This is a genomic window from Streptomyces sp. NBC_00461 (genome assembly GCF_036013935.1).
Lineage (GTDB): Bacteria > Actinomycetota > Actinomycetes > Streptomycetales > Streptomycetaceae > Streptomyces.
The window spans coordinates 907,182-1,020,779 of record NZ_CP107902.1; the positions used below are offsets into that span (position 1 = coordinate 907,182).

The following is a 113,598-nucleotide window of genomic DNA, read 5'->3' on the forward strand; positions in this document are numbered from 1 at the left end:
ACTGGGCCTCCGCCCCTATCACCAGGCGGCGCTGCCGCTCGTCCAGGTGCGGCAGAATCGCCCCGAACTTGGCTGCCAGCATCGCCCGTTGCTCTTCCAACCCGCTCATGTCAGACCAACGAACCACCGACCAGAAAGCCACGAGTTAAAGATCTGCACGCCCTAAAAGCACCGACGATCGCACCTCCCGAAGGCGCTGCCGCGGCGCCAGCGGAGGCGGCGATGACGAGCTGTCCTCCGGAGATCACCAGTCCCACGCCCGCTCCCGAGAGTGCTGCGCCGGCCGGGTAGTACCAGCTCGCTGCTCGTCCACGTACAGCGTCGATCTGCTGGAGGTCGAGGCGGCGAAGGTCGGCCAGTGATGCAACGTCGTGTCCGCGCTTCTTGTGGCGCGCCACCACCCGCTGAGAGGAGAGTCCCGCTCGCGAGACCCGTCCCACCGTCTTCCGTATGGACTGAGAAGCCGCGCCGCTCCAGTCCGGGAGGGCGTCGGCGGCTCCGCGAGCTCCGGCGCTGACCTTGTGAGCTCCCTTACGAGCTCGTGCATGGTTGGCGGTGGCGCGTCGAGGACCGAGATCGTTGATCATGGTCTGCGTGGTGGGGAACCGGGCACGTGCAGCGATCATGCAAAGCCAGCGGATCACGGGGCTAACGCCCGGAGTGATCGCCGAATTCGTCGCTGAGATCGGTCCGTTGTGGCACGAGCGGCACCAAGCTGGTCTCGCGTCGCGTCCCCGTAGCCGAGCCGTGGGCGCCGGGGCAAAACACAAACTGGTCTTCGTCGATCGGCTGTTGGCCACCCTCGTCCATCTTCGTCATGGCGCCACCCACGATGTGCTGGCCTGCTGGTTCGGTGTCGACCGCTCCACCATCACGCGCGCAATCGGTGAAGTACGGCCGCTGTTGGCGATGCGCGGCTGCACCGTCGCCCCAGACGTTCGGCTGCGCACGCTCGCCGAAGTCGTCGACCATCTCGCTGCGAGCGGGCAGAGCGGGATCATGGACGGCACCGAAATCCGAGTCCGCCGCCCGGCCGCCGGGCGCAAGGACCGGGAGAAGTTCATCTCCGGTAAGAACAAGCAGAACGCCGTCAAGTCCATGGTCGTCACAGACGCCGACGGCAGGCTGCTTTTCTGCAGCCCGGCCGAGCCAGCCAGCTGTGCCGACATCACCCATGCCCGGCAGTTAGGCCTGGTCAAGCTGCTTACAGACGAGCCCTTCGTGGAGATCCTGGCCGACGCCGGCTACCAGGGACTGGGAGCCCAGACGGGCGGACGCGTGGTCACACCACCGCACCGCAAGTTCAAGAAGAACGCCCCGGACTGGTACGAGGAAATGCATGAACGCCAACGCAAGGCCCACTCCTCCCGCCGTATCCGCGTCGAGCACGGCATCGCCCACCTCAAGAACTGGCGGGTCCTCGCCAGGCACCACGGCCGCCGCGAGCACATGACCTACATCATCCAAGCCGTCGCCGGACTGCTCTCCCACCAGCAAACCGCCACCCTGGCGACCGATTGCCACGTGTGAACACCAAGCGAAGCCGAACTCCGCGACGCGCCACCGCCAACCATGCACGAGCTCGTTAGGCAGGGGGCGGCGGCAGGTGGTGCAGGTGCCGGTCCAGCAGTTCAGCAGGTCCTGGATGGCGTCGAGGATCTGGTAGAGGGTGAGTCCGCTGTATCGGCTTTTGGGGCCAGGCGCTGTTCGGTGAGGAAGGCGTGGGCGGCGGTGACCAGGGTGACGTGGTGATGCCAACCGGTCCAGGAACGGCCCTCGAAGTGGTCCAGGCCGAGGCCGTGCTTGAGTTCCCGGTAGTCATGCTCGATGCGCCAGCGGATCTTGGCTGCCCGGCGCCTGAGGATCTCCTCGACCAGGTCCTCGACCAAGTCGCCCCCGACGACCCGGAGGACGACATCGCGCTGGTCGCCGCCAGGTACAACCGGGCCGGAGGCTAGGATTCCGCGGAGCCCAGCAGCGCCCAGCAGGGCCGATGGCGGGCTACGAGAGGGAGTCACTCATGGCAGCGGAGCAGCAGGAGAAGGCGCAGGACGAGACGGTGGAGCGGTTCGAGGTCACCCGGTTCATAGCGGCGCCCGCCACCCGGATATTCGGCCTGCTGTGCGATCCCGACGGGCATGTGGCGATCGACGCTTCCGGCATGCTCCAGGCCGCCGACGGCGAGCCCGTGCGGGCGGCCGGGGACTCGTTCGTCGTGCACATGGACCGCGAGGCGATGAACGACCTGCCGCTGGGCCGCTACGACGTCACCGTGGAGATCACCCGGTTCGAGCAGGACACGCTCATCGAGTGGACCCCGACGTCCCCCATGCTCCAGCCCGCCGTCAACCACCACTTCGGCTACCGCCTCCGCCCCACGGAGAACGGCACCACCGAGGTGACCACGTACTACGACTGGAGCCGCATCCACGAGCAGTACCGGGCTGCCGGGATCTTCCCCCTCCTCCAGGAGTTGTCCCTGCGGGCCACTCTGGGAATCCTCGCGCGGACGGTCGAGCAGCGCGTCTGACCGGTACCTGGTCTCCTAGGCCTCCTGCAGTCCTGCGACCGGGCGCCGCGGCATCGCCACGGCCGAAAGTGCGGTGTTCCATGGCGCAACTGGCCAAAGTGCCCTGGTGGAAGTACATCAGCCAGCCGCCACACAGCCCTCGTTGGGCCGCCACAGCCAGCGCAGAGCGTCCGGCAGCAGGACGCCGCCGTGGTTGGGGCTGTGTCCGCCGTCTCCCAGGACAAGGCGGAAGTCGTAGCCCGCTTCAGCGAGAGCGGCTGCCACGCGCAGGTTTTCGGCGAGCCAGTTCCACTGTGGCTCATTCCAGTGCAGGTCGCGGTGGCCGCCTTGCATGAAGATGCGCAGCGGCTTGCGGGGGACGCGGGAGATGAGGTCTGGGTAGGGGTTGCCGTCCGGCATCTGCGCGAAGCTGGACAGGTATCCGATGACGCGGCGGAACTTGTCCGGACGCAGCCACGCGGCGGTAAAGGCCCAGTTGCCGCCGCTGCTCCCGCCGCAGATGCCCCACCTTTCGGGCGACTGGGCGATGGTATAGCGCTCCGCAACCTGCGGGATGATCTCGGTGCGGGCTGGCACCCGCACGTGCCAACCGTTGGCTCGCCGGTCGCGTAACGCGGGCCGCGGCGGCCTCGGGGTTCATGCCTATGACGTCCGAGGCCGCCTTCACCGGTTGCCCCACCGGAGGGGCGCGGCCCGGTCCGCCGCCGGGCAGACAAACGGACTCGGGCCTCCGACACATGCACACGTCGTGTCACGAACAGAACGAACCCGACCCGGTGAGCGACACGGCCACGTCAACCCCGGAGCTCGTGGGGCCGACCGGCCGTCCCCACGAGGCTCAACCGCCCTGTCTCCGGGGGGAGATGGCCGAGCGCTCACGGTGGTCGATGCATGAACTAACTGCTATCGGACCGATACTGACCGTAACCTCCTTGGGGTTCGAGTGCACGATGGTGCCTCTGGTGCCAGGGGCGGGGAGCGGCGAGTACTACGACGCCGACTACTGGCGCGGCCAGCTGCTGCGCCACCACTTTGAACCCACCTACATGTGCGGTGACCGCGCGGATGCCCCCTGCTCGCCCCGGAACTCATCGGCCAGGTCCACCCGCACATCACCCGCTCCCACCACCCCGAGATCGGCACCGTCCCACTCCCCCGCCCACCCCTCGTGCAGGAACTGCGCCACCTCACCACCCTGCTGTAGGACGGCATCCGCCCGGCCGGCACCAGCCGGGCGCCGGGCGACCGCGAGGTGTCCTGGTTCACACGGCGCGCGGCCCCAACAGGGGAAAATACAAGGATGATTGATGGTTCATCAGTATGTGACCGCGAAGGGGACAGCGTCCCCGGGCCTCACCCACAGCCCATGGAGACGATCGTCCGGCTGAAGCCCCATGGAGCCTTCCGCCGAGAGGCAACCGCCCTTTGCACGTCACCGCGATACGGCCCCGGCAGGTCTCCCCCGTCCTGCCGGGGCCTTTCGCTGCCGCGGTCCTGCCTCGACCGGGTGCGCGGTTACCGGGCGAGGTGACCGTGATCGGCTCGTTCGGGCAGCGGCTGAGGGCCTCTGAGAGCGCGGCTTCCTCGACGGGGTCGACGGACAGCTGGTAGCGGGTCTTGTCGGCGACCCAGTCGGTGACGTACTGGCAGCGGTACGGCTGGTACGGCGGCAGCCACGTACTCGGATCCTGGTCCGACTTGGACCGGTTGCTCGCCGCGGACACTGCGATCAGTGCTCGGGCGTCGTCCTGGTCGTTGGTTATCTAGATGAATGAGTCCAAGGGGTGGTCGTTGCAGTCAGTGATCGTAGGCAGTGAGTGATCGCTTGATGGGCTGTCCAGTTTGGTCGTTGTGCCAGATCGCCGCTGTGAGTGCGAGGATCCGGCACAAGACCCGGGCTGACACCCCTTCCGGGCTCTTGTCGCCGTGTCAGGAATCCGGGGCGGTGCCCACTGCGGTGACTATGCGGCACGGTCATTTCGCAGGGCCTGGATGAGCCAGGGGTACACCGGGATCAGGTTCGGTACGACCTGCCAGCCGTTGACGATCCACACCAGCCGCCAGTATCGGTCCACCTGGGGATCGTGTGCCTCATTGAACTGCTGGGCCATCCAGTGCCGGAATTCCGTGTCAGGGGTGCGCGCGAGCACCTCGGCGAAGCGGTCCACGAGGTCGTCGATGATGGTTGCGCCCCTGTCGCTGAGCGGGTCGATGCCCGACTCCATGGCTTCGGCCACCTTCTGACGGGTGAACTCCATCAGTTCCTCGCCGGCATCGCTCTCGATGTCGAGCGGGCGCCCGGCGGCCTGGCACCTGGCCGTCCGGCGCATCCGGGCCCGGAAGTCCTCGTCGCCGACCAGTTCGGCGAGTTCCACCCACGCGGCGACCTGCTCGCTGGACGGATCATCGGGGAGGTCGGGAGTGGCAGCGCGAACCATGGCCACCGCGGCCGGGTCGGCATCCACTGTACCGAAGGTGCCATCTATGAAATCGTCGATCAAACGTCGGCGTTCCTCGCCGGACAACTGCGTGAGCCTGTGCATGAGCTTGGTCTCCTCGGGACTGGACCCGCGTCTGGCCACGACTCGCAGAACGCTCCGACGCAATTGCAGCACCCGGATCTGGACGTCCATGGCGTCGGCGTGCGCCGCGGCGACTTCCGCCACCGAGAGCTCGCGGTCCAGTACCCGTTGAATCGTGGCCAGGTCCATGCCCAGCTCGCGCAGTGTGCGGAGGAGTTCCAGACGAAGCAGTGCGTCGAGGTCGTAGAGCCGATAACCGGCGGGACTACGGGTGGTCGGCGCTACCACCCCCGAATCGGAGTAGAACCGGATGGTCCTCACAGACAAGCCGGTCCGCCGGGAAAGCTCCCCGATCGAGTAGAGGGTCGTAACGTCCATGTCCCCCACTCTGTTGTCTCCAGTCACTGGAGACTCAAGGCCATTCCCCAGCTGGGCCCCGACCGAGACCTCCTCCGAGGTACTGAAGCATGCGTCGCGTGCTCTCCGCTGACCGCCAGGATGAAACGGGCACGCCTTGCACGCGCTGGGCGAGCGAGGGCAGCGACATGCGGCACCGCTCTGCAGGTTCCGCGTTCAGATGTCACACGGCGGCTTCATGAGCTGCGGTTTCGTCTGAATCCGCGCTCCGTGTCATCTTGATCGTTCCGGCTTTCGTGTCATTTCCCTGCGCGGTGGCTTGAGAGCCCGTCCGTGAACTGCACTGGTGGGGGTGCTGAGGTGACGCGGGAGACTGCCATCACAGCTGACCACCTGGATCTGGTGGCAAGTGGGCAGTTCCCGCGCGACCCGGAGGAACTGGTAGGGACGGATCGGGCGTCCAGATGTGCATGGACCAGGGATTCCGCCTCCGCGATGCAGCCGTCAAAGATCTCGACATCCTGACAGATGTTCACACCCGCACCCGGACTGCGTATTACGCCGCAGGCGGCGTGCCCGAGCGGGAGCTCGCCGATCCAGCCGCGCGGTCCAAGAGGCACGATGCCTGGGCACGGGTGCTGGCCACGTCGACGAGGACCACGCTGTGCGCGGAAGACCCGGGCGGGACCGTGGTCGGGTTGCTGACCGCTGGCCCACCGCATCACGACGATCTCGACGCCGCGAGGAAATACGAGCTCTACCAGATTGGAGTTCTGCCGAACACGTGGGGACACGGGGTAGGTGGGGCTCTTCACCGCGAGTTCATTGCGCGGGCGGCGGCCACCGGGTGCGACGAGGGTGTGCTGGAGTGCTGGGTGCCGAACACTCGCGCGCAGCGCTTCTATGCCCGACACGGCTGGAGGCCGGACGGCGCGCGTCGTCTGGGGCCGATGAACAACGACTACATCAGGCTTCGGCTCGCGATCGATCCCAACTACCAATGAGGGCCGCCCCCTCGGGTAGCTGTTTCACGGACGGGTTCTGAAGACGAGCGGCTCTCGTGGAACGTGGACTCCAGTTTCTCCTCGGCCTCCTTCAGCGCCTCACGCAACCGATCACGCTCGGCCTCGGTCTCCCGCAGCCGCACCATGCCTGCCTTGAGCCGCTCCCGCTCCGCGCGCAAGATTCTGAGTTCTGCCGTATGCGGCGCGCGGGGACGTGGCCATGTCTCGGTACGAGGTCGAGCAGGCGGTGAAGAGGGCCGTGCGGCATTCCCAGCCGGAGGGCTGACAGAGCTACTCCGGGTCGGGCCAGACGGCCAGCGCGCGGGCTTCGACCTCGTCGACCAGGGTGATACGGGTGCCGGGGATGGAGCCGTACTGGCCAACCACAAGGCAAACTTGCCGCGCGCGATGGCTTCGTCCGACCATCAGCCGTGGGCCACCGGGCCACCGTTGGCGCTGTGCGTGAGGTGGAAGCGCTCAGGGCTGTCCACGGCGCTTCCTCGCCCGGTGGGCCATCTCCTGGAACTCCTCAGGGCTGATGGGGTGCAGCTCCAGGCCCAGTTCGGCGGCTACTCCCCGAACGTCGGCGAGGATGCCCTCCAGCGTGTTGGGCATTCCCGGCGCTGGCTCCGCTGTGGCCCACCCGTGCTCCCAGCACAGATCAACCCAGCGGGGGCCGTCACCGAAGTCCGGGATGAGGATGTGGGAGCTGTCCTCGTCGTAGGCGGCACACGGCGGGAGCGGTGCCTGCTGATGCGCTTCCTCACCTCGATGTCCGGCGGCGATGGTGGCGCGTGGGGCAGCGTCACTGGGTCGACGCCGTGCCGCCGGAAGAGTTCCGCCAAGGTCATGCGCTCGCGGGCCACGCCGCCTCCTGGTGACCTCGGGGATTGCAGATTGCCACCGTGATCATAGAATCGAACACGTGAACGATCCAGTCCCGTCGCGACTCGCACTGCTCCGCTTCCTGGAGCGCGTGCAGGAACGGGACCTCGCCCGCACCCGCCGCTGGATCGCCGACGAAGAGCGCCGCGAGGGCGAGCGGCAGCACGGCATCCAGGCCCGCCCTCCCGCGCCGGAGTGGCTGATCGAACTCGGACTCAACCGGCACACCCCACCCGTGTACGTGCACGCCGGGGACTGCTGGAACGCCGGCAAACGCAGCCGGGCCATCAGCCGGGACCAGGCCCGCCGGGCGCTCGCCGACGGGGTCAAGGCGTGCCCGCAGTGCCAGCCCGATACGGCCCTGGGCATGCTGGACTAGGCACTGCGCGGCCTGCGCGCCGTCTTCTTCGCGGCAGCCTTCTTCGTGGTCTTCGCCGCTGCCTTCTTGGCCGGCTGCTTCTTCGCTGTGGCCTTCTTGGCAGCGGCCTTCTTCTTCAGCAGTTCGTGCACGTCGGCGTCCTCGCCGCGGGACGCCTTGGCCTGCTGGACGGACTCGTTGAGGGCGACCATGAGGTCGAGCACCTTGCCCGGTTCCGGGGGCTCCGGCGAGGCGGGCAGCTCGCGGTGTTCCCGCTTCGCTTCGATGATCTTCGCCATGGTGCCGGTGTAGGCGTCCTCGAACTCCGGTCCTGTCAGATCGTCGCGGCTGAGGGTCTCCGTCAGCGCGAGCGCGCCCTCGATCTCTGCATCCGACACCTCGGTCGGCGGCGGCAGCTCGGCGGGGTCGCGGATCTCGTCAGGCCAGCGCATCGCGTGCAGCACGATCACGTCGTCCTTCACCCGCAGTAGGCCCAGCCGTTCCCGCCCCGACCAGGCGTACTTCGCCACCGCCACTTTCAATGACCGGCCCAACGCCTGCACCAGCAGCTTGTAGGGCTTCGCCGCGACCTGCCCGGCCGGCGCCAAGTAGTAGCCCTCGGCGATCCGGATCAGGTCGATGCTGTCGAGCGGCACGAAGGCTTCGATCTCAATGGCTTTCGCCGTCGGTAGCGGGAGCTCCCGCAGATCGGCGTCGCTGATGGCGACGACCTGGTCCTTGGCGTACTCGTAGCCCTTGCCGATCTCCGACTGAGTGACCTCGCGGTCCTCCAGCTCGCACACCTTCTTCACTCGCACCCGGCTCATGTCCTCCAGGTGGTACTGGTGGAAGCGGACCGCGTGGTCCTCGGTGGCGCTCTGGACACTGACCGGCACGGGCATGTTAACCGAACTAACCCTTGAGTATTCGCAGGTCAGCGGCCTCTTCGGCTAGCTTCCCGGGATGTTTCAAGGCGACCTCCCCGAGAGGGACTTGACCGCGTTACTCCTGCCCGAGATCGGCAGACTGCACGAGACCGGAGAGCGGTGGACGCCGTACCAGTTACTGGGCTCCAGCGGTGCCGTTGTCGAGCCCGTCCAGGTCTTCTTCACCGAGCTTCAGGCCGAGGACAAACCTGCCTCCACGATCCGCTCCTACGGCATGGACCTGCTGCGCTGGTGGCGGTTCCTGTGGGCACTCGACATTGAGTGGAATCGGGCGACGCGCACAGATGCACGGGACTTCTCCCGGTGGATGCAGGTCGCGAACAAGCCGCAGCGCCTGCACTGGCGGCATCGCAGGGCTGGCTACACCGCCGAGACGGCCCCGCAAACGGTGCGTAAGAAGATCGCGGGTACGCCGAACGCGATCACCGGCAAGCCCTCGCCCGGCCCGCGGTACGCGGCGCGGACGCGGGCCCACTGCGAAACGGTGCTCCGCACCTTCTACGACTTCCACCTGGCTGAGGGCACGGGACCAATCATTAACCCGTTCCCGCTGGGCCGCTCCCGCGGCAGCGGTCGAGCTAATGCCCACCACTTGCCGGGCCAGCCTTTCCAGCGGGAACGGGGCGGCCGCTACCGGCCGACTGTCCCGAAGCGGGCTCCCCGGCGCATCCCCGATGAGATGTTCAACGCGCCGTTCGCCGCCCTGCGGCACCACCGGGACCGTGCTCTGCTGGCCTTTTTGGGTCTCCAATGCGGCCCGGGCCGAGGAACTCCTCACTAGCCGGCAGCGTGATGCTCTGCCCGGCGAGCAGCTGCTCGGCGTGGTGCGGAAGGGAACCCTCGCCTATCAGCAACTTCCTTGTTCTGCCGATGCGTTCGTCTGGCTGCGCCTCTACCAGGAGGAGAACCGTCGGGACGGTGTCCCGCAAGGTAAAGCCCTGCCGTTGTGGGGGACGCTGCGACGGCCGTGGCGGCCGTTGAAGTACGACGCGGCCCGGGCGATGTTCAACCGGGCGAACGGTCTGCTCGGGTCGAACTGGACGCTGCACGACCTGCGCCACACCGCGGCCTACCGGATGGCCCGGGACCCGAAGGTGTCGCTGACGGACGTGCAATGGGTGCTCGCGCACGCGCACCTGTCCACCACGCAGATCTACCTGCAGGCGGGGGACGACGAGGTGATCGAGACCATCCGCGTCCATCACGCCCGGCGGAGCGCCGCAGCTCAGCGCCCCATCGTGCCGGCACCGGGCTACCGCCCAGAGAGCCTGCGCACCTTGTTCGGAGAGTCCCGGTGACGGCCCGCACCGAACAGGCCGTCGCCGGGCCCGCAACAAGGAACGCACGGCTGTTGGGCGAGCCCTCAAATCGGTCACGGAGCGGTTCCCGCCGCGGCCGGTGGCGGAGGTCTGGCCGGCCACACAGACGGGCATCGACGACATCGTCAACCGTCTGGAGTCCTCGCCGCTGCTGGAGGCGGTGCGGCACACCCAGTGGTGCCGGGTCACCGGCGCACGGCAGATCCTCGGCTGGCTCCAGCAGTTCCCCGGCGCCTCCTGGCAGCAGCGGTGGAACGCGAGTCCCGCAGCGGCATGAGGAATGGGACGCCTTCCTCGGCCACTTCGAGCCAAGCCGCAAGCGCCGTGACTTGCATGAAGCACCCCCGCAGTCCGGTACTACGATTCTTCGCCATGAAGACGGCACATCAGGTCGAGCGATTCCTTGTGGCTGTGCTCGACATGTGGGGGGCAGAGACAAGATCTTCACGCCCGATGTGATCATGCGGTCCGCCTGCCTCCGCATATCCGACCAGAACAGCATCGTCGGGTGGATGAAGGCATTCGGCGAAGTGCGCGTGGAGAGTGAATCCCCAGACGGCACTGCCCAGCTAGTCAGCATGACGCACCTGGGCCTTCTGCACGCCGCGGAGCTGCGCGAGCGGGCTCGGTCGAAGGCCAATCGCGACGTCCACCTCCACAACGTGCTCGTGCGCTTCGCCTACAACCACTCCCCGGCCGGTGCATCAGCGAAGCTTCAGCTGTTCGCCGCAGACGACGGCTGGTGGTTCGCCGGGACCGAGGTCACGTGGGACGAGGTCTTCGCCGCCGTGGACTTCCTGGAGCACGAAGGCCTCCTCGTGGTGGAACGCATCGCCGGCGACGAACGGATCCAACCGACCCACCTGGGCTCCAAGTTCGCCCTTTCCAAGGGGACTTTGAGGATGTTCATGAGCACTCAGCAGCCGCACTCGTCCAACGTGACCAACCACTACACCGACAGCATCGTCGTCCACGGCAGCGCACCCGGCAGCAATCTGGCCACGGGCGGCGGCAACACCCAGACCGTCAACCACGGCGTGGATACGGAGGCGCTCGCGTCGCTGATCACCCAGCTCCGTGAAGTCGTACCAACACTGGAGCTGTCGCAGGCGGACGCTGAGGACCTCACCGAAGAGATCGACACCCTCGCGGGAGAGGGAGCCGAGCCTGGCCGGGCTCGCAGGACTCTGCGTCGGGTCAGGCGCATCATGGTCCCTGCCGCCACCACCGTGCTTGCCGAGCAGGCGGTTCAGGCGGCCATCGCGGGTGGTACGACGCTGCTCGGCGGCTGACCCCTGTCGTCGGCGCGAGTGTGCTGGTCGCCCAGGACCTCACCCAGAAACTGCTGCCGCATGCGAACGCCGTCTGCATGCTGCCTGTGGGGTTCCAAAAGCCCGTTCCAAAAGCCCCGCACGGGCAGTGAGCTGGGCGTTCGCCACCTGTCTTCTTCAAGCGGTATTGCGGTACTCGTGGATGAGTCCGCCAAGGACGTTGTGGCAGTGGACGCGCTGAACGGGGAAGGGGCTGGCGTCGGGGTCGTCGGCGGGGGCGCGAAGCTGCAGTGCCCGGTGAGGCCTGCCGCTGTTGTAGTGCGCGGCATACTCGGTGAGCACGTGCCGGGCGTGCTGCTCGCTGTAGAGGGGTATCCGGGGGACTTTCTCTGCCTGGGTCCTCAGACCTGTCGGTGCTCAGCCTTGCCGAGCGCCGACAGCACGCGCGTTGGATTCCCGATCAGGTCGAGCAGGGCGCTGGTCCGACGCGCCCACCGAGCTGGATCGTCGCCCTCGGCGAACGCTGCGGTCGACTTGAACTGATCCCGGAGGTTGACCGGCAGACGGCCAGCCAGCGCCGCCGCGAGCTCACAGCCCAGGACAACTCGCGGCGAGGCCGGCCGCATGAAGCGGGCCGGCTTGCCGGTCGCCGGGACGGGGGCGTCGGAAGCGGTCTCGAGGGCCGCGACGGCCTCTCTCACCCAGTCGGCGTCCCAGGCATCCGGGAGCGGAACTGGGACCTGCTGAACGCCGGCGATCACTTCCCGCCCCAGCACCAGGGAGAGCCCGCCGGGGTCCTCGTGGTAGTTGAGGTAGCGGGCGACGTCGACGCCTGGAGGGCAGACCTCGTCGAGGACGACGTCGCCGACGAAGTCGCTGGGATCGATGCGCCAGCCCTCGCGAACCACGACGGACGGATTCAGATGGACTCGGTACAGGTAGAACTGGTTGCCCCGGTCGGCCTGGTCGCGGATCCGCCTGAACATGTTGTGAACCGCGGCCTCGTACGTGCCGATGTGGAGCGCCTTCGCCCGCTGGCGTGCGGCCCAGGCGGCGGCATGCTCGTCGCCGCCCATCATCATGCGGGTCTCGGGCGTGAGGACGGCGGCCGAATCGAAGTCCCTCGTCGGCCAGTCCGGCTGCGTGCTCGTGTGGTACCAGAAGACGGTCGCAACCCGGTCGTCGTCGAGCGCCGGGTCGTCGGGATCGACCGTCACCCGGGGCGCGTCCTCGTGCTCGCACGTCAGGCCGCAGCCGGGGCACCTCTCTCCGCCCTGCTCCCATCGGTCGATCCAGTCCAGGTCGACGACGAAGCGACGGCCGCAGCCGCCGCACAGCATCCGCCGGTCGCGCGAGAAGTCGATCAGTCGTTCCATGGCTCCATTCTCCGGGAGCGCTCCGCGGGGCCGGCCAGACCCGGCACATGTCGAGCGGACGACCTGTCGTCGTTAGTGCTCGCGCTCTAGAACGAAGCTCAAGAACGCTGGCTGACCAGGCCAAATGCGGCCCACGCAGATCGGACCATCATCTGATCATTTAAGGACATGTCCCCAGTGGCTAGCGCAAGTGACTAGTGATACCTCGCATACGATCCCCCTGTGAGCAGGCAAAACGCCGCATCGCCACCTGTTCACTGGCGCCGCGCTAGTGGCGGAACGCGCCGCCGCGGCTTGGGGGGCGTGAGTGTGGGGCTCTTCGCAAGGCTGGCGCCTCATGCCGAGGACATTTCAATGCAGGAGGGCTGCGACGGACGCGGGGAGAAGATCCCGCAGATCGGTGATCTGAACGTGGGCGGCATGGGTCGCGGTGAACTGGGCGACGGACATGTTCGCGTGCCGAAGACGGTGGTGAAGGTCCGCAGCGCCCCTGGGCTGCGGTCCAGGGCCCAGGCCGCGGTTGAAGTGCTGGTGGTCAGGAAGCGGCAGGGCTCGGGGCCGATCACGAACAGCTCTGACCGGCGGCCGGAGGTGTCGGCGGCGAGCATCACGAGATCCTTGAAGGTCTGGCGCTTGCGCATGGCGTCCGCGCCGCGCCAACGAGCGAGCTTCAACTCCGCGATGCGCTGGACTGTCTCCAGGTCGTACGGGCGGCTCGGGTCGTTGCCGGCGCCGAGGGAGGGGCGGACGGTGATGCGTTCTTCATCCCCGAGGATGTGGGGCAGTACGAGGAGGATGCCGCAGGCGTGGATCAAGTCGTTAATCCGGCCCAGGCTCTCGCGGACCGTGAGCGCTGAGGCAAGCAGCTCCGGCACGACGTGGCCGTCCTCCGCGATCCGCATGACACTCATCCCGTCGGCGCCCTCCAATCGATGCTCCAGCAAGGCCAGGGCCTGGGTGAGCGGCTGGCGGCTCAGGAAGTGGGCGAGGACCCCCACGGCGGTGCTCAGCCGCTCTGCTTCTTCACGGTCCTGGTGGCCTGAGGAAGTGTCCATGGCGGACTGGTCGAGCCAGGTTCGATGTGGTCCCGTTCGAACACGGCACGGGTGCGCGCACCCGTGCCGTCGGCGCTCGTGGTGTATCCGGCCAGCGCCTGCCCTCCCCGTATTGATCCCCCGGTGCCGGGTGTGTTGCGGGTCGGCTTCGGCCGCTTCTCCGGCGATCCTGCTGCGGCCGAGGCCGTTGGGTGCTGCTGCTTGCGCCAGGGAGCGGCGGGGTCGGCAAGTGTGTCCAGCATGAGCTGGCACCAGGTCAGTGCTGCGTTGTTAGAAGATCTCCACAGTCCGAGGGGATTGACAGGAGCAGCAGGCCGACACCCCAACCCCGGGCTTCCCACAAGAGCAGGCCATCGGGAGTACGAGCTACCTTCAGCCGAGGATCCGGCGCTCGGTCACAGCTGGTCCACGCACTCAGTGAATGAGCGGATCAGCAGGGCCCATGAAGCGCCACCGAGGAGACCCACGAAGCACACGGCCAGCGTTGGCCCGAGCAGCGCCTCGAGGATCTTGATAATCACGCCAACGGCGATTCCCGCGACCGCGAGCATGAGGGCTCTGTCGGCGTCACGCAGGCCCCGGTTCCATTCCACGACCCGGCGGATGGCGTCGGCACCCAGTGCACGCAGGTCGTCGATTAGCGCGTCGACGGTGGTCCCGACGTGGCGCGCATAGCAGTCAGCGAATTCCTCGATCGCCATCGAGCTCTCCATTTCCCTCGTTCTCGTAGATCGCCCGCCGCACGCCGCGGCTAGCCGACACCGCCGTCGACCTGCTCGAGCGCCTCGTGCGTCGCCCGGAGCATCTCCGTCAGCCGCATGTTCGAGGTGCGGTCGTAGGCGGCGAGAATCGAGGAGATCTCGGGTGCGACGTTCACTGTTGGATCGGCCAGTACCGAGCACACGGGAAACTCGAGAGAGCCCTCGTCAAACCCTTCGCGTACAGCATCGTCAAGCTGGCTGATGTACCCGTCGATGTTGTCGAGTGCGCCGCCGATCACGTCCGGGGTGGGGACACCGACAGGATCCATCTGGATCCCGCGCTGTGCGAGCGCGGCCGCAAAGTCCTCGGCAAAGGCCATGAGCATCCTCCTGAGTCGACAACGCCGGCGTTGTTCGAGGCGCCGACCAACCCCTAGTCAGATACCACCCTGGTGCAAGCAGCAACTCCCGGGGCAGATGAATCACCCCTTTGGCACTCGTGCCAGGTGATCAGGCTGAAGCCCATCCGGTGCAGCAGCCGGGCCACCCTGGAGATGCTGTAGGAGAGGTGGAATTGTCGCCCGATCAGCGTGCGCACCCTTGCGGCGGACCGCACATGGTCGTCCCTCCAGCCGTGCGCGGCCGGCCCTTCATCCAGCCAGACGGCGAGCTTGACCTGTAGGTCGGGGTCGAGCCGGCAGTCGTAGCCCGGGAGCCCCTGGGAACGCAGCGCTTCCCGCCCGCCGGACGCCCAGGCGCGGCGCCACTGGTAGAGCGACTTCTCGCTCACCCGTAACTCCCGGGCGATGCACGGGACTTTTACTTCCTCCTCGAAGAGGTCAGTGGCCCGCATGCGTACCTCTTCGCGGCGCCTGCGCTGCTCGGCAGTCAGCCGCCCCGTCCGGATGCCGCATACTTCCGGGCTACCAGCCAAGACGGGCCTTGTCACCACGTCCGACAAAGACCCAGACGCTATAACGCCAAGGTCGGTAACGGGGTTATCCAAATTGTCCAGCCTGGTCGGCAGGGTCCGGCGTCGTGGTCAGAGGTCCACGACCGAGAGAGAGTCGGACGCGGCGTTCGCCACATAGGCCCGTCGGCCGTCCCGTGAGATGGTCACGCCGTGTGGAGCGCCGCCGACGGGGATCGGGGAACCGATGACGCTCAGGCTGGCGGGATCGACCGTCACCAGCGTCTTCAGGGCGGGCATGGTGACCAGGAGACGGTGGCCGTCCGGTGACACGGCGAGACCGTTCGGGGTGCCCGGCAGCGCGATACGGCCGGTGACCGTCAGCGTGTCGGAGTCCACCACCAGGACGGCGTCGGAACCGGCGTCGGCGATGTAGACCCGTGCCCCGTCGGGAGCGGCCGCCACAGTGGCCGGGGCCAGGGCGTCGGTGATTGGCTCACCGACGACGGCACCGGTCCCGGTGTCGAAGACCGACACCGTGCCGGACCCCGCGTCGGCCACATAGGCGCGCGTGCCGCTGACGGCGATCGCGGAGGGGGTGCCGCCGACCTCGACCGGTGGACCCAGCACGGTCGACATCGCGGTGTCCACGACGATGACGTGGCCGGTGGCCGAGTCGGCGACATACAGCCGTTTCTCGTCGTGGCTCAACGCGATCGCCCGGGGAAGGCCGCCCACAGTGATCGGCGCCCCGGCGAGCGCCGTCGTGGTCATGTCGATCACAGACACCGTGCCGGAGCCGGAGTCGGCGACATAGGCGCGCCGACCGTCCGTCGTGAGGGCCACCGCTACCGGCTTGCTGCCCACCCGCACCGGCGTCGGGGATATCTCGATCACCGAGATGGTGTCGGAGCCGCTGTTGGCGACGTAGAGCCGGCGCTGGTCCGGAGACAGTGCGACACCCCACGGGAGGGGCCCGACAGGCACCTTCGCGGTCACCGTGCGGGTCGTGGTGTCGATGACGTTGACCACGCCTGAGTCCACCGCCGTGACGAACACCTGGCGTCCGTCATCACCAAACGCCACCCCTCCCTCCCTGCCCCGGACCATGATCAACTCCCCGACCACCGACCTGGTGTTCGTGTCAATGACCGAGACGCTGTCGGAGCCGCTGTTGATGACATAGACGGTCCGCCCGTCCGGGCTGACGGCCACGTCGTCCGGATCCCGCCCCGGCGTGCCGATGATGGAGACTTGCAGACTGATCCCGTCGAGCACCGCGACGCCTTGCGAGTGGGTGTTGGCGATGTAGATCTGCCGGCCGTCCGGCGTCACGGCCACGCCCTTGGGACGGTCGCCCACGGCCACGGGGGTGCCGAGCACCGCGAGCGGGCTCGTCGTGATCACGAGCACCGTGCCCGCCGTGAAGTCGGTGACGAAGACCCGGGTGCCGTCGGGGCTCACCGCCACCCCCTGTGCGATTTGCGGTACGGGGAGGGTTCCGGTGACCTGGCGCATTCCCGTATCGATCACCGAGAGCAAGCCACCTCCGACGACGTACACGTGACGGCCGTCCCGGGCCATGGCCAGCGCGAACGCCCCCGGCACGGGGACGGTCCCGACGACGCTCTCCCCCTGTGTGTCGACCACGGTCACCGTGCCTGCGTCGGAGTTCAGGACGTACGCCTGCTGTCCGTCCGGTGTCACGGCAACGGCTTGGGCGCCTGCACCGGCGGCGATCTGTTCAGGCTGGGTACGGACCACGGCTACTGTGTCCGACCCGGAGCAGGTGACGCAGACACGCCGCCCGTCGGGCGATACGGCCACCGCCTCGGGGCGTGCGCCCACGGTCGCGGTGTGGGACAGGGTGGGAAAGGCCTGGAGGAATTTATCCTCGCTTGCCGAGGCGTAACCGCGCTGGCCGTCCGGTGTCAGCGCCAGCCGGAGCGGGGCTCCCCGGAGCGCGATTCTCCGAAGCTCGGACAGGGATGCTGTGTCGACGACGACGATCCCGCCCGCGAAGGCGTCGGCGACGTAGGCCCGACGACCATCCGGTGACACCAGGACGTCGGTGGGAAACCCGCCCATTGGGAGGGTCGCGGTCACCGTGCGGGAGGCGGCGTCGATGACAGTGAGGGTGTTCGACTCCGGTCCGGCAGCGAAGACCATACGGCCGTCCGGTGATACGGCCACGCCCTGGATGCCACTGGCGACCGGGATCGGGGTGCCAACAACGGTGTCGGTCGCGGTGTCGATGACTGCGACGGCGCTCCCGAGCCCCACGTAGACGGGGCCGCCTGGCACCGGGGAGGCACCGACGGCGATGGCGCTGTCGTGGAAGGCAATCGTACGAATGACCGTATCTGCGGCGGTGTCGATCACGGACACCGCTTCGGCGGCCTGTGCGACATAGACTCGCCGACCGTCGGGGGTGACCGCGAGTTCGATGGGGCGTGCGCCGATGGCGACGGTGCGCACGAAGGCCTTGGCGGCGGTGTCGACGACGTGGACGGCGTTGGTCGTCGGGCTGGCGACGTACAGGCGTCGGCCGTCGGGGGTGAGTGCGACGACGTCGGCATCGCCGAGGGCTACCGTGCCCGTCACCCTGTTGTCGCTGGTGTCCAGGAAGACGAGGGTGCCATCGTCGAGTGAGACATAGAGGGAACGACCATCCGGAGAGATAGCCAGCGCGCCCGGTCTGTGGTCGAGGGCGACGACGGCGGGGAAGGCATCGATCACTCGTCCAGCATGGGCGCGGTCAGGGACGCCCGCAATCGGGACGGAAATCCCCTCACGGGCCGTCTATCGACCGCGTTCAACAATCAACCGTGGCCTGGCTGCTGGAGGCCACGGTGACCCAGGCGCGACGGCCGTCGGCGGAGACAGTGCCCCCGTGCGGCACGCTCCCGACTGAGATCGGGTCCCGCAGGAGACTCTGTGTGGCGGTGTCGACCTGGGCCAGAGAGCCGGTGCGGGCAGCCGGCCGCAGCACCGCATACCGCGATCTGTGGACCTGGCTCATCATCGCCGCCCACATCCAGCTCCGCCTCGCCCGCCCGCTCGCCGAAGACCTCCGCCGCCCCTGGAAACGGCCAACCGACCGCGTGCCCTAGCGGCCGTGGTCGACGAACGCAACCAGCGGAGTACCGGTAGCGCCGATCCTTTTCCGGTGGCCCCCGGCCCGAACCGCCCGTGCGACTTTCACCGCAGGCGGCTCTCCAGTGATCTTCGTGTTCCGTCAGCCGTCGGCGTGGATTTCGGTGTGACAGTCGCGGCAGGCCACGAGGGCTTTGCGCCGTTTCCCGAGCATCACCTGCACCCATGACGGAAGCGGCTGCCTGCGGTCGGACAGATCTGCGAGGCCGCGGACGTGGTGGACGGCGATGCCGTCGGTACTGCCGCAGATCTCGCAGATACCGGCGAGGAGTCTGGAGACCAGTTCCCTGCGCCGGACGACTGTTCCGGCCATCGGCTTATCGATGATCAGAGCGGTCTTCTGTCGTCGCAGCGGAATGCCACCGAACCGTACGACCAGCGCTTTCCTGCCGGGACGCTCGGTGGTGACCTGGAAGCACACGCGGGGCCCGACCGGGGTGTCGACCTTGGACCGGTACTTGCGGGCCATGGCCGAGACGGTCGAGCGGTGCTGGCCGGCGAGCGTCTTGAGGAGTGACGTCTCCATGACCCAGTGGAGACGGGTCAGCCGGTAGACGTCATTGGCGAGCAGGTAGTACTGGATGATGCCCCGGTACTCGGCCCCGAACTTCCTGACGATGTCCCGGTCGGGGGCGCCGAACAAGTCGGAGCGATGTGCGGGTTTGCCGCGCTTGAGGTAGTGGGAACAGTAGGCGTTGATCACCGGGATCGGCACCCGCAGTCGAATCACGCCGTTGACGGATCTGCGTCCGTTCGTGATCTTCGTGCTGCTGTGCTGGGCGGTGATCTCGTAGCCGAGGAACCGTGCCGCCTCTGTGCGGGCGTGGGTGATCAGGGTCTTGTGGGGCGACAGTTCGAGCTTGAGGTCGTCACGCAGGAACTGGGCCAGCCGTGCCTTGATCTCCTCGGCTTCGGCCTTGGGCCCGATGAACCCGAGCAGGGTGTCGTCCGCGTAGCGGATATAACGGAGCCTGCGGTAGCCCGAGTCCTGTGGATCCGAGCTGGGCAAGGCCCGCAACTGCTGGCGCAGGTTCCGGAACTCGGCCTGATCGCCTCGTCCGTGGGCTCTGCGCATCGCGTAGTACAGCCTGTGGTACTTCCGGTTCGGCCGCCGGGAGATCCCTCGGGTGTATTCCGGGATGAGGACCGTTTCGATGAACGTGTCCAGCCGGTCCAGGTAGATGTTCGACAGGACGGGGGACGCGACTCCGCCCTGCGGGGAACCGCTGAGCGTCGCGTTGAAGATCCAGTCTTCCAGGTACCCGGCCTGCAGCATGTTCCTGATCAGCCGGAGGAACCGGCCATCGTGGATGTTCGCCGCCAGCGTCGCCATCATGACGTCGTGGCCGAGACTGCCGAAGCAGTCGGCGATGTCCCCTTCGACGAACCAGGTCGTGCCCTGCCAGGTGTCCGCGATCTTACGAAGCGCGGAGTTGCAGCCCCGACCCGCCGGAAACCGTGGGAGGCGTCGCTGAAGGTTGGCTCGTAGTACGCCTCCAACAGCAGACGTACGACTTCCGCCACCAGCTTGTCCCTCCACGAAGGAAGGCCCAGCGGGCGGCGTTTGCCGCTCTTCTTCGGGATGTAGACCCGGCGTGCCGGACTCCACCGGAAGCGCTCGTGGCGCAACGCGTCGATGACGCGTCCGATCTTGTCCAGAGACATGCCGTCCACGGTCTCCCCGGTCGCCCCGGGCGTCATCCCCCCTGGTTGGAGTAGAGACGCCCGTAGGCCAACAGATACAGCTGCGGGGTTGAACAGTTGTCGATACAACTCCTCGCACGGCAGATTGCGCCTGCCGCGGTCACGCAGGACACCCAGCACCGTTTCGGCGCTCTGCATTTCGCATACCTCCCAGACCGGGATGTCCGATCACCTGTGCCCCTTCGCCCCTGCGGACGGCGTTACCGTCCTCCCCGGCAGGTCGTGACTCCTGCGTCGCGTCGCCGTCCGGAAGGTGCGGCGGCCACACCATCAAGCCACCGCAGACGACGACTCCGGCTTCGGACGCCGTGCCGGAGGAGTCTTCGTTGCCTCCGCTGGAGATTGGGGTTCAGGCAGTTCAGCTTTCGCCATGTCACGCGGGCCACCTGACGCACCGTCCGTAGCGTCTCGGCACGGCCGCCAGTTTCCTGACATGCTCTTGTCCCGTCACCGTTTCCGGATCGGGTAAGTCATCAGGCCCAGGAACCTCCTTCCAAGTTCCTCCCGGCTTCGCCGGGGATACGTCGGAGCGCCTCATGGCGCACTAATGCCCGAAGGTCTTCTTCCACGTCGCGGTGGCGTTCTGCTTCTCGGAGTGGGCCAGGACCAACACCCCGTCGATGTCCACGACCACTTTGCCTTCCGCGTCCGGACTGCCTTGCGGGCCAACCGCCAGACACGGTCACGGAGTTCGGCCCGTGTACGCCGGATCGCGGCGAGCAAGCGGCCCGGTGCCAGCCAATGTGTCGATCAGGCGGGAGACGGTGGGTTGGAGGTCACCGAGCCGAATCTCCCCGTTTCGCCACCTGGTCGGCAGGGTCCGGCGTCGTGGTCAGAGGTCCACGACCGAGAGAGAGTCGGACGCGGCGTTCGCCACATAGGCCCGTCGGCCGTCCCGTGAGATGGTCACGCCGTGTGGAGCGCCGCCGACGGGGATCGGGGAACCGATGACGCTCAGGCTGGCGGGATCGACCGTCACCAGCGTCTTCAGGGCGGGCATGGTGACCAGGAGACGGTGGCCGTCCGGTGACACGGCGAGACCGTTCGGGGTGCCCGGCAGCGCGATACGGCCGGTGACCGTCAGCGTGTCGGAGTCCACCACCAGGACGGCGTCGGAACCGGCGTCGGCGATGTAGACCCGTGCCCCGTCGGGAGCGGCCGCCACAGTGGCCGGGGCCAGGGCGTCGGTGATTGGCTCACCGACGACGGCACCGGTCCCGGTGTCGAAGACCGACACCGTGCCGGACCCCGCGTCGGCCACATAGGCGCGCGTGCCGCTGACGGCGATCGCGGAGGGGGTGCCGCCGACCTCGACCGGTGGACCCAGCACGGTCGACATCGCGGTGTCCACGACGATGACGTGGCCGGTGGCCGAGTCGGCGACATACAGCCGTTTCTCGTCGTGGCTCAACGCGATCGCCCGGGGAAGGCCGCCCACAGTGATCGGCGCCCCGGCGAGCGCCGTCGTGGTCATGTCGATCACAGACACCGTGCCGGAGCCGGAGTCGGCGACATAGGCGCGCCGACCGTCCGTCGTGAGGGCCACCGCTACCGGCTTGCTGCCCACCCGCACCGGCGTCGGGGATATCTCGATCACCGAGATGGTGTCGGAGCCGCTGTTGGCGACGTAGAGCCGGCGCTGGTCCGGAGACAGTGCGACACCCCACGGGAGGGGCCCGACAGGCACCTTCGCGGTCACCGTGCGGGTCGTGGTGTCGATGACGATGACCGAGTAGGAGTTCCGTGCCGTGACGAACAGGTGACGTCCGTCGCCGCCGACCGTCACCCCCTGCGGGCTACGCGGGACCGAGATCGGCTCCCCGACCACCGTCCGGGTGTTCGTGTCGATCACGGAGACGCTGTCGGATTCGAGGTTGGTGACGTAGACGGTCCGCCCGTCCGGGCTCATTGCCAAGCAAAAGGGGAACTGCCCCACGGCGATCACGGCGGAGACCTGCAGGCTGAGCCCGTCTATCACCGAGACGTTGTTGCTGCTGGTATTGGCGACGTAGATCTGTCGGCCGTCCGGAGTCACGGCCACGCTCTGCAGCCCGCCGTCACCACCGACGGCGACAGGGCTGCCGAGCACCGCAAGCGGGCTCGTCGTGATCACGACGACCGTCCCTGTCGACGAGTCGGTGACGAACAGGCGAGTGCCGTCGCGGGTCACGGCCACCCCCTGCGCGCCCTCCGGCACGGAGAGGGCTTCGGTTACCTGGCGCGTCCCTGTGTCGATCACCGAGAGGAGGCCGCCTCCGACGACGTACACGTGACGGCCGTCCCGGGCCATGGCCAGCGCGATCCCGGGTGTGGGGACAGTGGCAACGACGCTCTCGCCCTGCGTGTCGACCACGCTCACCGTGTCCTCGGCGCAGTTCACGACGTACGCCTGCTGTCCGTCCGGCGTCACGGCGACAGCGTTCGCACCCGCACCGGTGGCGATCTGCGCGTCCTGGGTACCGACCACGGCGACCGCGTCCGCTCCGGTACAGGCGACGTAGACCCGCCGCTCGTCGGGCGAGACGGCTACCGCCTCCGGGCTGGCGCCCATGGTCGCCGTGCGCGTGCGGGTGGGGAACTGCTGGAGGGAGCCGGGCCTGAGGGCCGCGGCGTAGCCGCGCAGACCGTCCGGAGTGAGGGCCAGCCGGAACGGGGCACCCTGGAGCGGGATTCTCCGCAGCTCGGAGAAGGTCGCGGTGTCGATGACGGAGATCGCGTCCGCGTTGGATACGGCGACGAAGGCCCGACGGCCGTCCGGCGACACCACGACGTCGGACGGCCAACCGGGAACCGGGATTTTCGTGATCAGTGTGTCTGTGGCCGCGTCGACGACGGCGATCGAATCGATTTCGCCGCCGGCGGCGAAGACCAGGCGGCCGTCCGGTGACACTGTCGTGCTCACAATTTCTCCGTTGACCGAGACCGGGGTGCCCACCACGGTGTCGGTCGCAGTGTCGATGACCGCGATGTTGTCGATGTCCATGGCCACGTAAACGGGGCCGCCGGCCACCGGGGAGGCCACGAGGCCGGAGACGTCGCCGCTGAGGGGGACCGTACGGATCACCGTGTCCGCGGCGGTATCGATCACGGACACTGCCTGGTTGTCCTGGGCGACATAGACCCGCCGGCCGCCGTGGGTGACCGCGAGCTCGTGGGGCTGCCCGCCGACGGCGACGGTGCGCAGGAGGGTCCTGGTGGTGGTGTCGACGACGTGGACGGCGTTGGCCGTCGGGCTGCTGACGTACAGGCGGCCGTCGGGGGCGGGGGCGACGAAACCGCCTTCGCTGAGGGCGACCGTGCCCGTCGTCCGGTTGTCGACGGTGTCCAGGAAGAGGAGGGTGCCGTCGGTCAGCAAGACGTAGAGGGAACGGCCGTCCGGAGAGATCGCCAGCGCGTCCGGTTGGTGGTCTAGGGCGACGACGCCGGGCAGGGAATCGATCACTTCTTCAGCATGGGCACGGTCGGTGATGTCCGCAATCCGAGGCGCCCCCGCCCCAACGGTCTGCACACCAAAGGCAGTTCAACAATCAACTACCGTCAGGGAGTTGGAGGCGGTGTTGGTGACCCACGCGCGGTGTCCGTCGGCGAAGACGGCGACCCCATGCGGCACGCTCCCGACCGGGATCGGGTCCCCCGGGAGGCCGAGAACGGCGGTGCCGACCTGCCAGAGACCCGACAGAGGGAAGGGTGACGAGCAGGCGGCTCCCGTCGGGGGTGACGGCAAGCCACCGCGGTGTGCTGGGCAGTGCCACCCGGGCGGTCACCGTGAGGGTGGTCGCATCGACGACGAGAATCGCGTCGGCGCCGGCGTCCGCCACGTCCAGACGCCGGCTGTCGCGTGCGCTGGCCACGTCGAACGCTCCTGTGGCGAGGGCGACCGGTGCGCCGGTCATCGTGCCGGTCGCGGTGTCGATCACGGCGAGAGTGCCGCCGGCGGAGTCGGCCACGTATACGCGGGTGCCGTCGGGCACCACGGCGAGGCCCATGGGCGCACCGCCCACCTGGACGGGCGGGCCGACGGCCGGAGTGGGTCCGGCCATGTCGACGGCGCGGACGGTCCCGGCGGCGGAGTCGGCGGCGGAGTCGGCGACGTAAAGACGCTTCTCGTCGGGTGTCAACGCCAGCGCGCCGGGCTGGCCGCCGACCGGGATCGGCGCGCCCGTCACCGTGTTGGACGCGGTGTCGACGGCCGTGACCGTGCCCGCGTCGGGCTGCGCCACGTAGAACAGGCGGCGCGTCGGGGAGAAGACGATTGCCGTCGGCCTGCTGCCCACCGCGATTGTGGTGTGCGTGTCGACCACTGATACGCCCCCGTCGTCGATGCTGGTGACGTAGGCGTACCGGCCGTCTGGTGAGAGGGCCACGGCCGACGGAGAGCGGCCGACAGGGAACCTCTCGACCACAGCGCCGGTCCGGGCGGCGAGCGTAGCCGATGCGTGGCGTCCCACCCGCTCGTCCAAGGCTGCCACGAGGGGCCGGGGTCCGACCCGGAACGGACTTCCCACGATCGTGAGGGAGTTGGCGTCGATGACCGTCACGTTGTCGGCGTCGCTGCAGGTGACGTAGACGAGCCGGCGGGGGGCGCTCCGACCATGGGCCGAGGGGAATGAGGGCGGTGCTCGAGGTCGGCACGTCTTCAGGATGAAACCGGGCCGTCGGCTCTGCAATCTCACAGGTTCACCACGTCCTCAATGGTCTACGAGCGTCAAAGGTCCACGAGAGTCACGGTGCCCGAGCCCGCGTTCGTCACGTAGGCCACCAGGCCGTCGGGCGCGACGGCGACCCGGTGCGGCGCGCCGCCCACCGGGATCGGTGGCTCGCGCAGCTGAAGAGTCGCGGTGTCGATCACTGCGAGGGCGCCGAGCGCGGGGAGGACGGCCATGAGGCTCCGCCCGTCCGGGCCCAGGGCGAGGCCCTGAGGGGCCGCGGGCAGGTTGGCGCGGTCGGTCACCGTGAGCGTGGCGCTGTCCGTGCTGAGCACCGCGTCCTGGCCGGGGTCGGCGACGAAGAGGCGGCTTCCGTCCGCGGTGACCACCAGAGCGGAGGGTGCGACCCCGACCGGGGCGGGTGCGCCGGTCACCTGGCCGAGGGCCGTGTCGATCACCGAGACCGTGCCCGAGTCGGAGTCCGTCACATAGAGGTGCGCGCCGTCGGGCGAGAGCACTAGGTCCGCCGGAATGCCGCCGACCGGGATCGGCCGGCCAGCCACGGCGCCGGTGGCCGTGTCGATGACGACGACATCGCCGGAGGCATGGTCAGCCGCGTACAGGCGGCTTCCGTCCGAACTGACGGCTACGGCCTGCGGGCGGCCGCCCACGGCGATCGCCGGGCCGGTGGTATGCGGAAGCGAGGCGAGATCGATCACGGACACGGTGCCGTCCGAGGAGCCGGCGACGTAGGCGCGCTGCCCGTCCGGGGCCGGCGCGACGCCCAGGGGCCGGCCGCCGACGGGTACCCGCGTCACGTTGGTGTCGACAGCGGTGATCACCTCCGCCTCGGAGCCGAGGACATAGGCGCTTCCCCCGTCCGGGCTCAGGGCCAGCGCCGCCGGGAACGGGCCGGCGGGCAGGAACTCCAGGGAGGTACGCGTGGCGGTGTCGACGACCTCGACGGCTCCGGCCCCGGCGGAGGCGACGTAGAGCCGTCGGCCGTCCGGGCCGACCGCACAGGCCTGCGGGGTCGGGTGAACGGGGATGGCGTCCCCGGTCAGGGTCCGGGAGACCGCGTCGACGACTCTGATGGTGCTGGCGCTCGGACAACTGAGGTAGACGTGCCGTGCGTCGGGACTCACGCACACGTACTCAGGTCCGTCGGACACCTCGATGGTGGCGGTCACCGTGAGGCTCACGGTGTCGACGACGGTGACGCCAGTATCCGAGTTGCAGACGAACACCTGTCTGCCGTCGAGGCTCACCGCCAGCGCGGTCGTGTTGGAGCCCACCGGCACCGGCGCGCCGACGACGGTGAGCTGAGCGGTGTCGACCACGAGGAGCGAGTTGGTCGCCGCGTCCGTGACGTAGACGTGCCGGCCGTCCGGGCCGACCCCGACGGCCGTGGGGCTCCCCACCGGGAGGGTGCCGGTGACCCTGGCCGTGGCCACCTCGACCGCGGACAGCGCGCCGGAGCCCGCCACATACACATGTTTGCCGTCCTTGGAGGCCGCCACCGACTGCGCGGCCGTGACCGGGACCGTGGCGGTTACCGTGCCGGTGCGGGTGTCGATCAGCGACACGTCGTTCGAGCCGGTGTTGGCGACGAAGAGCGTCGCGCCGTCCGGCGACACGTCGATCGCCATGGGCGCCTGCCCCGCGGTGAACTGTGTTTCGCCCGTGCTCATCACCGCGAGCGCGTCCGCACCCGTGGTGGCAATCAGAAGCCGTCGGCCGTCGGGCGAGAGGGCCACGCCCTCGGGCTGCGGTCCCACGGGCCGGGAGAAGGTCCGGGTGTCGAAAGGCACCACGAGCTTGGTCCGGAATCCCGCGGCGTAGGCCCGGTGCCCGTCCGGGGTGCGCACCATCTCGGCGGGCGGCCCGCCGACCGGGATCGTACGGACGACCACCAGCCGTTCGGTGTCGATCACGGAGACGGAGTCGTCCTCCGCGTTGGAGACGTACAGGCGTCTGCCGTCCGCCGACATCAGCGTCTCCATGGGGAAGTCGCCGACGGGGATCGTGGTCAGCACGGTGCCGGAGGCGGGCTCGACCACGGAGACGGTGCTGTCCTGGCCGTGCACCACGAACACCCGCCGGCTGTCCGGGGACACCGCCAGGGCACGGGGGAACGGCATGACGGCGATCGGCGGCATCGCCAGCGGCGTGTCGGTCGCCGCGTCGATCACCCGGAGGGTCCCCCCGGTCAGATCGGTCACGTAGACCTGACGGCCGTCGGGGGCGACGGCGACGCCGAGCAGCTCGCCGCCGAGGCCGATGGTACGGATCACCTGGCCGCTCGCCGTGTCGACCACCGCGACTTGGCCGACGTCGTTGTAGGTGATGTACAGGCGGGTGCCCTGGGGTGTCAGCGCCATTTTCAGTGGCGCGCCCTCCAGGGCGACCGTTTCGACGATGGTGTCGGTGCGGGTGTCGAACACGAAGAGTTGGTTGCCCGGGTCGCCGGCGACGTAGAGCCGGTCCCCGCTGGGGCTCATGACGGCTGCTCTTGCGCCTGGGCAGGCCAGCTTCGCGGTGACCGAGTGGCTCGTGGTGTCGACCACGAACACCGCTCCGGTGTCGTCGGGGCTTGTGAAGTACAGGCGCTGGCCGTCCGGTGTGATGGCCGCGCCGAACGGCCGCAGGTCGAGCGGGATCGGGGCGGTGCTGGGGTTCACCATCTGCCCACCGTGAAGTCCGTCCGCCGGCCGGTGGGCGCCGACACCCCGGGCGCGGCCAGTCGGCTCCGGTCCGTCGCCGGAACGTGTGAAGCCGCGGCGGGCGGCGTGTCGGCCGCGACCGGCGCTGGTACTCCGTCTGTGCTGCGGCGGGCGCCGCGTGCCGCGCGAGGGCCGGAGGGAGAGCTGATGCGATTTCGCGACCGCATCTTGCTGCGCCTGCTCGACGCGCAGGAATGCGCAGCCCTCCTGACGCCCGAGGTGGGTGACCGGCTGCTGCACGCGGCGTTCACCTCCGAGGAGGCGACGGTCGGGCCCGTTATCGAGGTGCAGGCACGGCAGGTGGCCCTGATGCCCACCTCCGGAGTGGTGCAGCCCCTCGAGGCCCACATGCACGGCGTGCAGTCGGGCCAGCAGTGGCGGTTGGCCGCCCAACTGCCACTCGCCGGGCCCGTGGTGGGCGCCGACGCGCGGCTGGATCTGACGCTGCTGGCGCCCCTGTCCGGGGTACGCACCTCGATCACCCAGGCCGAGATGCGGGACCTGCGAGGCATCGCCGACCTCGACGCGGTGGACGCGCGCATCGTGGCGGAGGACGGCGCTCTGCCGGCGCCGGGCGAGGCACTACAGCAGCGGCGGCTGAGCGCGCTCATCGCCTCTCTGGAGGACCGGTTCACAACCAGCGGCGAGGCGCCCCTGGGCACCCTGCTCCGCAGCCGACCGCTCACCTTCGAACAGCTGCTGGCGGAACTCAGCCCACCGCGCAGGCCGCAACGGCTGAGCCTGAACTTCGTGGAGGACGCAACGCAGCCGCCCGTACCGGCCGACTTCCCGGTGCAGTGCCTCGGCTTCGCCGTCGACGAGCCCTTCGGTGACCTGGCCGCGCGGCTCGCCGAGATCCAGACAGGCAGGGCGCGGGCCGCGCCACATGCCGAACCTCCGCGGCCGCCGGTCGGCACGGCCGTACGGACACCGCTGCCGGCCCTGATGTTCTTCCCGCAGGCCGCCCTGGACGAGCCCGACCTGCCGGGGACGGCTCAGGGGCCCAACCCGGCCGACACCGCCGGCGTGCGCACCGCCCGCCTCGACGAACTCGCCCTCCGGCTCCGGCCCCTCGGCATCGTGCCGGTGGCGGTGCCCTGACCGCACGGGAGTGCCCACGATGGCCCCAACCGACGAGATCGCACCCGAGTACCCGTACATCAACGTCACCATCGACACTCGGGGCATGCAGCCGCTGGCCCGCCGCGCCACGGGCAACATCGCCATCGTCGGCGCGCCCGGCACGAGGGTCACCGTCACGCCCAACATCCCCGTACAGATCGGCAGCGAAGCCGAGGCGCGTGAGCATTTCGCCGTCGTCGACACCAAGACGCGCGCGGTCACGAGCGCGGGGCCGCTTTACCGCGCCCTGTGTGCCGCGCTGCTCCAGGATCCGGCGCCGTCGCGTGTCTACGCCGTTCCGACCGGCCCCGCGGAGACCCCGCCCGGCGGGGGCGGCCTGGGCGGGGAGCAGCCCGCTGCTGCGGCACCTGACTACGACGCCGCGCTGAAGGCGGCGGAGTCCCTGCCCGTGCAGCTGGTGTGCCTGGCCGGCGAGACCGGCGTGGACCAGCTCAAGCGGCTCAAGAAGCACGTGGACAACGTCAGCGAGGCGGGCTCCGCCCGGATGGGGGTCGGCATGGTCGACCCCGACCTCCCTCTCGACCCCACCGACGAGGACAGGGCCACCTTCGCCGCGGCTGCCGCCAGCACGTACACGGACGTCAAGAGCGGCTCCAGCCGGATGATCCTGGTCGCCGCGCGCGTGGAGAAGGACAAGGAGACCGGTGAACAGCCCGATGTGGCCGCCGCGGTGACCGGCGCCATCGCTGGGTACCCCCCGCACGCGAGTGTGCTGATGAAGCAGGTCCGCGGTTTCGGGATCCCGCTGTCCCGGCAGTTCAGTGGTACGGAGATCAAGAACCTGGCCGAGAAGCTGATCATCCCGGTCATCGACCCCGAACTCATCCCCGGCGAGGGGCTGTTCCTCGGCTCCGGGCACTGTTTCACGACGGAAACCTCGAAGCTCTTCGTCGACATCGTCCGGGTCCTTGACCACATCGAGTTCCAGCTCAAGTCTGGGCTGATCGGCTCGATCGGCGAGACCCGCATCGACCGGCTCGGCATGCAGGGCCTGAAGTCGCGCATCAACGGCATCCTCAGCCCCCTCCTCACATCCGGGATCATCGCCGGCTACACGATCGACATTCCGCTGCTGCCGGTCCTGGAGGCGGAGGAGTCCGCCCGCACGCCCGGACAGACCAGCACGCTCAGCGGCGCGCGCCGGGACCGCACGGTCGAGGTGCTGCTCTCCGTCACCTACGCCGGCGCCGTGCACTTCCTCGACATCAACCTCGCGCTCAAGGCCTGAGTCCACCGGAGGACGCTGTGACCACTCCTGCACCCGCATCGAGCGACTGGACGCAGTCGCGGCTCGCCGTCATCGTGGAGGGGCAGACCGCGCATCCGCTGACCCCCGTGGACTCCTTCACCCCCCAGTTCAACCTGGGCGGGGAGGTCGTCCACTCCCTCGAAGCCACCCACGTCGGCTACGTCGCCCATCCGGCCAACTTCACCTTCACCATGACCGTGAAGGCGATCGGCGGCGCGTCCGCCTCGCTCACCCAACTGGCGATGAGAGGCCAGGAGTTCTCCATCGGGCTGTACGAGGCCAAGGGGAGCACCGGCCAGTGGGACTTCAAGTCCATCCTTTTCAACAAGTGCCTCATCACCTCGGCCAACCCGTCCAATGCGGTTCCCAACGCTGCGCCCACCGCGACGTTCTCCGGCGTCGCCCGCGAGGCCGTGGTCGACGACGGCATTGAGCGCACGCTGCCTACCCCCATCACCTGACAGCGCCGCGGCGCGGACGGCAACCATGATTCCGGCGCACCCAGGAGGACCCGATGAACGACCCGACCGGACAACCGGACGGCACCCGGCCTGACGGCCACGGCGCCGAGCCGTGGGGCGGCCGCGTCCGGCAGACCGGCACCGCTCTGGTACGCCGGGACGAACTGGTCGTGCCCCTGGAGGGCAGTCAGGCCGAACTGGCCCTCGCCGAACAGGACGGCCGGCACGACATCCACGTACATCTGCCGGTGACCGTCGAGGTCGTCGGCGCACTCGACTCGCTCGCGATCCGCGACGCGGTCGACGACGCGCTGCGCCGGGTCCGCCATGCCATGGACGCGTACACCGAGCGGGGCTGAGAGGTGTCTTTGCACGTGCACGTCCCCATCCGGGTCGCCCTCGTGGAACCGGTCACCGGGCACGAACTGACGCTCCTGGAGCGGGCGGTCGGCGACGCCTGCCGCACCGCCCTGCTCACCGCGCGCCGCGAGTTTCTGGACGTGCGCGGATCGGGGCGCCGAATCGTTGTCGACCGCCCGGATCCGGTCTTCACCGGCCGACCGGCCCCACAGGAGCTGCGGGAGCGCGCCGCTCGGGCGGCCACCCGGGGCGTGACCGCCGGGATCTCGGCGTCGGGCCTGCTGCGACGCCGGCCGGTGCCGTCCGTGCGCGCCGAGCCGTTCGACGCGTCGCGGCTGGGACGGGACGAGGACGGGGCCACCTACCGGATCCCTTCCTACGACCGGCCCGGCAAGGAGGAGGCCGTCCGGTTCTTCCATCAGCGGGGCGACAGGCCGGCCCCGGGATCGTTGCGGCCCGCCGCCGGGACCGTCCTGACGGTCAACGAAGCCGCTGCGGTCGCCTGGAGCGAACACCTAGACCGGTCGGGCGCCGTGTGGCAGCCGGAGATCCATGGCTACCCCGGCTACGCGGGACTGGTGAGCGCCGAGGGCCGGCAGCGGCGCGCTCTGGTGTGGATCAGCGACGTGACCGCCATCGATCCGGTCGGGCAGCTGCCGAAGGGCAGTTATCGCGAGAACTGGCAGGAGCTGGACTTGCTGACATGGCAACCGCGCCCGGGGGGCCGCGTCGGGTTCCGCCAGGCAACGGTCACCGGCGGCCTGGCCCCGTATCACGACCTGGAGCGCACCGAGCGCCAGGGCACGGTGGAGGAGATCGAGAAGCTGATCACGGAGCTGCTCGACGCCGGCCACGAACCGGCCGGCCATCCCCTCCGCCTAGCCGCCGCCCGGCGCCGCTATGCCGAACTGATGCTGGGCGGGGCCACCGAGCCGACGGTTCTGTTCCGCCTGCACGGCGATCGCCGGATGTTCGCAGTGCTGAAGGCCACGACTCCCTCGCCGATCCGTTTCGTCACCGCCCTGCCACCGGCCGGCCTGGAATCGAGGGCAGCGTCGCCCGGCTTCGGACCGGCTGCCTCCGGCCGTAGGCCCGCATCCGGTACCCCGGCCGCCTCCGGATCCGGGACCAAGGCCGCACCCGCACCGGCCCGCGCCCCCGTGCCCGGGACCAGGCTCGGCCCTACGCCCAAGCCCAAGCCCGCGCCGGCAGCACCCGCACCCGGGACCAAGCCTGCGGTCCCGGCCAAGCCCGAGCGCGGGGCCACACCGCCGGGCACCACGAAGCCTGAGCCACAGCCCGGTTCCGCGTCCCGGCCCGGACCCGGGGTCCCCGCCCCACCACCGACTCCGGGCGAGGCTCGGCCCGAGCGCGCCGTACCCGGTGCCGAGGACGCCGGCGGGGCGGCAGCGGGCGGCTCGCTCCCCGAAGGGCCGGAACGCGTCTGGCCGGGGACGGACGCCCCGGGCGAGGACGTGGTGTGCGCCGCGTACGAGGGCGAACCGGCGTTGACCGCGCTCGTCAGCCGCCAGGACGCGCTCGCCCAGAACATGCGGCGCATCGCGCGCCTGCTCGACGTCGATGAGTGCGCCCATCCGGGTATGTTCACCCTGAACTGCGCGAGGGCGGTCGCCGTCCGCGCCCGCGGAGTGGGGCTGGCCTCCGTGCGCAGCCCGGTGACGACCCAGGTGGCTGTGCGGGCCGACGGCGGGGGCAACAACGGCTTCGTCGACGTCCGTCCCGGCCAGGCGCCCGAGGTCGAGCAGCTGCGCATCCTGGCCCGGGCGGTCGCCCTGCTGCGCCGGCTGGCCGACGACATCGTCGCGGCCTACCAACTCGCGGAGAACGCCCCGCTGATCCGGCCGCACCCCGGCACTCCCGGGCCGCAGGCGGCGGCCTGGGCCCTGCGGTTTCTCACGGACGTGCACGGCGTGCTGTCCGAAAGCTGCATGCACCTGTACGCGGAGACCTGCCGCGTCCTGCTGCTCCAGCAGCTGCGCTCCTCGGGGGCCGCGATCGCTCAGCGCCGGGGGCCGAACGCCGAGGAGACCCTGGAACACTTCGCCCGTGTCCTGGACATCCTCTGCGGCAGCGCGGTGAAACTGCTGGTGCTGCGCAGGGCCGTACGGCATGCCGAGCGGATCGGAGCGATCGGAACGGTGCGAGAGGTGCTGTCCCGGCGACAGACCAGGTATCACGCGGGCGATCGCGAGTACGACTACGCCAAACCCGCCCCCATCGGCGAGGTAAACCCCCAAACGCTGTCCGAACTCGTCGACGCCCGGATCGAACGCCGGGGCACCGGCTACGCGGCGGTGGAGGGCGGCCGGGTCTGGACGCCTGAGGATCTGGAAAGGGGCATCCTCTCCCGGCGCACTCTGGTCAACCAGGTCGACCCGCTCTACTTCCAGGTGGAGGACATCGAGCGGGTGTTTGCCTCGGCCCAGGGCGACCCCGGCTTCCTGCGGCGCCATCTCACGGAGCTGCTGGGCACGTTGGCCGCGGCCAACGAGGAGATGACACGCAAGGCCACGGAGGCGCACAGTGGCGCCTTCTTCGCCCTGGAGGCATCCCAGTTCGTGGCCCGGACGGGCGGCAAGGACGCCCGCGGGCTGTCGTTCGCGTTGTCGGGCATCCACGCGATGTCGGACGACGAACTGCGGCCCTACGCGGGAGACGTCCCGGAGTACGGGGAGGGGGTGAACCTCGCAATCGACCGGAAGGGGGGCTTCGACGCGGTCAAGCAGGTGTTCGCCACCGCGGGGATCACCGTGCTCGCCCTGCTGTGCGCTCCCCTGGGGGCGACGCTCGCCGGAGCGGTCACCTCGGCGGTGAGTCTAGGCCTGGCCGTGCACGAGAACCTGGGTGCGCAGGAGAAAGTGGGGCTGTACCGCGCCCTGGAAGATCCCGACGCGCTCCAGCGGTGGCAGGACGTGGAGTTGGCCGAACTGATGGCATTGATCGGCCTCGCCTTCTCCGTCTTCGACGTGGGCAGTGTCGCCGGGGGTGCGAAGGCGATCGCTCGCGGGGCGACCGAGGCCTTGCAGCTGGGCCGGCAGGCCGGTGCGCGGGGCGCGGTGCGGGCGGTGACCGGGGGCGCTCGGCGCACCATCGTGGCCGATACGACCGAGCAGATGCTCAGGCACGCCCTGCGCGAGGCCGTGACGGCCTTGGCCGTGACGCAGGTGATGGACGTGCTCGCGGCTCGCGTGCTCGGCCCCGTGGTCACGGACTGGGCCCGTGACCAGGGGCTGCTGCACGGGACGTCGGACCGGCCGGGAGAAGGGGGCGAGTGATGGCCACGCTCGGCACTGGGGGCGTCGACGGGGGCGCCCTGCTGGAGCAGCTGCAGCGCTGGGGTCGTACAAATCCCGAGATGCAGCGGATCATCCGGGTGCTGGGCGCTGCGCACGGCGGGAGCAGGGCTGAGGAGCTCGCGCACGACCTGGCCAGGGTCCTGCTGACGCGCGCGGTGGGGGTGCACGAGCGCCGGCTCGACGTCACGTGCGGCACGCTGCACGACGTACTGAACAGACTCTTGGGAGACCGGGAGGCGCTGCGCGGGGCAGGGAGCGCGGCACGCGGCGCCGCGGCGCGGGAGGCGGACCTGCGGACGCTGGTCTCCGCCCTGGACGAGCTGCGGACGCTGGACCAGACGGTCACCTGGATGCTGGGCGACAGCGAGCACGATCTGCGGACGGCCGTACGCAGTCAGCTTCAGACAGCGGCGGGCCCCCTGCGCTCGTCCGCTCCCGTGCCCGAGCCGGGTGCCCGGGCCGTCCGTCCCGGCGGCGCGGGCACCACCGCGCCGCGTCCGGCACCGGGGACCGGAGAGGCGGCCGTGGCAGCCGGCAGGCGCCTGTTCGAGGCGATCGAGGCACATCCGCCCGCGCCGAAGCGGGCCGGCCGCACCGGCCCCGGCAAGGCGTACACGGCCCAGCAGTTGGGCCGGCAGCCGAAGGAAGTCAGCGCGGCGGCGCTGGCGTTCGTGGACGCCTTCCGGGCCGAGCACGGGGACCGGGCGGTCGCCGCCGCGGTCCGGAACATCCTGGCCGGTGCCGACGATCTGGCGAAGCGCAACCGGATGGCCATCGCGGTGCTGGTCGCCCATGGCCGGCTCAGACCGGAACGTGCCGTCCCCCGGCGCGGGCCGCAGGACCGGGCCGGCGCCTATCAGGAGAAGGCGACCGGAACTCGCCTCGAATGCACCGGAGTTCTGCCCGACCCGGTGGGGTCCTTCGAGACGGTCGGCATCGTCAACGGCTGGGTGCGGGAGGCAAAGCACACGCAGGCGCTGCTCGCGGAGTCGGGCCCTCTGCGTGGCCGAGGCGGCCCGCCCGGGCAGCAGCACCGGACCGCTGACGTCGTGACCGAGATGCGCGGGCAGCCGCCGCTGACGGCGCGTGAACTGATCGCCGGGTACGAGGAGACGGCCCGCATCCCGCTCGCCGCCGAGATGGAGCGCCAGCTCGTCTTCGCCCAGGACAACGGGCTGCACGGGGTGGAGTGGGTCACCAACTCGCCGGAGCTCAGGGACGAGTTCGAGCGGATCTTCACCTCCGAGGTGGGCACGCCCCGCTCGGCTGTGCGGATGTACTTCTCGGTGGTGAGGGACTGATGACCTCCTCCTCCCGGCTCGACGAGTTCCAGAGCCTGCCCGCGGCCATCATCACCGACGGCCTGCTGGCCGTACCACTGTTCGCGGTGCAGCGGCTATCGCTGAACGAGCGCTACACGCTGCCGCCGATCGGGACCCCCTCGTTCCGGGCCGCGGTGGGCAACGCCACGGAGGCGGCCTCCTTGACGGCCCTGCTCATCGGGCCCCAGCGGCATGCCTGGATGCAGGCCCTGAAGCTGATGGCCGACTTCGCCAAACGCGGCGGAGCCCTCGGCCGCTTCACCGGTGGCAGGTACGCGGGGCTGGTGCTCGCGACCCGGATGGCGGTGCGCATGAACATGCACGTGACCGACCTGTCCTTCACGGCGTCGCCGCAACGCCTGGACACCACCGAGGTCACTATCGGACTGCATCAGGTGGCGCCGCCGGGTCCCGTCGACCTCCTCGTGGACGCGGGCGCCCTGGCGGCCTCGACCTTTACGGAGTTCCTGTGACGCGCGTCCTGCCCGCCGGGTACAGCCCGCTGCCGTTCAACCCCGCGCTCGGCCTGCCCCAGCAGGTTCAGGTCACGGCCGGCGGCCGGGCCCTCACCGTCAGCCTCGTCGCCATGACCGCCGACCTCGTGGCCACACTGACCATGGAGCCCACCGCGCTGGTCGTGGAGGGGGCGCAGGAGGAGGCCCGCCGCCCGACATCCGCCGCGGACGCCCGGGCGGCTCTGGCCGCTCCGCCGCCGGAGAGTCTGACGACCGCCGCCGTGCGGCCGTATGTCGTCGTCGTGGACGCGGGCAGGGTGATCGGCTCGGCACCCGTCGTCGTGGGGCGCCCGATGCCGTTCGGGACCTCCGCGAGCAGCAGCCTGCTGCTCGAAGTCCTTTTCCTCGATCTCCGGCTCGCGGCCGGTTCGCTGGTACAGCCCGGTGACGTGGGCAGCCGCGTTCTGGCAGGCGTACGGCTCCCGGCGGCCGACAGCCCGGTCCGGATCCGCCAGCCCGAGCACCCCGAAGGAGATCCATATGACCTTCTCGACTGACACGGCCGCCGGCCAGGTGGTCGGCTTCCAGGCCGGATGGGCCCTGGTCTTCCGCAAGGACAACGGCAAGGGCTTCCCGGACGAAAGCGCCCCCGCGCTCCGGCTGTCCCACGCCGACTACCCGGCCGAGCTCGCGATCGAGGCCGACAACAACCTGCGCGGAGCGACGTTCGACATCACCGTGGACGGCATGCGGGACCGCGACTACCACGCGATCGCCCACGGCGAGTACATGCACGTGGAGATCCGTCTCGGCTGGTGGGATCGCGGACTGGGCTTCGTACAGGCGGCCCTAGCGGCCGTCGGAGCCGTCCTGCCGGGCGCCCCGGGAGGCGAGAAGGACGGCCTCGAGACAGTCCTGCACGGCCGGGTCCTCAGAGTGGAGCGCGCCCACGGCGAGTTCACCTACCGGGCCAGGTTCTCGGGCATCGACTCCGCCTTCCACCGCATGCGGTGCCGGAAGCCGCAGCATCCCATCAACCCCAAGCAGCGCACCGTGATCGGGTACGCGACGGAACTGTGCGTGACGGACACCGCGGTCGGTATCCCGGTCTACGGGGAGGGCCAGGACATTCCGGTCGAGCGCAAACTCGAGGCCGGCGCCGCCGACTCAGTGGTGGAGCTCCTCGGGCAGGTGGCCCAGCTCACCCACGGCGGCCCCGAGCGGTTCAAGGTGCCGATGTTCCTGCGTCTGGGCCGGCTGCACGTGGGGCGCGCGAAGGGCAAGGTCAAGGACGGCCACCGCTGGGAACTGACACCGCAGACCGGGCTGGTGGAGAGCCGTCCGCTGATCGAGCCCGACCCGGACGCGAAGGTGCTGGGCTCACCCTTCGCCACGCCGAAGGTGCGGCGCTTCATCCTCACCCTCCTCGGCCGCCCGGACATTGCCGTCGGCGACGTGGTACGCGCCGATCTGCCCAACCCTTCGCCTGCCGGCCTGACCGACACGCTGGCGACTTCGGCGATCGGCCCGCTGGGCGATGTCTTCACCGGCCCAGACGACCGAAACCCCCTCGACTACACCGTCGTCGGCTTCGTGCACAAGCTTGGTCCGGCCACGGGCTTCGTCACCCGGCTCACCGTGCAGTGCGGGCCCGCCGACGACCGCCCGGCTCTGGGCACGCGGTCGGGCAGCAGCGACGAGGCGTCCCGGCTCGCGGCCGCCCTCGCCGAAGAGCGCCGGCAGGCTGCGGCCGAGCGCCGCACCCACGAAGTGGGAATGGTCCGCAGACAGGACGTCGCCGCCACCTTCCGCGACGGCCACGACGTCCCCGCCCAGTCGCTCGCCGTCGACGAAGGGCTGGCCGACACGCCCTCGCCCAACGTCCCGGCCCGGGCCGCGCCCTCGACCACACCCACCCAGCTGGTGGACAAGCCCTACCTCACCCCGTACGCCTACGGCGGGACGGGCCTCGTCGTGCCGCACTATCCCGGGATGCGCGTGATGAGCCTGCACTACCGGGAGGAGCTCCAGAACGCCGTCGTCGCCGGCGCGCTCTGGGAGGACGGCGCGGCACCACGCTCCCACCTGGGCGACTGGTGGCTGAGTCTGCCGACGAACCTGGCTGGCACCGATGACTCGGGCGAGTCTGCCCCGGACCCGGCCTCCGCCCCCCGCCCCACCGGCCCGGCCAGCCACGACCTGATCAACGGACTGGGCAACCGGGTGATTCAGGTCGGCGGCCTGCGGATCACCGTCGGCCGGGGCCTGATGAAGCCCGTGGGCCAGCGCCCCGACGACGCCGCCGACGGGGAGCTCATCATCGAACACGCCGTCGCCAATGCCCGGATCAGCATGGACGGGCACGGCAACATCGAGATCAGCACTGACGCCAACCTCACGCTGGCCGCCGAGAAGATCACTTTCCGTACGAACTCCGTCGTGGAGGTGCCCTGATGCCGCCCGGTCCCCTCCTCGCCCCGTCCCCCGCGAGCGCGACGGCCCTCAAGCGCCGGTGGCTGGGCCACGGCCTGGCCCTCGCACCGGTCGAAGCCGACAGCCTCGGGCACGATCTGGTTCTCATCGGCGGGCGCGAACTCGCGCTGGTCGAGGGCGAGGAGAACCTGGCGCAGGACCTCGCCGTCGCGCTGCTCACCCCGCCCGGATCCGACCCGCTCCACGTGCGCTTCGGTTTCGACGGGCTGCACGTCCTCACCCAGGGCCTCACCCCTCCCCTGTCCCTGGAGATGCTGCGGCTCTCCGTGCTGCGCACGGTCTCCGCCGACTCCCGGGTGGCCGAGGTGCTCGACCTCACCCTGGAGGAGACCGGCCCTGGCACCCGCCGCTGGAAGGTGAACGTCGTGGTGCGCACCGTGGTGGGCGGGGTTGTGGAGACGGCAATCGGTGAGGTCACGGCAGATGACTGAGAGCGTGCAGACGACGGACCTGGAGGACCTGGCGCGGATCAGCGGAACCGGCAAGGCCTTCGGGATCACGCCGGAGGGCTTCGTCCCGAAACCGCTGGCGCGGCTGCTGGACGAGAAGATGGCCGCGGCGCGGGTGCTGTTCGGATCCGACGTGGATCTGACAGCCGGCAGCGCGCTGCGCAAGATCCTGGAGATCGTCGCCCTGGAGGAGGCGCGGACCTGGGTGCATCTCGGGCTCGCCTACGAGGACACCCGGGTAAGCACGGCGGTCGGTGACGCCTTGTCCCGGCTGGGCGAGGAACTGGGGCTGCCCCGCCCGCACCACCGGGCGACCGGCCAGATCCGGCTCTCCCTCGCCCAGGACCTCCCGGCCGATGTCCCCCAGCTCCCCCTCCAGCGCGGCGCCCGCCTGCTCACGGACGGGGGCCTGGAGTTCTTCGTCGACCAGGACGTGTCCCTCAGCAACGCCGTCCGCCAGGCCACCGTCCCGGTGACCGCCCTGGTGCCGGGGCCGGAGTCCGACATCGACCCACTCGGCTCCCCGGCGGACCGGATCGTGGGCTTCCGCCCGGAGGACCCCGGCACGGCGCTGCTGCGCCAACTGGCCGAACGCCTGGGCGCCCAGCCGGTGGTCGTCGAGCACACCACCGCGACCAGCGGCGGTGCGACGTACTGGAGCGACGCTCGCTACCGCGATCTGCTGCTGTCCTACCCGCGCAACGTGTGGTCCCCCGACGCCGTGCGTCTGACCGTCGCCCTCGTTCCGGGCGTGCGCCAGGTGCTGGTGAAGGACCTCTACGGGGGGCTGGACATCAACCAGCCCATCTTCGGCAGCTTCACGTTCCTGGAGCGGCTCTTCTCCCAGGAGCGCAGCCTCGGCAATCCGTACTTCTTCACCGTCCTGGTGGCGCCTGAGGAAGGCGCCATCTGGGAGCAGCTGTACGCCCAGGTGGAGGCGGCCGTAGACCAGGTCCGGCCCATCGGCATCGCCCCGCAGATCGACCGGGCGCGACAGGTGAGCGTGGGATTCACCTGCACGATCTCGGTGGAGGGGCTGCCCATCCCGGTGGGGCCGGGGGCCACCGTCCAGGCCGCCCCCGAGGCCGTCGCGCTCAAGCAGCGCATCCTCGACCGGGTACGGCGCCGGCTGCTGGCCCTGGGCATCGGCGAGCCCGTGCGCTACAGCGAGGTGATGTGGGCGGTCATGGAGGAACCGGGGGTTGTGGACGCCCGGGACCTGGTGCTGCGGCGCTATCCGCCCCAACTGTCCGCCGGTGAGCTGGCGGCCGCCGAGCCCGGCGAGGACCAGCCCGGCGCAGACCAGCCCGGCGGGAGCGGCACCGTCCCCCAGGCCCTCCGGCCGCTCCGGCCACTGGAGGACGTCCTCGTCGGCCCCACGGAGATCGCACAGCTCGTCGGTTCCCCGGACGACATCCGGATCGTGTGAGGCACGCATGCCGATGTCACCCGACCCGAGGGACCCCCGATGACCCTGCCCGGCAACCGTCTGCTGACCGACTCCGGTCTCGAGAGCGCCCTCGCAGCGCTGCCTCCCGTATATGCGGCAGGCGCCCGCACCCGCCTCCTGCCGCTGAGCGGCGGCCGACTGTCGGTCCCGGAGCACATCCACGAGCCGCTGCTGCTGATGCGGCTGCGCACCCCACTGGCCGATCAGGCCCTCGTCGTGAGCTGCGCGCAGACCGGCGCCGAGGAGCTGCCGCCGCTGGTCTTCGCCCCCTTCTCCGGCCCGGGCACCCTGCTGCCGGTGCTGCTGCCCGCGCCGGAAGCCGAGATCACGGTCGCCGTCCACGAGGTAGCGGCGCCGCGCTGCCACGACCAGGTGCCGGAGGAGACGGCACGCGGACCGGCCCTCGCCCAGGACCGGGCCGCGGAGCTCGTCGAAGGCGTCCTGCTGGAGGGGGTGCTCGCGCGGATCGTGTACCTGGCCTCGCTGGAGAAGCAGCGGATGCTCCGGCAGGCCAGGGAAATCGCCGCCTGCCGGCACGTCGGACTCGCCTTCTCGGGCGCTCTCGACTCGCTCGGCCGCGATCTCGGCGTGTACCGCCTGCCCGACGAGGACGACGACCGGTACCGCAGCCGCCTCAAGATCTTCACCTCCTGGCGGCTGCCGACCCCCGCCGGGCTGGGGCGGGCCCTCAACGGCCCGGGCGCGGACACGGACGGCAACACCGGGCTGCCGGGCGGCTTCGGGGTCACCGCGCGATTCCGCCTGGTGGAGGAACAGAACCCGCTGGCCCTGGCCATCTGCCTGGTCGATGTCGGCCCCGGCGGGGCGGCCGTCCGCGCCCAGGTCCACGAACTGCTGCGCACCGTGTACCTACTCAACCTCGACCAGCCGCTCCCGGCGCTGGTGCCGCCGGAGCAGCGCCGGGAGCTGGAGGATGTACGCCAGGTGCTGACCACCGAGGTGACCCGGCCCCCCGGCCCGCCCGAGGTGCGGCATCTGGCACCCTCCCTGGCGGTCTGCCTGGCCCGGATGGTCCGCCTGATGCGCGCGCTGGGCGACTCCGGTCCGGTGTCCCTGCTCCGCGCCCACGTGGAGAAAGCCGACCCGCTGCACGAACTGGGCCTGGGCGCGACACTCGGGCGGTTCGGCGCGCAGCGGCTGACAGCGATGGCCGCGGCCGTGGACGGGCTGGCCCGGGCCACGTCGGAACTGTCGGCGCTGGCCGCGACACTGGTTCCCCGTCCTTTCGCCGAGGACCCGGTGGGGCGCTGGCTGGCCGAGCCGTGCGGGCTGCGCACCGTGCATCCGCTCACCGACGACGCCTTCTTCGTCTCCAGCCTGCCCATGGCGGGACTCGCCATCGACGGGCCGTCCCAGATGGCCGTCGCCGAACAGGCCGGCTACCAGGCCGGGCACCGGGCGGACGCGACCTGGGGCGGCCTCCACCCTCTGGCCGGCGAGGCCGCGCACCGGGCGGCGACGCGCTTCTCCGAGGCAGGTCTCGGTCCGGCCCCCGCGCAGCTCACCGGCGATGCCCTGGCCACCTCCCTCCAGGACCTCTCCGGGCGCACCGGAGTGACCCCGCCCGAGGCACTGGCCCCGCTCGTCTCGGGCCACCTGCTCGCCACCGACGGGGCAGCTTTCGCCGCACAGGTCCTCGACGTGGTCGTACTCGACCAGATCGTCGCCTATCCGTTCACCGTGGCCGAGCTCGGTGCCCTCGGCAGCGGCGAGGCGCTGCGCGGTGCCGTGGCCGCGCGGGCCGGACTCCTGCTGGACAGCGGCTTCTACAGCGTGTACGGAGTGTTCGACCGCGAGGCGCAGCGGGTGCTGATGCTGGCCGCGGTAAGCCTGCTGCCCGGCAGACCCCCCAAGCCGGGCGAGGCGCCGCCCGCCGAGTTCCAGTGGCTCGTCACCGAGGTCCCTCGTCCGCCCCTGCCTGCCACCGACGACCTGCCGCTGTCCCTGGTCAACTCCTCCGGCGGACGCATCCATGCCGTGGCGCAGCGCGAGGGGCTGGCCCTGCTGGTGTGCCTCGGCCATACCCGGCGCGGCCTGGCAGATCCCTACCAGGTGCGGGTTGAGCTGCCCGGCGACGCCCGTCTCGACCGCGAGCAGTACAGCTACGTGATGAACATCCTCGAAACCCTGTGTCCGCTGGGCATCGAGATCAACACCGTCGAACTGCGGCGCGATCACGTCGACTTCGGGGCGGACGCGGCGGGCGATGCCTTCCCCACGCAGGACGCATCGCGCACGTACCGCCGCTACCGGCGCAGGCGCGACGTGGGCAGCCATGCCGAGCGGCCACTGAACGAGACGTAGGGAGAAGTCATTGGCGGACGACAAGGCGGTGGTGGTGCGGGGCGGGATCACGGCGACCGCGAGCAAGGCGGCTCAGCCCAACGAACTCGTGGAAGGCGCCAACAGCGGGAAGTGGACCGCCAGAGAGGTGAAGGAGGTTGCCTCCAGCACGCTCAGCGCGGGAGGGGCGTTCGTGCTGCACGAGGCGACGTGCGAGTTCGGCTTCTCCGGGGCGAACTCCAGTGGTGCGACTGTGCTCGGTGCATCGACCGTGACCCTGCAGGCGAGTAACCGCCGGCTGCGGGCCGACGGCCGGGGCGTCCTGCTCGACGGCGACACGGCCAAGGACAAGTACGGCAACACGCTGACGGCCTCCTCGACGGGGCCGCTCAGCTCCACCTGACCGTACGGATCAGGACTCCTGATACCTCACCCGGAATCCGGTGAGCGTCACCGAGCTGAGGACGCTCGTGCCGCCGACTCGGGCGGTGATGTAGTAGGCCGCTTGGGGATCGATCCGCGCCTTGGAGGGGTCGGGCGGTCTCTCGCGGAACGCCGCGCTCTCGGACGCCTGGATCCGCACGATCACCGCTTCGTCGCCGTTGGCGCCCAGGCTACGCCGGGTCAGATCGACCCTGACCTCGGCGACCTGTCCGATCGCCCCGAATGCCTGGAAGCCCAGGATCCGCCCGGCGCCTGGCAGGGTGACGGGCACGGCTCCCGTGATCCCCACGGCGTCCACCTCGCCGAACACGCTCGCCGTACCCGGGGTGGTGGACAGGTCCCAGCCCGAGGCGCCGCCGACCGGGGTCAGCAGCGGCGGAATTACGAGCGTGCGCTCGGCGCCTCCGACGCGGACCAGGGAGTCGAGTGCCGCACTCACGGTTGTGAAGCGTTCCCCGATCGTGTCGAGATCCTCCTCAAGCCCCTTGAAACGGATGTTGAATCCGTTGTCACCTGCGGCCGAGACGCGGTCGACGGCGTCGATCCAGGGGGTGTGCTTGAAGGTACGCGTGAACGAGATACCGAAGGCCAAGAGGACCACCTCCTCCGTCGCAACCCGCCGTAGCCCCGGGCTGCGCCACTCCCATCGTCTGCCCTCCCGGTCCGGCCTGTCCACCGCAGTCGTCGGCTGCCGGCAGGGGCATGGCCGCAGCACGCCAAGTGGCGGACGTACGGCGGGGCTTCCGCGGACGCAAGAGCCGTCCGCCGACTGGTCTGCCCTCGGCTCCGGGCGCACGATGGACACACAGGCACTGGCGCCGCGGGTCTGGCGCGAGTCCACGTCACCGGCGCGAGGAGGCCGACCATGACGCACACTGCTTCCCCTTCAACAGCCAAGTCTCGTATGGCAACCGGCGGCACGGAATCGGAGAACCACCCCTGGAAAATACAGTTGGTCGACCACCCCCCGCGTTTCGAGTCGACGTACTTCCAGGCCGCAAAGAAGGCGGCGCACAAGATCCTCGCCGAGATGAGCGAGGACGACCTCCCCTACGGGCCCCGGCCTCCCGGCGCCGAGCACTGGGAGATGCACCACGGCGGCAGTCTGTGGGTCAAGGGGGCCAGCGGCTGGCGGATGTACCGCGCACGGGTGGGCATCGAGTGGAGCATGCAGTTCTGCGCCGAACCGGCGAAGGTGGACCGGCTGCGGCAGGAGGCCGCCGAGCTCATCGGCGCCTTCCCGGACACCCTCCCCGCCCTTGGGGAACTGGGTTACAAAAGCGCCGAGGAACTGCTGCGCACGCCGATCACGGACGCCGACGGCGTCGAGCGGTGGACCGACTCTTTGTTCAATGCCTGCGTGCCGATGAGCCGCGGCAACCACCAGGGCATCCTGCCCAAAGTGCCCGGCGAACACCACTACCCGTGGCCCGTCAAGGGCGCTGACTTCGTCCGGTACGACGACTTCCAACTGTGGGTGAACCTGCCCGACGGCACCCACGGCGCCGTGGCCCCGGTGGACCGGCGCGGATCGGGCGACGGACACGTACGCCTGGTGCACGCGCCCGAGGGGAGCACGGCGGGCGACACTCTCGCCAAGGCCCAGAGCCTGGGGAAGATGGCGATCTTCCCGGCCAACAGCACCGTCGCCCTGGAGGCGTTCAAGCAACAGATCGAGCCTGGGCGGCGCACCGCGACCGGCCCCCTCGTCACCGCCACGACGCCGCGGCGGGGCGGAGCGACCCGGCGCACCACCACCAGGCGCACCGGTTAGGAGCAGGCATGCCACGCCGAATCGTCATCTGCCTCGACGGAACGGGCAACCAGGTCGGCGCCCGCCACCCGACCAACGTGGTCAGGCTGTTCGAGATGCTGGAAGCGAACGCCCCCGACCGGCAACTCCTCTACTACGACCCCGGTGTGGGCACCATGTCGGCGACCACCGCCCACGGACCGGCCGACCGATGGCTCTCCCGTCTGGCCGGCCTCGCATTCGGCAGCGGACTGAAGGCCAACCTCGCCGAGGCCTACACCTACTTGATGCAGCACTGGCAGCCCGGAGACCGGGTGTAAGTCTTCGGCTTCAGCCGTGGCGCCTACACCGCGCGTGCCCTCGTCGGGATGCTGAACAAACCCGGTCTCATGCGCCCCGGCTCCGAGAACCTCGTCCCCTACGCTGTGTCGAGGTACGCCTTCAACCAGGACATCGACAAGAGTGAGCAGGAGATCGCCCGGTTCTCGCACGCCTTCTGCCGACGCACCGAGAACGAGCCGCTGTGGGCGACCGTGAAACGCAACAACCCCCGGCAGGTCTCGCATCACGCCGTCCCCGTCGACTACCTCGGCCTCTGGGACACCGTGAAGGCAGCCGGCATCCTGCGCCTGGGCACCCTGAACTGGCCCTGCACCCACCAACTGCCCAACGCCGCCCGCATCCGACACGCCGTGTCCCTCGACGAAACACGCCGCCCCTACTGCGAGTTCCTGGTCACTCCCCGCCCCGAACCTCTCCAGGACACCGCCCAGGAGGTCTGGTTCGCCGGCGTGCACTCCGACGTCGGCGGCACCTTCGAACACGCCGAGAACGCCCTGTAGGGTTCCAGAAGTGACGTACAGTATCTGACCAGGCACTTTGCGACTCCGGGCGATCACGGCAAGCTCGGACCCCATGGCACTGCGCATGCTCTACCTGGTCTTCCTCCGACTCCTCGGACTGCTCCTGCTGCTCTCCCGCTCGCAGCAGACCAAGGACGCCGAGCTGCTCGCGCTGCGCCACGAGAACGCGGTGCTGCGCCGCCAGCTCGGCGTCCGGCCACACCTCACCTGGCCGGACCGCGCAGTACTCGCCGCCCTCGCCCGGCACCTACCCTCCCGGCTGCGCCGACACCGCCTGTTCACACCCGGCACCCTGCTCACCTGGCACCGGCGACTACTGCGCTGGAAGTGGAAGCAGAAACCCGCGCGGACCGGCCGCCCGCCGATCTTCGAGGAACTCACCGCCCTGATCCTGCGCCTGGCCCGCAAGAACCCGACCTGGGGCTCAACCCGTATCCAGGGCGAGCTGCGGCGCCTGGGCCACCGCGTCGGCGCCTCCACCATCCGACGCATCCTGCGCAGCGCCGGCCTCGGCCCCGCACCCAGACGAAGCCGCAGCGCCCCGACCTGGCACGAGTTCGTACGCGCCCAGGCCTCCGGCCTGCTCGCCGCCGACTTCTTCCACGTGGACACCGCCGCGCTGACCAGGCTGTACGCCTTCGTGGTCATGGAGGTCGGCACCCGCACCGTGCACATCCTCGGCGTCACCGCCCACCCGACCGCAGCCTGGGCCACTCAGCTCTCGAGGAACCTCCTCGCCAACCTCGCAGACCGCGCCGCCCGCTTCCGCTACCTGCTACGCGACCGCGACAGCCGCTACACCCAGGCGTTCGACGCCGTCTTCACCGCCGACGGCATCGAGATCCTGAAGAGCGCGCCACAGACACCGCGGATGAACGCCCACGTGGAGAGGTTCATCCGCAGCGTGCGGGCCGAGTGCACCGACCGGATGCTGATCTACAACGAGCAACACGCACGGAGTGTCCTCGCCGAATACGCCGAGCACTACAACTCCGCAAGGCCGCACCGGGCCCTGCACCTTCGCGCACCAGCCGACGATCCGGACGTCATCCCATTCCCCGCCGAACACATCCAGCGCCACGACGTCCTCAGCGGACTCATCCACGAGTACCGCGACACAGCCTGCCGAAGATCACGACAGTCTGGCGAACGCCCAGCTCAACGCATGTGCGGGACTTTTGGCACCCAACAGTCACCACATAGGCAGCCCTCTCAAACGGCCGTTTCGAAAGCTAAGTGCCAGCCGTCACTACAACGGGTTATGACACGCACCGTGCAACGTCGTGTCCCGGAAAGACGTGCCAGGAGCCGAGAGAAGTCCCCGACCTGTCGGCGGGGCCCTTCATCTTGCACCCACCAGTCGCTCACGCCGCCTGATGGGCCGACGCGCCCCGCCACCGGCGTTACGGACAGGACGTGATCACCCGACCGGCCCCGGCCGGCTGGCGCCCTCCCCGGCTGCAGCCGCAGTGTGGCTTCACCAGCCTGCACTTGCGTCGGGAAGGATGCCCCTCTATGTCGGAGCGATCGCCCATCATCTACCTGCGGGGGTACGCCGGTCCGCCAAGTGGGGTGGACAAGCAGGTCGACGACCCGTTCTACGGGCTCAACAGCGGCGCCACCCACATCCGCGTGGGTAGTGAGGGAACGCCGCGGTTTTATCAGTTCGAGGGGCCTCTGCTGCGGCTGATGAGCGACGAGGGTTACCGGCTCCTCGTACGCGGCGACCAGCACGCGTACCTCCAGTCGCAGCCCGATGGGAAGGTGCCGTCCGAGTCCATCTGGGTCCACCGCTTCTACGACTACGCCGCCTCGACGTTCGGCACCTCCGTGACCAGCACTCCTGAGGAGTTCGACATTGAGAAGGCGGCGGAGCGGCTGTACGACTTCACGCAGCTCATCCGCCAGAAGACGGGCGCGCCCAGGGTGAATCTGGTGGCGCATTCCATGGGGGGCCTGCTTGCCCGCTGCATGATTCAGAAAGTGTCCCGCACCCCACATCCGAGCACCGGCGAACCAAGGGTCCCCGGCAGCGAGTTCGTCGACAAGTTCTTCACCTACGGCACCCCCCACGGCGGCATCACCTTCGACGTCGGTGGAGGGCTCGTCGACTGGGCGATGGAGACATTCGGACCCCTCGGATCAGAGATCTTCGCCCCTGACCGAATGTATGCCTACCTGACCCCAGGGGCGTCCCAGGGAGACGAGCCCCCGCAGGGCTGGCGGCCCAACGAGATCCCGGCCGAGGCCTTCGACACCCGCCGGGTGTTCTGCGTCATCGGGACCAACGCAGCCGACTACGGGCTGGTTGAGAAGGCGGTCGGGCCGCGCAGCGACGGGTTGGTTCACATCGACAACGCCTATGTGCGCAACGCTCACCGGGCCTTCGTCCACCGCTCCCACTCGGGACGGTACGGACTGGTGAACTCCGAAGAGGGCTATCAGAACCTTCGGCGCTTCCTCTTCGGGAACCACCAGGTGCAGGCCGACCTGCGCGGCGTGCAACTGCCCGAGCAGCCCCCAGGCGGGGCGCGGATCTGGCAGGCGGACGTGCGGCTGGCCGTCCGGGGCCTGCCCACCGTCATGCACGAGCAGCGAGCTTCCCACTACTGCCCCGTCCAGCTGAACCAGGAGGCGGCCCAGCACGCCTCGGTGGACGGCAACACCGGCAGCATTCCCCTGGCCACCGTCTTCCTCCTCGGCCCAGACGGAGTACGTGGCACCTTGACGGACCAGCCGCTCCGTTCCCGCTACACGCTGGAGCTGCGGGTGTTCCACCTGGTCGAGAAGCACGGCAGGTTCTTCTGGGACGACCATCTCGAGCAAGTCGCCGACTGGACGGACACGCTCATCGTCGACGTCGGCCGCCGCAGCATCTCCGACAAGCCGGAGGCGGGCCTTCATGCATGGGCGGCATGGAACTCCGGCGTCTCAGGCAGCATCGACGACACTGACCCGATTGCTGCGGAACCCTGCCAGCTGGTCAAGAACGGCGACGACCTCCACACCGAGATTCCGCTGCCGGAGGTTGTCCATCCCATCCTGGGCAACGAGGCGCGTCTCCGTCTCTCCGTGCGCCGCCCGACGTGGCCGTAGCCAACGCCAGGGGCCGGGTGCACGCGTTGAGGAATACCTCGCCCGCCCGGAATTTGCCGCGCAGATCGGGAAGGCTCTTACCTCCCCCTGACCGAAAGGCACCCCCATGACCGGCATGGCTCCCGTCTCCGGCCTGGCCGGATGGCGCCGCACGCCCTTCACTGCCGCGGGCTACACACACGACTGTTACGAGAAGGGCAAGGGGCCCGGTGTTGTGCTCCTTCCCGAGCTCCCCGGCATCACTCCGGAGGTTCTGGGACTAGCCGACCACCTGGTTGCTGAGGGGTTCACCGTCGTGATCCCCTCGCTATTCGGCAAGCCCGGACAGTCCGGATCCCCACCCCACATGGCGATGGTCGGCGCCCGCGTCTGTGTCTCCCGGGAGTTCCGCGCCTTCGCCCTGAACGCCTCCCGCCCCGTCGCTGACTTCATTAAGGCCCTCGCACGGGACCTCAAGGCCCGTACGCCCGGCCCGGGCATCGGTGTCATCGGCCTCTGCTTCACCGGCGGCTTCGCCCTGGCCGCCGCTGTGGACGACTCCATCCTGGCTCCCGTCCTCAGCGAACCCTCCCTCCCCCTGCCCCTGACCGGTGCTCAACGAACGGATCCGGGCGTATCCGAGGAGGAAATGCAGCAGGTCGTCCAGCGCACACGGGATGACGGCCTCTGCGTTCTGGGTCTGCGCTTCAGCGAGGACCGGATGGCCCCCAAGGAACGCTTCACGACATTGACCGCTCGCCTCGGGAGCGCCTTCGACGTCATCGAACTCGATTCTGCCCAAGGCAACAGCGGAGGCTTCGGCCAACGCGCCCACGCGGTCCTCACCCATGAGGTCCGCGAAAAGCCAGACCACCCTGCCCTCAAGGCTCGCGCCGACGTCGTGGCTTTTCTCCGTGACCAACTGCACGCCGGCGAGCCCACAGCGAACACGCCCTGAGGTCCGTCCCGACCGTGACACGGTCGTCGTGGACCGCAAGCTGACCTGCCCACGGCGGAGACCGTTTTCGGGGAAAATACGCGCGGAGCGCATCATGCAGGACGCGCCACCCGACCATGTACGACACGATGGCCCAGCTCGTTTGGCTCGGGCCTGGTCAATCGACCGGAGCGGCAGCAAGGGCAGCCTGAGCGGGCGTGGCGGTCGCCATCATGTGGGCCAGCTCGACATCCGGCTGTCTGGCGGCAGCCCCGGTTGCCGCAGTTCTGAGAAACCGCTTGTCGACCTCACTGGTGATGATCCGCGCCCCGCCGACACCGGCCAGGAGCGCGCCAATTAGCGCTGTGACTGTCAACGAAGCGGTGACCTCTCCCGCCGGTGCCGTCCCCAGCAGCACTGCGTCCTTGAGCGGCCCATACAGACCCCAGGACACGACCGCCGCGAACGCGCCCAGGAGCACGTTGCCGACCACGCCTGGGCGCAGAATGCCCTTGTCCACCTTCGGAATGACGAAGCCGTTGTCGGTCAGCAACGCGTTGATGACTCCACCGACCGCACCGGCAGCGGCGATGGCGCCGAGGATGGCCCAAACCGAGGTCGCGGTGGTTCCTTGTTCAAGGGCGCCGAGCAGATCCGCGGCTCGAGTCGACATCGCGCTGCTCCTAAATAGTGGGTAAGGCTGAGTCCTTGCTCATGGTGATGGGATCATGCCCCAGCGCAAGACGGTTTCGGGGGGCTGGTGTCACGACCTTCCCGCGCGGGCGTTGTGCTCAGCTTGCTCTTTCGCAACGTCGGCGGACACCACCATGCAGGCGTGGATTCCGAGTTCTGGGGCGATGTCCTCGCTCGTGGTGGTGTCGACGCGGCGCAGGCCACGCTGGAGGACATCGCCGACAGGCTCTCGGACTCAGCCTGTGGGGATCGCGAACTCGACCCAGAGCGGGAAGTGGTCGGAGATGTGCCCTGGAGGGCGTCGACGAAGTCGACCTGGCCTCCGGCGACGGCTTCCAGGTTCAGGACCGGGCGGTGCTGCTGGCCCTTGGTGAACCAGGCGATCTGGTCGTAGAAGTGCGCGGCGCCGGGCTTGTCGATCGTGCGGGGCAGGTCTGCCAGCTGTGGAGCGGGGGTGAGGCCGGTGGAGGTGAAGGCCTCGAAGAGCGGGTCGCTGACGCGGTCGATGTTGAAGTCGCCGAGCGCGATGAGGTTGTGGTCCCAGCCGAACTCTTGTTCCGCCCAGCCGGCCAGCCACTTCGCGATCGCTTTGAGCTCGGGCACCCGGTCGGCGGCGGTGTTCCCGTAGTCGACGTGCAGGGTGATGAGGGTGAAGGTCTGGCCGGAGGAGAGGAAGCTGACGGCATAGGGGGTGCGGGCGAACTGCCGCTCCAGGCCGCTCGCGCTCACCCCGGTCTCCTGTTCGAGCGGCACGACCAGCTCGCACGCCAAGCCTGAGGGCTTGACCCGGCGGGTGTCGAAGAGGAACGCCAGACGCTCGTTGTTGCCGTCCTTGCCCAGGGTGACATCGGTGAGGATGATCGCCCAGTCCTCGCCGAGGACTTTCAGCAGGTAGCGCAGGGCACGCAGGTTGCCGCGCACCTCCTGCACCGCAACCACATCGAACCGGCGGACCACAGCGGCGATCGCGTGGATGTCGGCGAAGTTCCGCTTCGGCGAGCCGCCCTCAGGAGTCTTCCACGCCTTGGTCAGATCCCCGAAAGCGCGCAGGTTCCAGGTCGCAACCAGGAGGTTCGCGCCAGCAGCCTTTGCCGGCACCACACCGTAGACGAATTCTTCCCACCGTGTGAGGCGTGCGGCGACCGTCTGCGGCGGGGCCAGGATGTCGGGTTCGGACGCCACGAGTTCCTCCTCAACACGGCAGCGGGGCATCTTGAGCGTGTACAACCCAGATCAACACTGCAAGCGCCCATTGCGGTGATCGTGACGGGCGCGGCCGAGGACAACGCGACGCCATCCTGCTCCACTACGGCAGGGGCTTCACCGCCGCCGAAGCCGCCGAAGTGATGGGCAACGAGGAAGCCACCGTCCGCTCCCAACTCCGCACCGGATGTTGGCGTGTACGAGGTGCACTGGCAGTCGTGCGACTCGTCCCAGCCCCTCACGGTGCATCCGCCTGCTCCATGAAGCCTGCCGCCGTGACCGCAGACGCAGCCGGTCACCGTGCTGTCTGGACAGCAATCAGTCCGCACCACTGCGGCACATCCGGAAGCCCCGCCCCCGACTTCGTGGAGCGCGGTCTGTACGACTGCCCGGGGTCAAGATCCTGAAAGTCGAACCATTCCCCATGGGAGTGATAGGCCCTCAAGTGGGCATGGAGACGGCTTTCCAGCGGGTAGCCGCCTGTGCCCCTCCATAGAATCTCCAGCCTCAGCGGACTCATGGCCTGGATCTGCCGCAGGCGCTTTCCGGGGGCACTTGATACTCCGATCTTGGCAACGGGTGAGTCGAGTGCGCCGATCACGTAGACCTGATCTTCCACGGGTTCCCCCTCCGGCCACCCCGCCACCGGCACCTTCGCCGTTGCCACTCATGCCCCAGCCCGCACGTAGTGGGCAGCGCTGACATTGATCCTGATACTCAGGTTCCGGTGGTCGTGGCTCTGGCACTGACACGCGTGGCGGCTCCAGTCGATGCCGGCGGTTTCGTCGACTCCGAATCCCCGGGCGATGGAGTTGCCGACGATGGCGCCGAGCATGCCCAAGATGATGGTCAGCCAGAGAGGGCTGTGCTGTTAGCCCGGCAAGATCGCCTTAGCGATCAGCCCCAGCACGAATCCCACGATGATCGCCCACAACCAGCCCATGGCTGCCTCCTCGTACGGCTCGACGTGAGCATTACGCCTAGTGCTGGCCCGTTCGCGGTACGGCGCATGTCGGCCTCGGCCGTACGTGCTACGGCCGAGGCTGTTCGTCCCTGCCCAAGGTCCCCCGGTCTCGTAGGCGACGCAGGCCCGGCGTAACGTGGGAGGGTCTGATGCGGGCAGATGGTGGAACGTGATGCGGAAGCAACGGCGGCGACAACGCCCAGGCGTTCCGGATCACCGGAGCCCAGGGGGCCTCCAGGAGGACGTGCGCGGCCAGCAGCGCCGGTACGTCATCTCGATGACGGTCCGTACGCCGTCGGTGATCCTCGCGCCTTGCTCTGGAACGTCGAACGGCACGCCGCGATCGTTGCCCCTGTACTCAGCGGATTCTTGCACTACGTCGCGTTGGTAATCACCAACGCCGGCCGCGAGATTGCGACATCGTTGACGTCGATGTTCGTGACCGGGCCGGCGCGGCCGACAACCCTCCCTCCGCGGGCAGAGGCCCTCCGCGGAATCCGTCCCCCAAGACGGTGCGAACGGTTCAGCGGCGGGTGCGTGGGGCGGGCCGCACGAGCGGACGTGACCCGGCGGAACGGCCACAAATGGAAGTCCACTCCGCCTCAACCTCAAGAAAAGCTCAGATCAATCATATTGTTCCGGTGCCGGGCAGAGGGTTACCCGTGACATGCTTTGTGGGCGCTCAACGGCCGCCGTTGGGCGCTCCGCACCGGGCTTCTCGGGCAGGTTCACTGACGGCCGTCAGTGGGACTGCCGGCGAAGCGAGGAGGGGAGACGTGAGTGATCAAAGCGATTCGAAGCTCAGTAAGGGAGGTTGGACGGATGCTGAAAGGTGGCAGGTCTACCTGGCGGTGGCAGGGTTGATCGTGGCGGTCATCGCCGCTGTGGGGCAGTTCATGTAGCTGTCCTGCACACGAGTCACGGTCGCAGACCGGAGCTGCAACACGCAGAAGCCCGGTCGGTAGCTAGACGACCGGGCTTGTGAACTGCATTGGAGGGTCTGGCTCGGGTTGCCTCCCGAGTCGGGCCCTTCAGTGTTGCTCGGGGGCGGAAGTTGGCGCACCCCGATTCGACAGGAAGAAATATACCTCCCTTAGGCCGTCGTGGAGCCGCTTCTGATGGTTTCGCAGTGCTTGGGGATCCGGCCCTCTGCATCTAAACGCGCCGGTCCGGTGTGGCGCGTCTTTCGTCGGGCCGGAGCCGCTCCCGCATCGGGTCGGGGAGATTTCCCGGCTGCGGCAGCCCTGCATCGCCATGGCCTCGCTTCTGGCGGGAGCGGGCCCCTTCTCGCCCATGCGCCGATTCGCGCTCGGAGACGCCCTCTCCGCCACGCTGTCTTTTCCAGCGCAAGGGGCCAAGCGATGGCGACGGACCTTGGTGCACCCAAACAGGGTGCCCTGCTCGATGAAGCGCAGCCCGCCGGGCTCAGGCGGGCGCGGATGATCTTGTCGTCGGTGAGCAGGTCGGGCGTGTCCAGCCACTGCAAGACCCTCCTCGGGCATGCAGTAAGGGCTTGCCGGGAATCAACACGCTGATTTGATCTTGGGGTTGTCTGGGTCGAGGAATCTGGCGATGTCGGCTGGCGTGCGGAAACGGGCAGTTGAGGCGGGGATGCAGGCGCCGCGTGCTTCCAGGAGCGGGCGGACGTCTTTGACTGCACGGCTGATGGTCATGGCGGTGGTGTTGAAGAGCTGGCCGAGAAGCTCCTGAAGAGCGTGTTTTCGCAGGTAGAGGATGGTGACCAGGATCTGGTCGGCGGCGGTGACTGTGGGTTTGCGACCTGTGCCGCGGGCGACGCGGCGTGGTCCGCCGCGGGCTGCGTGACGGACCTGCTCGCGGTGCTCCTCCAGCCGGGGGATCAAGGTGTGGGTCAGGTCGCTGAGTTGCTTGCGGGACACGCCGGTCAGCTCGGGATGCTGCAGGTCGTGGGGCGTGATGGAGTGAGAGCCGTCGGCCGGCCGCCCGCGTTGCCGGGGCAGGGGCGGTCGGTGATCGGCGGGGTGGAAGGTGTAGTTCCAGTCTCCGTGGAAGCGGTGGCGTGTGATCGGCAGGGCGGCGATGGCCGCATCACTGATGCGGATGCCGGTGGGGTACTCACCGCTGTCGAGTTCGGCATGCACGGTCAGACCGGTGCGGCTGGTCGTCGCGGCGATGGTCTGGAGCATGACTTCATGGCTGGTCAGGGGCCTGCCACGCCAGTTCATGGTGATGTGGGCGAACAGCCGGTGCTCGATGTTCCACTTCGATGTGCCGGGCGGCAGGTGACACACGGTGATCTCCAGGCCGGTTTCGGCGGCGAGGTCGGCCAGATGGGTCTTCCAGCCCCGGGTGCGGTAGCCGTTGGAGCCCCCGCCGTCGGCAGTGATCAGCAGCCGGCGGGCGCGAGGGTAGTCGTGCCGGCCGCGCGCCTGCCACCAGCGGCGGATCGAGGCGACGGCGAACGCCGCGGTGTCGTGATCGGTGCCGATGTTGACCCAGCCGGTGTTCGCAGCCGTGTCGTAGATCCCGTATGGGATCGCCTTCTCGGCCTGGCCTGGGAAGTCGTGCGTCTTGACCTTCACGGGCTGCCTGGCGGGCCGCCACTCGTGCCCGGCGTTCTTGTAGTCGCCGATCAGTTCCTTCTTCTTGGTGTCCACGCTGATCACTGGGTCTCCCGCGTCCCTGTGGTCGCGCGCCTGCTCGTTGAGGTAGCGGAACTGGGCATCCCGGTCCGGGTGCTGAGAGCCTTCGATGGTCTTGGCGTTCGCCTGCAGGCTGAAGCCTTCCTCCCGCAGCAGGCCGGCGACCGTGTCAGCGGAGACCCGGTGGCCCTGCCGGGTCAGCTCCGCTGCCAGGTTCCGGGTCGACTTCGTCGTCCAGCGCAGCGGCGACATCGGGTCGCCCCGCTCGTCGGGCTCGACCAACGCCAGCAGCGCGGGCCGCAGCCCCGCGTCCAGCTCAGTCGCCTTCTTCCGGCCTCCGCCGGGACGGCGGACCCGCCCCAACAGGGCCTGTCCGGACTCCAGTTCAGCCACTCCGCGCGAGACCGTGCCCTCCCGGACTCCGGCCGCAGCGGCGACAAGCCTGATCCCGCCATGCCCCAGCGACCGAGCCTCCGCCCCTATGGCCAGCCGACGCTGACGCTCGTCCAGATGCGGCAACAACGCCTGGAACTTCGCAGTCAGGATCGCCTCGATCCCCTCCGGTCTCCCCATACCACGACAACGATCTCCGGAGCCGGAAGCCACGACTTGTTTCCCGGCAAGCCCTAATCACGGTGCCCGGCCACCCCCTCCTCGGGGTGGCCGGGCACATGGATATCCGGCACTCGGACGACGGCTGGTCACCGTCACTCGGGTATCTTCACGTGGCTCCCGGCAGTCAGGTGGCCGGGGCACGCAGGAGCCGGTCTCGGGTGCTCACCGGCAGCACTCGGCGCAGGACCGGGGCCGTGGAGCTGAGAGAGCCGGCGAACGCCGCTACGAGGTCGTGCGGCACACTGCCGCTGAACGACGCCGCCCACAGGTACGGAGCACCGAACGCCGGCTCGGCCCACGCCTGCCATCCGGCCGGGCCCGACTCATCCCCTCCGGTATCCAGAGCGCGCGGGTCCGCGTCCTGGATGAGGGGTGGTACCTCGCCGAGGGTGAGGTGCGAGGTGAACGTCGGGTCCATCGCGCCGGCATCGGGCTGGTCGATGTCGCGGAGCCAGCCGTGTGCGGCGACGGCGTCGAGGACGAGCTCGGGCGCGGCGAACTGCTCGGCGGGCTGCTCGCGGGCGTCGAGCGCGAAGAGGAAGTCGACGATGACCTCGCCGGGGACATCGGGGGTGAAGTAGGCGGACCACTGGGCGAGCGGGCTGGCGGTGTCCGCTCGGGCGGACACGTGCCAGGCGATCGGCAGCTCCCCGAGGTAGAACGGCTCGTCCGCGAGGACCCACTGGGCCCAGCTCAGAGTGTCGGGGCTGAGGTGCAGGACGGTGGAGCGCAGGACCTGCCGGTCCTCCGGCAGGTCCTGCGACCTGCCGGTCCTCCGGCGCCTCGTCCGGCTCCCGCCGTCCGCGCAGGATTGTCAGGCTGGTCCAGCCGAGGCCGGTGAGCGTATCGGCGACGGCGTCGTAGAGCCGTCTGTCGTCGCCGGCCAGGTGACGGGGACCGACCCAGCACGCGCCTTGGGCCTTGTTCGGGGTGGACGGGTCGAACGGGAAGTCGGGGTTCAGGGGCGCCTCCAACGGCTGGTGGGGAATCTACTGTCCGCCGGCGGTGCGGCGGGGACGGCGCGGGGGCGCCTGGACCGGGCCCTGCCAGGCCAGCAGGACAGCGACCTCGGGCGGAAGGTGGCCGAGCTGGGTGTCCGCGTCCCGGCCCTCCGCGAGATAGACGACCGCTCGTCCGGTCGCGTCCGTGGCTTGGAACACCTGTTCCAGGCGGTGCGCCATCGGGAAGAAGGGGTTCATCGCCAGGTGCACCGGAGTGCTGGGGTCGCAGGCGGACAGTTGGTCGATGAGTTCGCCGACGGTCATCTCGGAATGGGGCACGGGCAGCCTCCTTGGGTGACGGAACACGGGTGAGGGATGCGGGCCCTGGAACGCCGGCGTCATTCGCGCCGAGCGGTTTCCAGGATGCGTGCCACGGCCGCGGCGACGACGGCTGCCGGCGTCTCCACGTCGAACGAGACGCTGTAGCCACGGACCTTCGCCGTACCGGTGACGGCGATCTTCCACGCCTCCCCGTTGGTACCGGGGCGGCCGAGCGGAAACCATCCGAGGTAGAAGCGGCCGTCTGCCGAATTGACATGTACGTCCGCCCGGTCGTCCACGACCAGGTGGAAGTTCTCGGCGGTGAACTGGTCCATGACGAGGGTGGGCTCGCCGGGGCCAAGCTGCCACTCACGCAGCTGCAGGGCCTCGCCAGTGGTGGAGAATCCGGGGCTCAGAGGAGCCACGGTCACGGGCAATCACCTTCCTGACCTGGTCTTTTACCGGAAGGTGATCTACGTTGACATGCCAGTGCACGCCTTGGCGAGTCCTTCTCGCGTCTTTCCTGTCTGCCCCCGGCGAACTGCACTCCTTTGTCAACCTGCTGGGTCTTACGGCTGATGTCGCAATCGCACGAGCCGTGTCGTACCGATGTCATATATGCCATCGCCGTGAGACTGGCGCTTGGGTGGGTGTTGCTGCCCTGGGTGTGTGGCACTCGTCGGGCTCCGGTTGGACTCGACGCGTTTCAGTGGTCCATCCGTCTGTGGTGACGGATCTTGTTGCCGTTCCTCTGTGGGCTAATCAGCCCACTCCATGGCTTGGGCGGCGCACAGAGCCGGCGAGCACGAGATATACGGAGGTACCAGTGAAGGCAATCGTCGCGACGGATCCGGCCGCGGAAGCAGCCGGGATCACACTCGCGGAGCGGCCTGAGCCGACGCCGGCGATCAACGACGTCGTCGTTGAAGTCCATGCGTCGGGCTTCGTCCCCGCGGAGTGGGAGTGGCCCTCGACGTGGGTCGATCGCGCCGGTCGCGATCGAGCCCAGGCGATCATCGGCCACGAGTTCGCCGGAGTGGTCACCTCCCTCGGCTACGGCACGACGGGGCTCTCGCTGGGACAGCGGGTGTTCGGGATCACGGACTGGCACCGCGATGGAACCCTGGCCGAGTATGCGGCCGTGGAGGCACGCAACCTGGCGCCGCTGCCGGGGAACGTCGACTTCACGGTGGGTGCGAGCCTGCCGATCTCCGGCCTGACCGCGTGGCAAGGTCTGTTCCAGCACGGTCGTCTTCAGGCGGGGCAGAGCGTCCTCGCACACGGCGCCGCCGGCGCAGTCGGGTCTGTGGTTACGCAGCTCGCCCGGGAGTTCGGCGCCTATGTCATCGGTACCGGGCGGGCGGCGGACCGCCAGGCGGCGCTCGACTTCGGCGCGAACGAGTTCCTCGACCTCGCCACCGAGGATCTCGACGACATCGGCGGGGTCGACGTGGTCTTCGATGTCATCGGCTCTGACATCCAAAGGCGCTCGGCGAGAATCATCCGGCCTGGCGGGACGCTGGTGACGGTAGTCGGGCCTGTTGAGGCTCGCCCTGTCGACGGCTTGGCGGTCGACTTCGTCGTCGAGTCCGTTCCGAGTCAGCTGGTGGAGATCGTCGACCGGGTGCGGGACGGGCGCCTTCGCACGCACATCGGAACCGTCGCGACCCTCGACGACGCCGTCCCTGCGCTCAACCCGACCGAGCGGCGCAGGGGCAAGACCGTCATTCGCGTGCGCCCCTGAGTGCCCTGGAATGGGCCAACAGCGCTAGTGGGCTGGACGACCGCTGACCTGCCCGGTGTCGGACGAGGAAATGCCACGGACTTGAGACTGATCATGGTGACACGGCCGTGAGACAACCAAGAGATCTCAGGTCGCAAAAGATCGACATGTCGGACGCGGCGAGACCCTACACAACCCAAGCAAGGCAATTGACATTCAACCCGGTCCGTCAGGGAGAGCGGAGTGTGCCGCACAAATCAGGCTGCGGTTCCGTTGCCCACAGGTCGTGTGCGATGCAGACGCTGGAGCACTTTGATCAGCCTGTGTTCCATCCCCTCGGAGCCGAAGGGGTCATGATCGGGAGCAAGGGAGTACATGCAGATGACACCTCGAGCCATCAGCCAATCGTGCGCGGCGGGCACAGGCCACCGGTCGAAAGGACCTCTCATGATCGTGCCTCGATGCTGGCTGACCCGGCCCCGCACTCCACGTTGCTGTGAGGCTTTGCCGAAGTAGACGATCGAGGACTCGCCGACTGAGCGGTGTGCAAGCTGAAGTTGCTGGTCACGGGTCTGGTGTGAATGGCGAGTTGGGTACTCGTGCCGGTCGGCGGCCGATGCCCACGGCGTAGATCATCGGGCAGGTCCGGCTCCGGGGGGTGCCGGGTTCGGCTGCGCCCACGACCGGCACCCTGCCTGCGATCCGTCAGCAGGTCGGCACGCCGTGAGAACGCGGGAGGGCGCGGGGATGCAGGAGCGGCAGTGGATCACCGTCCGGCGGAGCGAACTGGACGCCCTCGCCGATGAGTTGGCCAAGCAACCTTTAGGAGGTCCAGGCCGAGCGGGATGAACTGGCGATCGCGCAGAGGGTGTTGAACCGCATGGCCGAGCAGGCCGACGCCGACGCCGGGGCTGTCGCTGCGGTATCGGCGAAGGTGGCCGGGCGGGCAGTCCTGCTCATCCCGCACCGCAGCGACGCGGCCGACGAGGGCGCGTTGCCCGGCGACTACCGCAAGATCCTGGCGATCGTGCGGGAGGCCGACGGCCCGGTGCAGGTCAGGGCGGTCGGCGAGCGGCTGGGTCTGGATGCCTGGGTGCGCGGCAAGCTGGAACCTCTGCGGGCGAAGATGACCAAGCTCGCCGACCGCGGCCGGCTGCACAAGCGGGGCGACGGGCGATTCACTGCACGTCCGTACTCGCGCGGGGCGTCCCCGTAACTGAGAGGCCCTCCACGGCAGTTGAGTTTGTGTGACGAAAAACAACAGTTCCGTCGAGGGCTCTGACCGCCTTGTCTGCACCGCCCGCCTGCCGCCCGTCGAGTGCCACCCTGAACTGGCTCGCCGACCTGATACGCGGTCACCTCAAGAGGATCGGCTCGCGGTGGCGGGCCCTGCCCGCGGGGAAGATCGCCACCATCGTGCCGGCAGAACCATCAAACGACCCGCGACACTCATCGAACGAGCCCAGAAGCTTACTCGGACCTGCCGCCCCTGAGCAGCCGTTGCCGCAGCTGCTCCTGTCGGGCCTTCGCACCCTCGTTCTGGGCCGGTGCCGGGTTGGGGGGCGCTGGAGTCCTCAGACTCCGCTCGATCTGCTTACTGCTGCGAATGATCGCTGTCGGTTGGCCACCTTCCGTCGGCCACACCTGCAGGAGATATGCCTCGACGGGCTCCTCGTGCGATTGGTCGAAGGCGTCTGCACGGCCCTTGGCGTGGACCCGCACCCGGTACTCCCCCGCTCCCGAGCTGCTGAGGACGGGAAGACCAGTCGCGGGACCCTGCTCGAGTGACTCGACGCTCAGCTTGCCGTGAGGGGCGCGGACGGTGACCTCCACGATCTCGTCCCATCGAGCGTCGGCGGGTGAAAGGTCCGGTCGATAGTGCTGGCTGATCGCTTGAACTCGCACGTAGCCAGTGTGAGTTCCAGTTGCGATGAGCGCTCCGCACTGCATGGTGGCCACGAAGCCGTTTGACCAGTCGGCTGTATGGGCCGGGATCTCGCCAGCATCGAGCAGCCCGAAGGAGCCCTCCGCGATGTAAACAAGGCTTTCCGGTGTGTCCATGGACGGGCTTTCCTGTGATCGAGTCTCGGCTTCGGTGCTGTGTCGGCATTATGGTGTGGCGCCGTCCGGGACCGATCCAGATGTCAGCCCCGGCGTCTCTGTACTTGCTTGGGTCAGTGGACTGGACTAGGAGATGGCCACGCGGAACGGGTCACCCTGCAGGACGCGCTCGCCCCTGTAGAACTGAGTGTTGGTGCCGCCCTGCGAGCTCTGATCCGTCGCCGAGATCATGCAGATGCTCACTCCGGTCGGGCCGGTCTGCGAGGGAATATTGCTGAGCCCGCACCCATCGAAGCTGCGGCGTTCACCGCCTGCACTGAGGCCCTGCTGAGAAGTCGCGAGGGGGTATTCATCGCAGCTCTTACCCTCCACGCTAGGCGCGTCGCTACACGCTTTGGCCCGGTTGTCGCTGATGACCGCCGGGTCAGTGGTGCGGGTGAGCGGATTGTCGAATCCTGAGCCCGGCAGGCCCGACGCCTGAGCACGCTGCACATGCGACGCCAGCTCGGGAGTTGCCTCGCTGCTGTATGTGAGCGCCGATGCGTACCAGGGTATGACGCACCCCACCGTAGCCCGACCAGCAGTGGCGTTGTCACAGCGGAAGTCATCGAAACCGAACTGCGTCAGCACGGTGCTGTATCCGGGGTTCGTAAACGTGAACCGCCACCTCGTGCTGCACGGGCCGATGTCCCCGGCGTTGGTTGCGGTTGTGTCGAAGAATGCCTCACCCGTGTCCCACGTTTGCTGCTTCAGCGGCCCGTCCGGGTACGTGTAGCTCTCCGTGGTGCAGTCGTCGTACTGGAATGCTTTGGCTGTCAGCGTGGCTTTGGGCGCATCACCCCAGGAACTTGAGACGTACGTTTGGATCTGATGGGCGATCGTTCCGATTCCTGTGTCGCCGTAGCTGTAGCTGATGACGGCGAGATTGGCCTCGCCGGTGATCGTCCGCTCACCGTCTACCGTGATCCACGTCTGATAGACGAAAGTGTCGGTCTCACATACCTCTGTCCGCGTCGCCTGGCGCTCCGCATTTCCGACAGGGCACCACGCAGGCGGATCCACACCGGCCTGAGCGGAGCGGGCAGTGTTCAGTCCCTGGATGGACTGTGCCGATGTGGATGCTGGCTCAATGCAGACGAACCGGCCCTCCTGCGTAGGAGCTGAACAGCTGCTGAGCGAGTGAAGCTGCGACGGATTGGCCTGCTGTCCGGTTTATCGGACCCTGGCGTTCGATGAGGAACTAACCCCTTTGGTGCTGACGCGTTGGGCTTGGCGGTCTGGGCCGCAGCGGTTGCCGGTCCTACCCCTGCAACAAGTGCCAGTGCTGCAACAGTGGTGAGGATGCATCTCAATCTCAAAGGGACTCCTCCTGAGTTCGTGGGTGCGGAGCGCGTGGCCGTGTCGAGGCAGGCTTGTACACCGACCCTCAGAGCGAGGAGTCTCCACAGGATCTGATCAGTCAGGTCATAGAAAGATCAACATGTCGCGGCGGCATTGGCCGGTTCACCATGGCGATCAGCGCAAAACACGCTCTTGACGTCGTGCGCCGCTCAACCTCCATACGCGGAGATGCGGTCCTTCGTCTGCAACATCCACAAGGCGGTCCAGCCTGATGCAGAAACAACGGGCCATGCAGGAGTAGCAGAAGCGGTAATGCGCGTCGACGTCGCTCAGGAAGCTCACCTCGACGGCGAGCGTCGGTGCCTTGGTCGCGAGTGTCGGGGCCACGGTGCCGATCGGCGCAGCGAGCCGGGCGTGGGCGGCTGCGACCGCCCCGGCCCGGTACAGCTCACCCTGCCCGCACCCACTGGGCCGCACCCCGTGGGCGTGGTGCCGCTCCACCTCGTCGACACCTCACGTCCGGATCCCGTCGCCGGCCCCGGGCATCACCGCGAGTTGATGGCCAGCGTCTGGTACCCCACACGCAAGGCCAAGGACCTGCCGCGCGCCCCCTGGATGACCGAGGGCGCATTGCGGGCGTTCCTGGCGGACGTCGGCTTCCCCCTCGACCCCGCCCTCGGCCCGCTCACCGCCGCACACGCGAGCGCGCCCGTGCACCGTACGGGCCGTCGCCGGCCCGTCATCGTGTACTCGCACGGCTCGGGGAGCCACCGCGGCGACCACACCATCATGGTCCAGGAACTCGCCAGCCCGCCGTGCTCACCGTCGACCACACCCACGACACGTTCACCGAATTCCCCGACGGCAGGGTGCTCACGCCGGACGACGTCCCGATGTACCCGAGGGACTTCGCCGCGGACCTCCGGTTCCTGCTCGACTGCGTGGAGGAGTTCGCCGCCGGGCGCAACCCCGACGTCGACGGCAAGGCACTGCCCCAGGGCCTGATCGGCGCACTCGACCCGCGGTGCATCGGCGCGTTCGGCTGGTCGAAGGGCGGCACCGCCACCGCGCTCACCATGCTCGCCGACCAGCGTGTCCGCGCCGGTCTCAGCATCGACGGCCCGATGCAGCCGACCATCACCGTCGACCTGGACCGGCCGTTCATGATGATGACCGCCGTGTTCACCCGGGCCGCCATGCCGGACGTCGCCGAGTTCTGGACGCACCTTCGCGCCTGGCGGCTCAACATCCAGGCCGACGGGGCCATCCACAACTCATACGGCGACAACGCGACGCTCATCCCACAGGCAGGCAAGATCCTCGGCATGACCGACCAGCAGATCCAGGACTGGGTCGGCACCCTGGACCCGGCCCGGGCGGTACGGATCCAACAGGTCTACCCACTCGCGTTCTTCGATCTGCACCTGCGGCACCACAGGGGGCACCTACTCGACGGCACGAGCGCGGCCTTCCCAGAGGTGAAGTTCATCCCGTGAAGCGTCGGACCACGCGGTGCGCGGCCCGAACAGAGCCGCCAGGAAGTGCCGTCGACGCTTTCACGTCACTACGGTTTTCAAGACCGACGGGGCGCCGGATCGGACCACCTGGGTGACCTGCCCAAACGCGGCGGTCTCGGGGAAGTGAGGCACGCCCCCACGCCGCCCGGCACGCACTCTCGCCGCACCGGGCGAGGACCCAAGTACATCCAAAACGAGGGCCTTCGCCCGGCACCCCGGTAGCACGCACCGAACGACGCGGGAACGCGCCCCACTTCCCCGAGACCGCTTAGCGTCGGCGTGATGCTGATCAACTGGTAGACCCCGACAGTCACGTCAGGCCCGGAGGTCTGCGAGCAGTTCGCCATCCGCATCCTCACCCGCTCCATGAGCGTGCTCAGGCCGTCATCGGTGACACCGCCCTCAAGACACAGGTGCTGTTCTTCACCGACACCAAAGCCTGGGAGTGGACCTCCGCCGGCCTGACCACCCCGACCAAGCGCACAGCCGCCCCGCTCAGCCAGGCCGGGTACCCCTGCAGAAGCGCGACCGTCCCCGCCGCGCTGATTGCTGCCCACCCGCCAACTATTCTCACCAACGCCTGGGGTAGCACCCAGTCCGACCAGCCCAAGCCGACCACGGCCTCCGGCAGTCCTGTCACCGCCAGTCGCCAAGGCGCGTGAGAGGAAGGCCGTAGAGACCGACCTCCAGGCCGCTTGTCCTGCCCAGCAGGGTGAAACCGGGTACTCCACAGTTTCATCAGATGGTGTGGATCACCCGCCATTTGGCCGTCTCGCCGATCTTCCCCGCCGATGCTCGAAGGGCGTCCGTCGCCATCCGGAAAGCGTTGTCCGTGATCTTGGCATGCCCGGTCGCACGCACAATCCGAACAACAGAGACGAGTCATCGTGCATTTGACTCCGCATGAGCAGGAGCGCTTGCTGATCCACGTGGCGGCCGACGTGGCAGGAAAGCGTCGCGACCGGGGGCTGCGTTTGAACTACCCCGAGGCGATGGCCCTGCTGACCGTTCACGTCTTCGAGGCGGCGCGCGACGGGAAGACGGTCAGCGACATCATGGACTCGGGCCGACGGGTGCTCACACGTGACGACATGATGGACGGCGTCCCGGAGATGATCAAGAACGTCCAGGTGGAGGCGACCTTCCCGGACGGCACCAAGCTGGTCACGATCCATGACCCCATCCCGGAGGCCACGGAGGAACCCGAGGTCTACCCGGGCAAGGTCGAGCACCCCCAGCCGCCCCGCAAGCCAGGCTCCTCGGTCGACTGCGACGACAGCGGCAACTCGTCCGTCAGCTGCGACGAGGACGACGACACAGTCTCCCGGTACGACGCGATCTGCTTCAACGTGCACCTCGACGGGGACACGCAGGGCGTCAACCTGCAGACGGACGCCACCACCTTGCCGGGGCCGGGCAAGACGAAGATCAAGGTGAAGAACGAGTCGGACCGTCCCATTCAGGTCGGCTCCCACTATCACTTCGCCGAGGTCAACCCGGGGCTGAAGGTCGTCAGCGTCGAGGTTCCCGCCGGGCAGACAGTCCCCCAAGACCGCAGCCTCTGGAGCTGCGACGCGGCGAGGGGCCGGCGGCTCAACATCGCCGCGGGCACGTCCGTACGTTTCGAACCGGGCGACGAGTGCTGCGTGGAACTGGTGCAGATCCAGGGTGATGTCACGGCCGGCGGCAGCAACACCAGCGACCTCACCAAGATCCAGGGGTTGCGCGAAGGGATCATCCGATGAGTAATCCGCAGGGACAAGGCCGTGGCCAGGGGCCGAAGCCTGGCAAGGGCCGGCTGAAGCCGAGCAATGAGCTGACGCGGGCGGATTACACCGCGTTGTACGGGCCGACCACGCGGGATAGGGTCCGGCTCGCCGACACCGACCTCACGCTGGAGATCGAGGCCGACTGGAGCGGCGGCCCTTCGTACAGCGGCAATGAGATGATCTTCGGTGGCGGCAAGGTGATCCGCGAGTCGATGGGGATGTCGCACCTCGCCAGGGACGGGCGGACCAGCAAAGGCGACGCCACGGCCCACAGGCCCGTGGACACCGTCATCACAGGCGCGCTGATCCTCGACTGGTGGGGCGTGGTCAAGGCCGACATCGGCATCCGTGACGGCAGGATCGCGGCCATCGGCAAGGCGTACAACCCCGAGACGATGGATCCGATTCCGAGCAACAGGTTCGAGATGCCGAACCGTACGACTGTCGGCAATGCGGTGCCGGTTCCGGTGACGCCGGAGAGTTTCGTGGTCGGGCCGAGCACCGAGGTCATCTCCGGCAACGGGCGGATCCTCACCGCCGGTGGCGTGGACACCCACGTTCACTTCATCTGCCCCGAGGAGATCCACGAGGCCCTGGCCTCGGGCGTGACCACCCTCATCGGCGGCGGGACGGGACCGGCCGAGGGCAGTACGGCCACTACCGTGACACCGGGCGCGTGGCACATCAGGCGGCTCTTCGAGGCGCTGGATGAGTTCCCTGTCAACATCGGCCTGCTCGGCAAAGGCAGCACGATGAACAAGCACGAACTCAACGCACAGGTGGACGCCGGTGCCTGCGGCTTCAAGGTCCACGAGGACTGGGGCGCCACGCCCGCAGTGATCGACCGGGCCCTGGACGTCTGCGAAGAGCGCGGCGTCCAGCTCGCGCTGCACGCCGACTCACTGAACGAGTCGGGGTTCCTGGAGAGCACGCGGGCAGCCTTCACAGGCGACGCCAGGGACGCAGATGGGAAGTTCACGGCGAAGAAGGCGCGCTCCATCCACATCTTTCATGTCGAGGGTGCCGGCGGCGGTCACGCGCCCGACATGATCGAGCTGGTCAAGGACCCGAACGTCCTGCCGGCCTCGACCAACCCGACGCGTCCGCTGACGGTCAACACCGTCAAGGAGCACGTCGACATGATGATCGTGTGCCATCACCTCAACCCGGAGATTCCGGCAGATATGGCCTTCGCCGACTCCCGGATCCGGCCGTCCACCATGGCCGCAGAGGACCTCCTCCACGACATGGGCGCCATCTCGATGATGTCCTCCGACGCCCAGGCTATGGGCCGCATCGGCGAAATGGTCATGCGTACCTGGCAGACCGCGCACGTCATGAAGTGCCGCTACGGGGCGCTGAAGGAGGACCTCGAAGCCGCGAAGGTCCGCACGATCACCGACGACACGGACCACCCCTTCAACGACCAGCAGCTGCAGCCGAACGACAACTTCCGCGCGCGCCGGTACGTTGCCAAGTACACGATCAACCCGGCGATCACCCACGGCATCGCCAAATACGTCGGTTCCGTGGAGACCGGGAAGCTCGCCGACCTGGTGGTGTGGGAGCCGAAGTTCTTCGGCGTCAAACCGCACATGCTCCTCAAGGGCGGCCAGCTCGCCTACGCGCAGGTCGGCGACGCCAACGCGTCGATCACAACGCCGCAGCCCTACCTGCCGCGCCCGGTCTGGGGCTCCACCAGCCGCTCCCCGGGGAAGAACTCGGTGAACTTCGTGGCCGACGAGCAGGTGGCGCTCCGGCTGAACGGCGGGACCGACTCGAACAACACCTACGACGGTCTCGGCCTCGGCAAGAAGTTCGAAGCGATCGAGAGCACCCGGAGCGTCGAGAAGAAGCACATGAAGCTGAACGACACGGTGCCTGACAGCCTCGAAGTCGACCACAACAGCTTCGAGGTCACCATTGGAGGCGCGACTACGAGCGACGCCCGCACCGAACTCAACGGTGCCACCGTGCCGCGCTCTTACGTCACCGAAGTCCCTCTGGCACAGCGGTACTTCCTCTTCTGAATGGCCGCCGGCCCCGCCGCTGCGGCCGGGCCCCGGGCGGACTTGATGTGCCCGCCCGGGCCACCGCATCACCATCCGACCTGCGAAAGGCAGCCGCTCACCTATGAGCCGCGCAGCCCTGCTCCTCCTGGCCGACGGCCGCTTCCCCGCCGGCGGGCACGCCCACTCCGGCGGCGTCGAGGCCGCCGTCGCCCACCAAGCCGTCCACGACACCCCGGGCCTGGAGGCGTTCTGCCGCGGGCGTCTGCACACCACCGGCCTGACCACGGCAGGACTCGCCGCCGCAGCCGCTGGCGGATACGACCCGCTGCTGCTCGACGTCGCCGCCGACGCACGCACCCCCGCCCCCGCACTGCGCGCCGTCGCCCGCAGGCTCGGCCGGCAGATGATGCGCGCGGCCCGCGCCACCTTCCCCTCCGACGCACTCGAACGCCTGGCCGCTGCACGTCCCCAGGGCGCCCACCAACCCGTCGTCCTGGGCCTCGCCGCCCGCGCCGCCGGGCTCACCCCGCTGGACGCCGCCTACGCCGCCGCTTATGAGAACGTCGGCGGCCCGGCCACAGCGGCGGTGCGCCTGCTGAGCCTCGACCCGCTCGACGCCTCCGGGCTGCTGGCCCGCCTCGGCCCCGAGACCGACGACGTCGCCCAGGCCGCGGCCGACGCCGCAGCCCGCGCCATGACCGAGGGCCTCGACGCCCTGCCGTCGGCCTCCTCACCTCTGCTGGACATCACCGCAGAGCAGCACGCCGCCTGGACCGCCCGCCTCTTCGCCTCCTGACGACCAACAACCACACTTGAGTCTTTCGACGGAGTTGCCATGCACCTCGACCACTCTCTGCCTCACGAGCACACCCCCAGCGTCTCGGCGGCCCGACCCGACGGCAGCCGCCGTGCCCTGCGCGTCGGCCTGGGCGGCCCCGTCGGCTCGGGCAAGACCGCGACCGTCGCCGCGCTGTGCCGCACCCTGCGCGACCGCTGGTGCATCGCCGTTGTCACCAACGACATCTACACCCGCGAGGACGCAGAGTACCTGCGGCGCGAAGCCGTCCTGCCGCCCGAGCGCATCACCGCCGTCGAGACCGGCGCCTGCCCCCACACCGCGATCCGCGACGACATCTCCGCGAACCTGGAAGCCGTCGAGCAACTGGAAGCAACCCTCGACCCTCTCGACCTCGTACTCATCGAGTCGGGCGGCGACAACCTGACCGCCACCTTCTCCAAGGGCCTCGCCGACTTGCAGATCTTCGTCATCGACGTAGCCAGCGGCGACGACATCCCTCGCAAGGGCGGCCCCGGCATCACCACCGCCGATCTCCTCATCATCAACAAGACCGACCTCGCCCCGCACGTCGGCGCCGACCTGGACACCATGGCCGGCGACGCGAAACGACAGCGCGGCGACCTCCCCGTCACCTTCACCAGCCTCACCTGTGACAACGGCATCCGCGAAGTCGCCGACTGGGTCACCGGCCACCTCACCCAGTGGCGCGCCGGGGCAACCGTATGAGCCCCTCCCCCCAGCTCATCCCCGCTCGAACCACGTCCGGCCCCGGCCTTCCCCCATCTGGCGCCCAGGAGCCCGCCGGACACCCCGACGGCGTACTTGCCACGGCCCGGATCCGCGCCGCGCACAACGGACGCGTCACCACTCTCCCGCAACTGCATAGCGACGGCCCCTTCCACCTGCGGCGCCTGCGCACTCACGGCAACGCCACCACAGTGGGGATCATCGGCGCGATGAGCGCCCCGCTCGGTGGCGACCGGCTCACCCTCGACATCAGCGCCGAGGACCGGGCCGAGCTGGAGATCACCACGGCCGCCGCCACACTCGCCCTGCGCGGCCCCACCACCGACGCGGCCACCTACGACGTACGCCTCACCATCGGAGAACACGCCCGTCTGCGCTGGCTACCACAGCCCCTGATCAGCGCCGCCGGCAGCAACCTGCACCAGACATACACCGTCGAACTGGCCGCCACCTCACACCTGGTGCTGCGAGAAGAACAGCTCCTGGGCCGGGCCGGCGAGGAACCAGGCCACCTCGTCACCCGGATCCTGGTCCACCGCGCCGGACGCCCACTACTCGACCAGCACACGGCCTACGGGGCTCCAGAACCTGGCTGGGACGGCCCGGCCATCCTGAACGGACACCGCGCCGTCGGCCAACTCCTCATCGTGGATCCGCGCCTCGACGTCCGACGAGATGCCGTCCTGCTCGGCGAAGGCGCCGAAGACGGGTGCGCTGTCCTCGCACCATTGGCAGGCGGCCCGGCACTGCTCACCACCGCCGTCGCACCCACCGCTTCAATACTGCGACAACTGCTCGACGAAGCGCACGCACACGCTCTCGCCCCCTAGAGCCGGGCGGCCCACCGCGCCGACGGCCCAGAGCGGAGGCTCACTGAGGTGTGTCCGTGCAACACCAGGTGCCCAACGCCACGACGGCGTACATGCTGCCTCGCTCCCGAAAATCATCCGTTCGACGTAACTTGTCAGGAATCGGCGACGATACTCGGCCAGCATCGGAAGGATTCCCGAAGGGTTCTTTCCTGTGGCACCGATCTGGAGGTGTTCGTGACGAGCCGAGGCTTGATCATCGTGGATGTGCAGAAAGACTTCTGTGAGGGAGGCAGCGTGCCCGTCGCGGGAGGTGCGCGGATCGCCTCGACCATCGCGGACCTGGTGGAGCGCAGTGCGGAGCGTAACTATGAGTACGTCGTGGCTACCCGCGATCATCACATCGATCCGGGCAGCCACTTCTCCGAACACCCGGACTTCAAGGACAGCTTCCCCGTCCACTGCGTAGCCGGAGGCGAAGGCGGCGAGTTCCACCCTAACTTCGCCCCCGCCGTCACCAGCGGCAAGGTCGACGCCGTCTTCTTCAAAGGCGCGCACAGCGCCTCCAAGAGCGGCTTCGAAGGCGCCGACGAACAGGGCACCTCTCTGGCCGACTGGCTGCGTGAGCGCGGAGTGGAGGACGTCGACGTGGTAGGTATCGCCACCGACCACTGCGTACGCGCGACCGCGCTGGACGCGGTGAAGGCCGGCTTCCGGGCACGCGTACGCCTGGACTACACCGTCGGTGTCGCCCAGGACACCACGGCAGCCACCCTTGAAGACTTCCGCCAGGCCGGCGTCACCGTCTCCGGACGTGTCCCCGCATAAGCTGCTGACCACGGTCTTGAGCTGGGGAACGGGTCTGTCGACATCCTCGCCGCGTCCAGTCCTCCCGGGCCAGGACTACGAGGGCGTCTCACGTGGCAAGTTTCGCGAGCTTCTTGTAGCAGGTCAGGGCAGCGGCCAGGCCGAGGAAGGCGAGGAAGTGCGAGCCCTTTCGTTCGTATCGGATGGTCAGGCGGCGGTAGCCGAAGAGCCAAGCGATCGACCGCTCGATCTTCCAGCGGTGCCGACCGAGGCGTTCGCCGGACTCGATGCCCGGCCGCGCGATGCGCGCGACGAGCCCACGCTCGCGCAGCCAGCTGAGGTGTTCGGCGTAGAAGTACGCCTTGTCCGCGCGGAGTTTGACCGGCCGGCGTCGCCGTGGTCCCCGGCGGGACCGGACTGCGGGGATGCCGAGGATGAGCGGCTTGAGGGCGAGACTGTCGTGCATGTTCGCACCTGACACGGCGACGGCGAGCGGGATGCCCTGAGCATCGGACAGCACGTGCAGCTTGCTGCCCTTCTTGCCGCGATCGACCGGGTTCGGCCCTGTCAGCGATCCCCCCTTTTGGCGCGAACGGAGGCCGCGTCGACGATCGCCGAGGTCCAGTCCACTTCGCCCCGGACCCCGAGTTCGTCCAGCACCGCCCGATGCAGCCGACGCCACAGGCCGACCTCGGTCCATACCGTGAAGCGGCGATGCGCGGTGGCGGAGGACGTGCCGAACGTCGGCGGCAGATGCCGCCAGGCACAGCCGCTGGTCAGCACGTACACCACTGCGGTGAACACGGCCCGCTGGTCGCGCGGAGCGGTCCCTCCACCTTGCGGTCCCGAGCCGCGAACGACGGCAGTAACGGGGCGACCAGCCTCCAGAGCTCATCAGGAACCAGACGCTTCGACAGATCAGCACTCACGGCCGGCATCATGCCGCTCGAACATCAAGCATCAAGTCACGGGGACAGCCTTCTATGCCTCGACTGATGCGGCCGATCTGGCGGCCTGCTCGATCTTCGCGCAGTAGGCGGTGCGGGCGTCCTCATCGATCTGCATCTCGTGTTCGGGGCGCATCCCGGTTCGGCCGTCCACGCCTTCGCGCAGGATGTCGGCGTGCCCGGCATGCCGGTTGGTCTCGCCGAGGACGTGGACCAGGATGGCGAACAGGTTCGTGTTGGAATAAGGCTCCGGCCACCACGGCACGTGGCCCGGGGCATCGAGGGCAAGCTCGTCGATCGTCGCGTCTGAGTGTTCCCACGTGCGCCGGTAGGACTCGATGATCTGATCGCGCGCCTCGTCCTCAGCCGCCCATAGATCGCTGCCGTCGTGGTCCTGCCACCGGGGCAGCGGTTCTGGGGACGGCCGGTCGAAGACCTCGCCCAAGTACCTGGCCTCGACGCTGGCCACGTGTTTGACCAGGCCGAGGAGGTTGGTCCCAGTCACTGTCAAAGGTCGGCGAGCGTCGTATTCGGACAGGCCGTCGAGCTTCCAGAGCAGCGCCTTGCGGTCCCGCCGCAGTCGCCCGTGCAGGGTGCCCTTCGCGAATTCATCGATCATGCGGCATGAGCCTGCCATGGGCTACTCGTGGCCTCAAGATCCCGTACGTGAACCGCAACGACCGGCAGTGCTGACGCCCGGCCAAGGCCACCGCCCCGAGCTACTGAAGAAGCTCGCGGAACTTGCCACGTGAGACAGCCTCTTAGGTAGACAACTTCAAGGAGCTCAGGGCCCGGATCCGGGAGCTGGAGACCGAGCGGGAGATCCTGCGGAGGGCCGCGAAGTATTTCGCCCGCGAGACCAACTGGTGAGCCGTTTCCAGTTCGTCGAGGATCATCGAGGCGCCTTCGGCGTCAAGCGGCTGTGCCGGGTCCTGGAGGTTTCCCGGTCCGGGTTCTACCGGTGGCTGAAGGCCGCTGGGGCACGCATGGAGCGGGCGCGGGACGATGCCCGCCTGGCGAGGCGGATACGGGAGATCCGCAAGGAGTCCGACGGCACCTGCGGCGTTCCGCGCATCAGCGCCGAGCTCAAGGGTGCCGGGGCCTGCGTCAACCACAAGCGCGTCGCGCGCGTGATGCGCAGGATCGGCATCGAGGGCGTGCACCTGCGCAAGAAGGTCCGCACCACCGTCCCCGAGCCCTCGGCCACACCGGTGCCCGACCTCCTCCAGCGGGACTTCACCGCGAGTGAGCCGAACGCCAAGTACGGGGGAGACATCACCTACCTGCCGGTCGGCGACGGCCAATTCCTGTATCTGGCAACGGTGTCGGACCTAGAGCGCGCGCAGATAGGCGGCGTGGAAAGCCTCGGCATCGAGGTGGGCACAGGCCCGAGTGAATATTGAGTTGCGACGCTCTGTGACCGTTGGCGAGACCTGTGCGCATCCTTCGTTTCAGGTCGCCTGCGTGGCCAGCCTGCGCAGGGCCCGCACGGCAGGTGATCCTGGGTCGGCCGTCATCAGGACAACCTCCTGGTCATCCTCGGGCACGAGCAGGACGTCGCAGTTCAACCGCAGCGCACCGGCCTCCGGATGGTTCAGGGTCTTGGTGCGATGCCCGGGAGCGTGGACCGGACGCGTCTCCCAGATCTGCCGGAACTCCTCACTGCCGGCGTGCAGTTCGGCCAGCAGCGCGGCCAGGTGCGGGTCATGCGGGTAGCGGTCCGCGGCCCGGCGCAGTCGCGCCACCACGATGTGCCCGAATTCCTCGGCGCTGGAGCTCTCGTACGTCCGCCCCTGGCCCAGGAAGCGGCGTCGGGCCAGGTTCGTCGTCCCGCCTCCGAGGTCGGCGCCGAGCAGTGCCCGGGCCAGGGGGTTCCAGGCGACGACGTGGTACGCCGCGTCAGTGACGATGGCACCGGTCTCCGGCAGCCGGTCCAGCATCCGGGCCACGTGCGGGCGCACCCGCCGCACGGCGCTGGTGCCGGGCGGCGCGCTCGAACCCGCCAGGCGGAACAGGTGGCTGCGCTCGGCCGGCGTGAGCCGCAGCGCGCGGGCCAATGCGTCCAGGATCCGGGCCGACGGCCGCGGTCCCCGGGCCTGCTCCAGCCGCGTGTAGTAGTCGACCGACATGTGGGCGAGCTCCGCCACCTCTTCGCGGCGCAGGCCCGGTGTGCGGCGGGCGGTGCCCGTCTCCGTCAGGCCGATCTCGTGCGGACGCAGGGCCGCCCGGCGGTCCCGCAGGTAGTGGGCCAGCTCCTGCCGTGCCATACCGCCTCCTCCCACTGCCTGGTACAGACTGTCCCTGGCAGGGCGCCTGCGACCAGGGAAGCGTGGTTGCCATGAACGAACGCACAGCTCTGGTCACCGGTGCCAACAAGGGCATCGGCAAGCATATTGCCCGGCTGCTCGCCGCCGAGGGCCTCACCGTATACGTGGGCTCCCGCGACCCCGGGCGCGGGCAGCGGGCCGTCGAGGAGATCGGCGCCGGGGCCCGCCTGCTGGTCCTCGACGTGACAGATCCCGACGGCATCGCACAGGCCGCGGCTCAGATGGACCGCTTGGACGTGCTGGTCAACAACGCCGGCATCTCGCCGTCACTCGCCCCGCCGACCCACACCGGCGTCGAGGAGTACCGGCGCACATACGAGACCAATGTGTTCGGGGTAGTGGCGGTGACCAATGCCTTCCTGCCCGCCCTGCGCCGGTCCCCGCGCCCGCGCATCGTCAACATCTCCAGTGGCACCGCGTCGCTGACCTGGAGCACGAATCCCAACCCCCAGTTCACCCCGGGAAGCGGCGGCGGCGCCGCCTACCGGTCGTCCAAGGCCGCCCTCAACGCCCTCACCGTCCTCTACGCCCAGACGCTGGCCCAGGACGGCTTCAAGGTCAACGCGCTCGCCCCCGGCTTGCGGGCCACTGATCTCAACCCCCGGGCCGCCGCTGCCGGCGGCGACCCGGCCGAGGCCGCCCAAGGTGCCCTCCGCCTGGCCCTGCTGCCGGACGACGGCCCCACCGGTGGCTTCTTCTCCTGGGACGGAACCCCCGTGCCCTGGTGATCAGTCATGGGTGGCGTCGAGGGCGAGTGCCCCAGCGGTGTGTGGTCCATGCCCGGCGGATCAGACTGCGGACGGTGATGATCGTGTCGGCAAGGTCGAAGAAGGCGTCGATGACGGTGGCGCGGCGTTCGTAGCAGCGGGCGAGCCGGTGGAAGGCGTTCTGCCAGGCGTGGGTGCGCTCGACATGCCAGCGCCGGCTCGCCTGGATCGGCGCCTTCTCACCCTTGTGCGCGATGCGGCCGTGCAGGCTGCGCGCGCCGAGTTCGGTGCGGGTCCTGTCCGAGTCGTAGCCGGCGTCCAGGTGCACGGTGATGTCGTCGGGTAACGGCCCCAGGTCGTTCAGACGATCCAGGGTCGGGGCGAGCAACGGGGAGTCGTGGCGGTTGGCACCGGCCAGGACACGACCCAGTGGAATGCCGTACCCGTCCGTCATGCCCGAGCGTTTCAGGCCCTGTTTGCCGCGGTCGACCGGTGAGCGACCGGCCACCTCGCCGCCTCCGGGCGCCTTGATGATGGATCCGTCCACGGCGATCTGAGACGCGCGGGCGCTTGGCCCGGTTCGGTTCTGCCTCGCGCAGGACCTCTCGGGTGACGGGGGCGACCTCGCCCTGGCCGAAGAGGAAGAAGCGCAGGAAGTTGGCGAAGGGGTTGCCCTCGGTCCACTCGAAGTAGATGTGCGGGGTGCACCGGGTGGTGTCGCGGACGTGGAGGAGCAGGGCGGCCAGGGCGTTCGGGATGGAGGAGGACTCCAGGGTGAGCACCCGGTAGCGGTTGTGCAGGACCTCGCCGCGCACGGTCAGGCCCGCTTCGAACTCGGAGGGGTCGGTGACCGTGACCTCGACGAAGACGAAGTCCTCCTGCTCGGGCAGGTCGTTGTCGTTGCGGATCTGCTCGATCTTGTCGCGGTACTCGGCCTTGTCCCGCTGGTCCGGCTCGTTGGCGATGAAGCGGATCTTGCGGCTGGCCATGTCCCGGATGAATCGTTCCGCCATGTCGTCCAGCGTCACGCTGGTCACGCGCAGCTCGAAGGCGCGGGCCAGCCGGGATGCCAGCGAGACCAGGATGATGCCGGCGATGAAGCAGGCGCCGATCTTCACGCCGTCCGGGCGCTCGACGACGTTGGCCGCGGTGACGTAGAGCAGGACCGCCGAGACGGCTCCGAAGCCGATGGTCCAGTTCCGCTGCTGCGCGCGGCGGGCGGCGATGGTCACCGCAATGGCCGCCGAGGACATCAGCACCAGGACGCCGGTGGCGTAGGCGCCGCCCTGGGCGTCGACGTCGGCGTCGAAGATCCAGGTGACCAGGAAGCCGATCAGGGTGAAGACGATGACCATCGGGTGCACGGCGCGGGCCCAGTGCGGGGCCATGCCGTAGCGGCGCAGATAGCGGGGCCATCCGGTTGAGCAGGCCGGCCATGGCGGAGGCGCCGGCGAACCAGAGGATGGCGATGGTCGAGACCGGATCGCACTTCGGATCTGCGGCAGGCGGCAGCGCTGTTCCTTGGCCTGTCGATGCGATCGGCCTCCGCCTGCTCCACGAGGCGGTGGACCGGTTCGTCGGTGATCGGAAGAATCATGGAGCGGGCTCCTCAACGTCACTGGTGCGGATTGGCAGGCCCCGGAGTTCAACAGCCTGGCCCGTACCGCGGCGCTGTACCTGCACACCCCGTTCCCCGAACGCTGGCAACCCCGCTGCGTGGTCCCGGGCTGGGACACCGAGGTGTTCGGCTGTCCGCTGCCCGACTACGTCGGCACCGCCCAACTACTCTGGGGATGTGCGCTCTTCGAAGCCGGGCGGTTCGACCCCCCGATCTTCGACGGCCCGGACGGGGAGAGGTTCAACCGGACGGTCAGCCGGGATACGGTCCTGAGCGTCATCGAACGGCAGGTACGACAGCAGGGCCCGGACCGCGCGTCGCGGTCCGGGCCCTGCCCCACGCGGTGTCGCCCTGCGACGGCGGTGCGTCAGCTCTGTGCGGTGTCGTCGCTCGTCTGCCCGGCGCCCTCGGCTGCGCCTGCCTTCTCGCGCATCTTGCGCACCAGCTCCGCCTTCTGGTCGGCTGCACCCTGGCGGTCGAGGTTGCGGTGCGGACCGTTGTTCTGCCGTTCGGCGCGGGACAGCTTCTTGCGCTGGCCGCCGCCCATGCCCACGGGGTTGTTGATGTTCTTGCTCACGGTCACGGGTTCTCCCGGTAATGATGTGAAGTGATCTACGGATTCATCGGTGGAGGACGGGCGGGGGACGTCGAAGGACGTCAGCAGGGGCCCATCACGCTCTCACTCGTAAATCGGCGCCTGGAAGAACATGACAAAGACGTTACCCGCTTCCGTCAGCCCCGCACACCAACCTTTTCGCCGCCCCGGCGTCGGCCGGGCCCACGGCGAGCGCCCGGGGTCAGCCGTTTCCTTCCGGGAATCTCAGCACCGCCAGCACCCGCCGGTGGTCGCCGCCCGCCCGGGGCAGGTCCAGATGGGCGTTACTGGGCCGCCGCGGGCGTTGTCGGTGGTCGCGAGCACACTGACGACATGAGAGATCATCTCACTTGCGCCCGCCGTTGCGGCCAGCCTCGCTGCGGAACGTCTGCGCAGCGAGGCGTCGTTCGCGGCGCTGTGCGCGGTCAGCCCACCCGAGTGCGACCTTCGACTCCGTGACACAGCTGGGAACTGATCACCGGGCTACGGAGTCAGTCATAGTGTGAACGGCCGGGATGCCAGTGAAGTGGTGGGGAAGTTGTGACGAACAGCAGCGGTAGCAATCCGTCGGCAGCGGGTTCGGGCACGTCTGCGCCGGGGCAGCCGCGCTGGGCCTGGTGGGTCGTAGGCATCGTCGTGCCCGTCGTTGGCATCGCAGCCACGGTGTTCGTCAACAACCGGCACAGCTCTGCTGACGACTCGAAGCCACCCGCCGTCGCGGGGGCACCGTCTGCCACGCATGATCAAGCCAAGCCAGCCGCATCAGCGGATCCGGCCAGCCCGGAGAACACGGCGTCCCGCGCCATGTTCGGTCCACACGACATCCAGTTCCGGACCAGCGCCTACGGGGTTGACATCGACTTCGACACGCGCAAGCCGCTTGTTGCGGATGACCTCAAGGGCGCCGACTTGTCGGCCGTCACTGATGGAAGCGGGAGGGCTGGTTCCACCAACTTCCATGGCGGCCCCCGACTCGCGGCGATCATCGCGCCGATTTCGGGAAGTGATGCTGATCCAACCGAGGCGCAGTGCGCGGAGGCGTTGCGAAGCAACGGCGACCCCATGCTGCAGGACCCGCCTCAGGATGCGCAGTTCTGTGTTCAGACCACCGAGGGGCGTATTGCGTTCGTGCGTGTCGTGTCGGCCGCACCGGGTGGGCACACCATGAGGCTCACAGCGACGGTTTGGGACCTCGCCACCTAGCCGCGCCCTGAGACAGGCGAGCAACAAGCCCTCAAAAAGCCGACAGGCGACGAGAACACCCGTGCTACGAGCTCTTGGTAGGGGTTCCTCGTCCTCCAGGAACAAGACCGGACCGAGCACGTCGCCACCGAGAAGGAACTCGCCGACGCCAAGAAGAACTCCTGGATCAGGATCCCCCGCTTCGACTACATCCCATCCGAACGCACACGCGCACCCGTGTCTTCCAGGATGTCAAGCGGGAGATCTGCGTCGCCGTCTTCGTCCGCCATGGCGCCCCGGACGCGGGTACACCGGCGCGGGTCTGGCGACTCGACGTCCCCGCGGGCACACGCGAGGAGAAGTTCGACTGGCTGGAAGGGCTTGGCCTCGACGGCCATCGCGGAGGGGCCTCCTGGCAGCTCTGCCCCACACAGTGGACCGCGCCCTTTCACGTCACGTCCGACTCCGAGTGGTCGGCAATGCCACCGGTGGACGCCCTGCTGCCCTGGACGAGCTCCGGCAACAAGAACAACCGCAACTGGCCCGTCTCACCCAGCCGGGACGTTCTGGAGAGGCGCTGGCACAGGCTCGTCCAGGCTCCGGCAGACGCCAAAGCGGAGCTGATGAAGAGCACCGGAGACCGCCGTCCGGACAAGCTGGAACCACCACTGCCCGGCCAGCAGGAGACGGGCATTCTTGCCGCAGAGAAAGAGAGGGTTCCGGTCATCGTCAAGTACGGACGGATGACGTTCGACCGGCAGTACATCATCGCGGACCGAAGAGTGATCGACCGACCGCGGCCGGCCTTGTGGTTCGCCCACAACGACCAGCGTCAGATCTACCTGTCCGAACTCCACACGGAATCAGGCCGTCCGGGGCCAGCGGTGAGTTTCACCGCCCTTCTGCCCGACATTCATCACTTCAAAGGCACCGAAGGCGGCCGCGTCGCCCCTCTTTAGCGCCACCCCCACCAGGCTGAACCCAACGTCACCCCTGGCCTGCTGCGGCTGCTCACCAAGACGCACGGCGTGACGGTCACCGCCGAGGACCTCTTCGCGTACATCGCGGGAACAGCCGGCCACAGCGGCTACACCCGCCGGTTCGCCGCGAACCTCGCCGAGCGCGGTGCCCGTATCCCTATAACACGCGACCCGGCTTTATGGGCGGAGCTCGTGGAAGTGGGCAGGCGCACGGTGTGGATCCACACGTACGGCCAGCGCTTCGCCTCCCACCACGACAGTTCACCTGGCTCGTCCCCGAGGCTTCCCCCGGAGGAACAACCGGAATGCGTCGTCGTGATCGGAGAGGACGACGGGTTACCTGAGGACATCTCCTACGACGCGTCCACGCGAACCCTAACGGTGGGCACGGGCTGCATACGTCCGGTGACGCCGGAAGTCTGGGACTATCGGATCGGCGGGGTGCAGGTGATCCGCAAGTGGTTCAGCTTCCGCAAGCGCAAGCCAGACGTGGAACGACAGACCCCGTTGAACGACATCCTGCCCCCGACCTGGCCTGCCCGGTGGACCGTTGACCTGATTGACCTCATCAACGCCGCTCGGGCTCCTCGTAGCCCTCGAACCCCGACAGGCCCGGCTGCTGGACGCCGTGAGCAGCGGCCCGCTCATCAGCACCGACGACCTACGGGGCGAGGGCATCCTGCCCGTACCTGCCTACGCAACCAAGGAACCGAAACCGCCGCGGAAGTCTCGACGCGCCCCCGGCCCTGGTCAGGAGAGCCTCGACTTCTCGGACTGACACCCGCCCGGCCTGAGTGCCTGACGCCCGCAACATCAACGGAATATTTGCACGACGACGCCCCGCCGGAGCGATCCGACGGGGGTCCTCACCTGTCACGAGCGATCACGGGCGGGTCACCAACCCTGCGGACGCACTCACATCACCGGGCTCTGACCTGGACTTACGCGCTCACCCTGGATCAACTGAACGCCCGTGGACGGTTTCTACGACATGTGCCATGTGGGACCGTCATAGCTCACGACGGATGGCCGCCACCGCACGCGGCCACGGCAAGCGGGTTATCGCTCTACGCCAGCAGCGTGCGGGATTCGGCGTACAGGGCGGTATCGGCCGATGGCTATGTCACACCAGAGTGCGAGCGGACGCGGTAGGCGGCACCCCTTTTTTTCGGCTCCGCCCGCTGAGTGGCACCGGGCGGCCATCCAGTCCGAGGAACCGCATCGGTCAAGATCCGGACCATTCCCGGGCCAGTAATCCTGTCAAAGCCGAGACGGGCGCTGTTTGCGCTGGTCAGCGAAGCGCTGCCTGTGTACCACCAGCAGACCAAGAACCTGCTGTAAGGATCTGGCGCAGCGCCCCCCATGTCGGCCCGAAGAACCAGCGGTGTCGGCAAACGGCGATGGCAGCAGGGTTTGTCGAATCTCCACAAGGCGACAACACGAAAACTTTTCAGCCCACACCGACGCTCAACTCGACCATGCGCCGAGGCAGCATTCGCCCAACCGTCACCGAACCGACGGCGCCCGGCTCAGGCGACACGGTGGCAGAAAGAACTCCGCGATTAGACCTGACGACGCGTCACCAAAGTCAGCAAAGGTCAGCAAAAGCTCTGCCACAGTCGCCCGTAGACTGCCACACCGTGGAGTCGCCAGTCGCACCGGCCCGAGACGGCAACCGGTTGAACCGCCTTCCGATGAGCGGGCGCCTGCGGGAGGCATCGCTCGACCGCCTCCCGCTCCTAAGCGCAGTCCACGCTCGGGCATTCGCCCAGGTCAGCGCACCCTCCCTCGCGGCTTCAACGTCAGCGGCGGCAGTTCGGGAGCTGGCAGCGGCGCCCCGTCGTACCCCTTCACCTCACCGAATCGCGACCCCGTCATCCAGTCCTCACGGGCCTGCACGACCTCTTCCTGGGTGCGGCCGATCCAGTTCCAGAACATGATGAGTTCCTCGTCGAAGGGCTCGCCGCCCAGGAGCATCAGTCCGGCGTCCGACTCCACGCGCAGCGGGAGTTCGGTGCGGCCGCAGCCGAGGTAGAGCATCGAGCCCGGCAGCAGCGGCACGCCGTCGACGTGGGCCTCGCCGGACATGGACAGCACGGCGTACTCGAAGTCCGGCTGCAGCGGCAGGCGTACGTCCGCGCCGCGGGCGAGGGCCAGGTCGGCGCCGACGATCGGGGTGTACGTCGTTCCGGGTGAGGTCGCGCCGTCGAGGTCGCCGAGGATCAGCGTGCCCTTGAGTCCGGGCGCGGTGACGACCGGGAGTTCCGCGTGGTGTTCGAAGCGGGGGTCGGTGTGGCGGTGCGCGTCGGGGAGCGCGACCCACAGCTGCGCGCCGTGCAGCAGCCGGGCGTGCGGCCTCGGGCTCTCCTCGGAGTGACTGATCGCCCGGCCGGAGGTCATGAGCCCCAGTTCGCGGGGGCGGATGGTCTGCAGGCTGCCGGTCGAGTCGCGGTGCAGCACCTCGCCCTCGTGCAGCCAGCTGACCGTCTGCAGGCCCATGTGGGGGTGCGGCGGCACCTGCATACCGGGCTCGTCGGCGATGTCGTCGGGACCGTAGTGATCGACGAAGCACCAGGCGCCGACCATGCGGCGGCCCAGGTTGGGCAGCAGGCGGCGGACTTCGGTCGACTCGCCGAGCTGGACGCGTCGAGGGCTGAGGAGTTCACGCACGGGTTCTGCCACCACGAAGCCGCGGCCGCCGCACAGAGCGGGAACCGCCGCGCGATCAAGATTGCTCATGGCGCCAAACCTAGCCCCGCCGGGGGCGTCCCGTCAGTCCGTCACACGGGCGGTCTCGCCCGGCACGCCCGGCATCCAAAATAGTAGCCATGGATATAGTAGCCATGTACTGTATTCGCTATGAGTCAAGGCTCCGAGAAGGCGACGCCCGGTTTCCTCGTGTGGCGCCTGTCCATGAAGTGGCGTGTGGCCGTCGACCGTGCGGTGGCGCCGCTGGGCCTCACACATGCGCAGTACTCGCTGGTGGCCTCGCTCTACGGCATGCAGCGCAGCGGAGAGCGTCCCAGCCAACGCCGCCTCGCCGACCACACCGGGCTCGAACCGCTCTACGTGTCCAAACTGGCCCGCACCCTGGAGGCGGCCGGCCTCCTGGAGCGCACCCGGGACCCCCGGGACCCGCGCGCCGTGCAGCTGGCACTCACCGAGCAGGGCCGCGAGGTCACCGGGCGCGCCATCAAGGTCGTACAGGGACTGCTGCAGCAACTGCTGGAGCCGCTCGGCGGCCTCGACAGCCCACGTGCGCGGGAGTTCAACCGCGACCTGGCGACGCTGCTCGACGCACCACTTGATCCATTCAGTGACAACGAGACGGAGCAGTCATGACCACCACCACACCGACCGTCGACGGCCGCGTCATCGCCCTGGCCCACTACGCGGGCCGCGCCGTCCTGGAGCACGTCGTGGCCCGCCGCGGCCTCGCCTTCCAGCAGCAGATCACCCTCAGGCCTCTGGCCATCGCGGAAGGGCCGGTCGAGCGCGAGGACCTCGTCGGGCAGGTCGCAGACGCCCTCAAGGTCGACGCGGCCGACGTACACGGCGTCGTCGAGGAACTGATCGCCAAGGGACTGGCGGCGGTCGACGGGTCCCGGCTCCACTGCACGGACGCCGGACGGGAGCTCTACGCCGAGGTGGTCGCCGAGACCGGGAAGATCTCCGCCCGGATCTACGCCGGCATCCCGGACGAGGAGCTGGCGGCTGCCGGTCACGTGCTGGCCCTGGTGACCGAGCGGGCCAACGCTGAGCTGGCAGCACTGCAGGCCTGAGGACTCCCCGCAGCGAAATCATGTAGTGGAATGTTCAACCATCCCTCGCGGTTGCAGTACTCCGAAGGAGGTCACAGTGGAGGCGACGGTCGAGTCGAGGGTGGAGAAGACGGTGGAGACGACGTACTACGACCACGGAACAGCGGCCGAGCGCTGGGAGCGTGCGCGGATATTCTTCGACGCCAAGGACTACACCGCCGCGGCGCGTGTGCTGGGCGGGCTGGTCGAGGAGGTGCCGGAGCAGACCGGACTGCGGCTGCTGCTGGCGCGGGCCTACTACCACTCGGCCCAACTGCGGCGCGCGGAGGGCGAGTTGCGTGTCATCGTCGAGCGCGACCCGGTGGAGCACTACGCCCGGCTGATGCTCGGCCGCACGCTTGAGCGGCAGGGGCGGCAGGAGGAGGCGGAGTCGCACCTGCGCATCGCCTCGGCCCTCGCGGCGACTTCGAGCAGTTCTGAGGATCGTTTTGGTCTGAGGATCGTTTCGGTCTGAGCGGCGTTTCGGTCTGAGGACCGTTTCGGAGATGGCTCGGACATGGCAGGGGCCCGGAAACCCGGGCCCCTGTCTCTTACTTGACGGCTCCTGACGGCTGCTTGACGGCCGCGCTCCGCCGGTGGGCGATCTCGCCGAGCAGGACGTCGGTGACGACGAAGGCGGCCAGTGGAATGCCCAGCAGCGGCACGAAATAGCCGAGGACCGCGATGACGGCGACCGCCGGGACCAGGATCTGGGGAGGCACCTGCTGCCAGGCGCCGCGCGGGATCGGCCGGCCGAAGGAGGAGCCGCGCCCGCGCTGCCACCACATGCGGTAGCCCCAGACGATCAGCAGGACGAGGCTGAGGGCGAGTGCCATCAGGGCGAGTTGGTTGGCCAGGCCGAAGAGGACTCCGGTGTGCAGGTCGATGCCCCAGCGGGTCAGCTTGGCGAGCAGCGGGTAGTCGTCGAACCGCAGGACGTCGGTGACCTTACCGGAGGCCGGGTCGATCGCGACCGAGTCCTGCTTCTCGGGCCAGCTGCGCTGCACCTGCCGTACGACGTAGGCCGAGTTCGCGTCCGCGGGCGGCACGATCTCGACGGGGTCGGTCAGGCCCTCGGCTCGGGCTGCGGAGAGCACCTTGTCGAGGCCGACGCCGTGCTCGGCGTCCCCGGTGGAGGCGGAGGCGCCGTGGCCCGCGTGCGCACCGCCGGCCGTCGCCGAGACCGACGGGGTGGCCTGGCCGAGCGAGGTACGCAGTTCGTCGACGTTCGCCCCGGCGTAGGTCGACCAGGTCAGACCGGTCGCCGAGAGGAATATGAACCCAGCGGCGGCCCAGACACCGACGGTGCCGTGCAGGCCGAGCGTGCGGCGCCGTCCGCTGGTGCCGCGCACCGTGCGCAGGGCGCGGCGTCGGGAGAACCACAGCACCAGGCCGCCGCCCGCGATCACCCACAACCAGCTCGCGGCGAACTCGCTGTAGAGCCGGCCGGTGTCGCCGAGGTGCAGATCGCGGTGGAGTTCGTCGATCCAGGTCCGCAGCGGGAGCGCGCCGGTCGAGCCGTACTGTTCGAGGGCGCCGCGGACCTTGCCGGTGTACGGGTCGACGAACACGGCGAGGGTGTGGTCGGGATCGACACCTTTGATGCCGGACAGCAGCACCCTGGTGGTGGCATCGGCCCGCGGGGAGGGGCGTACGGCCGCGACGGTGCCCCCGGGGTGGGCCTTGCGGGCGGCGGCCACCTGCTCGGAGATGGGCAGCTCGGTACCGCCCGTTTTCGCGACGGTCATCTCATGCGCGTACACGAGCTTCTCCGCCTGGAAGGCGCCGGCGTACAGGAAGCCCGTGACCGCGGCGACGAGCAGGAACGGTGCGACGACCACTCCGGCGTAGAAGTGCAGACGTAGTACCAGTGGGCGGAGCGGCGCCCATCGGCTGGGGGACGGCACCGGGGCGGTGACCGGTTGCGGGGCGTCGCCCTTGGTCGTCGAGGGAGCGGTGGACATCGCGGGCTTCTCCGAGGTACGGGGACGGGGAGGTGAGGTGGCGTAGCGGTCCAGTAGTCGGGCGCGTGGGACGCCGAGTTCCCGGAGACGGAAGTGGCGCGCGTCACACGGGGTGACGTCTGTCGCCGGTGGCCGTGGCATGCTGGGCCGATGGCAACTCCCCGTGACCACGCCCCCCTTGCCGAGCGGGTCGAGGAACTCCTCGCCGCCGAAGGGCCGCTGCCCATCGTCGCGGCCGGCGACCCGGTGCTGCGGCGAGGCACCGAGCGATTCGACGGTCAGCTCGACCCGGCCCTGCTCGCCCGCTTCGTGGAGGCCCTGCGCGTCACGATGCATGCGGCGCCCGGCGTCGGGGTCGCCGCGCCGCAGGTCGGCGTGGAGCTGCGGATCGCGGTGATCGAGGACCCGGCGCCGGTACCGGACGAGGTACGGCTGGCCCGCGGTCGGGTGCCCCAGCCGTTTCGGGTTCTGGTCAATCCGTCGTACGAGCCCGTCGGTTCGCAGCGGGCCGCCTTCTTCGAGGGCTGTCTGAGTGTGCCGGGCTGGCAGGCCGTGGTGGCGCGGCACGCCCAGGTGCGGCTGACGGGGGAGGACGAGCAAGGGCGTGCGCTGGACGAGGTGTTCACCGGCTGGCCCGCGCGGATCGTGCAGCACGAGACCGACCACCTCGACGGGATGCTGTACCTCGACCGCGCGGAACTTCGCTCACTGTCCTCGAACGCATCGATGGCGGAGCGCTGGACACAGTCGACGCCGGAGGAGGCGGCGAAGGAACTCGGCTTCGAACTGCCGTGAATCAGGGGCGCTTTGCCGTGAACCGGGGGCGCTCACCGCAGTGCCCTCGCCGTCGCTCCTCCCGCGCCGCGCCCCCGATCTCCGCGACCGGATGTCAGTTGTCGCGGTACGCCTCCAGCAGGCGCAGCCACACCTCGCTGATCGTCGGGAACGACGGCACCGCGTGCCACAGCCGGGCGATCGGGACCTGGCCGGCCACCGCGACCGTCGCCGAGTGGATGAGTTCGCCGACGCCGGGTCCGACGAAGGTGACTCCGCGCAGGATCTCCTCGTTCAGGTCGACGATCATGCGTGCGCGGCCGCGGTAGCCGTCGGCGTACAGTCCCGCGCCGGCCGCCGAGGACATCTCGACGTCCACGGCCCGTACCCGGTACCCGGCCTGTTCCGCCTCCGCGAGGGAGAGACCCACGGCCGCCGCCTCCGGGTCGGTGAAGACGACCTGGGGGACGGCGTGGTGGTCGGCGGTGGCGGTGTGGGCGCCCCAGGGGTCCGACTCCAGGATCGGTACGCCGGACGCGCGGCCGGCGATTGCGGCGCCCGCGATGCGCGCCTGGTACTTGCCCTGGTGGGTGAGGAGCGCGCGGTGGTTGACGTCGCCGCACGCGTACAGCCAGTCGCTTCCGTTCACCAGCATGCTGTCGTCGACGGGCAGCCAGCCGCCCGGTTCCAGGCCGACCGTGTCCAGGCCGATGTCGTCGGTGCGCGGACGGCGGCCCGTGGCGAAGAGGATCTCATCGGCCTCGATGCGCTCGCCGTCGCCGGTCACCACGACGACCGTGCCGTTCTCGCGGGCGACCGACTCGACCGACGTACCGGTGCGGATGTCCGCGCCGGCCTCGGTGAGAGCCTCGACGACCAGCTCTCCGGCGAAGGGCTCCATGCGGTTGAGCAGGCCCTTGCCCCGGACGAGGACGGTGACCTGCGAGCCGAGGGCCTGCCAGGCGGTGGCCATCTCGGTGGCGACTACTCCCCCGCCGACCACGACGAGACGGCCGGGCACTTCCTGCGCGCTCGTCGCGTTTCTGCTGGTCCACGGCTTGACGTCGGCCAGGCCCGGCAGATCGGGCAGTACGGCGTCGGTGCCCGTGCAGACGGCGACCGCGTGCCGGGCGGTGAGCACGCGTTGCCCGCCGTCCGAGCCGGTGACGGTCACCGTGCGCGGGCCGGTCAGGCGGCCCCGGCCGCGGTAGAGGTCGGCTCCGATGCCCTCAAGCCACCCGGCAGCGCCGTCGTCGTGCCAGTCGGAGGTGTAGTAGTTACGGTGCGCGAGGACCGCGGCGGCTTCGAGGGGGCCCTGCACCGACTGTCGCAGGCCGGGCACCCGGCGGGCTTCCGCGCGGGCGATGGCCGGGCGCAGCAGCGCCTTGCTGGGGACGCAGGCCCAGTACGAGCACTCGCCGCCGACCAGCTCGCTCTCCACGACCGCGGTGGACAGGCCTGCCGCACGCGTGCGGTCGGCCACGTTCTCCCCCACGGGCCCGGCCCCGAGCACCACGACGTCGTACGCGATGGTTTCCGTATCCGTCATGGGCCCAGTCTGGTGGGTGGTGTGCGGTGAGGCCACACGGGTAGGGGCGCGGAATACGTGCCCGGCCGGCCGTGTTGTGCCGACGGCTTCGCCCCGACAGCAGGAAGAGGGATTTCAGGTCATGAGCAGCACCGTGGAGCTCACCAAGGAGAATTTCGACCAGACGGTCACGGACAACGAGTTCGTCCTGATCGACTTCTGGGCGTCGTGGTGCGGGCCGTGCCGTCAGTTCGCGCCTGTGTACGAGAAGGCGGCCGAGGAGAACCCGGACCTGGTGTTCGGCAAGATCGACACCGAGGCGCAGCCGGAGCTGGCCGCGGCCTTCGGTATCCAGTCGATCCCGACGCTGATGATCGTCCGTGACCAGGTCGCCGTGTTCGCGCAGCCGGGCGCCCTGCCCGAGGCCGCCCTGACGGACGTCATCGGACAGGCGCGCAAGCTGGACATGGACGAGGTTCGCAAGGCGGTCGCGGAGCAGCAGGCCCAGGCCGACCAGAACGGCCAGTAGGGCACTGCGCACCACGCACCACCAGAGCGCTACCAGAGCGCTACCAGAGCACTCGTAGAGCACTTCTAGAACGGATACGGCGCCACGTCCCCACGCACCGTCGTCCAGCGCACGTCGGTGAAGGCCTCCAGGTTGGCCTCACCTCCGAAGCGGGCGCCGGTGCCGGACGCGGCGATGCCGCCGAAGGGGGCCACGGCCTCGTCGTTCACCGTCTGGTCGTTGATGTGGACGATGCCGGTCGGGATGCGCTCGGCGAGGTCGAGACCGCGGGCCGTGTCACGGGTGACGATGCCCAGCGAGAGGCCGTACTCGCCATGGGCCGCCAGGGCCGCAGCCTCGTCGACGGTGGCGAACGAGCGTACGGGAGCGACCGGGCCGAAGACCTCCTCGGCGTAGGCGGGAGTGCTGTCGTCGACGCCCGCCAGGACCGTCGGCCGGTAGAAGCGTCGCTCGTGGGTACCGCCCGCGGCCAGTGTGGCGCCGCGGGACGTACTGGCCTCCACCAGTCCGTGCACCTTGGCGAGCTGGGCGTCGTCGATGATGGGGCCCAGGTGGACCTGTTCGCGGTGCGGGTCGCCGACGGCGAGTGCGTCGGCCTTGGCCGAGAGCCTTTCGACGTACTCCTCGTACACCGACTGGTGGACGAGGTGCCGACCGGTCGTCATGCAGATCTGGCCCTGGTGGAAGAACGAGCCCCAGGCGGCCGTCGAGATCACCGCGTCGAGGTCGGCGTCCTCCAGCACGACGAGGGCTGAGTTGCCGCCGAGTTCGAGGTGGACGCGCTTGAGGTGGCGTCCGGCCGCCTCGCCGACCGCCCGGCCCGCCGCCGTGGAGCCGGTGAAGGAGATGACCGGCACGCGCGGGTCGGCGACCAGGGCCTGGCCGACGTCCGGGCCGCCCGGCAGTACCTGCAGCAGGTTCTCGGGCAGGCCGGCCTCGGCGAAGACCGCGGCGAGGGAGAGTCCGCCGCAGACCGCCGTGCGCGGGTCCGGCTTCAGGACGACCGCGTTGCCGAGGGCGAGGGCCGGGGCGACCGAGCGGATCGAGAGGATCACCGGCGCGTTGAACGGGGAGATCACACCCACCACACCCACCGGGACGCGTCGTGTGTACGACAGGCGGGGCGCCTCGCTCGGCAGGATCTGTCCGGCCGGACGGGAGGCGAGCGCGGCGGCCTCGTAGCACTCCTGGGCGGCGACGTGCAGCTCGAAGTCGGCCTTGCCGGGGATCGATCCGGACTCGCGCACGATCCATTCGCGCAGTTCGGCTGCGTGCGCGGTGAACAGGTCGCCTGCCCTGCGCAGGACGCCGGCGCGGACGAAGTGCGGGACACGCGCCCACTCGGCCTGGGCGGCGCGCGCGGCCTCGGCGGCCGTGCCGACGTCCTCGGCGGAGGCGAGGGTGACGGTGGCGAGGGTGTCCCCGGTGGCAGGCTCGGTTACGGCGTACTCGGGTCCCGACAGGGGGCGGGACTGCCAGGTTTTCGATTCGAGCAACGGCATGACGGCTCTCCGTTTCGTCACCGGCGGGACTCAGGTCATGAGCGGAAGTCCCGTGTAGTTCGCGGCCAGTTCGGCGGCGGCGTGGCGGGATGAGGCGATCCGGCGCAGACGTGCCAACTGCAGCCGGTTCTCGAACACATCCCCATCTGGTTGAGCGTGCAACATCCTAGTCATGTCGTACGAGAAACGCGTGGCCTGCCACACACGTGCGAGGCATGTCCGGGAGTAGGCGTCGAGGAGTTGCTCGGATCCGGTGCGGTGCAGTTCGGCGAAGGCGCGGGCGAGGACGCGGACGTCCGAGACGGCGAGGTTGAGGCCCTTGGCGCCGGTCGGCGGCACGATGTGGGCGGCGTCGCCGGCCAGGACCAGGCGTCCGTGACGCATGGGTTCGTGGACGTGACTGCGCATCGGCGTAACGGACTTGGCGGTGATCGGGCCGCGGTGCAGCGTCCAGTCGGCGTCGACGGCGAAGCGGGCGTCGAGTTCGTCCCAGATGCGCTCGTCGGGCCAGTCGTCGGCGTCGGTTCCGCCCGGGACCTGCAGGTAGAGGCGGGAGACATGGGTGGAGCGCATGCTGTGCAGTGCGAAGCCGCTCCGCCCGCGCGCGTAGATCAGTTCGTCGCAGGACGGTGCGACGTCGGCGAGGATCCCGAGCCAGGCGTAGGGGTAGTCGCGCTCGTACGAGTGGCTGCTCTCGGCCGGGAACGTGCCGCGGGAGATGCCGTGGAAGCCGTCGCAGCCGATGACCCAGTCGCAGGTGAGTGTCTGCTCGCGGCCCTCGTGCAGGAACCGTACGACGGGCGAGGCGCTCTCCGGCTTCTCGACCGCGAGTGCCTGCGCCTCCCACAACAGCGGGGGCCCTTCGGCCAGTTGGAGCGCGACGAGGTCCTTCACGATCTCGGTCTGGGCGTAGATCGTGACGGTACGGCCGCCGGTGAGGGCCGGGAAGTCGATGTGGTGGCGTTCGCGGTCGAAGCGCAGCTCGATGCCCTGGTGGACCAGGCCCTCGGCGTCGAGGCGCTCGGCGGCGCCGGCCTCGCGCAGGGCGTCGACCGTGCCCTGCTCCAGCATTCCGGCACGCTGGCGCTGTTCGACGTACTCCCGGGTCCTGGCCTCCAGGACGACACAGTCGATGCCCGTGCGGTGCAGCAGCCGGGCCAGGAGCAGCCCGGCGGGGCCGCCGCCGATGATGCCGACCGTCGTGCGCATGGGCGCCATGCCTACCTCCCGGAGGTCAGCTGGACTCGCGGTGGACCACCGTGGCTCCCAGCACCTTGTGGGACTCGGGCGCGGCGGCGGGGTTGCGGACCGCGCGGTCGACCAGTTCGGCCAGGTCACGGCCGGACGGCAGCTCGATGTGGACGGTGCTCAGGCGGGGCCGCAGCAGCCGGCCGAGCATGAGGTCGTCGGCTCCGATCACGGCCACGTCCTGCGGGATGCGTACGCCCTCGTCCTGCAGCGCCCGCATCACCAGCATCGCGTATTCGTCGTTGTACGCGAACACGGCGTCGAGGCCGAGGTCGCGCCAGCGGGCGGCGAGGCGCGCGGCCGCTTCCTCCTCGTAGGCGAGGGGCAGTTCGGTGACGGTGGCGCCGGTGCCGTGCAGCGATCTGCGCACGCCTTCGAGGCGGGGCAGACTGAAGGACTCCAGGCCGCCCGCCTCCGGCACGACGACGCCGATGCGGCGCCGGCCGCGGTCGAAGAGGTGGCTGCCGGCGCAGTGGCCGACGGCTTCCTGGTCCATGACCAGTGCGTGGGCACCCTCGACCGACCCGGAGCCGAGGGTGAGGACGGCCCGGGCGCCGGAGCGCTTGAGGACCGTCACGCCCTGCGGGCCGAGGCCCGCGCCGGGCACCAGGACGGCGACGGGCCGCAGTTCGGCCCAGGCACGGGCGGCCTCGTCGCCGTGCACGCCGACCGAGCCGTACTGCACGACCGTGTAGTCGAGACGGCCCAGCGCCCACTGCAGCTCGCTGATGAACTGGCTGTAGAGAGGGCCGATCGGGAAGTCCGGGGCGGGCATCAGGACCATACGGCTGTGCCCGGCGCGCAGACTGCGGGCGGCCGCGTGCGGCACGTACCCGAGTTCCTTCGCGGCCTCGTGGACCCGGCGGCGCGTGGGCTCGCTGATCCGTACGGCACTGGTGTTGTTGAGGACGTAGGAGACGGTCGCGCGCGAGACGCCGGCCAGGCGGGCCACATCGGCGCTCGTGGGCACGGAGCGCTGCGTGGACGAGGTGGGCGCGGGCGTTTTCGGTATCTGCACCATGACGTACGGCATCTTTGCAGAGCCTGTGGCCGAGGCCACAGGCGGGCAGGGCACGAACACGTTCGTATCGAACTTGTTCGCAACGAACATGTTCGTTACCCTGGAGGCATGACAGACCGCACCGACACACCCCGAAGCCGCCGCGAGCGCCCGGCCAAACCCGCCCTGACCAGGGAAGGCATCGTGGCCGCGGCCGTCGCGATCATGCGCGCCGAGGGTCTGGCGAAGGTGACCATGCGGCGCCTGGCGCGGGAGCTGGACACCGGTCCGGCCTCGCTGTACGTCTACGTCCGCAACACCGCGGAGCTGCACGCGGCCGTCCTGGACGAGTTGCTGGGGACGGTTGGTCCGGCCCCGGCCGAGGGCACGTGGCGGGAACGGCTGGAGCGGATGCTCACCGCGTACACCGCGACGCTCTTCGAGCACCCGAGTCTGGCCCGCTCCGCGCTCACGGCCCGGCCGAGCGGCCCCCACTACCTGAATCTGATCGAGGCGCTGCTGGCCCTGCTGGACGAGGGCGGCGTGCCTCCCGCACAGGCGGCGTGGGGCGTGGACCTGCTGCTGCTGCACGCCACCGCGACGGCCGCGGAGCACGCGCAGGAGGCCTCGGAGGAGGAGTGGGACGCCCTGCGCAGCGCCCTGCACGGCATCTCGGACCGAACCCATCCGCACATCGCCGCACTGGGCGGCGAGCTGTTGTCCGGTGCGCCCGAGTCCCGCCTGTCATGGGGCCTGCGAGCGGTGATCGCGGGCATCGAGCGGACCGCCGTACCCGACTGACTCATCCGACCGACGTATCCGACCGACTTCAGGGAGTGCGACATGACCACCCACCACCCCATAGCCATCGTGGGCGCCGGTCTCGGCGGCCTCACCCTGGCCCGGGTTCTGCACGTGCACGGCGTCGAAACGGCCGTCTACGACCTGGACGCCTCCCCCGCCGCCCGCACCCAGGGCGGCATGCTCGACATCCACGAGGGCTCCGGCCAGGTGGCGCTGCGCGCCGCGGGGCTGTACGAGAAGTTCCGGGCGCTCGTCCACAAGGGCGGCGAGGCCATGCGGATCCTCGACAAGGACGCCGTGGTGCGCATGGACGAGGCGGACGGCGGAGACGGCGGACGCCCCGAGATCGATCGCGGCGACCTGCGCGATCTTCTGCTCGGTTCGCTCCCCGAAGGCACCGTTCGCTGGGGCGCGCGGGTCACCGGAGCGCGTCCGCTGGGCGGCGGCCGGCACCAGGTGGCCCTCGCGGACGGCAGCGTCTTCACCACCGACCTCCTGGTGGGCGCCGACGGCGCCTGGTCGCGGATCCGGCCGCTGGTCTCGGACGCCGAGCCCGCCTACACCGGGGTGTCGTTCGTCGAGGCGGACCTGAGGGACGCCGATGTGCACCATCCCGTCGGCGCCGAGGTCGTCGGCGGCGGGTCGCTCTTCGCGCTCGGCGCGGGCCGGGGTTTCCTCGCCCACCGCGAGACCCACGGCAGCCTGCACGTCTACGCGGCCGTGGAGGCACCCGAGGAGTGGCTGGACGGCATCGACCTCACCGACGCCGAGGCGGCCAAGGCGTATGTGCTCGACCACTTCACGGGCTGGGACAAGAGCCTGCGGGCACTGGTCGCCGACGCCGACGGCCCGTTGATCCCGCGGCGCATCCACGCGCTGCCCGTCGGCCACCACTGGCAGCGCGTCCCGGGCGTGACCCTGCTCGGGGACGCCGCGCATCTGATGTCGCCGTTCGCCGGCGAGGGGGCGAATCTGGCGCTGCTCGACGGGGCGGAACTGGGCCTGGCCCTGACGGCGCACCCGGGCGACACCGAGGCCGCACTGGCCGCCTACGAGGACAAGATGTTCCCCCGCAGCGAGCGCTCCGCCGACGAGTCGGCCCGCAACGGAGTCCTGCTGTTCCGCGCCGACGCACCGCAGGGGCTCGTGGACGCGTTCGCCGCCTGGCGCTGAACCGGGTTCAGCGGGGCGGCTCCGTGCCGGTGACCTGGGCGACCAGATCGGTCCAGCCTGCCTCCAGCCGCTCCAGCGACATCCCGCGCTGCCTGGTCAGGTGGTGGATCAGGGCGGGATCGAGATAGCCCATGAACGTCTGGGCGAGCAGGTCGCAGTCGGCTTTCGGCACGATCTGCCGCAGCAGCATCGTGACGTGCATGGTGAGCGCCCGCATCGACGGGTGGTCGAACCGGCGGGTCGGCTCCGGCTGGGCGGCCAGCTGCAGGTCCAGCTGCTCGGCCGAGCGGTAGAGCAGTGCCACACCGAACGCCCGCAGCCGGTCGACCGGCGGCGCGCCGGGGCCCAGCGGCGGTGGACCGGCGAGGAAGTCGGCCTGCAGCGTCCTCGACGAATGGTCGAGCAGCGCCATCAGCAGGCCGGTGCGGTCGCCGAAGCGCCGGAAGACGGTCCCCTTGCCCACCTGCGCGGCGGCGGCCACCGCCTCCATGGTGACCCCCGCCACCCCGTGCTCCGCGATCAGCCGTGCGGCCGCGTCCAGCAGCTTCGCGCGGTTCCGGGCGGCGTCGGCACGCAGGCACGGCTCGTCCTCGGCCGAGCCGAGCTGCAGCAATTCGGGCTCGCCGACGGGCTCTTCGGGCCTCGGAAAGGGCGGTAGGACGGCGGACATGAAGACAGCGTAAAGCATCGGGAACAAAACTGGACCGCGGTCCGGTTAGGATGCTAGAAACTAAACGGACCCCGGTCCGGATCGTAACGGCAATGTTTCAGCCTCTTGGAGTTCGCATGTCTGTTCGCATCCTTGCGCTCGTCGGCAGCCTTCGCGCCGGTTCGACCAACCGCCAGCTCGCCGAGGCGGCCGTCAAGTTCGCTCCCGAGGGCGCGGACGTGGAGATCTTCGAGGGCCTCGCCGAGATCCCGTTCTACAACGAGGACATCGACGTCGAGGGCAGTGTCCCGGCCGCCGCCGCCAAGCTGCGTGAGGCCGCGCAGGCGTCCGACGCCTTCCTGCTCTTCTCCCCCGAGTACAACGGCACCATCCCGGCCGTTCTGAAGAACGCCATCGACTGGCTGTCCCGCCCCTACGGCGCCGGCGCCTTCGGCGGCAAGCCGGTCGCCGTGGCCGGCACCGCCTTCGGCCAGTTCGGCGGCGTGTGGGCGCAGGACGAGACCCGCAAGGCCGTGGGCATCGCCGGCGGCAAGGTGCTGGAGGACGTCAAGCTCTCCATCCCCGGCTCGCTGACCCGCTTCGCCGAGACCCACCCGGCCGACGACGCCGAGGTCGCCGCGCAGCTGACCGAGGTGGTCGCCCGCCTGCACGGCCACGCGGACGGGGCCGCTGCCGCCTGACCGGCAGCAGTAGCAGCACGAACGAACGCGGAAGGGGCCGGAGCCGAGCAGCTCCGGCCCCTCCTGCATGCCCGGCTGCGCCCCCACTGTCCGGGCACGTCGGTCATCGTCCCTGCATCTCAGGCCACTCAGGTCACTCAGGCCACTCAAGTCACCGCCGTCGGCGCCAGTTCGCGCAGCTCGTGCAGTGCGGCCGCGACCGCGGGCCGTTCCCGGCCGCCGCGGCGGGTGCAGGTGAGCAGTTTGCGGTGCGGGTTGCCCGTGCAGGGCACGCGGGTGATCGGCAGATGCGGGGTGAGCTGGGCCAGCCGGGGGATCAACGCGACGCCGAGCCGGCCTGCGACCAGGTGCGCGGTGACGTTCCAGTCCACGGTGTGATGGAGGATGCCGGGGCTGAATCCGGCCTCCCCGCACGCGGACAGCAGGTGCTGGCGACAGGGGCTGTCCGCCATGGGCGCGATCCAGTCCTCGTGCGCCGCCTCGGAGAGGTCGACGCGCTCGCGCCCCGCCAACGGGTGGCCGTCGGGGAGGACAAGGTCGAACGGGTCGTCCAGGAGCGGCTGCTGGTCGAAGCGGGCGTCGTTCAGCGGCGGGCTGTGCGGGGTGGCCTCGACGACGGCGAGGTCGCTCTCGCCCTCGAAGAGCAGGTCGAAGCTCTCCGGCACCCCCGCCTCCCGGATGCGGACGGACAGCCGCGGATGACGCTCGTGCAGCCGCACGGCCATCGGGGCCAGCAGCACCGAGACGGCCACCGAGATGCCGCTCACGCGAAGTGGTCCGGCGAGCGCGTGTTCGGCGCGCAGGTCGAGCTCGGCCTGTTCCCAGCGTGCGTGGATGGCGTCGGCGTGCGCAAGCAGGCTCTCGGCGGCCGGGGTGAGCCGTACCCCGCGGCCCTGCGGTTCGAGGAGGTCGACGCCGAGTTCACGGGCGAGCTGGCGGATCTGCTGGGAGGCCGCGGAGGTGGTGAAGTGCAGGGCGCGGGCAGCCGCGGTGACCGTGCCGTAGTGGGCCACCGCCCTCAGGACGTGCAGTCGGCGCAGGTCAATCATGAAGCCCAGGCTTCAAGGTGAGGTCCACAAAGTCAACCTGGACGTGAACGGATCCTGCGCTGCACCCTGGCTGTGTCGCGACCGTCAACCAGTCAGCACGTACGAGGAGTTGCCATGATCAGCACGACCGGCGCCAAGTGCCCGCACTGCGGCTGGCCCGACGCTGCCGAGCCGTTCCAGGTGGTGTCGCGGCACAGCACCGCCGCGGACCGCACCGTGTGGACCCGTTGCGGCTGCGGTTCGCTGCAGGTCCGCGTGGTGGACGGCCGCGGGATGCGCGTCGTCTCCCGCAGCCGGCCCACGCAGCCTCAGCCCAGCCCGGCCGGCCGCTGAACGGACGGGGCCGCGAAGCTCTCGATCCACGCCACCAGCCCGCCGAGGCGCGGCCCGAGGATCACCGTGCCGAGAGCCGCCTCGATGCAGCCGGCATCGGCGCCTCTGCGCCGCCGTAGAACTCCATGATGTGTACGCCCACTCGCGTGCCGTCCCGTCCGCCCGGACCCTCGCCGTCTCCAACGACGGCGGGCCTTCGAGTGCTCTCGACGTCAGGCGCCGACGGCCAGTCGGTCGCCGAGCGGACTGCGGCGGTACAGCACGCGGCGACCGTCGCGGGCTCGCGTGACGAGGCCGGTCGTGTGCAACACCTTCAGGTGCTGGGAGACGGCGCTGGGCGTCACGCCGAGCAGACGGGCGATCTCGACGGTGGGAAGGGGCTCGGCGAGCAGGCGCAGGACCGTCGTGCGGGGTGCGCCGAGCAGCGCGGAGAGCGCCGAGGTGTCGGGGTCGGGTGCGGGCTCCCACAGGGTGGCGGCGCCCCGGCCCGGGTAGGCCAGCATCGGGGGCTCGTCGGCGCTGAGCGGAGGCGCGGGTTTGTGCGCGAACAGCGACGGCACCAGGCGTAGCCCCCGCCCGGAACCGTCCACCTGATGCCGGCCGATCATCCGGTCGACGCGCAGCACCCCGTCCCGCCAGCGCACGTTGCGGTGCAGGTCGGAGAAGAGGAGCCGGGCGCCACCCGTGGCCAGCTGCCGGGCACGGTGGGTGATGTCGGCCTCCAGCACGAGCCGCATCCGCGGCCAGTGCGGCAACAGGGCCAACTCCCAGTAGCGGAGCAGGAGTTCACATGTCTCCTCCAACAGCTCGGCGACCGGTGCGGCGCCGGGGACGGCGATCTGCCGCAGCGCGTCCGGGAGGGGGCGCGGTGCGTGTGCCGCGTACAGGTCGCGTCGTACGACGTGTTCGGGCGTGGTGCGTACGACGGTCAGCTGGTCCTCGATCGTGGGCGCGAAGGTCGTCGGCCGTGGCGTGAGGAAGTCGGGCAGGGCCAGGTTCTCGCCGACCAGGGCCGTCAACAGGCGGGCGTCGGCGGGGTCGAGGCGGGCCAGCACCGACCGGCGCCAGGGGACGTGCAGTGGGAAGAGTGCCGGGGCGCGCAGGGCCCGCAGGCTGCCCATGACCTCGCGCAGCGGCGAGATCGCGAACCGGGTGTCCGCGAGGTCCTCGACGTCGAGCAGGAAGCTGATCATTAAGCCTCCGCCTACATCCTTTGGCAAGCGCCCGTCGATGCCGTGGACTTCGACGCATGACGGAACAACACGACATCCGGCAGGGTACCGCCGGTCGACGGCCTCTTGCGTTGCTGGCGCTGACCTGCGGGGTGGCCGTGGGCAACGTCTACTTCCCGCAGGCGATCAGCCCGTTGGTGGCCGACGGCCTCGGCGTCTCCCCCGGTTCGGCCGCGTCGGTGGTGACCGCGACGCAGTTCGGCTACGCGGCCGGGATCTTCCTGCTCGTCCCGCTCGGCGACCGCCTGTGCCCGCGCCGGCTGATCGTCACCCTGCTGACGCTGACCGGCCTCGGCCTGCTCGCCGCGAGTAGCGCACGAGCCCTGCTGCCGCTCACCGTCGCGAGTCTCCTCGTCGGTGTGAGCACGGTGGTCGCACCGCTGGCGGGCCCGCTCGCGGCCGGCCTGGTGCCCGCCGAGCGTCGCGGGGTGGTCGGCGGCACCCTGCTGAGCGGTTCCATCGCCGGCATGCTGCTCTCCCGCACGTTCGGCAGCGCCCTCGGCGACTGGCTCGGCTGGCGGGCCCCGTACGTGCTGTCGGCGGTGCTCTCCCTGACGGCTGCCGCCCTCCTGGCCCGCGCCCTGCCGACGACTCCCCCCTCCGTCACGCACCGCTACCCGGCCCTGCTCGCCGCACCCCTGCGCCTGCTGCGCACCGAACCCGAGCTGCGCCGCTCCTGCCTCTACCAGGCCGCGGTGTTCGCGGGCTTCTCCGCGGTGTGGACCGGCGTGACGCTCCTGCTCACGGGTCCGGCGTACGGCATGAGCGCGCGGTCCGCGGGGCTGCTCGCGCTCGTGAACGCGGCGACCATGCTGTGCACGCCGGCCGCGGGGCGGCTGGTGGACCGACGGGGGCCGGACGCGGTGAACCTCGGCTGCTTCCTGGTGGTCGGCGTCTCGGCGCCGGTCCTGGCGCTGGGCGGGCCGGGCGGTGCGGCCGGGCTGACGGCGCTGGTCGTCGGCACCTTGCTGCTGGACGTGGGGATGCAGTGCGGGATGGTCGCCAACCAGGTGCGGATCTTCGCGCTCCGGGCCGACGTCCGCAGCCGGCTCAACACCGCGTACATGACGTGCGCCTACCTCGGCGGCACCGCGGGGTCCTGGCTGGGGGCCCGCGCGTATGCCGGTTTCGGCTGGTTGGGCGTGTGCGCGCTGGTCGCCGTGCTGACGGTCGCGGCCCTCGCGCGCCATCTGTCGGCAACCGTTCTTCACAGTCAGGACCAAGTTCGTTCCAAGGAGCGACCACTTCCGGTCACCTCACGAACGGTGACCGGATGCAGAGCCTTCACCGACGACTGCTCAAGCTGATACCTCACCTGGGCGTGCGGGTGACCGACCTCGGACCGGGGGGTGGTCGAGTTCGACTGCGTGATGGTGCGCGCGAAGGCGCCCCCGGGACGGACTGACGGCCCCTACGCCGAGCGTCCGGTTGGTTCCGGTCGGCTACCGAAGGGCGAAGGACGCCCGGTGCTGCCAGTCGGTGTCGCCGTAGACGACGAGATCGACCGTGGGCACGCGCGCCGCGAAAGGGAGACCTGGGCGGAGGCCCGACTCGATCTCGTCCAGGACTGCGTCGTCCTGTCCCTGGGCGACCGTCAGATGCGGGTGGGGGTCGTACTTCCCGCCGTACGGCGGGGCCTGCGGCCACCGGTCGACGACCGCCTCGGTGAGCCTGCGGAAGGGAGCGGCCGGCGCGGGCGCGAGGTAGAGCACCCCGGGGAACCGTCCGCACTCCTCGAACCGCACGTCGAAGGACGGGTGCCGCCCGAAGACCTCGTCCAGGGCGGCGCACGTCCCGTCGTCGACGAGGGACGCGTGCAGGAAGGGGAAGAGCACCGTGACGTGCGCCGGGACACCGGCCCGGGCCGCGGGGTCGAAGCGGTCGCGCCAGACCCGGACCGAGGCTTCCGCCTCCGGTACGGGCACGACCAGCGCCGTCTGCCCCGTCACGAAGCGCTCGGAATCGTCGTCTGCGTCTGCCATGCCATGGGTCTATCAGCCGGACCGGTGCGGGCGCGACCGAGCAATCCCATTTCACTTGCACGCGCGCTATACATGCCTCAGCCGGTAACCTCCCCGATGGCCTATTCTGGAGGGTACCCACTTCGGCACGGAGGACCCAGCCCCATGACCGCGACGGATCCGGCGCTCACCGCCCTCGCCCAGGGCTGGTGCGCCCTGTCACTGCTGCACGGCAGGATCGAGGCGCACATCGAGCGTGCGCTGCAGGCCGGGCACGACCTGAGCGTGCGCGAGTACTCCCTCCTGGACGTGTTGAGCCGGCAGCACGACGGGGAGGGCGGGCACCTGCAGATGAAGCAGGTTGCCGACGCGGTCGTGCTCAGCCAGAGCGCCACCACCCGGCTGGTCACCCGCCTGGAGGACCGCGGGCTGCTGAGCCGATACCTGTGCCCCACCGACCGGCGCGGCATCTACACCAACGTCACCGAGGCCGGCCTCCAGCTCCTCAAGGAGGCGCGTCCGACCAACGAGAAGGCGCTGCGCGAGGCCTTGGACGAAGCCGCACGGAATCCGGAACTCACCCCGCTCGTCAAGGCAGTTGAGACGCTCCACACACCCGCCTGACACCGAGGGCGCCTTACGCCGAGGGCGACTCACACCGAGGCCCCCGCGAGCACTGACGCCGCGGGGGCTTTCGCATGCCCGGACACCTGCAGTCAGATGCTTGCATACAACAACTACCCGCCCCAGGCATTGCATGCGCTTGCATTTATACCGCGTCTGCAACTAATGTCGACGCTCGTAAGCGCCACACGCAATCACCTGGAAGGTACTTCCCATGCCTCTCGCCCTCCTGGCCCTGGCCATCGGGGCCTTCGGGATCGGCACCACCGAGTTCGTGATCATGGGCGTGCTGCCCGAGGTCGCGGGCGACTTCGGCGTCTCCATCCCGACCGCCGGCTGGCTCGTCTCCGGGTACGCCCTGGGCGTGGTCCTCGGCGCGCCCCTGCTGACGGTCCTGGGCACCAAGGTCTCCCGCAAGAAGATGCTCATGTTCCTCATGGGCCTGTTCGTGGTGGGGAACGTGCTCTCCGCGTCCGCCCCCACCTTCGGCCTCATGCTCGTCGGCCGGGTGGTCGCCTCACTCGCGCACGGTGCGTTCTTCGGTATCGGCTCGGTGGTCGCGGCCGGTCTGGTCGCGCCGGAGAAGAAGGCCTCCGCGATCTCCCTGATGTTCACCGGCCTGACCGTGGCCAACATCGTGGGCGTCCCGCTGGGCACGTACATCGGCCAGGCCGCCGGATGGCGGGTCACCTTCACCGCCGTCGCCGCACTCGGCATCGCGGGCCTCCTCGGCGTCGCCAAGCTGGTGCCCGAGACGGGCCGCGCGAGCTCCGGCACCATCCGTACGGAGTTCGCCGCCTTCCGCAACGTGCAGGTGTGGATCGCGATGGCGATGACCGTCCTCGGCTTCGGCGGTGTGTTCGCCGCGATCACCTACATCACGCCGATGATGACCGAGGTCGCCGGATACTCGGCCGGTGCGGTGACCTGGCTGCTGGTGCTGTTCGGGGTCGGGATGTTCCTCGGGAATCTGGTGGGCGGCCGGTTCGCCGACCGGGCTCTGATGCCCATGCTGTTCACCGCCCTCGCGGCCCTGTCCCTGACCCTGCTCCTGTTCACGGCGACCGCCCACAACAGGGTTCTGGCCGCGATCACGCTGACACTGATCGGCGCGCTGGGCTTCGCCACCGTGCCTCCGCTGCAGAAGTGGGTGCTCGATCAGGCCTCGGCCGCACCGACCCTGGCGTCCGCCGCCAACATCGGCGCCTTCAACCTCGGCAACGCGCTGGCCGCCTGGCTGGGCGGCACCGTCATCGCGGCCGGCCTCGGCTACACCGCCCCCGACTGGGTCGGCGCCCTCCTGGCCGGCGCCGCGCTGATCCTGTCCTTCCTGGCAGCCTTCCTCGACCGGCGCACCCGGCCCACCGGACGGGTCGTTTCCGCATCCGCCCCGGCCGGGAGTGTCCCGGCCGCCGCCCAGCACTGACCCCACCGACCCGCAAGGAAACCAACGCACATGACCCCCACCGCCCCATCCGTCCCAACCATCCCAACCGTCCCCAGCGTCGCCCTCAACAACGGCGTCGAAATCCCCCAGCTCGGCTTCGGTGTCTTCCAGGTCCCCGACGACGAGACCGCGGCCGCGGTGAGCGCCGCCCTCCAGGCCGGCTACCGCAGCATCGACACGGCAGCCGTCTACGGCAACGAGGCCGGTGTCGGTGCCGCCCTCGCGGCCTCGGGCATCGCCCGCGACGAACTGTTCGTCACCACCAAGCTGTGGAACGCGGACCAGGGACACGACTCCACGCTCCGCGCGTTCCACGCGAGCCTGGCCAAGCTGGGCCTGGAGTACGTCGACCTGTACCTCGTCCACTGGCCGACGCCCGCCCGCGACCTGTACCGGGACTCCTGGCGGGCCATCGAGAAGCTGGTGGCCGACGGGCGGATCCGCGCCGCCGGTGTCTCCAACTTCCAGCCCGCCCATCTGCGCCGCCTGCTGGAGGGTTCCTCGCTGGTGCCGGCCGTCAACCAGATCGAGCTGCACCCCGGACTCCAGCAGCGAGAACTGCGGGCGCTGCACGCCGACCTGGGCATCGTCACGGAGGCCTGGAGTCCGCTGGCCCAGGGCGCGGTGCTGGCCGAGCCCGCGCTGACGGAGATCGCCGGGCGGCACGGAAGGTCGCCCGCGCAGGTGGTGCTGCGCTGGCACCTTCAGCTCGGCAACGTCGTGATCCCGAAGTCCGTGATGCCTGCCCGTATCCACGAGAACATCGATCTCTTCGGCTTCGTCCTCAGTGATGAGGAGATGACCGCGATCGCCGCCCTCGACCGTGGGCTGCGCACCGGTCCTGACCCCGACACCCTCAACTGACCGTCGGGCGCCGCCGGTTCGCAGGAGCTTCGCCGGCCGGCCGGTGCCGGGCGAGCTCATGTGGACGACCGGGTCCGCGCAGGCCGCGAACACGGGTCGTGAGGGGCGGTGACGTTGTCCTCGCCGGCACTCACCGCGCCCAGTTCGGTGTCCAGGTGTCGCGGTCGTTGCGCGGGGAGCCGAGGTGGGCGCGCAGTGCGGCCAGCGCAGGGTGCGGGTTGTCACCGCGCCAGATCAGGGAGTGCGGATACACCGGCGTCGGATCATGCACGGGGATGCGGCGCAGGTCGTGGTCGGCGGGCCAGAGCACGCGGGTCTGTTCACCTACGAAGGTCGCGAGCAGCGGGGAGTCGGCGATCGTGTCGAGGAGCGGCTCAGTGCCGAAGTCGGGACCGGTCACCTCGATGATGAGCCCGAACGCGGCCGCGAGGTCGTCGTAGAACGCGGCCCACTCGGTGCCGGCGACGTTGCCGGGCATCCAGATCCGGTGCCCGGCCAGCCGGGCCGGAGTGAGGGTGCGCGCGGCGGCCAGCGCGTGGCGCGGTCCGGTGAGCAGCTGGACGGGCTCGTCGTGGACGCGGGTGGCTTCGATGCCGTCGGGGAGCTGCCGCACGGGCCGGGTCAGGGCGCGGAACGAGGCGTCGATCGTGCCGGAGCGCACGGCCGCGAGGGCCGCCTCGGCGTCGAAGAGGGTCACGACGTCGAGGGTGACCTCGGGGTGGGCCCGGTGGAAGTCCCGCAGCAGGTCGGCCGGTGCCAGCCGGCGGCCGATGACGTCGACGCGCAGGGCGCGGCGGCCGGGCCGCACGGAGGCCGCCGCCCGCTCCTCCGCACGCAACAGGTCACGGGCGTGGGGCAGGAGGACCTGCCCGTCGACGGTGAGCTGCGCTCCGCGCGCCGTGCGCGTGAACAGCCGTACCCCGAGGTCCCGTTCCAGCGTGGCCACGCGCTTGGAGACGGCCTGCTGGGTGACCGACAGGGCGAGGGCGGCTTCCCGGAACTGCCCGGAGTCCGCGACGGCCACGAAGGTGCGCACTGCGTCGAGATCCACGGTCCTCTTTCTACAACGTCCGGTTGTGCTGCTTCCACAACGTCCGGTTGTGCCGTGCCGGGCGGGTCGGTTGTTTGCCCTGTCGCCCCGTGACCGGCTTTGATGTCGCCGGTCGACATTCGGGCGTGGCGGGGAGACGGGCATGCGGGCCGGGCAGGGCTTGGGGCGGCGGTTCGGGTGGCTGTGGGCCGCGTACTCGGTGAGTGCGCTCGGCACCTGGCTCGCGTTCGACGCGTTCTCGCTGATCGCGGTGATCGTTCTGCATGCCGGGGCGACCGAGGTGGCGGTGCTGTCAGCCGCCGGCCTCGCGGTGGGTGCGGCGGTGGCGGCACCGCTCGGGCCGTGGATGGAGTTCCGCCGCAAACGGCCCGTGATGATGACCATGGACCTGGTCCGCTGTGCCGCGCTGCTGACCGTCCCGACCGCCTTCGCACTCGGTGCGCTCTCCTTCGTACAACTACTGGTTGTGTCAGTCGTCGTCGGTGCGGCCGACATCAGCTTCACCGCGGCCAGTGGGGCCTTCGTCAAGTCGCTGCTGCCGCCGGGCGACCTGCTCGTCGCGAACGCGCGGTTCGAGGCGACGCAGTGGACCGCGATCGTGCTCGGACCGCCGCTCGGCGGAGCGGCGATCGGCCTGTTCGGGCCCGTGATGACCGTGCTGGCCAATGCGGCGAGCTTCGTGCTGTCGGCCATGGGCATCCGTGCGATCGGTGGGACGGAGGAGCACCCCGTGCGGAAAGGGCCGGCGCCGGCCGGAAGTCTGCTCGAAGGCTGGCGCTACATCCTGACCCACCCGGTGCTGCGGCCGCTGTTCCTCCACACAGCCCTGGTCAACGCCCTCATCATGGTGTCGGCTCCGCTGCTCGCCGTGCTGATGGTCGGCGACCTCGGGTTCGCGCCCTGGCAGTACGGTCTCGCCTTCTCGGTGCCCAGCATCGGCGGGCTGATCGGTTCACAGTTGGCCCGCAGGCTCGTGCCGCGCTTCGGCGAGCGGCGGGTGCTGCTCACCTCGGGGACGCTGCGCGCATGCTGGCCCATCGGCCTCGCCTTCATCGGACCCGGTACGTCGGGACTGGTGCTCGTCATGGTCGTTGAGGTGGGGGTGATCGTGTCCTGCGCCGTCTACAACCCGGTGTACGCGACGCTTCGGCTGCGGCAGACCGACACGGACCGGGTGGCGCGCACCCTCTCCGCGTGGTCGGTCACCAGCAAGACGACGGCCGCGGCGATGACCGCCCTGTGGGGCCTGCTGGCCGGCGCGACCAGCCCCCGCACGGCGATCGCGATCGCCGGGGTCCTCCTCCTGGCCACACCGCTGCTGCTCCCCCGCCGCATCGAACCCGCCCCGCAGATCGCGAAGTTGCGGGCCGACGAGGCACTTTGACCCGACCTGCGAACGCCTGCCGGGAACTCCGTGCGCACATGGCCGGGTTCACGGTGCCGGTGCCCGTACCGGTATCCGTTGAGTTCGGTGAGGAGTCGCCGCTGAGCGTCACGGGCAAAGTGAGGAAGGACCAACTGCGACGGAGACGGACGGGAGCCGCGATCCGGCGCCCGCCGGCGAACGGAGGACCACGGTGACGACGAAGCACACGGCGGGACTGACGACGGAGCTGTCACCCGACGGATCGAGCGCCTCGACGACGAGATCATCGCGCTCCTCGCCCGCCGCCGCGCCGTGGCCCAGGAACTTCCCGGCCCCGCTCGCGCCCGCGCCCGCGACCGGGCCTTCGCCGAGACCATTCGAGGGATAACAGGCCGCTACCGCAGCGAACTCGGCGGTGCGGGCGAGCTCGTCGCCCGCGCGGTCATGGTGCTGTGCGATCCGAGCCGGGAGTCCTGACCACCGTGACTCAGGCGAAGGCCACGTCCGCCCCGGCGTGGGCTTCCTCGCGATGGCTCGCGATCCGCAGCCGGGCCGAACCGTCGGCTTCCGGCCCGCCGCGGGCAAGGAGTCGCTCCCCGCAGAAGACGGGCTTGCGCAGCCGGTAGGAGAGCGTGCGCAGACGCCGCGCGGGTTGCCGGCGGCGGGGCAGCTCCAGCATGGCGAGCACCAGCAGGGGGCCGTGCACGACCAGCCCCGGATAGCCCTCGATGCCGGTCGCGTACGGGGTGTCGTAGTGGATGCGGTGGGCGTTCGCGGTCAGGGCGCTGAAACGGAACAGCAGGGTCGGGTCCGTCCGCCACTCCTGCTGCCAGGGTGACGCGTCGGCGGGCGGGCCGCTCCCGGTGTCCGCGGGCAGGGCGGCCGGGACGGGTGCCGGACCGCCGCTGCGGTACACCAGGTCCTGCTCCTCGGTCAGGCACAGCCGGCCGTCCTGCCGGTACTCGCTGCGTACGGTGACGAAGAGCAGGTCGCCGCTGCGGCCTCGTTTCGGCACCACCCGGCTCACCCGGCTGAGCTGCTCCGCCGGCCGTCCTGTGGTCAGAGGCGAGGCCACCTCCAGCCGCCCGCCCGCGAACATCCGCCGCCGCTCGGGCAGCGGCGGCAGGAAGCGGCCGTCCCGGGGATGCCCGTCGGGGCCGAGTTCGGCGTGCCGTGGCCAGGACAGGAAATACAGCCAGTGCCACAGCGCCGGCAGCGGATCGCCGTCGGCCGCGGCCGGGGCGGGCAGGTCCAGTACGGCGGAGAGGGCCGCAGCCGGGGCGGGGTCCAGGGTGTCGGTCGTACGGACCTCGTCGGGGCGCCAGGTACGGGCGGTCTCTTGGAGGACGGCGAAGTCGGCGGGTGCGGAATCGGAACGGGGCAACGGAACTCCCGGGGGCGTGCCTGGCCAGGTGCCGCATTGTTGCGTACAAAGCACGTCACACAGCTGGGTCCCGTTGACAGGATCTTGTATTTGGCCGTACAAATCTGCGCAGAGGACCTGTCCGCCGTACGAAGAGCAGGCAACGACCCCAGGGGGACCGTTGACAGCCGCCCTCGCCCTCGCCCAGTGGGCCAGCGAGTACCGCGCGACGCCGGACGATGTGGCGCTCGCGGAGCGGGCCCTGGCCGACACCGTCGCCGTGGCGCTGGCCGCCCGTACGCACCCCCTGCGCACCGTCATCGCTCCCCTGCCGGACGCGGCCCGCTGGGCGGCCATGGCACACGTGCTGGACTTCGACGACCTGCACACCGACACCACCACCCACATCTCCGTGGTCACCGTCCCGGCGGTGCTCGCGGTCGGCGGCGACGCGCGTGCCTATCTCGCCGGCGCGGGAGTCATGGCGCGGCTCGGGGCGATGCTCGGCTGGGGCCACTACGCGGCCGGCTGGCACGCGACCTGCAGTGCGGGCGCCCCGGCCGCCGCCGTCGCGGCCGGGCTCGCCCTCGGACTCGACACGGCCGGGCTCGCCACCGCGATCGCGCTCGCCGTGCCCGCCGCAGGTGGCGGACAGGAGGCTTTCGGTACGCACGGCAAGTCGCTCCAGGTCGGCTTCGCGGCCGACGCGGGCGTACGGGCCGCCCGGCTGGCACGCGCGGGCGCCACCGCCGATCCGCGCGTTCTGGATGCCTGGCTGAAGCGGGTCGGCGGCACGCCCGCCACAGACCTTCCGGCCGCTCCGGCGGTCCCGGGGGGCCTGGCCGTCAAGCTCTTCCCCTGCTGCTACGCCATGCAGCGGCCCATCGCCGCCCTGCGCGAGGTGCGCGACCGGATGCGCGGCGAAGGTCGGCCCGGGCTTGGCGGCGAGGTCACCGCCGTCGGCGTGAGCACGCCCGCGGGGACCGTCCACCCCCTCATCCACGACCGCCCGGCGACCGGCCTGGAGGGCAAGTTCTCGCTGCCGTACGCGGTGGCCGCGGCGCTGCTCGACGACTACCCCGGGTTCGACAGCTTCACGGACGACGCCGTGCGACGGCCGGCCGCACGGGCACTCGTCGACCGTGTCCGGACCGACCTGCTGCCCGGTGAGACCGGCTCCCTCCTCGACGGGCACGTCGCCCTGCGCATCGACCTCGCCGACGGCCGCCAGGTCCGCACCGAGCTGGCGCTGCCGCCCGGCGCGCCCGGGCGCCCGCTGTCCGAGGCCGACCTGCGCGCCAAGGCCGCCGCCTGCGGCCCGGACGTACCGGCACTGCTCGACGGACTGACCTGGGCCGGTGCGGCCGAACTTCTGCGCAAGCACTTCCCGTACGAGGACCAGGAGGCATGACGGTGCATCAGCTCCCCCTGTCCGGCATCACGGTGGTCAGCCTGGAACAGGCCGTTGCCGCTCCGTACGCCACCCGGCAGCTCGCCGATCTCGGCGCCCGGGTGATCAAGGTGGAGCGGCCCGGCGAGGGCGACTTCGCGCGCCGCTACGACACGAGCGTGCACGGCCACTCCAGCTATTTCGTCTGGCTCAACCGCTCCAAGGAATCCCTCACCCTGGACCTCAAGGACCCGCGCGGCCGGGACATCCTGGACCAACTCCTCGCCGGCGCCGACGTGTTCGTACAGAATCTGGCGCCGGGAGCCGCCGACCGCCTGGGCCTCGGCGTCGACGCGCTCACCGAGCGCCACCCGCGGCTGATCCCGTGCACGATCTCCGGATACGGCACGACCGGGCCGTGGGCCGACCGCAAGTCCTACGACCTGCTGGTGCAGTGCCAGACCGGCCTGGTCTCCCTCACCGGCACCCCGGACGGGACCGCCCGCGTGGGGATCTCCGTCGCCGACATCGCCGCCGGGATGTACGCCTACTCCGGCGTGCTCACCGCCCTGTACACACGGGCCACCACCGGCCGGGCGCACCCCGTGGAGGTCTCCCTGTTCGAGGCGCTGGCCGAGTGGATGGGCCAGCCCGCGAACTACACGCGGTACGGCGGCAGTCAGCCCGCCCGCCTCGGCACCCAGCACGCGACCATCGCCCCGTACGGCGCCTTCACGACGGCCGACGGCAAGCAGGTTCTCTTCTCCGTCCAGAACGAGCGCGAGTGGGCCACCCTCTGCGCGAACTTCCTGGGACGACCGGAGCTGACCGGTGACCCGCGCTTCGCGACGGGCACGGACCGTGTCGCGCACCGCGACGAGGTCAACGCGATCGTCGCCGAACGCATCGTCCGCTCGGACGCCGAGGAGATCCTCGAGGACCTGGAGGAGATCGGCATCGCCTGCGCAGGGGTCAACGACGTCGCCGCGTTCCTGGACCACCCGGTGCTGGCCGCCCGCGAGCGCTGGCGCGAGGTGGCCGTGCCCGGTGCGACGGTGCAGGCGCTGCTTCCGCCGGCCGACCTCGCGGGGCTGCCCGCCCGCATGGATCCCGTACCGGACGTGGGCGAGCACACGGACGTGATCCTCACCGGCCTCGGCCTGTCCCCCGACGACATCGAGGCGCTGCGTGCCGACGCCGTCATCTGACCACGACGAAGTGGAGAGCCTTCCGATGAGCGCACTGGACCTCCTGCCCGACGACGAGCGGCTCGTCGTGCGCACCGTGCGCGAGTTCGTCGACAAGGACGTCAAACCCGTCGTCCAGGAGCTGGAGCACTCCGACACCTACCCCGAGAGCCTCATCGAGCGGATGAAGGAACTCGGCATCTATGGACTGGCGATCCCCGAGGAGTACGGCGGCAACCCGGTTTCCACACCGTGCTTCGTACTGGTCACCGAGGAACTCGCACGGGGCTGGATGAGCCTGGCAGGGGCGATGGGCGGGCACACCGTCGTCGCCAGACTCCTGCTGCTGTACGGCACCCAGGAGCAGAAGCAGCGCCATCTGCCGAGGATGGCGACCGGCTCGGTGCGTGCCACGATGGCGCTCACCGAGCCCGGCGGCGGCAGTGACCTGCAGGCGATGACCACGGTCGCGCGCCGCGAGGGTGACGCGTACGTGGTCAACGGGGCGAAGACCTGGATCACCAACTCCCGCCGCTCCGGCCTGATCGCGCTGCTGTGCAAGACCGACCCGGCCGCCGACCCGCGCCACCGGGGCATCTCCATCCTGCTGGCGGAGCACGGCCCCGGTCTGGTCGTCTCCCGCGACCTGCCCAAACTCGGCTACAAGGGCGTCGAGAGCTGCGAGTTGGCCTTTGAGGACCACCGCGTGCCGGTCGACGCGCTGCTCGGCGGCGAGGAGGGTCACGGCTTCGCGCAGATGATGAAGGGACTGGAGACCGGGCGGCTCCAGGTCGCCGCCCGGGCGCTCGGTGTGGGCCGGGCGGCCCTGGAGGACTCGCTGCGCTACGCACAGCAGCGGGAGTCGTTCGGCAAACCGATCTGGCGGCACCAGTCCGTCGGCAACTACCTCGCCGACATGGCCACCAAGCTCACGGCGGCACGGCAACTGACCCTGTACGCGGCCCGTGAGGCCGACGCCGGGCGCCGGGTCGACATGGAGGCGGGCATGGCCAAACTGTTCGCGTCCGAGACGGCGATGGAGATCGCGCTCAACGCCGTGCGGATTCACGGCGGTTACGGCTATTCGACGGAGTTCGACGTGGAGCGGTACTTCCGGGACGCACCGCTGATGATCGTCGGCGAGGGTACGAACGAGATCCAACGGAACGTGATCGCGGCACAGTTGGTGGCCCGAGGCGGTCTCGATGCCTGAGCAGCCGCAGCGGGAGAGCACATACGTCCGGCTCGCCCGGGAACTGCGGACGGCGATCCTGCGGCACGACTATCCCGACGGCGTCCGGCTGCCCACGGAGGCGGAGCTCGCCGAGACGTACGGGGTGAGCCGGCAGACCGTGCGCCGGGCGTTCCAGGACCTCGTCACCGAGGGGCTGGTCTACCGGGTACCGGGACGCGGGACGTTCGCCACACCCCGCGAGGAGCAGTACCTGCGGCAGTTCGGCTCGGTGGACGATCTGATGGGCCTGTCCATCGACACCCGTATGGACGTGGTCACGCCCCTGCGTCGGAGGGTCGACGTCGACGCGGCGGGGCGACTCGGCCTCAACACCGACCGGGTGCACAAGCTGGCCTTCCTCCGGCTGCACGACGACGTGGCGTTCTGCCACACCTCCGTCTGGCTGCCGCCCGCCGTGGGCCAACTGCTTGAGACGGTGGAGGAGTTGACCCTGCCGGGCTCCCCCAACGCCTTCACCGTCATCGGGCTGCTCGACCAACGGCTGCCCGAACCGATCGCCGAGGCGGAACAGAGCATCACCGTCGCCGAGGCAACCCCCGAGATCGCGAGGCACCTCGGCTGCGAACCCGGCCGGGCAGTGCTGCGCATCGACCGCGTGTACCAGACCGTGGGCGGACAGCTCGTCGAGCTGGCCATCAGTCACTTCCTGCCCGAGCACTACTCGTATCGCGTGCGGCTGCGGCGCAGCGGCAAGTGATGCCCCACATGCCTGTCAGAGACCGTGGTCTCCTGCGGCCGTGGGCGCCTCGCGGGCCGCGGTGGACGCGGGCTGGTACCCGCGCGCCGACCAGGTCGGCCAGACCGGCAAGTCCGTCGCCCCGCAGCTGTACTTCGCCAACGGCATCTCCGGCGGCTTTCAACTCGGTCGGCAGGTGCGCCCGGCCTGCTCAGCTCTGGCTCACCAGGGCAGCGGACCACCCGCGTCGAAGAAGCCGCCGGTCGGGCCGTCGGGTGCGACCTGCGCCATGCGCACGATGATCTCGGCGGCCTGCTCGACGGTCTGGGTACCCGTGTTGCCGTTCAGGTCGGTCTTCGTGAAGCCGGGCTCGACGGCGTTGATGCGCATGTCCGGGAACGCCTTCGCGAACTGCACGGTGATCATGTTCACCGCGGTCTTGGACGTCGGATAGGCGATGCCCGGGTAGAAGTGCGCGGGGTGTTCCGGGTCGGAGAGGTGGGTCAGCGAGGCCAGGCCGCTGCTGACGTTGACCACGACCGGTGCGGCCGAGCGCCGCAGCAGGGGCAGGAAGGCTTGGGTGACGCGGATGACGCCGAAGACGTTCGTCTCGAAGGTGTTCCGCATCTGGTCGGCGGTCACGGTCTCGGCCGTGGGCACGCTGTTGCCCTCGCCCCTGGTCTCGATGCCGGCGTTGTTGATCAGTACGTCGAGGCCGCCGTCGGCCTCGACGGTCTTGGCTGCGGCCTCGACCGTGGCGTCGTCGGTGACGTCGAGGAGGACGAAGCGCGCACCCAGCCGCTCGGCGGCCCGGCGGCCGCGCTCGGCGTCACGGGCCCCCACGTAGACCGTGTGGCCTGCGGCGACGAGTCGGCGGGCGGTCTCGTGGCCGATGCCCTTGTTGGCTCCGGTGATCAGTGTTGTCGTCATGCGTCCAGGCTGCGGCGCGGCGGCACCATCAGCCAGGAGACCCTTCTTCCTGGGACTGCGGGTACCAGGCACGGGCACGGCCCACGGTGTTCACTGGGGGGATGACGGCGACGGAACTCGGACAGGCGCTGCGGCGCTGGCGCGACCGGGTCCCCCCGGAGGCGGCGGGGCTGCCCACCGGCGGCCACCGGCGCACGGCCGGTCTGCGGCGCGAGGAGCTGGCCCTGCTGGCCGGGATCTCGGTCGACTACATCACGCGCCTCGAACAGGGCCGGGCGACCAACCCCTCCGGGCAGGTCCTCGAGGCGCTGGCGCGAGCGCTGCGGCTGTCGGGGGACGAGCGGGCGTATCTGTACGGGCTGGCGGAGCTGGTGCCGCCGGGTCCCGAGATGGTGCCCGGGCACATCACGCCCAGCGTCCAGCGGCTGCTGGACCGGCTGGTGGACACGCCCGTCGCGGTGTCCGACGCGGCGATGACGCTGCTGGTGGCCAACCCGTTGTACGGGGCGCTGATGGGTGACCCGTCCGGTCTGCGCGGTTTCGAACGCAACGGCGTGTGGCGCAACTTCCTCGGTTGGCCGACCCGGGTGCGGCACACCCCGGACGAATGGCGTGCCTTCCAGGTCGGCATGGTCTCCGAGCTGCGGACGACCGCCGCCAGGTATCCGGCCGATCGTCAACTGCGGCGCCTGATCGCGGAGTTGCTCGCCAAGAGCGAGCGGTTCGCCGAGTTGTGGGAGTCGGGTGTCGTCGGCCGGCTGGAGGCTGCTCGCAAGCAGGTCGAGCATCCGCAGGTGGGTCTGATCACGCTGGACTGCGACACACTCCGCGTGGAGAACAACGACCTGCACATCATCGTCTACTCGGCAGAACCGGGTACCGAGGCCGCCGAGAAGCTGGAGCTGCTCTCGGTGGTCGGCACCCAGAGTCTGGTCGAGTAGCGCGTACCGGCACGACTGTCGGGGCTTCTCCTTCGTCTCTGGGGCTACTGCGCCAACGGCCTCACCGGCGACCGACGCCTGCCACGCTGCCCCTCAGCGTGTCGCGCGCCCAGGGGCTGCCGCCCGCCCGGGGGCGCCCTGAGCGTCGGACGCGAGAGCCCGTCGTAGCGCCCGGGTGACGATCGGGGGCAGCAGGTCCACGCCGATGCGGCGGGCCCGGGATCGCGGTCGGCGGGGCGTGGCAGCGGGAGCATGGGCGGCCGGCGTCGAGGGCTTCGGCCGCTCGGGCCCCGTGTGGTACCGGGAGTGCGGGAAGGGCGGCGACTGCATCCCCTTGTGCGCGCGGGTACGGACAAGGCGGTGGCCCGCCGCCTCCTGGATGCTCAGACCGACGTCCGTACGGTCCCTCAGCATCGTCAGCAGCTCTTCCTGGACGGGCTCCGGGTCGCCCCAGGTGCCGTACAGCTTCTGGGTGCTCAGGCAGATGGGACGCAGTCCGCGGTTGAGCACCGCCTCCCAGGTGGCGACCGAGACACCGGGAGTGTGCTCGGAGCGGAAGTCGTCGAGGACGACGATGCCGTCGGGGAGCAGCAGGTCGCGGGCCGCGCCTATGTCGTCGTGGACGTGTTCGTACAGGTGCGAGGCGTCTATGTGGACGAAGCGGCAGCTGTCCGCGCCGACCTCCTTGGAGATCACGGAGGTGGGCGCCTCGATCACCGTGGGCAGGTTGTCATGGAAGGCCAGGTAGTTGCGTTCGAAGGCCTGCCGGGTGAGCGAGGAGTACGACTTCGCCGTCTCGGCGCGGTTGGCCCCGTCCGGTGCCTCGCCCCCGAACAGGTCGCAGACCGTGAACTCCTCGCCGTCCTGCCGGTGGTGGCCGAGCAGGATCGCACTCTTGCCCAGGTAGGCGCCGAGCTCCACCAGGTCGCCCCCGAAGCCGCGTGTCTCCTGCCGTTCGAGGAACCAGGTGAACAGGGTCTGGTCCAGCGGCGGAAACCAGCCGGGGACGTCTTTCAGCTCGCCGGGATTCTTGTCGGTTGCTTGTGCAGTCGCCATGAATCGAGTGTGCTCACTGGGAACCGAACAAACGGTCGCTCGGCTGAACGTCCAGTGAACACCTCGGCGTGCCCGGGCGCCCGCGCGGTTACAACCGCAGGCCATGCAGCATGTCGGTCACACGGGTGGGGTCCTCGGGGCCCAGGTGTCCCGCGTCGGGGATGCTGCGGACGGTGAAGCGGTTGTCCGGGGTGAGGGCGTCGGCCTCCGCGATCATGCGGTCCTGGAGCTGGGTGGCGACGGTCCTGTCCTTGCCGAAGCGCAGATAGGTGCGAGGGATCCGGCCCCACGTCTCCGCCCTGCCCACGGCCCGGCCGTCGTAGGCGGTCATCGACTCGTCCGTCTGCATGCCCTCCAGCACCC

At 69.6% G+C, this 113,598-nt stretch carries 102 protein-coding genes and 17 pseudogenes (2 of these 119 running past the window's edge); 66 read left to right on the forward strand and 53 right to left on the reverse strand.

The genetic code is table 11. The features are described 5' to 3' along the window. Window positions 1–109, reverse strand: a pseudogene (locus OG870_RS04390) (ISAzo13 family transposase); it reaches 1,579 nt to the left of the window's first position. A 476-nt stretch (window positions 110–585) separates the two neighbouring features. Between OG870_RS04390 and OG870_RS04395 the strand changes: the two are divergent. Continuing rightward, entirely contained in the window at window positions 586–1,530 is a 945-nt protein-coding gene (locus OG870_RS04395; protein WP_266525737.1) for a transposase, read from the forward strand. Between the two features lie 101 nt (window positions 1,531–1,631). Here the strand turns inward: OG870_RS04395 and OG870_RS04400 are convergent. Then, window positions 1,632–1,853: pseudogene (locus OG870_RS04400) on the reverse strand (IS701 family transposase); the annotation flags it as partial. Between OG870_RS04400 and OG870_RS04405 the strand changes: the two are divergent. Together OG870_RS04405 and OG870_RS04410 are read left to right on the forward strand one after the other, a co-directional pair. Next, window positions 1,752–1,958 (forward strand): hypothetical protein, encoded by a 207-nt coding sequence (locus OG870_RS04405; RefSeq protein WP_266525918.1) that lies wholly within the window; start codon window positions 1,752–1,754, stop codon window positions 1,956–1,958. The pseudogene OG870_RS04400 and the gene OG870_RS04405 overlap by 102 nt on opposite strands. A gap of 62 nt (window positions 1,959–2,020) precedes the next feature. Further along, a complete protein-coding gene (locus OG870_RS04410; protein ID WP_266524032.1) occupies window positions 2,021–2,530 on the forward strand; it encodes a polyketide cyclase in 510 nt (169 codons plus the stop codon). 117 nt (window positions 2,531–2,647) lie between these two features. On the opposite strand, the gene OG870_RS04415 is transcribed toward OG870_RS04410, so the two are convergent. From OG870_RS04415 to OG870_RS04430, 4 genes and pseudogenes are all read right to left on the reverse strand, one after another. Continuing rightward, window positions 2,648–3,112 carry an alpha/beta hydrolase gene (locus OG870_RS04415; RefSeq protein ID WP_266845629.1) on the reverse strand — a complete coding sequence of 155 codons (465 nt, stop codon included), beginning with the start codon at window positions 3,110–3,112 and terminating at the stop codon, window positions 2,648–2,650. A 460-nt stretch (window positions 3,113–3,572) separates the two neighbouring features. Beyond that, the gene (locus OG870_RS04420) at window positions 3,573–3,716 is read right to left on the reverse strand and encodes a hypothetical protein (RefSeq protein ID WP_266524027.1); all 144 of its coding nucleotides are present in this window, start codon (window positions 3,714–3,716) and stop codon (window positions 3,573–3,575) included. 611 nt (window positions 3,717–4,327) lie between these two features. Further along, window positions 4,328–4,459, reverse strand: a pseudogene (locus OG870_RS04425) (IS982 family transposase); the annotation flags it as partial. Between the two features lie 32 nt (window positions 4,460–4,491). Beyond that, the gene (locus OG870_RS04430) at window positions 4,492–5,430 is read right to left on the reverse strand and encodes a MerR family transcriptional regulator (RefSeq protein ID WP_266524025.1); all 939 of its coding nucleotides are present in this window, start codon (window positions 5,428–5,430) and stop codon (window positions 4,492–4,494) included. 449 nt (window positions 5,431–5,879) lie between these two features. Here OG870_RS04430 and OG870_RS04435 point away from each other — a divergent pair, with 449 nt between their 5' ends. Continuing rightward, window positions 5,880–6,413: a GNAT family N-acetyltransferase gene (locus OG870_RS04435; protein WP_266524023.1), complete on the forward strand. Its 534-nt coding sequence runs from the start codon at window positions 5,880–5,882 to the stop codon at window positions 6,411–6,413. Window positions 6,414–6,890: 477 nt separating this feature from the next. Here OG870_RS04435 and OG870_RS04440 read toward each other — a convergent pair whose 3' ends face one another. Continuing rightward, window positions 6,891–7,028 (reverse strand): hypothetical protein, encoded by a 138-nt coding sequence (locus OG870_RS04440; protein WP_266524021.1) that lies wholly within the window; start codon window positions 7,026–7,028, stop codon window positions 6,891–6,893. Between the two features lie 310 nt (window positions 7,029–7,338). Between OG870_RS04440 and OG870_RS04445 the strand changes: the two genes are divergently transcribed. Beyond that, a complete protein-coding gene (locus tag OG870_RS04445) occupies window positions 7,339–7,677 on the forward strand; it encodes a DUF6233 domain-containing protein (RefSeq protein WP_266524019.1) in 339 nt (112 codons plus the stop codon). Here OG870_RS04445 and ku read toward each other — a convergent pair. Next, entirely contained in the window at window positions 7,674–8,558 is an 885-nt protein-coding gene (gene ku / locus OG870_RS04450) for a non-homologous end joining protein Ku (RefSeq protein ID WP_266524017.1), read from the reverse strand. The genes OG870_RS04445 and ku overlap by 4 nt on opposite strands. A 91-nt stretch (window positions 8,559–8,649) precedes the next feature. Between ku and OG870_RS04455 the strand changes: the two genes are divergently transcribed. The 4 genes from OG870_RS04455 (at window position 8,650) to OG870_RS04470 (ending at window position 11,214) form a co-directional block, all read left to right on the forward strand. Continuing rightward, the gene (locus OG870_RS04455; RefSeq protein ID WP_266524015.1) at window positions 8,650–9,384 is read left to right on the forward strand and encodes a hypothetical protein; all 735 of its coding nucleotides are present in this window, start codon (window positions 8,650–8,652) and stop codon (window positions 9,382–9,384) included. 40 nt (window positions 9,385–9,424) lie between these two features. After that, a complete protein-coding gene (locus tag OG870_RS04460) occupies window positions 9,425–9,901 on the forward strand; it encodes a site-specific integrase (protein WP_327667724.1) in 477 nt (158 codons plus the stop codon). A gap of 100 nt (window positions 9,902–10,001) precedes the next feature. Next, the gene (locus tag OG870_RS04465) at window positions 10,002–10,199 is read left to right on the forward strand and encodes a hypothetical protein (RefSeq protein WP_266524011.1); all 198 of its coding nucleotides are present in this window, start codon (window positions 10,002–10,004) and stop codon (window positions 10,197–10,199) included. A gap of 301 nt (window positions 10,200–10,500) precedes the next feature. Continuing rightward, window positions 10,501–11,214 (forward strand): hypothetical protein, encoded by a 714-nt coding sequence (locus OG870_RS04470; protein WP_327690631.1) that lies wholly within the window; start codon window positions 10,501–10,503, stop codon window positions 11,212–11,214. A 156-nt stretch (window positions 11,215–11,370) separates the two neighbouring features. Here the strand turns inward: OG870_RS04470 and OG870_RS04475 are convergent, their stop codons facing one another. From OG870_RS04475 to OG870_RS04510, 8 genes and pseudogenes are all read right to left on the reverse strand, one after another. After that, on the reverse strand, window positions 11,371–11,598 hold the full coding sequence (locus OG870_RS04475; protein ID WP_327692289.1) for an integrase core domain-containing protein: 228 nt from the start codon (window positions 11,596–11,598) through the stop codon (window positions 11,371–11,373). Continuing rightward, the gene (locus tag OG870_RS04480; RefSeq protein ID WP_327690632.1) at window positions 11,595–12,569 is read right to left on the reverse strand and encodes a hypothetical protein; all 975 of its coding nucleotides are present in this window, start codon (window positions 12,567–12,569) and stop codon (window positions 11,595–11,597) included. The genes OG870_RS04475 and OG870_RS04480 overlap by 4 nt, the downstream gene beginning before the upstream one ends. A gap of 335 nt (window positions 12,570–12,904) precedes the next feature. After that, the gene (locus OG870_RS04485; RefSeq protein ID WP_327690633.1) at window positions 12,905–13,624 is read right to left on the reverse strand and encodes a PE-PGRS family protein; all 720 of its coding nucleotides are present in this window, start codon (window positions 13,622–13,624) and stop codon (window positions 12,905–12,907) included. Continuing rightward, complete coding sequence (locus OG870_RS04490; RefSeq protein WP_327690634.1) at window positions 13,576–13,866, reverse strand: hypothetical protein; 291 nt, start codon at window positions 13,864–13,866, stop codon at window positions 13,576–13,578. The genes OG870_RS04485 and OG870_RS04490 overlap by 49 nt, the downstream gene beginning before the upstream one ends. A 153-nt stretch (window positions 13,867–14,019) precedes the next feature. Continuing rightward, the gene (locus tag OG870_RS04495) at window positions 14,020–14,325 is read right to left on the reverse strand and encodes a hypothetical protein (RefSeq protein WP_266524003.1); all 306 of its coding nucleotides are present in this window, start codon (window positions 14,323–14,325) and stop codon (window positions 14,020–14,022) included. 50 nt (window positions 14,326–14,375) lie between these two features. After that, window positions 14,376–14,705, reverse strand: coding sequence for a hypothetical protein (locus tag OG870_RS04500; protein ID WP_266524001.1), 330 nt, complete (start codon window positions 14,703–14,705; stop codon window positions 14,376–14,378). Between the two features lie 131 nt (window positions 14,706–14,836). Further along, window positions 14,837–15,239 (reverse strand): annotated as a pseudogene (locus OG870_RS04505) (winged helix-turn-helix domain-containing protein); the annotation flags it as partial. A 128-nt stretch (window positions 15,240–15,367) separates the two neighbouring features. Continuing rightward, window positions 15,368–17,974 carry a beta-propeller fold lactonase family protein gene (locus OG870_RS04510; RefSeq protein WP_327690636.1) on the reverse strand — a complete coding sequence of 869 codons (2,607 nt, stop codon included), beginning with the start codon at window positions 17,972–17,974 and terminating at the stop codon, window positions 15,368–15,370. 200 nt (window positions 17,975–18,174) lie between these two features. Between OG870_RS04510 and OG870_RS04515 the strand changes: the two genes are divergently transcribed. Then, window positions 18,175–18,348: a hypothetical protein gene (locus tag OG870_RS04515; RefSeq protein WP_327692384.1), complete on the forward strand. Its 174-nt coding sequence runs from the start codon at window positions 18,175–18,177 to the stop codon at window positions 18,346–18,348. Between the two features lie 125 nt (window positions 18,349–18,473). On the opposite strand, the pseudogene OG870_RS04520 reads toward OG870_RS04515, so the two are convergent. From OG870_RS04520 to OG870_RS04540, 5 genes and pseudogenes are all read right to left on the reverse strand, one after another. Further along, window positions 18,474–20,233 (reverse strand): annotated as a pseudogene (locus OG870_RS04520) (reverse transcriptase domain-containing protein). A gap of 409 nt (window positions 20,234–20,642) precedes the next feature. Further along, window positions 20,643–20,864: pseudogene (locus OG870_RS04525) on the reverse strand (IS1380 family transposase); the annotation flags it as partial. 63 nt (window positions 20,865–20,927) lie between these two features. After that, window positions 20,928–23,537, reverse strand: a complete 2,610-nt coding sequence (locus OG870_RS04530) for a YVTN family beta-propeller repeat protein (protein ID WP_327690637.1) — start codon at window positions 23,535–23,537, stop codon at window positions 20,928–20,930. Window positions 23,538–23,622: 85 nt separating this feature from the next. Then, window positions 23,623–24,459 carry a YncE family protein gene (locus tag OG870_RS04535; protein WP_327690638.1) on the reverse strand — a complete coding sequence of 279 codons (837 nt, stop codon included), beginning with the start codon at window positions 24,457–24,459 and terminating at the stop codon, window positions 23,623–23,625. 341 nt (window positions 24,460–24,800) lie between these two features. Continuing rightward, on the reverse strand, window positions 24,801–27,425 hold the full coding sequence (locus OG870_RS04540; RefSeq protein WP_327690639.1) for a beta-propeller fold lactonase family protein: 2,625 nt from the start codon (window positions 27,423–27,425) through the stop codon (window positions 24,801–24,803). 186 nt (window positions 27,426–27,611) lie between these two features. Between OG870_RS04540 and OG870_RS04545 the strand changes: the two genes are divergently transcribed. The 13 genes from OG870_RS04545 to OG870_RS04605 are packed head-to-tail and all read left to right on the forward strand — an operon-like array spanning window position 27,612 to window position 42,870. Next, window positions 27,612–28,565, forward strand: a complete 954-nt coding sequence (locus OG870_RS04545) for a hypothetical protein (protein ID WP_266523982.1) — start codon at window positions 27,612–27,614, stop codon at window positions 28,563–28,565. Window positions 28,566–28,584: 19 nt separating this feature from the next. Then, window positions 28,585–29,835 (forward strand): hypothetical protein, encoded by a 1,251-nt coding sequence (locus OG870_RS04550; protein WP_327690640.1) that lies wholly within the window; start codon window positions 28,585–28,587, stop codon window positions 29,833–29,835. A 17-nt stretch (window positions 29,836–29,852) separates the two neighbouring features. Then, entirely contained in the window at window positions 29,853–30,317 is a 465-nt protein-coding gene (locus OG870_RS04555; RefSeq protein ID WP_266523978.1) for a hypothetical protein, read from the forward strand. A gap of 53 nt (window positions 30,318–30,370) precedes the next feature. Continuing rightward, entirely contained in the window at window positions 30,371–30,676 is a 306-nt protein-coding gene (locus OG870_RS04560) for a hypothetical protein (protein WP_266523976.1), read from the forward strand. Window positions 30,677–30,691: 15 nt separating this feature from the next. Next, window positions 30,692–33,973, forward strand: coding sequence for a hypothetical protein (locus tag OG870_RS04565; protein ID WP_327690641.1), 3,282 nt, complete (start codon window positions 30,692–30,694; stop codon window positions 33,971–33,973). Next, complete coding sequence (locus tag OG870_RS04570; RefSeq protein ID WP_327690642.1) at window positions 33,973–35,295, forward strand: hypothetical protein; 1,323 nt, start codon at window positions 33,973–33,975, stop codon at window positions 35,293–35,295. The genes OG870_RS04565 and OG870_RS04570 overlap by 1 nt, the downstream gene beginning before the upstream one ends. Continuing rightward, entirely contained in the window at window positions 35,295–35,789 is a 495-nt protein-coding gene (locus OG870_RS04575) for a hypothetical protein (RefSeq protein ID WP_266523969.1), read from the forward strand. Before OG870_RS04570 ends, OG870_RS04575 begins: the two co-directional genes overlap by 1 nt. After that, window positions 35,786–36,328 carry a hypothetical protein gene (locus OG870_RS04580; RefSeq protein WP_266523966.1) on the forward strand — a complete coding sequence of 181 codons (543 nt, stop codon included), beginning with the start codon at window positions 35,786–35,788 and terminating at the stop codon, window positions 36,326–36,328. The genes OG870_RS04575 and OG870_RS04580 overlap by 4 nt, the downstream gene beginning before the upstream one ends. Further along, window positions 36,312–38,225: a hypothetical protein gene (locus tag OG870_RS04585; RefSeq protein ID WP_327690643.1), complete on the forward strand. Its 1,914-nt coding sequence runs from the start codon at window positions 36,312–36,314 to the stop codon at window positions 38,223–38,225. The genes OG870_RS04580 and OG870_RS04585 overlap by 17 nt, the downstream gene beginning before the upstream one ends. Further along, window positions 38,225–38,695 carry a hypothetical protein gene (locus OG870_RS04590; protein ID WP_327690644.1) on the forward strand — a complete coding sequence of 157 codons (471 nt, stop codon included), beginning with the start codon at window positions 38,225–38,227 and terminating at the stop codon, window positions 38,693–38,695. The genes OG870_RS04585 and OG870_RS04590 overlap by 1 nt, the downstream gene beginning before the upstream one ends. Continuing rightward, a complete protein-coding gene (locus OG870_RS04595) occupies window positions 38,688–40,142 on the forward strand; it encodes a baseplate J/gp47 family protein (protein WP_266523955.1) in 1,455 nt (484 codons plus the stop codon). The genes OG870_RS04590 and OG870_RS04595 overlap by 8 nt, the downstream gene beginning before the upstream one ends. Window positions 40,143–40,181: 39 nt before the next feature. Next, window positions 40,182–42,488: a hypothetical protein gene (locus OG870_RS04600; protein WP_327690645.1), complete on the forward strand. Its 2,307-nt coding sequence runs from the start codon at window positions 40,182–40,184 to the stop codon at window positions 42,486–42,488. A 10-nt stretch (window positions 42,489–42,498) separates the two neighbouring features. Further along, window positions 42,499–42,870: a hypothetical protein gene (locus OG870_RS04605; RefSeq protein ID WP_266523950.1), complete on the forward strand. Its 372-nt coding sequence runs from the start codon at window positions 42,499–42,501 to the stop codon at window positions 42,868–42,870. 9 nt (window positions 42,871–42,879) lie between these two features. Here OG870_RS04605 and OG870_RS04610 read toward each other — a convergent pair whose 3' ends face one another. Beyond that, window positions 42,880–43,503, reverse strand: coding sequence for a hypothetical protein (locus OG870_RS04610; RefSeq protein ID WP_266523947.1), 624 nt, complete (start codon window positions 43,501–43,503; stop codon window positions 42,880–42,882). A gap of 273 nt (window positions 43,504–43,776) precedes the next feature. On the opposite strand from OG870_RS04610, the gene OG870_RS04615 reads away from it, so the two are divergent. The 5 genes and pseudogenes from OG870_RS04615 to OG870_RS04635 all read left to right on the forward strand — a co-directional run bounded on the left by OG870_RS04615 (window position 43,777) and on the right by OG870_RS04635 (window position 49,560). Then, window positions 43,777–44,685: a DUF6424 family protein gene (locus tag OG870_RS04615; protein ID WP_327690646.1), complete on the forward strand. Its 909-nt coding sequence runs from the start codon at window positions 43,777–43,779 to the stop codon at window positions 44,683–44,685. Between the two features lie 8 nt (window positions 44,686–44,693). Continuing rightward, window positions 44,694–45,506 (forward strand): annotated as a pseudogene (locus OG870_RS04620) (T6SS phospholipase effector Tle1-like catalytic domain-containing protein). A 73-nt stretch (window positions 45,507–45,579) separates the two neighbouring features. Beyond that, window positions 45,580–46,947 (forward strand): integrase core domain-containing protein, encoded by a 1,368-nt coding sequence (locus OG870_RS04625; protein WP_327690647.1) that lies wholly within the window; start codon window positions 45,580–45,582, stop codon window positions 46,945–46,947. A 95-nt stretch (window positions 46,948–47,042) separates the two neighbouring features. After that, window positions 47,043–48,623: an esterase/lipase family protein gene (locus OG870_RS04630; protein WP_266523935.1), complete on the forward strand. Its 1,581-nt coding sequence runs from the start codon at window positions 47,043–47,045 to the stop codon at window positions 48,621–48,623. A gap of 106 nt (window positions 48,624–48,729) precedes the next feature. Next, window positions 48,730–49,560 carry a dienelactone hydrolase family protein gene (locus tag OG870_RS04635; protein ID WP_266523933.1) on the forward strand — a complete coding sequence of 277 codons (831 nt, stop codon included), beginning with the start codon at window positions 48,730–48,732 and terminating at the stop codon, window positions 49,558–49,560. 157 nt (window positions 49,561–49,717) lie between these two features. Here OG870_RS04635 and OG870_RS04640 read toward each other — a convergent pair whose 3' ends face one another. Both OG870_RS04640 and OG870_RS04645 read right to left on the reverse strand, forming a co-directional pair. After that, entirely contained in the window at window positions 49,718–50,212 is a 495-nt protein-coding gene (locus tag OG870_RS04640) for a hypothetical protein (protein WP_266523931.1), read from the reverse strand. A 53-nt stretch (window positions 50,213–50,265) separates the two neighbouring features. Further along, window positions 50,266–51,414, reverse strand: coding sequence for an endonuclease/exonuclease/phosphatase family protein (locus tag OG870_RS04645; protein ID WP_266523929.1), 1,149 nt, complete (start codon window positions 51,412–51,414; stop codon window positions 50,266–50,268). A 113-nt stretch (window positions 51,415–51,527) separates the two neighbouring features. On the opposite strand from OG870_RS04645, the gene OG870_RS04650 reads away from it, so the two are divergent. Next, complete coding sequence (locus OG870_RS04650) at window positions 51,528–51,842, forward strand: hypothetical protein (RefSeq protein ID WP_327692290.1); 315 nt, start codon at window positions 51,528–51,530, stop codon at window positions 51,840–51,842. Here OG870_RS04650 and OG870_RS48060 read toward each other — a convergent pair. Both OG870_RS48060 and OG870_RS04655 read right to left on the reverse strand, forming a co-directional pair. After that, on the reverse strand, window positions 51,731–52,102 hold the full coding sequence (locus OG870_RS48060; protein WP_443063424.1) for a GIY-YIG nuclease family protein: 372 nt from the start codon (window positions 52,100–52,102) through the stop codon (window positions 51,731–51,733). The genes OG870_RS04650 and OG870_RS48060 overlap by 112 nt on opposite strands. A gap of 78 nt (window positions 52,103–52,180) precedes the next feature. Next, a pseudogene (locus OG870_RS04655) lies at window positions 52,181–52,378 on the reverse strand (GlsB/YeaQ/YmgE family stress response membrane protein); the annotation flags it as partial. 193 nt (window positions 52,379–52,571) lie between these two features. Here OG870_RS04655 and OG870_RS04660 point away from each other — a divergent pair. Then, window positions 52,572–52,964, forward strand: a pseudogene (locus tag OG870_RS04660) (DUF3099 domain-containing protein). A 958-nt stretch (window positions 52,965–53,922) separates the two neighbouring features. Here the strand turns inward: OG870_RS04660 and OG870_RS04665 are convergent. The 4 genes and pseudogenes from OG870_RS04665 to OG870_RS04680 form a co-directional block, all read right to left on the reverse strand. Next, window positions 53,923–55,593, reverse strand: a complete 1,671-nt coding sequence (locus OG870_RS04665) for an ISAzo13 family transposase (RefSeq protein ID WP_327690648.1) — start codon at window positions 55,591–55,593, stop codon at window positions 53,923–53,925. Window positions 55,594–55,759: 166 nt separating this feature from the next. Next, window positions 55,760–56,609 (reverse strand): annotated as a pseudogene (locus OG870_RS04670) (DUF317 domain-containing protein). A gap of 15 nt (window positions 56,610–56,624) precedes the next feature. Beyond that, window positions 56,625–56,915 carry a hypothetical protein gene (locus tag OG870_RS04675; protein WP_266592347.1) on the reverse strand — a complete coding sequence of 97 codons (291 nt, stop codon included), beginning with the start codon at window positions 56,913–56,915 and terminating at the stop codon, window positions 56,625–56,627. Between the two features lie 59 nt (window positions 56,916–56,974). Then, a complete protein-coding gene (locus tag OG870_RS04680; RefSeq protein WP_327690649.1) occupies window positions 56,975–57,328 on the reverse strand; it encodes a DUF317 domain-containing protein in 354 nt (117 codons plus the stop codon). A 395-nt stretch (window positions 57,329–57,723) separates the two neighbouring features. On the opposite strand from OG870_RS04680, the gene OG870_RS04685 reads away from it, so the two are divergent. Together OG870_RS04685 and OG870_RS04690 are read left to right on the forward strand one after the other, a co-directional pair. Beyond that, window positions 57,724–58,641, forward strand: coding sequence for an NADP-dependent oxidoreductase (locus OG870_RS04685; RefSeq protein ID WP_266592343.1), 918 nt, complete (start codon window positions 57,724–57,726; stop codon window positions 58,639–58,641). Window positions 58,642–59,500: 859 nt separating this feature from the next. Beyond that, the gene (locus OG870_RS04690) at window positions 59,501–59,836 is read left to right on the forward strand and encodes a hypothetical protein (protein WP_266592341.1); all 336 of its coding nucleotides are present in this window, start codon (window positions 59,501–59,503) and stop codon (window positions 59,834–59,836) included. Between the two features lie 254 nt (window positions 59,837–60,090). Here OG870_RS04690 and OG870_RS04700 read toward each other — a convergent pair whose 3' ends face one another. Beyond that, on the reverse strand, window positions 60,091–60,681 hold the full coding sequence (locus tag OG870_RS04700; protein WP_266523916.1) for a hypothetical protein: 591 nt from the start codon (window positions 60,679–60,681) through the stop codon (window positions 60,091–60,093). A gap of 126 nt (window positions 60,682–60,807) precedes the next feature. Further along, entirely contained in the window at window positions 60,808–61,743 is a 936-nt protein-coding gene (locus OG870_RS04705; protein WP_327690650.1) for a NucA/NucB deoxyribonuclease domain-containing protein, read from the reverse strand. A gap of 1,094 nt (window positions 61,744–62,837) precedes the next feature. Between OG870_RS04705 and OG870_RS04710 the strand changes: the two genes are divergently transcribed. The 8 genes and pseudogenes from OG870_RS04710 (at window position 62,838) to OG870_RS04745 (ending at window position 70,503) form a co-directional block, all read left to right on the forward strand. Then, window positions 62,838–63,518, forward strand: coding sequence for an alpha/beta hydrolase (locus tag OG870_RS04710; RefSeq protein WP_327690651.1), 681 nt, complete (start codon window positions 62,838–62,840; stop codon window positions 63,516–63,518). A gap of 908 nt (window positions 63,519–64,426) precedes the next feature. After that, window positions 64,427–64,723: pseudogene (locus OG870_RS04715) on the forward strand (urease subunit gamma); the annotation flags it as partial. Between the two features lie 165 nt (window positions 64,724–64,888). After that, the gene (locus OG870_RS04720) at window positions 64,889–65,284 is read left to right on the forward strand and encodes an urease subunit beta (protein ID WP_323178507.1); all 396 of its coding nucleotides are present in this window, start codon (window positions 64,889–64,891) and stop codon (window positions 65,282–65,284) included. Next, the gene (locus tag OG870_RS04725) at window positions 65,281–67,338 is read left to right on the forward strand and encodes an urease subunit alpha (protein ID WP_266523908.1); all 2,058 of its coding nucleotides are present in this window, start codon (window positions 65,281–65,283) and stop codon (window positions 67,336–67,338) included. Before OG870_RS04720 ends, OG870_RS04725 begins: the two co-directional genes overlap by 4 nt. A gap of 103 nt (window positions 67,339–67,441) precedes the next feature. Further along, window positions 67,442–68,116 (forward strand): urease accessory protein UreF, encoded by a 675-nt coding sequence (locus OG870_RS04730; RefSeq protein ID WP_266592331.1) that lies wholly within the window; start codon window positions 67,442–67,444, stop codon window positions 68,114–68,116. 39 nt (window positions 68,117–68,155) lie between these two features. Continuing rightward, window positions 68,156–68,845, forward strand: coding sequence for an urease accessory protein UreG (ureG, locus tag OG870_RS04735; protein ID WP_266523904.1), 690 nt, complete (start codon window positions 68,156–68,158; stop codon window positions 68,843–68,845). Then, entirely contained in the window at window positions 68,842–69,696 is an 855-nt protein-coding gene (locus OG870_RS04740) for an urease accessory protein UreD (protein WP_266523902.1), read from the forward strand. The genes ureG and OG870_RS04740 overlap by 4 nt, the downstream gene beginning before the upstream one ends. Before the next feature lie 210 nt (window positions 69,697–69,906). Further along, window positions 69,907–70,503: an isochorismatase family protein gene (locus OG870_RS04745; RefSeq protein ID WP_266592329.1), complete on the forward strand. Its 597-nt coding sequence runs from the start codon at window positions 69,907–69,909 to the stop codon at window positions 70,501–70,503. Between the two features lie 88 nt (window positions 70,504–70,591). On the opposite strand, the pseudogene OG870_RS04750 reads toward OG870_RS04745, so the two are convergent. Next, window positions 70,592–71,420: pseudogene (locus tag OG870_RS04750) on the reverse strand (IS5 family transposase). Between the two features lie 43 nt (window positions 71,421–71,463). After that, the gene (locus OG870_RS04755) at window positions 71,464–72,048 is read right to left on the reverse strand and encodes a DinB family protein (RefSeq protein ID WP_266592327.1); all 585 of its coding nucleotides are present in this window, start codon (window positions 72,046–72,048) and stop codon (window positions 71,464–71,466) included. 158 nt (window positions 72,049–72,206) lie between these two features. On the opposite strand from OG870_RS04755, the pseudogene OG870_RS04760 reads away from it, so the two are divergent. Further along, window positions 72,207–72,784, forward strand: a pseudogene (locus OG870_RS04760) (IS3 family transposase); the annotation flags it as partial. A 96-nt stretch (window positions 72,785–72,880) separates the two neighbouring features. Here OG870_RS04760 and OG870_RS04765 read toward each other — a convergent pair. After that, complete coding sequence (locus tag OG870_RS04765; RefSeq protein WP_266592325.1) at window positions 72,881–73,696, reverse strand: helix-turn-helix transcriptional regulator; 816 nt, start codon at window positions 73,694–73,696, stop codon at window positions 72,881–72,883. A gap of 71 nt (window positions 73,697–73,767) precedes the next feature. Between OG870_RS04765 and OG870_RS04770 the strand changes: the two genes are divergently transcribed. Then, window positions 73,768–74,484 carry an SDR family oxidoreductase gene (locus tag OG870_RS04770; protein ID WP_266592323.1) on the forward strand — a complete coding sequence of 239 codons (717 nt, stop codon included), beginning with the start codon at window positions 73,768–73,770 and terminating at the stop codon, window positions 74,482–74,484. Between the two features lie 4 nt (window positions 74,485–74,488). Here the strand turns inward: OG870_RS04770 and OG870_RS04775 are convergent. The 3 genes and pseudogenes from OG870_RS04775 to OG870_RS04785 form a co-directional block, all read right to left on the reverse strand. Then, window positions 74,489–75,016: pseudogene (locus tag OG870_RS04775) on the reverse strand (transposase); the annotation flags it as partial. A gap of 4 nt (window positions 75,017–75,020) precedes the next feature. After that, window positions 75,021–75,942: pseudogene (locus OG870_RS04780) on the reverse strand (amino acid transporter); the annotation flags it as partial. A gap of 506 nt (window positions 75,943–76,448) precedes the next feature. After that, window positions 76,449–76,664 carry a DUF6243 family protein gene (locus OG870_RS04785; RefSeq protein WP_179879016.1) on the reverse strand — a complete coding sequence of 72 codons (216 nt, stop codon included), beginning with the start codon at window positions 76,662–76,664 and terminating at the stop codon, window positions 76,449–76,451. A 552-nt stretch (window positions 76,665–77,216) separates the two neighbouring features. Between OG870_RS04785 and OG870_RS04790 the strand changes: the two genes are divergently transcribed. The 3 genes and pseudogenes from OG870_RS04790 (at window position 77,217) to OG870_RS04800 (ending at window position 79,616) form a co-directional block, all read left to right on the forward strand. Continuing rightward, window positions 77,217–77,879, forward strand: a complete 663-nt coding sequence (locus OG870_RS04790) for a hypothetical protein (RefSeq protein ID WP_266592321.1) — start codon at window positions 77,217–77,219, stop codon at window positions 77,877–77,879. A gap of 467 nt (window positions 77,880–78,346) precedes the next feature. Continuing rightward, window positions 78,347–79,345, forward strand: a pseudogene (locus tag OG870_RS04795) (type ISP restriction/modification enzyme); the annotation flags it as partial. Between the two features lie 52 nt (window positions 79,346–79,397). Continuing rightward, window positions 79,398–79,616 carry a hypothetical protein gene (locus OG870_RS04800; protein WP_266592668.1) on the forward strand — a complete coding sequence of 73 codons (219 nt, stop codon included), beginning with the start codon at window positions 79,398–79,400 and terminating at the stop codon, window positions 79,614–79,616. A 995-nt stretch (window positions 79,617–80,611) separates the two neighbouring features. Here the strand turns inward: OG870_RS04800 and OG870_RS04805 are convergent. Then, entirely contained in the window at window positions 80,612–81,577 is a 966-nt protein-coding gene (locus OG870_RS04805) for a pirin family protein (RefSeq protein WP_266592319.1), read from the reverse strand. 120 nt (window positions 81,578–81,697) lie between these two features. On the opposite strand from OG870_RS04805, the gene OG870_RS04810 reads away from it, so the two are divergent. The 3 genes from OG870_RS04810 (at window position 81,698) to OG870_RS04820 (ending at window position 83,113) form a co-directional block, all read left to right on the forward strand. Continuing rightward, window positions 81,698–82,180, forward strand: a complete 483-nt coding sequence (locus OG870_RS04810) for a MarR family winged helix-turn-helix transcriptional regulator (protein WP_266592293.1) — start codon at window positions 81,698–81,700, stop codon at window positions 82,178–82,180. Then, a complete protein-coding gene (locus OG870_RS04815; protein ID WP_266531026.1) occupies window positions 82,177–82,620 on the forward strand; it encodes a MarR family winged helix-turn-helix transcriptional regulator in 444 nt (147 codons plus the stop codon). The genes OG870_RS04810 and OG870_RS04815 overlap by 4 nt, the downstream gene beginning before the upstream one ends. Window positions 82,621–82,732: 112 nt before the next feature. Next, window positions 82,733–83,113: a tetratricopeptide repeat protein gene (locus OG870_RS04820; RefSeq protein ID WP_266592654.1), complete on the forward strand. Its 381-nt coding sequence runs from the start codon at window positions 82,733–82,735 to the stop codon at window positions 83,111–83,113. 76 nt (window positions 83,114–83,189) lie between these two features. Here OG870_RS04820 and OG870_RS04825 read toward each other — a convergent pair whose 3' ends face one another. Continuing rightward, window positions 83,190–84,602, reverse strand: a complete 1,413-nt coding sequence (locus tag OG870_RS04825; RefSeq protein ID WP_266592291.1) for a PepSY-associated TM helix domain-containing protein — start codon at window positions 84,600–84,602, stop codon at window positions 83,190–83,192. Window positions 84,603–84,752: 150 nt separating this feature from the next. Here OG870_RS04825 and OG870_RS04830 point away from each other — a divergent pair, with 150 nt between their 5' ends. Then, the gene (locus OG870_RS04830; RefSeq protein WP_266592289.1) at window positions 84,753–85,397 is read left to right on the forward strand and encodes a peptide deformylase; all 645 of its coding nucleotides are present in this window, start codon (window positions 84,753–84,755) and stop codon (window positions 85,395–85,397) included. A 94-nt stretch (window positions 85,398–85,491) separates the two neighbouring features. Here the strand turns inward: OG870_RS04830 and OG870_RS04835 are convergent, their stop codons facing one another. Further along, window positions 85,492–86,925: a dihydrolipoyl dehydrogenase family protein gene (locus OG870_RS04835; protein WP_266592287.1), complete on the reverse strand. Its 1,434-nt coding sequence runs from the start codon at window positions 86,923–86,925 to the stop codon at window positions 85,492–85,494. A gap of 121 nt (window positions 86,926–87,046) precedes the next feature. On the opposite strand from OG870_RS04835, the gene trxA reads away from it, so the two are divergent. Beyond that, the gene (trxA, locus tag OG870_RS04840; RefSeq protein WP_266592285.1) at window positions 87,047–87,433 is read left to right on the forward strand and encodes a thioredoxin; all 387 of its coding nucleotides are present in this window, start codon (window positions 87,047–87,049) and stop codon (window positions 87,431–87,433) included. 65 nt (window positions 87,434–87,498) lie between these two features. On the opposite strand, the gene OG870_RS04845 is transcribed toward trxA, so the two are convergent. The 3 genes from OG870_RS04845 to OG870_RS04855 are packed head-to-tail and all read right to left on the reverse strand — an operon-like array spanning window position 87,499 to window position 91,216. Continuing rightward, entirely contained in the window at window positions 87,499–88,935 is a 1,437-nt protein-coding gene (locus OG870_RS04845; protein ID WP_266592283.1) for a benzaldehyde dehydrogenase, read from the reverse strand. Between the two features lie 30 nt (window positions 88,936–88,965). Further along, the gene (locus OG870_RS04850) at window positions 88,966–90,144 is read right to left on the reverse strand and encodes a 4-hydroxybenzoate 3-monooxygenase (protein ID WP_266592652.1); all 1,179 of its coding nucleotides are present in this window, start codon (window positions 90,142–90,144) and stop codon (window positions 88,966–88,968) included. 25 nt (window positions 90,145–90,169) lie between these two features. Continuing rightward, the gene (locus OG870_RS04855) at window positions 90,170–91,216 is read right to left on the reverse strand and encodes a LacI family DNA-binding transcriptional regulator (protein WP_266592281.1); all 1,047 of its coding nucleotides are present in this window, start codon (window positions 91,214–91,216) and stop codon (window positions 90,170–90,172) included. Between the two features lie 96 nt (window positions 91,217–91,312). Here OG870_RS04855 and OG870_RS04860 point away from each other — a divergent pair, with 96 nt between their 5' ends. Continuing rightward, window positions 91,313–91,984, forward strand: coding sequence for a TetR/AcrR family transcriptional regulator (locus tag OG870_RS04860; protein ID WP_266592279.1), 672 nt, complete (start codon window positions 91,313–91,315; stop codon window positions 91,982–91,984). A gap of 42 nt (window positions 91,985–92,026) precedes the next feature. Then, window positions 92,027–93,160, forward strand: coding sequence for an FAD-dependent oxidoreductase (locus OG870_RS04865; protein WP_266592277.1), 1,134 nt, complete (start codon window positions 92,027–92,029; stop codon window positions 93,158–93,160). A 7-nt stretch (window positions 93,161–93,167) separates the two neighbouring features. Here OG870_RS04865 and OG870_RS04870 read toward each other — a convergent pair whose 3' ends face one another. Next, complete coding sequence (locus OG870_RS04870) at window positions 93,168–93,848, reverse strand: TetR/AcrR family transcriptional regulator (protein WP_266592275.1); 681 nt, start codon at window positions 93,846–93,848, stop codon at window positions 93,168–93,170. 98 nt (window positions 93,849–93,946) lie between these two features. Here OG870_RS04870 and OG870_RS04875 point away from each other — a divergent pair, with 98 nt between their 5' ends. Further along, a complete protein-coding gene (locus OG870_RS04875; protein WP_266531044.1) occupies window positions 93,947–94,510 on the forward strand; it encodes an NAD(P)H-dependent oxidoreductase in 564 nt (187 codons plus the stop codon). Between the two features lie 146 nt (window positions 94,511–94,656). Here the strand turns inward: OG870_RS04875 and OG870_RS04880 are convergent, their stop codons facing one another. Beyond that, window positions 94,657–95,559, reverse strand: coding sequence for a LysR family transcriptional regulator (locus OG870_RS04880; RefSeq protein WP_266592273.1), 903 nt, complete (start codon window positions 95,557–95,559; stop codon window positions 94,657–94,659). Window positions 95,560–95,673: 114 nt separating this feature from the next. On the opposite strand from OG870_RS04880, the gene OG870_RS04885 reads away from it, so the two are divergent. Then, window positions 95,674–95,892 carry a hypothetical protein gene (locus tag OG870_RS04885; RefSeq protein WP_327690652.1) on the forward strand — a complete coding sequence of 73 codons (219 nt, stop codon included), beginning with the start codon at window positions 95,674–95,676 and terminating at the stop codon, window positions 95,890–95,892. 212 nt (window positions 95,893–96,104) lie between these two features. Here the strand turns inward: OG870_RS04885 and OG870_RS04890 are convergent, their stop codons facing one another. Beyond that, window positions 96,105–97,085 carry an ArsR/SmtB family transcription factor gene (locus OG870_RS04890; RefSeq protein ID WP_266531050.1) on the reverse strand — a complete coding sequence of 327 codons (981 nt, stop codon included), beginning with the start codon at window positions 97,083–97,085 and terminating at the stop codon, window positions 96,105–96,107. Between the two features lie 56 nt (window positions 97,086–97,141). Here OG870_RS04890 and OG870_RS04895 point away from each other — a divergent pair, with 56 nt between their 5' ends. Further along, entirely contained in the window at window positions 97,142–98,431 is a 1,290-nt protein-coding gene (locus OG870_RS04895) for an MFS transporter (protein WP_266592271.1), read from the forward strand. 135 nt (window positions 98,432–98,566) lie between these two features. Here the strand turns inward: OG870_RS04895 and OG870_RS04900 are convergent, their stop codons facing one another. After that, the gene (locus OG870_RS04900; RefSeq protein WP_266531054.1) at window positions 98,567–99,106 is read right to left on the reverse strand and encodes a 2'-5' RNA ligase family protein; all 540 of its coding nucleotides are present in this window, start codon (window positions 99,104–99,106) and stop codon (window positions 98,567–98,569) included. 144 nt (window positions 99,107–99,250) lie between these two features. On the opposite strand from OG870_RS04900, the gene OG870_RS04905 reads away from it, so the two are divergent. From OG870_RS04905 to OG870_RS04915, 3 genes are all read left to right on the forward strand, one after another. Then, window positions 99,251–99,709 carry a MarR family winged helix-turn-helix transcriptional regulator gene (locus OG870_RS04905; protein ID WP_266592269.1) on the forward strand — a complete coding sequence of 153 codons (459 nt, stop codon included), beginning with the start codon at window positions 99,251–99,253 and terminating at the stop codon, window positions 99,707–99,709. A 214-nt stretch (window positions 99,710–99,923) separates the two neighbouring features. Beyond that, window positions 99,924–101,135 (forward strand): MFS transporter, encoded by a 1,212-nt coding sequence (locus tag OG870_RS04910; protein WP_266592267.1) that lies wholly within the window; start codon window positions 99,924–99,926, stop codon window positions 101,133–101,135. A 60-nt stretch (window positions 101,136–101,195) separates the two neighbouring features. Continuing rightward, window positions 101,196–102,020: an aldo/keto reductase gene (locus tag OG870_RS04915; RefSeq protein WP_327692291.1), complete on the forward strand. Its 825-nt coding sequence runs from the start codon at window positions 101,196–101,198 to the stop codon at window positions 102,018–102,020. A gap of 130 nt (window positions 102,021–102,150) precedes the next feature. Here the strand turns inward: OG870_RS04915 and OG870_RS04920 are convergent, their stop codons facing one another. Then, complete coding sequence (locus tag OG870_RS04920; RefSeq protein WP_266592263.1) at window positions 102,151–103,071, reverse strand: LysR family transcriptional regulator; 921 nt, start codon at window positions 103,069–103,071, stop codon at window positions 102,151–102,153. A gap of 142 nt (window positions 103,072–103,213) precedes the next feature. Here OG870_RS04920 and OG870_RS04925 point away from each other — a divergent pair, with 142 nt between their 5' ends. Together OG870_RS04925 and OG870_RS04930 are read left to right on the forward strand one after the other, a co-directional pair. Beyond that, window positions 103,214–104,455, forward strand: coding sequence for an MFS transporter (locus OG870_RS04925; RefSeq protein ID WP_266592261.1), 1,242 nt, complete (start codon window positions 103,214–103,216; stop codon window positions 104,453–104,455). Window positions 104,456–104,749: 294 nt separating this feature from the next. Beyond that, window positions 104,750–104,914: a hypothetical protein gene (locus tag OG870_RS04930; RefSeq protein ID WP_266592259.1), complete on the forward strand. Its 165-nt coding sequence runs from the start codon at window positions 104,750–104,752 to the stop codon at window positions 104,912–104,914. Between the two features lie 10 nt (window positions 104,915–104,924). Here the strand turns inward: OG870_RS04930 and OG870_RS04935 are convergent, their stop codons facing one another. Further along, a complete protein-coding gene (locus OG870_RS04935) occupies window positions 104,925–105,821 on the reverse strand; it encodes a hypothetical protein (RefSeq protein ID WP_266592257.1) in 897 nt (298 codons plus the stop codon). 160 nt (window positions 105,822–105,981) lie between these two features. Here OG870_RS04935 and OG870_RS04940 point away from each other — a divergent pair, with 160 nt between their 5' ends. The 5 genes and pseudogenes from OG870_RS04940 to OG870_RS04960 all read left to right on the forward strand — a co-directional run. Next, window positions 105,982–107,211 carry an MmgE/PrpD family protein gene (locus tag OG870_RS04940; protein WP_266592255.1) on the forward strand — a complete coding sequence of 410 codons (1,230 nt, stop codon included), beginning with the start codon at window positions 105,982–105,984 and terminating at the stop codon, window positions 107,209–107,211. Continuing rightward, window positions 107,208–108,398: a CaiB/BaiF CoA transferase family protein gene (locus OG870_RS04945; protein ID WP_266592253.1), complete on the forward strand. Its 1,191-nt coding sequence runs from the start codon at window positions 107,208–107,210 to the stop codon at window positions 108,396–108,398. The genes OG870_RS04940 and OG870_RS04945 overlap by 4 nt, the downstream gene beginning before the upstream one ends. Window positions 108,399–108,423: 25 nt before the next feature. Beyond that, window positions 108,424–109,590 carry an acyl-CoA dehydrogenase family protein gene (locus OG870_RS04950; protein ID WP_266592251.1) on the forward strand — a complete coding sequence of 389 codons (1,167 nt, stop codon included), beginning with the start codon at window positions 108,424–108,426 and terminating at the stop codon, window positions 109,588–109,590. After that, window positions 109,583–110,329 (forward strand): GntR family transcriptional regulator, encoded by a 747-nt coding sequence (locus OG870_RS04955; RefSeq protein WP_266531075.1) that lies wholly within the window; start codon window positions 109,583–109,585, stop codon window positions 110,327–110,329. Before OG870_RS04950 ends, OG870_RS04955 begins: the two co-directional genes overlap by 8 nt. 34 nt (window positions 110,330–110,363) lie before the next feature. Continuing rightward, window positions 110,364–110,492 (forward strand): annotated as a pseudogene (locus OG870_RS04960) (FAD-binding protein); the annotation flags it as partial. 38 nt (window positions 110,493–110,530) lie between these two features. Here the strand turns inward: OG870_RS04960 and OG870_RS04965 are convergent. Then, entirely contained in the window at window positions 110,531–111,238 is a 708-nt protein-coding gene (locus tag OG870_RS04965) for an SDR family oxidoreductase (RefSeq protein ID WP_266592249.1), read from the reverse strand. A 101-nt stretch (window positions 111,239–111,339) separates the two neighbouring features. Between OG870_RS04965 and OG870_RS04970 the strand changes: the two genes are divergently transcribed. Next, window positions 111,340–112,179: a helix-turn-helix transcriptional regulator gene (locus OG870_RS04970; RefSeq protein WP_266592247.1), complete on the forward strand. Its 840-nt coding sequence runs from the start codon at window positions 111,340–111,342 to the stop codon at window positions 112,177–112,179. Window positions 112,180–112,272: 93 nt separating this feature from the next. Here the strand turns inward: OG870_RS04970 and OG870_RS04975 are convergent, their stop codons facing one another. After that, window positions 112,273–113,235, reverse strand: a complete 963-nt coding sequence (locus OG870_RS04975) for a class I SAM-dependent methyltransferase (RefSeq protein WP_266592245.1) — start codon at window positions 113,233–113,235, stop codon at window positions 112,273–112,275. An 88-nt stretch (window positions 113,236–113,323) separates the two neighbouring features. Continuing rightward, a protein-coding gene (locus tag OG870_RS04980; RefSeq protein WP_266592243.1) for an alpha/beta hydrolase crosses the window boundary here: on the reverse strand, window positions 113,324–113,598 show its 3' end. 715 nt of this gene lie beyond the right edge of the window; 275 of the gene's 990 nt are visible here — the last part of the coding sequence; its start codon lies off the right edge, out of view; it ends in the stop codon at window positions 113,324–113,326.

Coding starts and splice junctions, on each gene's coding strand:
- OG870_RS04395 (WP_266525737.1), top strand. CDS start 586: ATGGTCTGCGTGGTGGGGAACCGGGCACGTGCAGCGATCATGCAAAGC.
- OG870_RS04405 (WP_266525918.1), top strand. CDS start 1,752: ATGCCAACCGGTCCAGGAACGGCCCTCGAAGTGGTCCAGGCCGAGGCC.
- OG870_RS04410 (WP_266524032.1), top strand. CDS start 2,021: ATGGCAGCGGAGCAGCAGGAGAAGGCGCAGGACGAGACGGTGGAGCGG.
- OG870_RS04430 (WP_266524025.1), bottom strand. CDS start 5,430: ATGGACGTTACGACCCTCTACTCGATCGGGGAGCTTTCCCGGCGGACC.
- OG870_RS04435 (WP_266524023.1), top strand. CDS start 5,880: ATGGACCAGGGATTCCGCCTCCGCGATGCAGCCGTCAAAGATCTCGAC.
- OG870_RS04440 (WP_266524021.1), bottom strand. CDS start 7,028: ATGCCCAACACGCTGGAGGGCATCCTCGCCGACGTTCGGGGAGTAGCC.
- ku (WP_266524017.1), bottom strand. CDS start 8,558: ATGCCCGTGCCGGTCAGTGTCCAGAGCGCCACCGAGGACCACGCGGTC.
- OG870_RS04470 (WP_327690631.1), top strand. CDS start 10,501: ATGACGCACCTGGGCCTTCTGCACGCCGCGGAGCTGCGCGAGCGGGCT.
- OG870_RS04480 (WP_327690632.1), bottom strand. CDS start 12,569: ATGGAACGACTGATCGACTTCTCGCGCGACCGGCGGATGCTGTGCGGC.
- OG870_RS04485 (WP_327690633.1), bottom strand. CDS start 13,624: ATGGACACTTCCTCAGGCCACCAGGACCGTGAAGAAGCAGAGCGGCTG.
- OG870_RS04490 (WP_327690634.1), bottom strand. CDS start 13,866: ATGCTGGACACACTTGCCGACCCCGCCGCTCCCTGGCGCAAGCAGCAG.
- OG870_RS04495 (WP_266524003.1), bottom strand. CDS start 14,325: ATGGCGATCGAGGAATTCGCTGACTGCTATGCGCGCCACGTCGGGACC.
- OG870_RS04500 (WP_266524001.1), bottom strand. CDS start 14,705: ATGGCCTTTGCCGAGGACTTTGCGGCCGCGCTCGCACAGCGCGGGATC.
- OG870_RS04540 (WP_327690639.1), bottom strand. CDS start 27,425: ATGGTGAACCCCAGCACCGCCCCGATCCCGCTCGACCTGCGGCCGTTC.
- OG870_RS04545 (WP_266523982.1), top strand. CDS start 27,612: ATGCGATTTCGCGACCGCATCTTGCTGCGCCTGCTCGACGCGCAGGAA.
- OG870_RS04550 (WP_327690640.1), top strand. CDS start 28,585: ATGGCCCCAACCGACGAGATCGCACCCGAGTACCCGTACATCAACGTC.
- OG870_RS04560 (WP_266523976.1), top strand. CDS start 30,371: ATGAACGACCCGACCGGACAACCGGACGGCACCCGGCCTGACGGCCAC.
- OG870_RS04570 (WP_327690642.1), top strand. CDS start 33,973: ATGGCCACGCTCGGCACTGGGGGCGTCGACGGGGGCGCCCTGCTGGAG.
- OG870_RS04575 (WP_266523969.1), top strand. CDS start 35,295: ATGACCTCCTCCTCCCGGCTCGACGAGTTCCAGAGCCTGCCCGCGGCC.
- OG870_RS04585 (WP_327690643.1), top strand. CDS start 36,312: ATGACCTTCTCGACTGACACGGCCGCCGGCCAGGTGGTCGGCTTCCAG.
- OG870_RS04590 (WP_327690644.1), top strand. CDS start 38,225: ATGCCGCCCGGTCCCCTCCTCGCCCCGTCCCCCGCGAGCGCGACGGCC.
- OG870_RS04595 (WP_266523955.1), top strand. CDS start 38,688: ATGACTGAGAGCGTGCAGACGACGGACCTGGAGGACCTGGCGCGGATC.
- OG870_RS04600 (WP_327690645.1), top strand. CDS start 40,182: ATGACCCTGCCCGGCAACCGTCTGCTGACCGACTCCGGTCTCGAGAGC.
- OG870_RS04615 (WP_327690646.1), top strand. CDS start 43,777: ATGACGCACACTGCTTCCCCTTCAACAGCCAAGTCTCGTATGGCAACC.
- OG870_RS04625 (WP_327690647.1), top strand. CDS start 45,580: ATGGCACTGCGCATGCTCTACCTGGTCTTCCTCCGACTCCTCGGACTG.
- OG870_RS04630 (WP_266523935.1), top strand. CDS start 47,043: ATGTCGGAGCGATCGCCCATCATCTACCTGCGGGGGTACGCCGGTCCG.
- OG870_RS04635 (WP_266523933.1), top strand. CDS start 48,730: ATGACCGGCATGGCTCCCGTCTCCGGCCTGGCCGGATGGCGCCGCACG.
- OG870_RS04640 (WP_266523931.1), bottom strand. CDS start 50,212: ATGTCGACTCGAGCCGCGGATCTGCTCGGCGCCCTTGAACAAGGAACC.
- OG870_RS04665 (WP_327690648.1), bottom strand. CDS start 55,593: ATGGGGAGACCGGAGGGGATCGAGGCGATCCTGACTGCGAAGTTCCAG.
- OG870_RS04690 (WP_266592341.1), top strand. CDS start 59,501: ATGGCCGAGCAGGCCGACGCCGACGCCGGGGCTGTCGCTGCGGTATCG.
- OG870_RS04700 (WP_266523916.1), bottom strand. CDS start 60,681: ATGGACACACCGGAAAGCCTTGTTTACATCGCGGAGGGCTCCTTCGGG.
- OG870_RS04725 (WP_266523908.1), top strand. CDS start 65,281: ATGAGTAATCCGCAGGGACAAGGCCGTGGCCAGGGGCCGAAGCCTGGC.
- OG870_RS04730 (WP_266592331.1), top strand. CDS start 67,442: ATGAGCCGCGCAGCCCTGCTCCTCCTGGCCGACGGCCGCTTCCCCGCC.
- ureG (WP_266523904.1), top strand. CDS start 68,156: ATGCACCTCGACCACTCTCTGCCTCACGAGCACACCCCCAGCGTCTCG.
- OG870_RS04740 (WP_266523902.1), top strand. CDS start 68,842: ATGAGCCCCTCCCCCCAGCTCATCCCCGCTCGAACCACGTCCGGCCCC.
- OG870_RS04755 (WP_266592327.1), bottom strand. CDS start 72,048: ATGATCGATGAATTCGCGAAGGGCACCCTGCACGGGCGACTGCGGCGG.
- OG870_RS04765 (WP_266592325.1), bottom strand. CDS start 73,696: ATGGCACGGCAGGAGCTGGCCCACTACCTGCGGGACCGCCGGGCGGCC.
- OG870_RS04770 (WP_266592323.1), top strand. CDS start 73,768: ATGAACGAACGCACAGCTCTGGTCACCGGTGCCAACAAGGGCATCGGC.
- OG870_RS04805 (WP_266592319.1), bottom strand. CDS start 81,577: ATGAGCAATCTTGATCGCGCGGCGGTTCCCGCTCTGTGCGGCGGCCGC.
- OG870_RS04810 (WP_266592293.1), top strand. CDS start 81,698: ATGAGTCAAGGCTCCGAGAAGGCGACGCCCGGTTTCCTCGTGTGGCGC.
- OG870_RS04815 (WP_266531026.1), top strand. CDS start 82,177: ATGACCACCACCACACCGACCGTCGACGGCCGCGTCATCGCCCTGGCC.
- OG870_RS04825 (WP_266592291.1), bottom strand. CDS start 84,602: ATGTCCACCGCTCCCTCGACGACCAAGGGCGACGCCCCGCAACCGGTC.
- OG870_RS04830 (WP_266592289.1), top strand. CDS start 84,753: ATGGCAACTCCCCGTGACCACGCCCCCCTTGCCGAGCGGGTCGAGGAA.
- OG870_RS04835 (WP_266592287.1), bottom strand. CDS start 86,925: ATGACGGATACGGAAACCATCGCGTACGACGTCGTGGTGCTCGGGGCC.
- trxA (WP_266592285.1), top strand. CDS start 87,047: ATGAGCAGCACCGTGGAGCTCACCAAGGAGAATTTCGACCAGACGGTC.
- OG870_RS04845 (WP_266592283.1), bottom strand. CDS start 88,935: ATGCCGTTGCTCGAATCGAAAACCTGGCAGTCCCGCCCCCTGTCGGGA.
- OG870_RS04850 (WP_266592652.1), bottom strand. CDS start 90,144: ATGCGCACGACGGTCGGCATCATCGGCGGCGGCCCCGCCGGGCTGCTC.
- OG870_RS04855 (WP_266592281.1), bottom strand. CDS start 91,216: ATGCCGTACGTCATGGTGCAGATACCGAAAACGCCCGCGCCCACCTCG.
- OG870_RS04860 (WP_266592279.1), top strand. CDS start 91,313: ATGACAGACCGCACCGACACACCCCGAAGCCGCCGCGAGCGCCCGGCC.
- OG870_RS04865 (WP_266592277.1), top strand. CDS start 92,027: ATGACCACCCACCACCCCATAGCCATCGTGGGCGCCGGTCTCGGCGGC.
- OG870_RS04870 (WP_266592275.1), bottom strand. CDS start 93,848: ATGCTTTACGCTGTCTTCATGTCCGCCGTCCTACCGCCCTTTCCGAGG.
- OG870_RS04875 (WP_266531044.1), top strand. CDS start 93,947: ATGTCTGTTCGCATCCTTGCGCTCGTCGGCAGCCTTCGCGCCGGTTCG.
- OG870_RS04880 (WP_266592273.1), bottom strand. CDS start 95,559: ATGATTGACCTGCGCCGACTGCACGTCCTGAGGGCGGTGGCCCACTAC.
- OG870_RS04885 (WP_327690652.1), top strand. CDS start 95,674: ATGATCAGCACGACCGGCGCCAAGTGCCCGCACTGCGGCTGGCCCGAC.
- OG870_RS04890 (WP_266531050.1), bottom strand. CDS start 97,085: ATGATCAGCTTCCTGCTCGACGTCGAGGACCTCGCGGACACCCGGTTC.
- OG870_RS04895 (WP_266592271.1), top strand. CDS start 97,142: ATGACGGAACAACACGACATCCGGCAGGGTACCGCCGGTCGACGGCCT.
- OG870_RS04900 (WP_266531054.1), bottom strand. CDS start 99,106: ATGGCAGACGCAGACGACGATTCCGAGCGCTTCGTGACGGGGCAGACG.
- OG870_RS04905 (WP_266592269.1), top strand. CDS start 99,251: ATGACCGCGACGGATCCGGCGCTCACCGCCCTCGCCCAGGGCTGGTGC.
- OG870_RS04910 (WP_266592267.1), top strand. CDS start 99,924: ATGCCTCTCGCCCTCCTGGCCCTGGCCATCGGGGCCTTCGGGATCGGC.
- OG870_RS04925 (WP_266592261.1), top strand. CDS start 103,214: ATGCGGGCCGGGCAGGGCTTGGGGCGGCGGTTCGGGTGGCTGTGGGCC.
- OG870_RS04945 (WP_266592253.1), top strand. CDS start 107,208: ATGACGGTGCATCAGCTCCCCCTGTCCGGCATCACGGTGGTCAGCCTG.
- OG870_RS04950 (WP_266592251.1), top strand. CDS start 108,424: ATGAGCGCACTGGACCTCCTGCCCGACGACGAGCGGCTCGTCGTGCGC.
- OG870_RS04955 (WP_266531075.1), top strand. CDS start 109,583: ATGCCTGAGCAGCCGCAGCGGGAGAGCACATACGTCCGGCTCGCCCGG.
- OG870_RS04965 (WP_266592249.1), bottom strand. CDS start 111,238: ATGACGACAACACTGATCACCGGAGCCAACAAGGGCATCGGCCACGAG.
- OG870_RS04970 (WP_266592247.1), top strand. CDS start 111,340: ATGACGGCGACGGAACTCGGACAGGCGCTGCGGCGCTGGCGCGACCGG.
- OG870_RS04975 (WP_266592245.1), bottom strand. CDS start 113,235: ATGGCGACTGCACAAGCAACCGACAAGAATCCCGGCGAGCTGAAAGAC.